This is a genomic window from Pseudonocardia sp. ICBG162, from assembly GCF_020496225.1.
GTDB lineage: Bacteria > Actinomycetota > Actinomycetes > Mycobacteriales > Pseudonocardiaceae > Pseudonocardia > Pseudonocardia alni.
In genome coordinates this window covers 2,173,900-2,272,500 of sequence record NZ_JAHLJD010000013.1, presented here as the reverse complement: position 1 = coordinate 2,272,500, position 98,601 = coordinate 2,173,900, and the positions used below count along the sequence as shown (strand labels likewise).

General features: G+C 74.6%; 82 protein-coding genes and 2 rRNA genes (2 of these 84 cut by a window edge). 55 read left to right on the top strand and 29 right to left on the bottom strand.

Annotation, left to right across the window (positions count from 1 at the left end):
• From KPL60_RS13670 to KPL60_RS13630, 8 genes are all read left to right on the top strand, one after another.
• Positions 1–2,739, top strand: a 23S ribosomal RNA gene (locus KPL60_RS13670); it begins 361 nt to the left of the window's first position.
• A 141-nt stretch (positions 2,740–2,880) separates the two neighbouring features.
• Positions 2,881–2,997 (top strand): 5S ribosomal RNA (rrf, locus tag KPL60_RS13665).
• Between the two features lie 1,023 nt (positions 2,998–4,020).
• Positions 4,021–4,563 (top strand): single-stranded DNA-binding protein, encoded by a 543-nt coding sequence (locus tag KPL60_RS13660; RefSeq protein WP_226355680.1) that lies wholly within the window; start codon positions 4,021–4,023, stop codon positions 4,561–4,563.
• A 24-nt stretch (positions 4,564–4,587) separates the two neighbouring features.
• Positions 4,588–6,264, top strand: a complete 1,677-nt coding sequence (gene ettA / locus KPL60_RS13655; RefSeq protein ID WP_226355681.1) for an energy-dependent translational throttle protein EttA — start codon at positions 4,588–4,590, stop codon at positions 6,262–6,264.
• A 104-nt stretch (positions 6,265–6,368) separates the two neighbouring features.
• On the top strand, positions 6,369–10,562 hold the full coding sequence (locus KPL60_RS34270) for a hypothetical protein (RefSeq protein ID WP_305080665.1): 4,194 nt from the start codon (positions 6,369–6,371) through the stop codon (positions 10,560–10,562).
• A gap of 57 nt (positions 10,563–10,619) precedes the next feature.
• Positions 10,620–15,521, top strand: a complete 4,902-nt coding sequence (locus KPL60_RS13640; protein ID WP_255655387.1) for an NAD-glutamate dehydrogenase — start codon at positions 10,620–10,622, stop codon at positions 15,519–15,521.
• A gap of 9 nt (positions 15,522–15,530) precedes the next feature.
• Positions 15,531–15,956, top strand: a complete 426-nt coding sequence (locus KPL60_RS13635; RefSeq protein ID WP_226366018.1) for a thioesterase family protein — start codon at positions 15,531–15,533, stop codon at positions 15,954–15,956.
• On the top strand, positions 15,953–16,597 hold the full coding sequence (locus KPL60_RS13630; RefSeq protein WP_226366017.1) for a hypothetical protein: 645 nt from the start codon (positions 15,953–15,955) through the stop codon (positions 16,595–16,597). The genes KPL60_RS13635 and KPL60_RS13630 overlap by 4 nt, the downstream gene beginning before the upstream one ends.
• A 27-nt stretch (positions 16,598–16,624) precedes the next feature.
• Here the strand turns inward: KPL60_RS13630 and KPL60_RS13625 are convergent, their stop codons facing one another.
• From KPL60_RS13625 to KPL60_RS13605, 5 genes are all read right to left on the bottom strand, one after another.
• The gene (locus KPL60_RS13625) at positions 16,625–20,500 is read right to left on the bottom strand and encodes a hypothetical protein (protein ID WP_226366016.1); all 3,876 of its coding nucleotides are present in this window, start codon (positions 20,498–20,500) and stop codon (positions 16,625–16,627) included.
• A gap of 36 nt (positions 20,501–20,536) precedes the next feature.
• Complete coding sequence (locus KPL60_RS13620) at positions 20,537–21,907, bottom strand: hypothetical protein (protein WP_226366015.1); 1,371 nt, start codon at positions 21,905–21,907, stop codon at positions 20,537–20,539.
• Positions 21,908–22,093: 186 nt separating this feature from the next.
• On the bottom strand, positions 22,094–22,477 hold the full coding sequence (locus tag KPL60_RS13615; protein ID WP_062400907.1) for a globin: 384 nt from the start codon (positions 22,475–22,477) through the stop codon (positions 22,094–22,096).
• A 23-nt stretch (positions 22,478–22,500) separates the two neighbouring features.
• Entirely contained in the window at positions 22,501–23,532 is a 1,032-nt protein-coding gene (locus KPL60_RS13610) for a mechanosensitive ion channel family protein (RefSeq protein ID WP_226355688.1), read from the bottom strand.
• A gap of 50 nt (positions 23,533–23,582) precedes the next feature.
• Positions 23,583–24,236, bottom strand: coding sequence for a pyridoxamine 5'-phosphate oxidase family protein (locus KPL60_RS13605; protein WP_226355689.1), 654 nt, complete (start codon positions 24,234–24,236; stop codon positions 23,583–23,585).
• A 68-nt stretch (positions 24,237–24,304) separates the two neighbouring features.
• Between KPL60_RS13605 and KPL60_RS13600 the strand changes: the two genes are divergently transcribed.
• Positions 24,305–25,642: a PLP-dependent aminotransferase family protein gene (locus KPL60_RS13600; protein WP_226366014.1), complete on the top strand. Its 1,338-nt coding sequence runs from the start codon at positions 24,305–24,307 to the stop codon at positions 25,640–25,642.
• Positions 25,643–25,706: 64 nt separating this feature from the next.
• A complete protein-coding gene (locus KPL60_RS13595; RefSeq protein WP_062400911.1) occupies positions 25,707–26,777 on the top strand; it encodes a D-alanine--D-alanine ligase family protein in 1,071 nt (356 codons plus the stop codon).
• Here the strand turns inward: KPL60_RS13595 and KPL60_RS13590 are convergent, their stop codons facing one another.
• Together KPL60_RS13590 and KPL60_RS13585 are read right to left on the bottom strand one after the other, a co-directional pair.
• Complete coding sequence (locus tag KPL60_RS13590; RefSeq protein ID WP_226366013.1) at positions 26,778–27,299, bottom strand: DUF3515 domain-containing protein; 522 nt, start codon at positions 27,297–27,299, stop codon at positions 26,778–26,780.
• A 28-nt stretch (positions 27,300–27,327) separates the two neighbouring features.
• Positions 27,328–27,564, bottom strand: coding sequence for an Lrp/AsnC family transcriptional regulator (locus KPL60_RS13585; protein WP_020627802.1), 237 nt, complete (start codon positions 27,562–27,564; stop codon positions 27,328–27,330).
• A gap of 100 nt (positions 27,565–27,664) precedes the next feature.
• Between KPL60_RS13585 and KPL60_RS13580 the strand changes: the two genes are divergently transcribed.
• Entirely contained in the window at positions 27,665–28,651 is a 987-nt protein-coding gene (locus KPL60_RS13580) for a thiamine-phosphate kinase (protein ID WP_226356673.1), read from the top strand.
• 65 nt (positions 28,652–28,716) lie between these two features.
• On the opposite strand, the gene KPL60_RS13575 is transcribed toward KPL60_RS13580, so the two are convergent.
• The 4 genes from KPL60_RS13575 to KPL60_RS13560 all read right to left on the bottom strand — a co-directional run bounded on the left by KPL60_RS13575 (position 28,717) and on the right by KPL60_RS13560 (position 33,641).
• Positions 28,717–28,992, bottom strand: a complete 276-nt coding sequence (locus KPL60_RS13575; protein WP_226355692.1) for a hypothetical protein — start codon at positions 28,990–28,992, stop codon at positions 28,717–28,719.
• Positions 28,993–29,588: 596 nt separating this feature from the next.
• Positions 29,589–30,977 carry a (Fe-S)-binding protein gene (locus KPL60_RS13570; protein ID WP_226366012.1) on the bottom strand — a complete coding sequence of 463 codons (1,389 nt, stop codon included), beginning with the start codon at positions 30,975–30,977 and terminating at the stop codon, positions 29,589–29,591.
• Positions 30,978–30,984: 7 nt separating this feature from the next.
• Complete coding sequence (locus KPL60_RS13565) at positions 30,985–32,130, bottom strand: FAD-binding oxidoreductase (RefSeq protein WP_226366011.1); 1,146 nt, start codon at positions 32,128–32,130, stop codon at positions 30,985–30,987.
• 56 nt (positions 32,131–32,186) lie between these two features.
• Positions 32,187–33,641 carry an FAD-binding oxidoreductase gene (locus tag KPL60_RS13560; RefSeq protein WP_226366010.1) on the bottom strand — a complete coding sequence of 485 codons (1,455 nt, stop codon included), beginning with the start codon at positions 33,639–33,641 and terminating at the stop codon, positions 32,187–32,189.
• 173 nt (positions 33,642–33,814) lie between these two features.
• Here KPL60_RS13560 and KPL60_RS13555 point away from each other — a divergent pair, with 173 nt between their 5' ends.
• From KPL60_RS13555 to mnhG (KPL60_RS13505), 11 genes are all read left to right on the top strand, one after another.
• The gene (locus tag KPL60_RS13555) at positions 33,815–35,965 is read left to right on the top strand and encodes a malate synthase G (protein ID WP_226366009.1); all 2,151 of its coding nucleotides are present in this window, start codon (positions 33,815–33,817) and stop codon (positions 35,963–35,965) included.
• 80 nt (positions 35,966–36,045) lie between these two features.
• The gene (locus tag KPL60_RS13550) at positions 36,046–37,227 is read left to right on the top strand and encodes an MFS transporter (protein WP_226366008.1); all 1,182 of its coding nucleotides are present in this window, start codon (positions 36,046–36,048) and stop codon (positions 37,225–37,227) included.
• Positions 37,228–37,452: 225 nt separating this feature from the next.
• Positions 37,453–38,673, top strand: a complete 1,221-nt coding sequence (locus KPL60_RS13545; protein ID WP_226355699.1) for a cytochrome P450 — start codon at positions 37,453–37,455, stop codon at positions 38,671–38,673.
• 52 nt (positions 38,674–38,725) lie between these two features.
• Positions 38,726–39,169 carry a GNAT family N-acetyltransferase gene (locus tag KPL60_RS13540; protein ID WP_226356674.1) on the top strand — a complete coding sequence of 148 codons (444 nt, stop codon included), beginning with the start codon at positions 38,726–38,728 and terminating at the stop codon, positions 39,167–39,169.
• A 173-nt stretch (positions 39,170–39,342) separates the two neighbouring features.
• Entirely contained in the window at positions 39,343–41,715 is a 2,373-nt protein-coding gene (mbhE, locus tag KPL60_RS13535; protein ID WP_226355700.1) for a hydrogen gas-evolving membrane-bound hydrogenase subunit E, read from the top strand.
• The gene (locus KPL60_RS13530; protein WP_226355701.1) at positions 41,712–42,296 is read left to right on the top strand and encodes an MnhB domain-containing protein; all 585 of its coding nucleotides are present in this window, start codon (positions 41,712–41,714) and stop codon (positions 42,294–42,296) included. Before mbhE (KPL60_RS13535) ends, KPL60_RS13530 begins: the two co-directional genes overlap by 4 nt.
• Positions 42,293–42,751 (top strand): Na(+)/H(+) antiporter subunit C, encoded by a 459-nt coding sequence (locus tag KPL60_RS13525; protein ID WP_020622059.1) that lies wholly within the window; start codon positions 42,293–42,295, stop codon positions 42,749–42,751. Before KPL60_RS13530 ends, KPL60_RS13525 begins: the two co-directional genes overlap by 4 nt.
• Before the next feature lie 5 nt (positions 42,752–42,756).
• The gene (locus KPL60_RS13520) at positions 42,757–44,388 is read left to right on the top strand and encodes a Na+/H+ antiporter subunit D (RefSeq protein WP_226366081.1); all 1,632 of its coding nucleotides are present in this window, start codon (positions 42,757–42,759) and stop codon (positions 44,386–44,388) included.
• Complete coding sequence (locus KPL60_RS13515) at positions 44,385–45,167, top strand: Na+/H+ antiporter subunit E (RefSeq protein WP_226355702.1); 783 nt, start codon at positions 44,385–44,387, stop codon at positions 45,165–45,167. Before KPL60_RS13520 ends, KPL60_RS13515 begins: the two co-directional genes overlap by 4 nt.
• Complete coding sequence (locus KPL60_RS13510; RefSeq protein WP_062400930.1) at positions 45,164–45,430, top strand: monovalent cation/H+ antiporter complex subunit F; 267 nt, start codon at positions 45,164–45,166, stop codon at positions 45,428–45,430. Before KPL60_RS13515 ends, KPL60_RS13510 begins: the two co-directional genes overlap by 4 nt.
• Positions 45,412–45,882, top strand: a complete 471-nt coding sequence (gene mnhG, locus KPL60_RS13505) for a monovalent cation/H(+) antiporter subunit G (protein ID WP_308016740.1) — start codon at positions 45,412–45,414, stop codon at positions 45,880–45,882. The genes KPL60_RS13510 and mnhG (KPL60_RS13505) overlap by 19 nt, the downstream gene beginning before the upstream one ends.
• Here mnhG (KPL60_RS13505) and mnhG (KPL60_RS13500) read toward each other — a convergent pair.
• The 6 genes from mnhG (KPL60_RS13500) to mbhE (KPL60_RS13475) are packed head-to-tail and all read right to left on the bottom strand — an operon-like array spanning position 45,798 to position 51,405.
• The gene (mnhG, locus tag KPL60_RS13500; RefSeq protein ID WP_226355703.1) at positions 45,798–46,166 is read right to left on the bottom strand and encodes a monovalent cation/H(+) antiporter subunit G; all 369 of its coding nucleotides are present in this window, start codon (positions 46,164–46,166) and stop codon (positions 45,798–45,800) included. The two genes, mnhG (KPL60_RS13505) and mnhG (KPL60_RS13500), sit on opposite strands and share 85 nt — an antisense overlap.
• A complete protein-coding gene (locus KPL60_RS13495; RefSeq protein WP_226355704.1) occupies positions 46,163–46,435 on the bottom strand; it encodes a monovalent cation/H+ antiporter complex subunit F in 273 nt (90 codons plus the stop codon). The genes mnhG (KPL60_RS13500) and KPL60_RS13495 overlap by 4 nt, the downstream gene beginning before the upstream one ends.
• Complete coding sequence (locus tag KPL60_RS13490; RefSeq protein ID WP_226366007.1) at positions 46,432–46,923, bottom strand: Na+/H+ antiporter subunit E; 492 nt, start codon at positions 46,921–46,923, stop codon at positions 46,432–46,434. Before KPL60_RS13490 ends, KPL60_RS13495 begins: the two co-directional genes overlap by 4 nt.
• Complete coding sequence (locus tag KPL60_RS13485) at positions 46,833–48,365, bottom strand: monovalent cation/H+ antiporter subunit D family protein (protein WP_226366006.1); 1,533 nt, start codon at positions 48,363–48,365, stop codon at positions 46,833–46,835. The genes KPL60_RS13490 and KPL60_RS13485 overlap by 91 nt, the downstream gene beginning before the upstream one ends.
• On the bottom strand, positions 48,362–48,670 hold the full coding sequence (locus tag KPL60_RS13480; RefSeq protein ID WP_062400935.1) for a sodium:proton antiporter: 309 nt from the start codon (positions 48,668–48,670) through the stop codon (positions 48,362–48,364). Before KPL60_RS13480 ends, KPL60_RS13485 begins: the two co-directional genes overlap by 4 nt.
• The gene (mbhE, locus tag KPL60_RS13475; protein ID WP_226366005.1) at positions 48,667–51,405 is read right to left on the bottom strand and encodes a hydrogen gas-evolving membrane-bound hydrogenase subunit E; all 2,739 of its coding nucleotides are present in this window, start codon (positions 51,403–51,405) and stop codon (positions 48,667–48,669) included. The genes KPL60_RS13480 and mbhE (KPL60_RS13475) overlap by 4 nt, the downstream gene beginning before the upstream one ends.
• A 188-nt stretch (positions 51,406–51,593) precedes the next feature.
• On the opposite strand from mbhE (KPL60_RS13475), the gene KPL60_RS13470 reads away from it, so the two are divergent.
• From KPL60_RS13470 to KPL60_RS13460, 3 genes are read left to right on the top strand one after another with little or no spacing between them, the layout of a single operon-like run.
• Complete coding sequence (locus KPL60_RS13470) at positions 51,594–52,118, top strand: gamma carbonic anhydrase family protein (protein ID WP_226355708.1); 525 nt, start codon at positions 51,594–51,596, stop codon at positions 52,116–52,118.
• On the top strand, positions 52,115–52,795 hold the full coding sequence (locus KPL60_RS13465) for a uracil-DNA glycosylase (RefSeq protein WP_062400939.1): 681 nt from the start codon (positions 52,115–52,117) through the stop codon (positions 52,793–52,795). The genes KPL60_RS13470 and KPL60_RS13465 overlap by 4 nt, the downstream gene beginning before the upstream one ends.
• Positions 52,796–52,823: 28 nt before the next feature.
• The gene (locus KPL60_RS13460; RefSeq protein WP_226366004.1) at positions 52,824–53,411 is read left to right on the top strand and encodes a DUF1707 domain-containing protein; all 588 of its coding nucleotides are present in this window, start codon (positions 52,824–52,826) and stop codon (positions 53,409–53,411) included.
• Positions 53,412–53,483: 72 nt separating this feature from the next.
• Here the strand turns inward: KPL60_RS13460 and rpmB are convergent, their stop codons facing one another.
• Positions 53,484–53,675, bottom strand: a complete 192-nt coding sequence (rpmB, locus tag KPL60_RS13455) for a 50S ribosomal protein L28 (protein ID WP_020627372.1) — start codon at positions 53,673–53,675, stop codon at positions 53,484–53,486.
• Between the two features lie 157 nt (positions 53,676–53,832).
• Here rpmB and KPL60_RS13450 point away from each other — a divergent pair, with 157 nt between their 5' ends.
• Positions 53,833–55,578 (top strand): DAK2 domain-containing protein, encoded by a 1,746-nt coding sequence (locus KPL60_RS13450; protein WP_226355710.1) that lies wholly within the window; start codon positions 53,833–53,835, stop codon positions 55,576–55,578.
• Positions 55,579–57,759 carry an ATP-dependent DNA helicase RecG gene (gene recG, locus KPL60_RS13445; protein ID WP_226355711.1) on the top strand — a complete coding sequence of 727 codons (2,181 nt, stop codon included), beginning with the start codon at positions 55,579–55,581 and terminating at the stop codon, positions 57,757–57,759. It abuts the gene before it with no gap.
• A 4-nt stretch (positions 57,760–57,763) separates the two neighbouring features.
• On the opposite strand, the gene KPL60_RS13440 is transcribed toward recG, so the two are convergent.
• Positions 57,764–58,417 carry a hypothetical protein gene (locus tag KPL60_RS13440; RefSeq protein ID WP_226366003.1) on the bottom strand — a complete coding sequence of 218 codons (654 nt, stop codon included), beginning with the start codon at positions 58,415–58,417 and terminating at the stop codon, positions 57,764–57,766.
• Positions 58,418–58,686: 269 nt separating this feature from the next.
• Here KPL60_RS13440 and KPL60_RS13435 point away from each other — a divergent pair, with 269 nt between their 5' ends.
• The gene (locus KPL60_RS13435; protein WP_226366002.1) at positions 58,687–62,067 is read left to right on the top strand and encodes a pyruvate carboxylase; all 3,381 of its coding nucleotides are present in this window, start codon (positions 58,687–58,689) and stop codon (positions 62,065–62,067) included.
• 21 nt (positions 62,068–62,088) lie between these two features.
• On the top strand, positions 62,089–62,643 hold the full coding sequence (gene rsmD / locus KPL60_RS13430; protein ID WP_226355714.1) for a 16S rRNA (guanine(966)-N(2))-methyltransferase RsmD: 555 nt from the start codon (positions 62,089–62,091) through the stop codon (positions 62,641–62,643).
• 7 nt (positions 62,644–62,650) lie between these two features.
• On the opposite strand, the gene KPL60_RS13425 is transcribed toward rsmD, so the two are convergent.
• From KPL60_RS13425 to KPL60_RS13415, 3 genes are read right to left on the bottom strand one after another with little or no spacing between them, the layout of a single operon-like run.
• On the bottom strand, positions 62,651–63,319 hold the full coding sequence (locus tag KPL60_RS13425) for an HAD family phosphatase (protein ID WP_226366001.1): 669 nt from the start codon (positions 63,317–63,319) through the stop codon (positions 62,651–62,653).
• Positions 63,316–63,765, bottom strand: a complete 450-nt coding sequence (locus KPL60_RS13420; RefSeq protein WP_073578206.1) for a PTS glucose transporter subunit IIA — start codon at positions 63,763–63,765, stop codon at positions 63,316–63,318. The genes KPL60_RS13425 and KPL60_RS13420 overlap by 4 nt, the downstream gene beginning before the upstream one ends.
• On the bottom strand, positions 63,762–63,992 hold the full coding sequence (locus tag KPL60_RS13415; RefSeq protein WP_020626212.1) for a glucose PTS transporter subunit EIIB: 231 nt from the start codon (positions 63,990–63,992) through the stop codon (positions 63,762–63,764). The genes KPL60_RS13420 and KPL60_RS13415 overlap by 4 nt, the downstream gene beginning before the upstream one ends.
• Positions 63,993–64,160: 168 nt before the next feature.
• Between KPL60_RS13415 and KPL60_RS13410 the strand changes: the two genes are divergently transcribed.
• The 7 genes from KPL60_RS13410 to KPL60_RS13380 are packed head-to-tail and all read left to right on the top strand — an operon-like array spanning position 64,161 to position 69,792.
• Positions 64,161–65,480, top strand: coding sequence for a PTS transporter subunit EIIC (locus KPL60_RS13410; RefSeq protein WP_226355716.1), 1,320 nt, complete (start codon positions 64,161–64,163; stop codon positions 65,478–65,480).
• Positions 65,481–65,506: 26 nt separating this feature from the next.
• Positions 65,507–65,773 (top strand): HPr family phosphocarrier protein, encoded by a 267-nt coding sequence (locus tag KPL60_RS13405; protein ID WP_062404348.1) that lies wholly within the window; start codon positions 65,507–65,509, stop codon positions 65,771–65,773.
• Complete coding sequence (locus tag KPL60_RS13400) at positions 65,773–66,933, top strand: N-acetylglucosamine-6-phosphate deacetylase (protein WP_226356677.1); 1,161 nt, start codon at positions 65,773–65,775, stop codon at positions 66,931–66,933. The genes KPL60_RS13405 and KPL60_RS13400 overlap by 1 nt, the downstream gene beginning before the upstream one ends.
• Positions 66,933–67,712 carry a glucosamine-6-phosphate deaminase gene (locus tag KPL60_RS13395; protein ID WP_226356678.1) on the top strand — a complete coding sequence of 260 codons (780 nt, stop codon included), beginning with the start codon at positions 66,933–66,935 and terminating at the stop codon, positions 67,710–67,712. Before KPL60_RS13400 ends, KPL60_RS13395 begins: the two co-directional genes overlap by 1 nt.
• A gap of 8 nt (positions 67,713–67,720) precedes the next feature.
• On the top strand, positions 67,721–68,467 hold the full coding sequence (locus KPL60_RS13390; RefSeq protein WP_226355718.1) for a GntR family transcriptional regulator: 747 nt from the start codon (positions 67,721–67,723) through the stop codon (positions 68,465–68,467).
• Between the two features lie 30 nt (positions 68,468–68,497).
• Entirely contained in the window at positions 68,498–68,980 is a 483-nt protein-coding gene (gene coaD / locus KPL60_RS13385; RefSeq protein WP_226355719.1) for a pantetheine-phosphate adenylyltransferase, read from the top strand.
• 59 nt (positions 68,981–69,039) lie between these two features.
• On the top strand, positions 69,040–69,792 hold the full coding sequence (locus KPL60_RS13380) for a DivIVA domain-containing protein (RefSeq protein WP_226355720.1): 753 nt from the start codon (positions 69,040–69,042) through the stop codon (positions 69,790–69,792).
• Between the two features lie 46 nt (positions 69,793–69,838).
• Here KPL60_RS13380 and KPL60_RS13375 read toward each other — a convergent pair whose 3' ends face one another.
• From KPL60_RS13375 to KPL60_RS13365, 3 genes are all read right to left on the bottom strand, one after another.
• Positions 69,839–71,038, bottom strand: a complete 1,200-nt coding sequence (locus tag KPL60_RS13375; RefSeq protein ID WP_226366000.1) for an MFS transporter — start codon at positions 71,036–71,038, stop codon at positions 69,839–69,841.
• Between the two features lie 118 nt (positions 71,039–71,156).
• Complete coding sequence (locus KPL60_RS13370; RefSeq protein ID WP_226365999.1) at positions 71,157–72,425, bottom strand: HNH endonuclease signature motif containing protein; 1,269 nt, start codon at positions 72,423–72,425, stop codon at positions 71,157–71,159.
• 553 nt (positions 72,426–72,978) lie between these two features.
• A complete protein-coding gene (locus tag KPL60_RS13365; RefSeq protein WP_226365998.1) occupies positions 72,979–73,476 on the bottom strand; it encodes a glyoxalase/bleomycin resistance/extradiol dioxygenase family protein in 498 nt (165 codons plus the stop codon).
• A gap of 61 nt (positions 73,477–73,537) precedes the next feature.
• On the opposite strand from KPL60_RS13365, the gene KPL60_RS13360 reads away from it, so the two are divergent.
• From KPL60_RS13360 to mutM, 6 genes are all read left to right on the top strand, one after another.
• The gene (locus tag KPL60_RS13360; RefSeq protein ID WP_226365997.1) at positions 73,538–74,305 is read left to right on the top strand and encodes a helix-turn-helix domain-containing protein; all 768 of its coding nucleotides are present in this window, start codon (positions 73,538–73,540) and stop codon (positions 74,303–74,305) included.
• A 176-nt stretch (positions 74,306–74,481) separates the two neighbouring features.
• Positions 74,482–75,510, top strand: coding sequence for a MinD/ParA family protein (locus KPL60_RS13355; RefSeq protein ID WP_073578198.1), 1,029 nt, complete (start codon positions 74,482–74,484; stop codon positions 75,508–75,510).
• A 26-nt stretch (positions 75,511–75,536) separates the two neighbouring features.
• The gene (locus tag KPL60_RS13350) at positions 75,537–76,112 is read left to right on the top strand and encodes a DUF177 domain-containing protein (RefSeq protein WP_062400972.1); all 576 of its coding nucleotides are present in this window, start codon (positions 75,537–75,539) and stop codon (positions 76,110–76,112) included.
• 70 nt (positions 76,113–76,182) lie between these two features.
• Entirely contained in the window at positions 76,183–76,365 is a 183-nt protein-coding gene (rpmF, locus tag KPL60_RS13345; RefSeq protein ID WP_020626225.1) for a 50S ribosomal protein L32, read from the top strand.
• Between the two features lie 8 nt (positions 76,366–76,373).
• Positions 76,374–77,123, top strand: a complete 750-nt coding sequence (gene rnc / locus KPL60_RS13340; RefSeq protein WP_226355725.1) for a ribonuclease III — start codon at positions 76,374–76,376, stop codon at positions 77,121–77,123.
• 6 nt (positions 77,124–77,129) lie between these two features.
• Positions 77,130–78,008: a bifunctional DNA-formamidopyrimidine glycosylase/DNA-(apurinic or apyrimidinic site) lyase gene (mutM, locus tag KPL60_RS13335; RefSeq protein WP_226355726.1), complete on the top strand. Its 879-nt coding sequence runs from the start codon at positions 77,130–77,132 to the stop codon at positions 78,006–78,008.
• Between the two features lie 13 nt (positions 78,009–78,021).
• Here mutM and lysA read toward each other — a convergent pair whose 3' ends face one another.
• The gene (gene lysA, locus KPL60_RS13330; protein WP_226365996.1) at positions 78,022–79,356 is read right to left on the bottom strand and encodes a diaminopimelate decarboxylase; all 1,335 of its coding nucleotides are present in this window, start codon (positions 79,354–79,356) and stop codon (positions 78,022–78,024) included.
• A gap of 203 nt (positions 79,357–79,559) precedes the next feature.
• Here lysA and KPL60_RS13325 point away from each other — a divergent pair, with 203 nt between their 5' ends.
• Both KPL60_RS13325 and KPL60_RS13320 read left to right on the top strand, forming a co-directional pair.
• Positions 79,560–79,877, top strand: a complete 318-nt coding sequence (locus KPL60_RS13325; RefSeq protein WP_226355728.1) for a PadR family transcriptional regulator — start codon at positions 79,560–79,562, stop codon at positions 79,875–79,877.
• Positions 79,874–81,061: a hypothetical protein gene (locus tag KPL60_RS13320; RefSeq protein ID WP_226365995.1), complete on the top strand. Its 1,188-nt coding sequence runs from the start codon at positions 79,874–79,876 to the stop codon at positions 81,059–81,061. The genes KPL60_RS13325 and KPL60_RS13320 overlap by 4 nt, the downstream gene beginning before the upstream one ends.
• A 40-nt stretch (positions 81,062–81,101) precedes the next feature.
• Here the strand turns inward: KPL60_RS13320 and KPL60_RS13315 are convergent, their stop codons facing one another.
• Both KPL60_RS13315 and KPL60_RS13310 read right to left on the bottom strand, forming a co-directional pair.
• Positions 81,102–82,148 (bottom strand): magnesium and cobalt transport protein CorA, encoded by a 1,047-nt coding sequence (locus tag KPL60_RS13315; RefSeq protein ID WP_226365994.1) that lies wholly within the window; start codon positions 82,146–82,148, stop codon positions 81,102–81,104.
• 44 nt (positions 82,149–82,192) lie between these two features.
• Positions 82,193–82,585, bottom strand: a complete 393-nt coding sequence (locus tag KPL60_RS13310) for a hypothetical protein (RefSeq protein WP_226365993.1) — start codon at positions 82,583–82,585, stop codon at positions 82,193–82,195.
• A gap of 346 nt (positions 82,586–82,931) precedes the next feature.
• Between KPL60_RS13310 and kdpF the strand changes: the two genes are divergently transcribed.
• The 6 genes from kdpF to KPL60_RS13280 are packed head-to-tail and all read left to right on the top strand — an operon-like array spanning position 82,932 to position 90,672.
• Positions 82,932–83,018 carry a K(+)-transporting ATPase subunit F gene (kdpF, locus tag KPL60_RS13305; protein ID WP_062400985.1) on the top strand — a complete coding sequence of 29 codons (87 nt, stop codon included), beginning with the start codon at positions 82,932–82,934 and terminating at the stop codon, positions 83,016–83,018.
• On the top strand, positions 83,018–84,700 hold the full coding sequence (kdpA, locus tag KPL60_RS13300; RefSeq protein ID WP_226365992.1) for a potassium-transporting ATPase subunit KdpA: 1,683 nt from the start codon (positions 83,018–83,020) through the stop codon (positions 84,698–84,700). The genes kdpF and kdpA overlap by 1 nt, the downstream gene beginning before the upstream one ends.
• A gap of 38 nt (positions 84,701–84,738) precedes the next feature.
• Positions 84,739–86,829, top strand: coding sequence for a potassium-transporting ATPase subunit KdpB (gene kdpB / locus KPL60_RS13295; protein ID WP_374228669.1), 2,091 nt, complete (start codon positions 84,739–84,741; stop codon positions 86,827–86,829).
• Entirely contained in the window at positions 86,829–87,437 is a 609-nt protein-coding gene (locus KPL60_RS13290; RefSeq protein ID WP_226365991.1) for a potassium-transporting ATPase subunit C, read from the top strand. The genes kdpB and KPL60_RS13290 overlap by 1 nt, the downstream gene beginning before the upstream one ends.
• 23 nt (positions 87,438–87,460) lie before the next feature.
• Positions 87,461–89,974 (top strand): DUF4118 domain-containing protein, encoded by a 2,514-nt coding sequence (locus KPL60_RS13285; protein ID WP_308016739.1) that lies wholly within the window; start codon positions 87,461–87,463, stop codon positions 89,972–89,974.
• Positions 89,971–90,672, top strand: a complete 702-nt coding sequence (locus tag KPL60_RS13280) for a response regulator (RefSeq protein ID WP_308016737.1) — start codon at positions 89,971–89,973, stop codon at positions 90,670–90,672. Before KPL60_RS13285 ends, KPL60_RS13280 begins: the two co-directional genes overlap by 4 nt.
• Before the next feature lie 7 nt (positions 90,673–90,679).
• Here KPL60_RS13280 and KPL60_RS13275 read toward each other — a convergent pair whose 3' ends face one another.
• Positions 90,680–91,480: a CAP domain-containing protein gene (locus KPL60_RS13275; RefSeq protein ID WP_226365989.1), complete on the bottom strand. Its 801-nt coding sequence runs from the start codon at positions 91,478–91,480 to the stop codon at positions 90,680–90,682.
• Positions 91,481–91,502: 22 nt separating this feature from the next.
• On the opposite strand from KPL60_RS13275, the gene KPL60_RS13270 reads away from it, so the two are divergent.
• The 5 genes from KPL60_RS13270 to KPL60_RS13250 all read left to right on the top strand — a co-directional run.
• On the top strand, positions 91,503–91,793 hold the full coding sequence (locus KPL60_RS13270) for an acylphosphatase (protein WP_226355736.1): 291 nt from the start codon (positions 91,503–91,505) through the stop codon (positions 91,791–91,793).
• Between the two features lie 61 nt (positions 91,794–91,854).
• On the top strand, positions 91,855–92,271 hold the full coding sequence (locus tag KPL60_RS13265; RefSeq protein ID WP_226355737.1) for a VOC family protein: 417 nt from the start codon (positions 91,855–91,857) through the stop codon (positions 92,269–92,271).
• Between the two features lie 52 nt (positions 92,272–92,323).
• Positions 92,324–95,920: a chromosome segregation protein SMC gene (smc, locus tag KPL60_RS13260; RefSeq protein ID WP_226365988.1), complete on the top strand. Its 3,597-nt coding sequence runs from the start codon at positions 92,324–92,326 to the stop codon at positions 95,918–95,920.
• Positions 95,921–95,976: 56 nt separating this feature from the next.
• The gene (gene ftsY, locus KPL60_RS13255) at positions 95,977–97,680 is read left to right on the top strand and encodes a signal recognition particle-docking protein FtsY (protein WP_226365987.1); all 1,704 of its coding nucleotides are present in this window, start codon (positions 95,977–95,979) and stop codon (positions 97,678–97,680) included.
• Between the two features lie 219 nt (positions 97,681–97,899).
• On the top strand, positions 97,900–98,601 hold the 5' portion of the coding sequence (locus tag KPL60_RS13250) for an ammonium transporter (RefSeq protein WP_226365986.1). Its footprint extends 627 nt past the window's final position; the window shows 702 of its 1,329 coding nt (coding positions 1–702); its start codon is at positions 97,900–97,902; its stop codon lies off the right edge, out of view.

The window sequence follows — 98,601 nt, the reverse complement described above, 5'->3', positions numbered from 1 at the left end:
ATCTGTGTTAGCGGAACGACTCTGGGATGGTCGGCCGTAGTGGGTGATAGCCCCGTACGCGAAAACACTGGGTTCTGTTGTGGGCGTGTTCTCGAGTAGCAGCGAGCCCGTGAAATTCGCTGTGAATCTGGCGGGACCACCCGTCAAGCCTAAATACTACCTGATGACCGATAGCGGACAAGTACCGTGAGGGAAAGGTGAAAAGTACCCCGGGAGGGGAGTGAAATAGTACCTGAAACCGTGTGCTTACAAGCCGTCAGAGCCTGCAGTGCTTTCGTGGTACAGGGTGATGGCGTGCCTTTTGAAGAATGAGCCTGCGAGTTATGCTTCGTGGCGAGGTTAACCTGTGTGGGGTAGCCGTAGCGAAAGCGAGTCCGAATAGGGCGCTGTAGTCGCGGGGTGTAGACCCGAAGCGGAGTGATCTACCCATGGCCAGGGTGAAGCGTCGGTAAGACGTCGTGGAGGCCCGAACCCACCAGGGTTGAAAACCTGGGGATGAGCTGTGGGTAGGGGTGAAAGGCCAATCAAACTTCGTGATAGCTGGTTCTCCCCGAAATGCATTTAGGTGCAGCGTCGTGTGTTTCTCACCGGAGGTAGAGCACTGGATGGCCTAGGGGGCCGACAAGCTTACCGAAGTCAGCCAAACTCCGAATGCCGGTGAGTGAGAGCGCGGCAGTGAGACTGCGGGGGATAAGCTTCGTGGTCGAGAGGGAAACAGCCCAGATCACCGGCTAAGGCCCCTAAGCGTGCGCTAAGTGGGAAAGGATGTGGGATCGCCCGGACAACCAGGAGGTTGGCTTAGAAGCAGCCACCCTTGAAAGAGTGCGTAATAGCTCACTGGTCAAGTGGTCCTGCGCCGACAATGTAGCGGGGCTCAAGCGCACCGCCGAAGCCGTGGCAATGACATCTTTAGGTGTTGTTGGGTAGGGGAGCGTCCTGCATCTGGTGAAGCCCGGGAGTGATTTACGGGTGGAGGGTGTGGGAGTGAGAATGCAGGCATGAGTAGCGAATGCAGAGTGAGAATCTCTGCCGCCGGATGACCAAGGGTTCCTGGGCCAGGTTGTTCCGCCCAGGGTGAGCCGGGACCTAAGGCGAGGCCGTCAGGCGTAGTCGATGGACAACGGGTTGATATTCCCGTGCTCGTGATAGTGCGTCCATGCTGAATCTGGTGATGCTAACCATCCGAACCCACCTCGGCTCCTTCGGGAGTTGTGTTTGTGGGGGAGCGTGGGATCCGATCTGGTAGTAGGCAAGTGATGGGGTGACGCAGGAGGGTAGCTCCGCCACGCGGTGGTTGTCGTGGTGTAAGCCTGTAGCCCGAGTCCTAGGTAAATCCGGGGCTCATATAAGGGTGAGAGGTGATGCGTAGCCGATTGAGGCGAAGAGGGTGATCCCATGCTGTCGAGAAAAGCCTCTAGCGAGTGCTGTTGCGGCCCGTACCCCAAACCGACACAGGTGGTCAGGTAGAGAATACCGAGGCGATCGAGCGAACTGTGGTTAAGGAATTCGGCAAAATACCTCCGTAACTTCGGGAGAAGGAGGGCCGGTTGTCTTGAGGCTCCTTGCGGGCTAGGGACGGCCGGTCGCAGAGACCAGGCCCAAGCGACTGTTTACTAAAAACACAGGTCCGTGCGAAGTCGCAAGACGATGTATACGGACTGACGCCTGCCCGGTGCTGGAACGTTAAGAGGACCTGTTAGCTCCTTCGGGGCGAAGCGGAGAACTTAAGCGCCAGTAAACGGCGGTGGTAACTATAACCATCCTAAGGTAGCGAAATTCCTTGTCGGGTAAGTTCCGACCTGCACGAATGGCGTAACGACTTGGGCGCTGTCTCGACCACAGACTCGGCGAAATTGCACTACGAGTAAAGATGCTCGTTACGCGCGGCAGGACGGAAAGACCCCGGGACCTTTACTATAGCTTGGTATTGGTGCTCGGTTCGGCTTGTGTAGGATAGGTGGGAGACTGTGAAATCGCCACGCCAGTGGTGGTGGAGTCGTTGTTGAAATACCACTCTGGTCGAATTGGGTGTCTCAACCTCGGGCCATGATCTGGTTCAGGGACAGTGCCTGGTGGGTAGTTTAACTGGGGCGGTTGCCTCCCAAAGAGTAACGGAGGCGCCCAAAGGTTCCCTCAGCCTGGTTGGCAATCAGGTGTTGAGTGTAAGTGCACAAGGGAGCTTGACTGTGAGACTGACGGGTCGAGCAGGGACGAAAGTCGGGACTAGTGATCCGGCACCACCTTGTGGAAGGGGTGTCGCTCAACGGATAAAAGGTACCCCGGGGATAACAGGCTGATCTTGCCCAAGAGTCCATATCGACGGCATGGTTTGGCACCTCGATGTCGGCTCGTCGCATCCTGGGGCTGGAGTAGGTCCCAAGGGTTGGGCTGTTCGCCCATTAAAGCGGTACGCGAGCTGGGTTTAGAACGTCGTGAGACAGTTCGGTCCCTATCCGCCGCGCGCGTTGGAGACTTGAGGAAGGCTGTCCCTAGTACGAGAGGACCGGGACGGACGAACCTCTGGTGTGCCAGTTGTCCCGCCAGGGGCACGGCTGGTTGGCTATGTTCGGGAGGGATAACCGCTGAAGGCATCTAAGCGGGAAGCCTGTTCCAAGATGAGGTCTCCCACCACCTTCGAGTGGGTAAGGCTCCCAGTAGATGACTGGGTTGATAGGCCGGAGATGGAAGCCCTGTGAGGGGTGGAGTTGACCGGTACTAATAGGCCGAGGGCTTGCCACAACGAGTTGTTCGCATCCACTGTGTGACCCTGAGTCCACAACCATCCACGTTTCCCCGGTGATCCGGGGGAGTGTGGGGTGGTGTGTGTGCTCGACCCCTGCCCCTAGGTTTTTGGGGGTGGGGTGATAGTTGGATAGTGCTGTCGGTGGTCATTGCGGTAGGGAAACGCCCGGTCCCATTCCGAACCCGGTAGCTAAGCCTTCCAGCGCCGATGGTACTGCACTCGCCAGGGTGTGGGAGAGTAGGTCGTCGCCGACATTCAACTTTGATGGGATGTGCCCCGGACTTTCGAGTCCGGGGCATTTCTCATTTCCGGACCCTTTTTCGCTCCGATGCGTTATGCCGGTCCGGGGCGGGATCGGTGCATCCGTTCCCGGCCCTGGCACGGGGTCCTCCGGGGCCGGGGGTCGAGGCGCGTGCTCCCTCGTGGAGTCGCACCCGGTCCCGCACCACCGGTGGGCCGGCGCACCTCGCACGCTTTCCTGCGACCTCGCACCCTCTGCAGGGGCTGCGAGGTCGCAGGAACGTGTGCGACGTGCGGTGCCCGGTGCGGCGTGCGCGAAGGCTCCGTTGTAGGAGCGCGGTATCGGTGACTCGTTCCGCCGAGGGAGCTCCTCCGCCGGCGAGAGCGGACACGGTGGCGACGAGCGGGGTCGTGCCGTCTGCTCTCAGTCGCAGAGCGTGCGAGGTCGACGAAGGCTGTGCGAGGCGGCACAGGGTGGCCCGGAGAGCGCTGTGTGCGCCGCGGGGCCCGTCGGCCGATGCCGGGCACGTCCGTCGGGTGCGGTGCGCGGCTCGTGGCGGCCACACGGCTCCGCCACCGGGGCGGCCGCCGCCCGCGTCCGTGACGTCCACGGTCGGCGGCCTGCGACGAATCGTGTCGGGGCACGCCGCTGAGCGTCGGAGGCTCGATGCTGTGCGATCGAGAGCCCGCGTCCGGTGCGAGAGGGAGCAGGAGGCGTCGGGCGGGCGATGGTGTCCGCTCCGATCAGGCGGCGGGGTCCCCAGGGCCCGTGTCTCCGGTCGGCAGGGGATAGATGACGTGACGGCGGGATCCGTGCGGCCGCGGTGTCACCGCCCCGGGATGCCGGCTACGGGGATGGACATGTCCGGGTGGGGGGAAGCACACCGGACCGACAGTCGTCGTGGCCGAAGCGGGTCGGGACGGCCGGTCATCCCCAACGGGCACGGTTGTCCACAGGCTCTGACGTGACCCCGTCGACGGGGCGTGGGCGGGTGAAGCTCATGGGGACAACGCACCCCAGAGCCTCGGAGGATCCGATGAGCGACAACACCGCCACCATCGTCGGCAACCTGACCCGCACCCCCGTCCTGCGCTACACCGCGAACAGCATCCCGGTCACGGACCTGACGGTCGCGGTCAACCACCGTCGCAAGGACCCGATGACCGAGCAGTGGCACGACGTCGCGTGCACCTACTACACGGTGACGTGCTGGCGGACCCTGGCCGAGCACGCGGTGCGGACGTTCGAGAAGGGGCACCGCGTCATCGTCATCGGCCGGATGTACGTCGAGGAGTGGACGGGCCGGGAGGGCGACGTGCGGCAGAGCATCCGGATCGAGCCGTCCAGCGTCGGGCTCGACATCCGCTTCTCCCCGGCGGCCGTCGCGCCCCGGCCGTCGGTGTCACAGGGGCCGTCGGTGCCGCAGGCCCGGGGCACCGACGACGCCGCCATGCGATGGGGCACCCCGCCCACCGAAGAGCCGGACCACGACGGGTACGACGACGCCCCGGACGAGGTCGAGAGTGCGGAGCTCGACGAGCTCGCGAGGCTGGCGACCGCACCGGCCTCGAGCGGCTGAGCGGGCCCGATCTACCATCGCATCGTGGCGGATCTGATTTACACGATGCGGAACGTGCGTAAGGCGCACGGCGACAAGGTCATCCTGGAGAACGCGTCGATCAGCTTCCTGCCGGGGGCGAAGATCGGCGTCGTGGGCCCCAACGGCGCCGGGAAGTCGACCGTCCTCAAGATCATGGCAGGGCTGGAGAACGCGAACAACGGCGACGCCTTCCTCAAGCCCGGGGCGACGGTCGGTATCCTCCAGCAGGAGCCCCCGCTCAACGAGGAGAAGACCGTCCTCGGGAACGTCGAGGAGGGCCTCGGCGACGTGAAGGTCAAGCTCGACCGGTACAACGCGATCGCCGAGGAGATGGCGACCAACTACACCGACGAGCTGATGGAGGAGATGGGCCAGCTCCAGGAGGAGCTCGACCACGCCGACGCGTGGGAGATCGACTCCCAGCTCGAGCAGGCGATGGACGCACTGCGTTGCCCGCCCGGGGACGCCGAGGTCACCCACCTCTCCGGTGGTGAGCGCCGGCGCGTCGCGCTGTGCAAGCTTCTGCTGTCCCAGCCCGATCTGCTCCTGCTCGACGAGCCCACCAACCACCTCGACGCCGAGAGCGTCCTGTGGCTCGAGCAGTTCCTCGCGAGCTACCCGGGCGCCGTCCTCGCGGTCACCCACGACCGGTACTTCCTGGACAACGTCGCAGGCTGGATCCTCGAGCTCGACCGCGGACGCACCTTCCCCTACGAGGGCAACTACTCCACCTACCTGGAGAAGAAGGGCGAGCGCCTCGCCGTCCAGGGCAAGAAGGACCAGAAGCTCCAGAAGCGCCTGAAGGAGGAGCTGGCCTGGGTCCGCTCCAACCCGAAGGCCCGCCAGGCGAAGAGCCGCTCGCGGCTCGACCGCTACGAGGAGATGGCGACCGAGGCCGAGCGGCACAAGAAGCTCGACTTCGAGGAGATCCAGATTCCGCCGGGCCCGCGCCTGGGCAGCCAGGTCGTCGAGGTCTCCCACCTCGACAAGGGCTTCGACGGCCGCCAGCTGATCAAGGACCTCTCCTTCACGCTGCCGCGCAACGGCATCGTCGGCGTGATCGGTCCGAACGGTGTCGGTAAGACGACGCTGTTCAAGACGATCGTCGGTCTGGAGCACCCGGACTCCGGCGAGGTCAAGATCGGCGACACGGTCAAGCTGTCGTACGTCGACCAGAACCGCGGCGGGATCGACCCGAAGAAGACCGTCTTCGAGGTGGTCTCCGACGGGCTCGACTACATCCAGGTCGGCAACACCGAGATGCCGTCGCGCGCCTACGTCGCGGCGTTCGGCTTCAAGGGCCCGGACCAGCAGAAGCCGGCCGGGGTCCTGTCCGGTGGTGAGCGCAACCGCCTCAACCTGGCGCTGACGCTCAAGCAGGGCGGCAACCTGATCCTGCTCGACGAGCCGACGAACGACCTGGACGTCGAGACCCTCGGTTCGCTGGAGAACGCGCTCGAGCAGTTCCCCGGCTGCGCCGTGGTCATCTCCCACGACCGCTGGTTCCTCGACCGGACCTGCACGCACATCCTGGCGTGGGAGGGCACGGACGAGAACCCGGCCGAGTGGTTCTGGTTCGAGGGCAACTTCGAGGCCTACGAGAAGAACAAGGTGGAGCGCCTCGGCGCGGAGGCGGCGCGACCGCACCGGGTCACCCACCGTAAGCTCACCCGCGACTGATCACCGCCCGGTCCGGACCTCCCCATCCGGTCGGGCCGGCCCCGGCGACGGGTGACCGGCTCCCTCGGGAGGTCCGGACGGTGGTGTCACTCAGGGGAGGCGATGTGACGTTCGACCTGGGAGGTCGGGCCGCCGGCGCGACGACGGCCGAACTGCGCACGGCGGCGGCCCTGCGCTGGCAGCGGCCCCTGCTCACCGCGGAACTGGCGGAGCAGGCGTGCGCGCGAGCCGTCGCAGACGGTGACGATCTGCGCTGGCTGCAGGCCGCGGGCTGGCTGCTCGACGGCCACGCCGCGGGTGGGGACGCCCGCGACGTCGCCACCGCCGTCGTCGCCGGGGTGACCGGTCATGTCAACCCGGGTGACAGCACGGTCCCCGTGCCCCTCCGCGCGCCCGGCACCGAGGTCCTCACCCGTCCCGAGGGCGCCCGTCTGCGGGTGGAGCTGGCCGGGGTCGCCCAGGCCGACGGGGAGCTCGAGGCGGCTCGGGCACTCGTCGTCGGACTGCCGGACGACGCCCCGGGGGAGGACCAGGGGCTGCTGCGCCTCGACCGGCTCGCGGTCGAGGTGCGCTGCGCACTCGCCGGCGCCTCCGCCGCCGAGCTCGAACGGCTGCGCAGCGACGTCGACGCCTGCGGGTCCGGCTTCGGTGGCGAACCCGCGGCGTACGCGGACCTCGTCGTCGGGTCGGTGCACCGGGCCCGGCGCGAACACGACGCCGCCGTGGACCGCGCGCTGCGCGGCCTGGCCCAGCTCGGATGGACACCGGAACGGCCCGGGTCCCGCCCGCTGTCGACCCACCTCGCCGCGGCACTGCTCAGCCAGTGGATCACTGCGCTGCTCGACTCCGGGCACGTCCCGCCCGACGCGGTCGCCGCGGCCGCCGTGCAGCGCGACGCCGGGGACGCCGGTCGTCAGGGCGTGCTGCTGCGGCTCACGCTCGCCCGGGTGCAGGCGGGGCGCGCGGACCACGCAGCCCGCGCCCTGGTCGAGGCCGCCGACGGCGCCGAACAGGCGGGCGTCCCCGCGCTGGTTGCAGCCTGCCGAACCGCCCAGTCCGAGCTGCACGAGGGCTCGGGCAGGTACCGCGAGGCCCTCGAGACGATGCGGGCCGCGATGGAGGCCGACCAGGTCGATCGCGACCGCGGGACGCGCTTCCGCGCCGCGGTGGCGGCGTTACTGCCGCTCGCCGCCGTCCGCACCAGCACCGCCGAGCGACCCACCCCGTTCCCGCGCACGGGCGGAGCGCCGGCCGTACCCGCCGAGCGTCCGGCTGCGACCGGAGGCGCCGTCGCCGGTGCTCCGACGGGCGGGCCCGGTGTCGGTACCCGGGACAGCGTCGGTCGCGGTACGCCGGAACCGGGGTTCGCCGCGTCCCGCTCCGGCGGTGCGGAGTCGTCCTCCGGCGGGGACCAGCGAGGCGGAGACGACCCTCCCGCCCGGACGCCCGTCGAGGAACGCACGGTCGGTGCCGGGACCGACCGCCCCGCCGGAACCGGCCACACCGAGCCCGAGCACGATCGCCCGACCGACGATCGGCCCCGGGCCGACCGGTCCTCCGCCACGGTGAGCAGGGACGGTCGCGGAGCCGGAGCCGGAGCCGGGGACGACGGCGCCACGGGAGCCGGGGCCACGAACGGCCGTCCGGCGAACGACCTCCCCGCGGCCGGACGCTTCCCGGTGCGCTGGGCGCCGTCGGAGAGCCTGCTCTTGGGCCCCGGCACGACGAACGGTGCCGCAACCGCCGACCCGTCGCCCGCCGACCGCACCGTGGAGCGGTCCACCGGCGCGAACCGGAACGGTCACCGTCCCGGCGAGGCCGGCCTCACGACGGATGCGTCGTCGGCGACCGGTACGCCGGGCACGACCCACACCACAGGGACCACCGGTACGCCGGACACGACGGGCGCCGCAGGATCGTTTGACCGGGCGTCGGACGACACGACGGACACCGGAGGTCGACGACCCGCGGGCATCGACCCCGCCGACCCGCTGGGCGTCTCCGGGCTCCTCGCGGACGGGCCGGCACCAATGGCACCCCGGGACCCGTCGTGGACCGGGCCGTCGTGGACCCCCGACGCGGCAGGCGGTTCGCCGCTCGCCGACGCCCTCCTGGCCGAGTGGCGCGCCCCCGAGCCGCCTGCGGCCACGCACCGCAACGGGTCCCACGGCCCGGCTGACGTCGTTCCGCGGAACGGAGCACGGCACGACGGGGCCCACCGGTCCGGCGACGGCGACGGGGCCGACCCGGCAGCCGGGCCAGGCCCCGTCGACGGTCACCGGAACGGGGCTCCCGCTCCGGAGCCGGCCGTCGTCGCCGAGCGGGCTGCGGGCGAGTCGACCCTCGCCGAGGCCGACCCGAGGTCCGGTCGGGCGAGCGCGCGCGCCGCGGCCCGTGTCCCGGACAGCGGCCCGGCAGCGGCACCGACCGCCCCCGCGGCCCCGACGGGTCCACCCGGTCCGGCGGAGCGGTCGATCGTCCTCGACCTCGTCGACGGCGACCTCGAGACCGTCACCGGTACGGCGGCGGTGGGGGCCCTGCACGACGTGGTCACCCGGGCCCGCCGGTTGGTTCCGCCATCCGGGACCACACGTCGCGACGACGACACGGTGCGGGTCACCCTGCCCGACGTCGACCACGTCACCGTCCTGCTCTGGGCACGGTCGCTCGCGACGCACCTCGGCGGTCGCGTGCGCCGGGGCGGGCTGCCGGCGGGGACGTCCCTGCGGATGCAGGCCGTCGGACCGCACGGTGTCGAGGGCGACGAGATCGTCACCGAGCTGACCGGGCCGGACACGCCGGCGCCCCTCCCTGAGGCGCCCTCGGCCCGGGTCGGTGGGCACTCCGGCGCCGCGCAGACCGGGGACGCGGGGTCGGGTGCCGGTGAGCCGTCGGCCGCCTCGGAGCCGGTCGCGGGGCCGGCGCTGGCGACGCCGCTGGACCTGTCCGGCGAGCGCGCGGCCCGGGGCGGGCGGCGACGGGCCGCCGGCGACGGGACGGCGTCGTTGAGCGCCGTCGGTCTCACCGTGCGGCCCGGGAGCGGCGGGCGGCGGCGCTCCGACGGAGCCGTCCGGGACCCGGCGGCCCGCGACCGGACCGTCCGGAGCCCGGCCGCCCGCGACTCCGGTGCCCGGGATCGTGGCCCCGGACACCTCGCCGAGCCGCACCCCTCCGCCCGCGACGAGGCCCGAGACGGGGCCCGCGGCGCTGCGGGCGGCGACCCCACCGGACCGGCGAGCGATGAGCGGGCGCAGGTGTGGGGCGGTTCCGCCCCGGCGGACCCCATGTCGGTGCCGGACCCGTTGGACACCCGGTTCGCGCTGCCCCCGGAGCCGGATCGGCGCCTCGCCGAGGCGGTCCGGGCCCACCTCGACCTCCCCGGGCCGGACGGCGCCGCCTCCCGCTACGACGGCCCGGCCCGTGAACGTTCCGGGCTGCCGGTGCGGTGGTCCGGGGTCGACGACGGAGCGGGGGAGTCCGCGCTGCCGCGTCGTCGTGGGCGGGACACCACCCCACCGGCCGATGACGGACACGGCGGGACCGCCGGTCTGTTCGACGGGGGCGGGACCACGTCCGCCCGGGTCGCCGGCCACCGTGCGTCCGGCGAGCCCGACGGCAGTGGCGTGGGCGCGGGGACCTGGACGTTGCGTACCGCGACCGGACCGACCGTGGTGCGGGGCGCAGCGGCCGTCTTCGCCCCGACGCCCGGCGATGCTGCCGCGACCGGCGATGCTGCCGCGACTGGCGATGCTGCCGCGACTGGCGATGCTGCCGCGACCGGCGACGCTGCCGCGCGCGGTGACGCTTTCGCGCGCGGTGACGCTGCCGCGAGCGGCGACGACGAACCGGCGACCGGCGCCGTCCACACTCCGACGACGGACGTACGACCCGGCGGGAACCGACCCGGCGGGAACCGACCGGACGCAGGCGGACGCCGGACGCCGGGCGCCGGTCCCGCGACCCGACGGGCCCGCTCCCGCCGAGCGGTCCCCGCGGACGGATCGGTGCCGTCGGACGCCGCGGACCGGGAGGACGGCCCGGCCACGAGGGACGAGCCGCCGACGGGGCCCTCGCGCGACGACGCATCTACCCCGGCCGGGACGCGGGACGGCGCGTCACCCGTGACGCCCGGACGGCAGGACAGCGCTGCCGGCGCCCCGGCGACGACGTCGGCACCGGCCGACGGCACACCGGGCGCCCCGGCCACGCCGGCCCCGTCCGACCCCGCCGGCATCCCCGAGGACATGGGCCTCGCCGATCTCCTCGCCGGGGCCCTCGCGGCCTACCGCGAGATCTGACCGGCCGCCGGGAACCGCTCGCCCGGTCGTCGTGGACGCGGCCGTCCCGGTCCGCCGATGGTGTCGGTACCTCGGGATAGGGTGACGGCCGTCAGCACACGCACGGGGCCGGAGTGGATCGTGAGCAGCGGGACGACGGGGCAGACCGGGAACACCACGAGCACCGACGGGCCGGGCGGTGATCCCCGCCCCGGGAGCGGTGCCGCCGCGGACCTCGTCCGTCTCTACGCCCGGCACACCCCCGAGACCGACGCGACCGGCGGCGCGGAGCTGCCCGGGCCGGCGACCGTCGTCGACACCCATCTCGCGCTCGGTGCGCACCGCGAACCCGGCCGGGCCGCCGTCCGGGTGACCGCCGCCGGGGGAGACGCGGTGACGGTCGACATCGTCACCGACGACATGCCCTACATCGTCGAGTCGGCGCTCGCCGGGATCGGCCGGGCCGGCGGCACCGCGCGGCGCGTCGTGCACCCGATCCTGGTCGTGCACCGCGCCGCCGACGGCACGCTGACCGGCGTCGACACCGCCGCCGACCCGACCGACCCCACCGAGGGGGCCTCGGTCGAGTCGTGGATGCACGTCGACGTCGTGTCCTCCGGGGATCTCGACCCCGACGCGCTGCACGCCGAGCTGGAGCACACGCTCGCCGCGGTCCGGCAGGTCGTCGACGACACCGCCGCGATGACCCTGCGCGCCCGCGCCCTCGCCGACGACCTCTCCGGCACCGGTGCCGCCACGGCCGCCGACGCCGACGAGGGGGACGTGCACCCGGCCGAGGTCGCGGACCTGCTGCGCTGGCTGGTCGACGACCACTTCTTCTTCGTCGGCTACCGCCACTACTCCCGGCGCACCGACAGCGGGGGCGACCCGGACGGGCGGCTGCGGCCCGACACCGACACCGGTCTCGGCGTGCTGCGCCCCGGCGACGCCGGCGCGAACGTCTTCCTCCCCGAGGAGACCGGCGCCGCCGACCCCGCCGGCCTGCTCCTGTTCACCCGCGCCAGCGAGCGCAGCCGGGTGCTGCGCGCGGTGCACCCGTACTACGTGGGTGTCCGCACCCGCGACGCCGACGGGACCGTCACCGGCGAGCACCGCTTCCTCGGGATGCTGACCGTCCCGGCCCGGCACGAGTCGGTCCTGGACATCCCGGTCGTCGCCCGCCGCATCCGTGGCGCCATCCGGCGCGCGGGCTTCCCGGCCGACTCCTACTCCGGGCAGCAGATGCTCGAGGTGTTCTCCCAGCTGCCGCGCGCGGAGCTGTTCACCTCGTCGCAGGAGCGGCTGCACGACACCGCCGTCGGCGTACTGGAGGCGGGCGCCCGCCGCGCGGTGCGGCTGTTCGTGCACCCCGACCCCTACCGCCGCTTCCTGTCCTGCCTGGTCTACCTGCCGCGTGACCGCTACACGACCGCGACCCGGCTGCGGATCACCGACATCCTGCGCACCCGGCTCGGCGGCACCGACGTCAGCTACACCGCCCAGGTCGGCGACGTCGAGCTGGCGCTGCTGCACCTGACGATCACCACCGACCCCGGCGCCGAGCCGGCCACGGTGGACCTGGCCGAGCTGCAGGACCACGTCGCCGAGGCGACCCGGACCTGGGACGACCTGCTCGTCGCCGCGCTCGGCGACGCCGGGCCCGCCGCCCGGCCGATGCTGGCCGGAGTCCCCGAGTCCTACAAGGCGACGGTGACCCCGCTGCGCGCCGTCGAGGACCTGCGGCGGCTGATGACGCTGGGGGAGAAGGGCGAGGACGCGTTCGACCTGCGGCTGTACCGCAGCATCGAGGGCGACATCCGGTTCGCGCTCTACGTCGGCGACGACCCGGTCACCCTCACCGGTGTGCTGCCGCTGCTGCAGCAGCTCGACGTCGAGGTCGTCGACGAGCGGCCCTACGAGTTCTGCCGCCCCGACGGCCGTCGCTGCTGGCTCTACGACTTCGGGCTCCGGCCCCCGCAGCCCGCCGGTGCCCCCGCGGTCCCCACTGTCACCGTCGAGGACGCCGGTCGTCGCTTCGAGGAGGCGTTCGCCGCGGCCTGGCGGGGCGACGCCGAGTCCGACCGGTTCTCCGCGCTCGTCCTGCGGGCCGGTCTGCACTGGCGCGAGGCCGCCGTCCTGCGGGCCTACAGCCGCTACACCCGCCAGCTCGGCGGGCTGTTCACCCTGCAGTACACGGCCGGCGTCCTGGTCGCGCACCCGCAGGTCGCGCAGGGTCTGATCACCCTGTTCCGGGCCCGGTTCGACCCGGCCACCACCGACGCCGACGAGCGCGAGGCCGCCCACCAGCGGGCCCTGGAGAACGTCACCACCCTGATCGACCAGGTCTCCGGTCTCGACGCCGACCGCATCCTGCGGGGCCTGCTCGCCGTCATCGAGGCGACGCTGCGGACCAACTGGTTCCGGGGCCGCCCGTTCTTCTCCTTCAAGCTGGACCCGGCCGCCGTGCCGGACATGCCGCTGCCCCGCCCGCGGTTCGAGATCTTCGTGTACTCGCCCGCGGTGGAGGGCGTGCACCTGCGGTTCGGCCCGGTCGCCCGCGGCGGTCTGCGCTTCTCCGACCGCCAGCAGGACTACCGCACCGAGGTGCTCGGCCTGGTGAAGGCCCAGGCGGTGAAGAACGCCGTCATCGTCCCGGTCGGGGCGAAGGGCGGGTTCGTCGTGCGCAGGCCCGGACCGGCGCCCGAGCACGTCCGCGACTGCTACCGGACCTTCATCTCCGGGCTGCTCGACATCACCGACAACCTGCTGACCCACGCCGACGGCGCCACCGAGACGCTGCCGCCCACCGACGTGGTGCGTCACGACGGCGACGACTCCTACCTCGTCGTCGCCGCGGACAAGGGCACCGCCACGTTCTCCGACCTGGCCAACTCCGTCGCCGAGTCCTACGGCTTCTGGCTGGGCGACGCGTTCGCCTCCGGCGGCTCGGTCGGCTACGACCACAAGGCCATGGGCATCACCGCCCGCGGCGCGTGGGAGTCGGTCAAGCGGCACTTCCGCGAGCTGGGCGTCGACACCCAGCGCGAGGAGTTCACCGTCGTCGGCGTCGGCGACATGTCCGGCGACGTGTTCGGCAACGGGATGCTGCTGTCGGAGCACATCCGGCTCGTCGCCGCGTTCGACCACCGGCACGTGTTCGTCGACCCGGCCCCGGACGCCGCGACCTCCTACGCCGAGCGGCGCAGGCTCTTCGAGCTGCCCCGCAGCTCGTGGGCCGACTACGACACCTCCCTGATCAGCGCCGGTGGCGGGGTGTGGCCGCGGACGGCGAAGAAGGTGCCGGTCGGGCCGGAGATCCGGGCCGCGCTCGGGCTGGCCGACACGGTCACCGCGATGTCCCCGCCCGAGCTGATCCACGCGATCCTGCTCGCCCCCGCCGACCTGCTGTGGAACGGCGGCATCGGCACCTACGTCAAGGCGTCCGGCGAGACCGACGGCGAGGTGGGGGACAAGGCCAACGACGCCATCCGGGTCGACGGCCGCGCACTGCGGGTGCGCGTCGTCGGCGAGGGCGGCAACCTCGGGCTCACCCAGCGCGGGCGGATCGAGTTCGCCCGCCACGGCGGCCCGGACGGCGCCGGCGGCCGGGTCAACACCGACGCCATCGACAACTCCGCGGGCGTCGACTGCTCCGACCACGAGGTCAACATCAAGATCCTGCTGGACCGCCCGGTCGCGGACGGCTCCCTGGACCGCGACGCCCGCAACGAGCTGCTCGCGTCGATGACCGACGAGGTGTCCGCCCTCGTGCTCGCCGACAACGTCGCGCAGAACGAGGTGCTCGGCGTCGCGCGCGCCCACGCCCCGGGCATGGTCGGCGTGCACGCCCGGATGGTCACCGACCTCGCCGGGCGCACCGGGCTCGACCGCACGCTGGAGGTCCTGCCCGACGAGGCGGGGTTCGCCCGCCTGGCCGCCGACGGTCTCGGCCTCACCGGCCCCGAGCTGGCGACGCTGCTCGCCCACACCAAGCTCGACCTGACCCACCGGCTGCTGCAGACCGACCTGCCCGACCTGCCGGCGTTCGCGCCGACGCTGCCCGGCTACTTCCCGCACCCGCTGCGGGAGCGCTTCGACTACGCCGTGCGCAACCACCCGCTGCGTCGCGAGATCATCGGGACGTCGCTGGTCAACGACATGGTCGACGGCGCCGGGATCAGCTACGCGTTCCGGCTGGGCGAGGAGATCTCCGCGGGCCCCGACGACGTGCTGCGCGCCTACACCGTCACCACCCGCGTGTTCGGGCTTCCCGCGCTCTGGGAGGCCGTCCGCCGGGCCGAGGTCCCCGTCCCGATCGCCGACGCGGTGGTGCTGGAGTCGCGGCGGCTGCTCGACCGGGTGTCGCGCTGGTTCCTGACCAACCGGCCGCAGCCGCTCGCCGTCGGCGCGGAGGTCAACCGGTTCGCCGGCCCCATCGCGGAGCTGCGGGCCCGGCTGCCCGAGCTGCTGCAGGGCCGCGAGCTCGACGCGGTGCAGGAACGTGCCGCGGAGCTGCGCGCCTGCGGGGTGCCCGAGGAGATGGTGGAGTCGGCCGCGCTGTCGCTCTACGCCTACGGGCTGCTCGACGTCGTCGAGCTGGTGGAGCTGTCCGACCGCGAGGCCGAGCCGCGGCCCGGCGCCGAGGTGGCCCGCCTGTACTACGCGCTGTCCGAGCACCTCGGCGTCGACCAGGCGCTGACCGCGGTGTCCCGGCTCGACCGCGGGGACCGCTGGCACGCGCTGGCGCGGCTCGCACTGCGTGACGACCTCTACGGGTCGCTGCGCTCGATCACCCTCGACGCGCTGCGCGAGACCCCGCCCGGCACGGGTGTCGACGACGCGATCGCCGCCTGGGAGCAGGCGAACTCCTCGAAGCTCGCGCGCGCCCGCAGTGCGCTGGAGGAGATCGGGGCGTCGGCGTCGCTGGACCTCGCGACCCTGTCGGTGATCTCGCGTCAGCTGCGCGGACTGGCCCGGTAGGAGCTCCCCGTGACCGCCTTCGTCGCCGAGGTCCCGCTGCGCTGGACCGACCAGGACGCCTACCGGCACGTCAACCACGCCCGGATAGTCACGCTCATCGAGGAGGCCCGCGTCGCGCTGGCCTTCACCGCCGCCGGGCGGGAGGGGCTCGCCGGGTTCTCCTCCGGGCTGCTCGTCGCCGGGCTGCACGTGGAGTACAAGCGGCAGCTGCCGTGGCGGCCCGAGCCGCTGCGGTGTGCGATCACCGTGCGGGAGCTGCGGGCCGCGTCGTTCGTCCTCGACTACGCCCTGCACGACGGGCCCGGCGCGGACGACCCGGTCGCGGTCACCGCCTGGACCCGGATGGCCCTCTACGACCTCGAGGCGGACCGGGTCCGCCGGCTCACCGCCGACGAGCGGGACTTCCTCAAGCGCCACCTGGGAGACGTGTCGTGACCCTGCGACTGGCGGACGCGACCGAGCGCGACGACCTCGGCGCGTTCACCGCGCGCGTCGCCCGGCTCGACCAGACCGCCGCGATCCGGCTCACCGCCGGTGCCGGCCGGGTCACCGCGTGGGCCCGCACCCCGTTCGACGTGCTCGTGACCCGGTCGGTGGCCGGGGAGCTCGACCCGGCACTGCCGGTCACCGCGCAGGCGTCGACGCTGCTCACGGCGCTGGCCGTCGACCGCTCCGCCGCGGTCGACCCCGGCCCGCCCGCGCCGTGGCTCGACGAGCTCCCGCCCGACGACGGCTGGTCCCGGGTCGACGACGTCCCCGCCGCGGAGCTCGACGAGCTCGCCGACCGGGGGCTGGCACTGGCCCGGGAGCACGCGGGCCCGATGGGACCGCCGGCGTCGCTGCTGGACCAGACGGTGCTGACGGTGTCCCCGCCGGACGCGGGCCGCCCGGTGACCGTGCCGATGCGGGTGCTGTTCGCGATGTCCGGGATGGGGTTCCTCGGCTCGGCGCCGCAGGAGACCGACGGGCCGCGGGTACGGGTGTCCGCGTCGGGGTCGTGGATGAGGCTCGACGCCCGGTACGGGGCGGTGGTGAAGCGGCGCGTGGTGTCGCTGCCGCTGTCGGTCGCGCGCTGACGGACCGGGCCCGCAGCCGGGGACGGCTCAGCTCAGGTTCAGCACGCTGACCGCGCCGTCGCCGGTGACCCAGCCGGTGCGGCCGTCGGGGGCGACCGCGACGGCGGTCGGGTTCGGGGCGACGTCGGTGGTGCCGGTGACCTGCCAGGTCCCGGTGTCGACGGTGACGAGACCCTGCCGGGTCGCGACGTAGAGGTGGCGGCCGTCGGGGGCGAAGGCCATGCCGGTGGCGCCGCCGTCGACCTGCACGGTCGCGATCTCGCGGCCGTCGGCGGGGTCCACGACGGTCACGGTGCCGGACTCCGGACCGCCGACCGCGACCACGGTCCGCGGGACCGACGCGGGGCTGACGGCCAGGGACTCCGCGCCGCCGCGCACCGGGAAGCTGCCGAGCACGGTGAGGCTGTCCGGGTCGAGGACGGTGAGCTGGTCGGCGCCGCGGGTGGCGAGGTAGACGCGGTCGCCCGCGTCGTTCGTGGCGCTCGCGTAGGGGTCGCGGGACACCGGCACGGTCCGGGTGACGGTGCCCGCGTTCGGGTCGAGCTCCTGCACGGTGGCGTCCGCGCGGGACGGCACGTAGAGGAACCGGCCGTCGGGGGACACCGCGGCCGCGGCCGGGTCCCCGCCGACGGCGGCGGTCGAGACGACGCTCCGCCCCGGCACGTCGACGACGGCGATCTGCCCGCCGCCCTGACCGGCGGTGCTGACGTAGGCGCGGGTGCCGTCCGGGGAGGTCACCACGCCCTGCGGGGCGGCCGGGAGCTCGATCTCCCCGGTGACCGCGTCGGTCGCGGTGTCGACGACCGCGAGCCGGTTCGCGTCGCGGACCGCGACGAGGGCCGTCGCGCCGTCCGGGGCGGCCGCGACGGCGACCGGGGCGCCGCCGACGGGCACGGTCGCCCGCACCGTCGGCTGCGCCAGGCTCGCCCCGGCGGCGACCGCGTCCGGACGCGGCCCCGTGCCCGGACCGGCCGAGACGGCGGGCCGGGTCGCGTTCGCGCCCGGGTCGGACTGGCTGGGCGACAGCATCGCCCACAGCGTCAGCGCACCGAGCAGCACGATCGCCAGCGCGATCGCGAGCCCGGCCGCGGACGGGCTGCGACGCCCGTTGCGCGGCTTCGCCGACATGATCGCCTCGCGGCGCGGGGTGACCGGCGGCTTCTCACCGGTCACCGCGGCGTGGGCGGCGGCCTCCGCGGCCGCGGGCTGGACCGCGGTGCCCGGACCGGTGTCGCTGACCGTGCCGTCCCGGCCGGACGCGGCACGGGCGGCGGCCACCGAGACGGCCCCGATCGAGGCCGCGGCGGCGGCGTTGCGGCTGGTCGTCGAGGCGTCCGGCCGGTCCGGGTCCGACGGGCCGGCCGTGTCGTCCGTCGCCGGGGCGTCCGGGTGTCCGGTGACCGGGGTGAGGCCCTGCAGCGTGGGCGGCTCGCCGTCGGTGCCGACGGGCCGCAGGACCACGGTGGTCTCGTTCTCGGACGGGGCGTCCGGTCGCGGTGCGTGCCGTCCGTCCGGTCCTCCGGGCCCCGGGCGGTCCGGGGCGGGGGCCCAGGAACGGGCGCCGGGGGCGCCGTTCGACGGGTGGGCGCCGGGCCGGTCGGTCGGAGACGGACCGGAGCCCTGCCCGCCGGGGCGGTCGACGGGGTACGCCCCCGTGCCCGGACCACCGGAGCGGTCGGTCGGGAACGCGCCGGTGCCCTGCCCCGCGGGCCGGTCGGTGGGGAACGCGCCGGTGCCCTGCCCCGCGGGCCGGTCGGTGGGGAACGCGCCGGTGCCCTGCCCCGCGGGCCGGTCGGTGGGGAACGCGCCGGTGCCCTGCCCCGCGGGCCGGTCGGTGGGGAACGCGCCGGTGCCCTGCCCCGCGGGCCGGTCGGTGGGGAACGCGCCGGTGCCCTGCCCCGCGGGCCGGTCGGTGGGGAACGCGCCGGTGCCCTGCCCCGCGGGCCGGTCGGTGGGGAACGCGCCGGTGCCCTGCCCCGCGGGCCGGTCGGTGGGGAACGCGCCGGTGCCCTGCCCCGCGGGCCGGTCGGTGGGGAACGCGCCGGTGCTCTGGCCGCCGGGGCGGTCGGTGGGGAACGCCCCCGTGCCCTGGCCGCCGGGGCGGTCGGTCGGGCCCGCGCCGGGGGCGGGGAACGCCCCGGTCCGCGCCGGTCCGGAGAACGCAGCGGCTGCGCGGCCCGGGGCCGCGGCCGACCCGGAGCGCGACGGCGTGTCGCCGTACGCCCCCGGCGTCGGGAACGCGCCGTTGCGGGACGGTGCGGCGTCCCCTGTGGGCGGGCGGCCGGCGTCCCATGCCGGTGCGTCCCGGTCCCACGCGGACGGCCCGCCGACGGAGGAACCCGGACCGCCGTCCGGGCCCGGGTCGGTGCCCCGGGGAGCGTCGCCGTCCCGGAAGGAGTCGTCCCGGGCGGAACCCTCACGGGCGGAACCCTCACGGGCGGGACCCTCACCGGCGGTGTCGTCACGAGGGGTGTCGTCACGGTCGACGTCGTCGGGGGTGGACCCGTCGGTGTCGGGTGCGGAGGCCGCGGTGTCGGCACGGCCCGGGAGCCGGCCGAAGCCGCTGCCCGAGTCACCGCCGGCGGTGGCGAACAGGTCGTTGCCCGACAGCCCGGCCATCGCCGGACCGGACGGGGCCCCACCCATCGCCGGACGACGCACCGGACGCTGCTCCGGGCCCGCGGGTGCGGGAGGCCTGCGACCGGGCATCGTCGGACGGTTCCCGGACGGCGGGGTCGAGGGCCGCGCGGGCGGCTGCTCGGTCCGGTCGTCGGAGGGGTCCGCGCTCGGGTAGTGCCCGATCAGCGCGCCGGGCGGCAGGATGTCGGTCTCCGGGCCGTCGGCGCCGTTGCGCGCCGGGCGCGGCGGCCACCGCTTGGCGGTGTGCTGTCCCGCGGTGTCCCGGTCCGCGTCGCCGGAGCCGGTGCCGCCGGACTCCGTGGCGTCCCCGGCCGAGGGCGACGGAGTGGCGTCCTGGTCCGGGGTGGAGCCGGTGGTGGAGCGGGTGCCGTCGCCGAGCGGGCGCGGGGTGGGCGCGATCGGCGGGACGACGGTCGGTGCGGGTGCGGTCACGGGGACACCGTCCGGCCCGGGACCGGCATCAGTGCGACGACCGCCCTCCGCCGGTGTGGCGGCGGGGTCGGGCCGGCTCGCGCCGGCGCCGGGGCCGGGACGCCCCGTCGGCGCGGAGTCCGGCCGGGGCACCGACGGGACGGCGCCCGCTGCGCCGGGCACGGGAGCCGACGGGGAGACGTCCGACGAGCCGGACCGGGGAGCCGCCGGAATGGCGTCCGCCGGGCCGGGCCGGGGTGACGCCGGGCCGCCGTCCGCCGAGTCCGGCCGCGACGACGCCGGAGTGGCGTCGGCCGGGCCGGGGCGGGGCGCGGTCGGGGCGCCGCCGGTCGCGGGCGGTGTCGTCCCGCCCGGTGTGCCCGGCGCGAACGACGGCGGCGGCGCGAAGCGGTCCGCCGGGGTGTGCAGGGGGTCGAGACCGTCGTCGCCGGGCTCGTCGGGCAGCGGCCCGACGCCCAGCGGGTCGTCGCCGAGGTCACCGAGATCGGCGTAGTCACCCGCATTCGACGACGGTTCGGGGGCGGCGGGCCGCGGACCCGGGGTGGGACGTGGGGCGGGCGCGGGACCCCGTTCGCGGGACACCAGTTCGGTGAACCCGGTCGGGGTCGGCTCGCGCCGGGCGCCGTCGTCCTCGGACGTGGCCTCCGGCTCCGGTTCCTCGCCCGAGCCGGACCGCATGACCAGGTCGACCAGGGAGCCGGGGACCACCGGCACGCGGCCGGTCCGGATCGCCTCGCCGAGCCCGTCGGGGTTCGGTTCGGGGTCCGGCGGGCCGTCGGCACGCCGGGGGGAGCGGTCGTCGGGGCCCGGGTGACCGGGCGCCGACGTCATGCGTTCTGCGGCGGTCGGGTGCACATAACGATTCGATTATCGCGAGCGTCGCCCCGGGCCCGGACCCCGGGTGGCCCCCCGGCCCGTCCTGGTCGTCCCACCTGCGACGTCCGTCCTGGTCCGGGGCTGGTCACGCCCCGTTCCGAGGTCACCGAACGGGAGGACCCCGATCGAGGTGAGCGAGATCGGCGGGATGCGGCCGACGGTGGTGCTGTCGGGGTCCTCCTCGGCCGGGCGGTGCCCGGGACCGAGGAGCAGGGAACCGGTGGCGGGCGCGTCCGCGTCCTCGTCCTCGGCGGGACCGCCGGCCTCGGAGCGGGAGCCGGCGGCGTCGGCCGACGGCCTGCTGCCGAGCTCCGACACCGAGGCGATCGAACCCTCGTCCGACGCCGGCGCCGAGGACGACGAGGAGAGGCTCGAGGACGTCGAGGTCGAGGGCGGCCGGGAGACGGGCGGCAGGGAGACGGGCGGCAGGGAGATGGGCGACGGGGAGACCGGCGGCAGGGAGACGGGCGCGGGGCCGAACAGGGCGTCGTCGAGGGCGGCGGAGACCGGCTCACGGTCCAGCTCCTCGGCGAGGGTGCGCTGCACCCGGGTCAGCTCGTCCCGGACGTCGTCGCGCAGCGCGGCCAGCCGCTCGACGTCGCGCACGGCCGCCGACCGTCGCTCCCCGGCGCCCTGCTCGGCGTCGCGCAGCAGTGCGGCGGCCTCGGCGCGGGCGGTGGACAGCGTCTGCTCGGCGTCGGAGCGGGCGTCGGCGAGGATGCGCTCGGCCTCGGTGTGGACACCGGACAGCCGGTCGGACACGGTGCGCTCCCGCTCGGCGAGGTCGCGCTCGCGGCGGTCGGCGTCGTGCTCGCGGTCGTCGAGGGTGCTGCTGCGGGAGGTGAACTCGCGGTCCAGGGTGGCGGCGCGGCCGAGCAGCGCCTCCTCGGTGCGGGAACGACGGTCCTCGGCCTCGCGGCGGGCGCGCTCCACGATCTCCGCGGCCTCGTCGGCCGCACGCTCGCGCAGCTCGGCCGCCTCCTGCTCGGCGGCCTGCAGGACGCGCTCGACGCGGCGGCCGAAGCCGGCCTCCTCGGCGCGGCGCTCCTCACCGGCCCGGGCGGCGGAGTCGTTCTCCAGCTGCTCCTGCAGCCGCCGGACCTGCGCGCGGGCCGCGGACAGCGACTGCTCGGCGGCGTCCGCGCGGCGGATCTCGTCGTGGATGCGGTGGTCGAGCTCGGCCAGCCGGGTGTCGACCTCGCCGCGGTCGTAGCCGCGCAGCACGACGGTGAACCAGGAGCCGTCCTCGCCCTCGTGGCGGTCGGGGTGGGCCCCGGAGTCGCCGCTGCGGTGCGCGTGCCGCGACGACCCGTTGACCGGCTCGTGCCGATGCGGACCGGACAGCGAGGGAGAGACGCTCACGATGAACCCCCAAGACGGGTGACTACGAGCCGCCCGACGTGCCGGGGCGGCGTCCCGTCCAACGAGACCGGACGCGTTCGGTCACGTTCAGCGCTGGATCAACCCGTGGAGCGCCCGAATGCCACTCGAATGGCCGCCGGACGGACGGGCTAACGATCACACTGTGTGGTAATGCCCCTACTCGGGTCAGAACTCGGAGTTCTGCATGCTCACCGCGGCGTACTGCAGGTAGTTCCACAGCTGCTCGCGGTGCTCCGGGGAGAGGTTCTCCTCGTCGACGGCGATCCGCATGCAGCGCAGCCAGGCGTCGCGCTCGATCGGGCCGATCTTGAACGGCACGTGCCGCATCCGGAGCCGGGGGTGGCCGCGCTGGTCGGAGTAGGTCCGCGGGCCGCCCCAGTACTGCTCCAGGAACAGCCGCAGGCGGTCCTCGGCCGGGCCGAGGTCCTCCTCCGGGTACAGCGGCCGCAACACCTCGTCCCGGGCGACCTCCTCGTAGAACCGGTGGACGATCCGGTGGAAGACCGGGGCGCCACCCACCTCGGCGTAGAAGTTCTGCGGTGCACTCACGCCGACCAGTCTCCCAGGAGTCGTCAGTTCTGCTTCTGCGCCTGGCCGTCGAAGGCCGCGCCGGGGAAGACCATCGGCCGCGGGATGCCGTGGTCGTCGAAGGCGTCGGTGATCGCGCCGTTGAGCGCGCGCTGCACCGCCCACTGCCGGCCGGGGCTGACCCGTACGGTGATCCGCAGCGTGACGCCCTCCGGGCCGATCTTGTCGACGCCGAGCACCTCGGGGGCCTCCAGCACGTCACCGGCGATGTCGTCCTGGGAGGCGCGCTCGGTGGCGGTGCTCCCGGCCAGCTCGGTGGCCTCCTCGACGTCGGCGTGGTGCGCGATCGGCAGGTCGACCACCGCGACCGCGTAGCCCTGGCTCATGTTGCCCACGCGCAGGATCTCGCCGTTGCGGACGTACCAGACGGTGCCCTTGATGTCGCGGATCGTGGTGATCCGCAGGCCGACCGCCTCGACGGTGCCGACGGCCTCCCCGACGTCGACGACGTCGCCGACGCCGTACTGGTCCTCCAGCAGCATGAACATGCCGGACAGGAAGTCGCGCACCAGGTTCTGCGCACCGAAACCGATGGCGAGCCCGATCACCCCGGCACCGGCCAGCAGCGGGCCCAGCGGGTAGCCGAGCTCGTTCATCACCATCATCACCGCGACGAGCAGCACGACCGCCGAGACGATCGAGCGCAGCACCGAGCCGATCGTGCGTGCCCGCTGCGCCCGTCGCTGGGTGCCCGGGTCCGCCGCCGGCGCGACGGCGGCGCCGCCACCCGGACGCAGCCGGCGGGCCCGGCCCACCAGCGCGGTGAACCGGCCGTTGGTGGCGCCGTCGACCATCCGCGCGATCGCCCGGTGCGCCAGCCACCGGAACAGCACCGCGACCACGACGATCACGGTGATCGCCACGGTCCTGCTGACCAGGGTGTCCGCGTGCTGGGCCAGGAAGTCGTTGCTGGTCCAGCGGTAGAGCGTGGCGCACCACGAACCGGCGTCCTGCACGCAGTCCGGTATCAGGGTCACGTTCTGCAGGGGTACGTCGGGCAGCACGACGGGGGTCACGAGTCCTCCTCGGGGGCGGTGAGGGCTGCGTCGGAACCCCCGAGGCTACGTCACCCTCCGGTGTGACGACGGTCGCGCACGTGGTCCGGAACCGACTGGTGTCCGTGCAGGTCAGGGGCGGTTTCCGGAGGCCCGGCGACGGTCCGCAGCGGCACCACGCCGGCCCAGGCGAGACCGGCCGCGACGTCGGCCTCGTCGTCGGACGGCGGCCCGGAGCGGCTCTTCACGCTGGCCTCGGTCAGATCGAGCGCGAACACCGCGGTGGCGGCCAGCTCCCGGCGGTCCGGGCGGCGGGCGTGGTCCCACGCGCCCGGGGTGAGGTGCTCGACGATCACCCGCAGCGCGTGCAGACGTTCGTCGTCCCCGGTGACGCGGCGGGCGTCGCCGTGGACGACCGCGCTGCGGTAGTTCATCGAGAAGTGCATCAGTGCGCGGGCGTGCACGATGCCGTCGAGGTGGGTCACGGTCACGCAGCACGGCAGCGTGTCCCCGGCCAGGTAGCGGGCCCCGGACGAGCCGTGCAGGTAGAGCGTGTCGCCGTCGCGGCCGTAGGCGGTCGGGAGGACGACGGGCGCGCCGTCGCGGACGAAGCCCAGGTGGGCGACGAGGCCGTCGTCGAGGACCGCGTGCAGGTCGGAGCGGTCGACGGCGGCCCGGTCGCGCATGCGGCCCAGGGTGCTGCGGGTGGTGGGGGAGAGCGTCACCCCCCGAGGATGGCCGTCGGCAGTGGCATCCTGGAACGGCCACTTCCGCTCGTGAACGAAAGGCCACTGTGCAGGATCTCCCGATCGTCCTCGACCGCTCCGGGGCGACGCCGCTGGCGGTCCAGCTCGCCGACGGCCTGCGCGCCGCGGCCGCCGGCGGGGCACTACGGCCCGGCGACCGGCTGCCGTCGACCCGCGGGCTCGCGACGACGCTGCGGGTGAGCCGGACGGTCACCGCCGCGGCCTACGACCAGCTGCTCGCCGAGGGCTGGGTCACCGGCCGGGTCGGAGCGGGGACGTTCGTGACCGCGGTCCCCGGGCCCGCCCCCACGGGCCCGGCCGCGCCCGCCGGGCCCCCGCCGCAGGCCGAGCCGTCGGTGCTGGACCCGGGGCGGCCGTGCGTCGCGGCGCTGGACCCCGCGATGTGGCGCCGCGCCTGGCGGGCCGCCGCCGATCCGCCCCCGGACGACCGGCCCCGCGCCGACGGGCTGCCCGCGTTCCACGACGCCGTCACCGGCCACCTGCTGCGCCACCGCGGCCTCACCCCGCCCGCGGACACCGTGCTGACCACCGCCGGGACCTCCGCCGCCGTCGCCGAGCTGGCCCGGCTGCTGCCGGCAGGCGCGACCGTCGCCGTCGAGGAGCCGGGCTACCCGCGCGCGGTCACCGCGCTGCTGGCGGCCGGGCTGCGGGTCGTCGGCGTACCCGTGGACGACGACGGCCTGGTCGTCGACGCCGTCCCGGCCGGCTGCGCGGCGGTCTACACCACGCCCGCGCACCAGTTCCCGACCGCGGTGCGCCTGTCCGCCGCCCGCCGGGTCGCCCTGGTCGGGCGCGCCCGCGCCGAGGACTTCCTGGTCATCGAGGACGACTACGACGGCGAGCTCCGCTACGACGTCGCCCCGCTGCCCCTGCTCGCCGCCCTCGCACCCGGCCACGTCGTGCACCTGGGCACCGCGAGCAAGATCCTCAGCCCGACGCTCGGGGTCGGCTGGGCGGTCGCGCCGCCCGCCGTCGTCGACGCGTGGCGGGACCTGCGCGCCCGGACCGGCACCCGGCCGTCGCCCGCGGGGCAGCTGGTCCTCACCGCGCTCGCCGCACACGGCGACCTGTCCCGGCACCTGCGACGGCTGCGCCGCGAGCTCCGAGAGCGGCGGGCCCTGGTCCTGGACGCCGCCCGCACGGCGGGCTGGGCCGCGCAGGGGGACCCGGCCGGGGCACACCTCGTGCTCCGCCCGCCCGAGGGGGAGCGGGCCGCGATCGCCGCGGCCGCCCGGCGGGGCGTCGCCGTGCGCGGGCTGGCCGACTACCACCGGGACGGACCCGGCACGTCCGGCCTGGTCGTCGGGTACGCCGCCGGGACCCGGGCCGAGCTGACCGCCGCACTGGCGGCGCTGGTGGGGTGAGCGGCCCCCCGGGCCGACGCCCGGCTGCGCGCCCCCGCGGAGCCGCCGCCTACCCTCGGGCCCCATGAGTGCCGACCGGGTGAAGGTCGCCGTCGTCTTCGGCGGCCGCAGTTCCGAGCACGCGATCTCGTGCGTGTCCGCGGGCAGCGTGCTGACCCACCTCGACCCGGAGCGGTTCGAGGCGGTCCCGGTCGGGATCACCCCGGACGGCGCGTGGGTGGTCGGCCCGTCCGACCCCGCCCGGCTGGCGATCTCCGGTCGCGAGCTGCCCGAGGTCGACGGGACCGCCGAGGCCCTGGTGCTGCCCGGCGAGCCGGGCCGCGGCCTGGTCCGCCTCGACGCGCGCGAGGCGCTGACCTCGGTCGACGTCGTCTTCCCGATCCTGCACGGGGCCTTCGGCGAGGACGGCACCATCCAGGGTCTGCTGGAGATGGCCGGGCTGCCCTACGTCGGCGCCGGCGTGCTGGCCTCCGCGGTCGGCATGGACAAGGAGTTCGCGAAGAAGCTGCTGCGCGCCGAGGGACTGAACGTCGCCGACGGCGTCGTGCTCCGCCCCGGCACCGACATCGGGTTCGCCGACCGCGACCGGCTCGGGCTGCCGCTGTTCGTGAAGCCGGCCCGCGCCGGGTCCTCGATGGGCGTCACCCGGGTCACCGACCCGGCCGCGCTCGACGCCGCCGTCGCCGAGGCCCGCCGGCACGACCCGAAGGTGCTCGTCGAGGCCGCCGTGCCCGGCCGCGAGATCGAGTGTGCGGTGCTGGAGTTCCCCGACGGCAGCGTCCGCGCCAGCCTGCCCGCCGAGCTGCGCTACAACGGCGAGTTCTACGACTTCGAGTCCAAGTACCTCGACACCTCCGAGCTGCAGATCCCCGCCAAGCTCGACGACGAGATCACCGAGTCGCTGCGCTGGAAGGCGATCACCGCGTTCCGCGCGCTCGACGTGCAGGGCCTGGCCCGGGTCGACTTCTTCGTCACCGACGACGGCGACATCACCGTCAACGAGGTCAACACCATGCCCGGGTTCACCCCGAGCTCGGCGTTCCCGAAGATGTGGGCGGTCACCGGGCTCGACTACTCCGAGCTGCTCAGCACGATGGTCGACACCGCGCTGGCCCGCGGGACCGGGCTGCGGTAGCTACCGGACCCGCACCGGCTGCGGCGGGAGGGTGTCGACGACCGCGTCGGACACCGCCTGCAGCGGCCCCGGACCGGTCTCCGCGGGCGCGGACAGCTCCAGGTACACCCCGCGGTCGACGACGGCGTAGGTCGTCGCGAGCGCGCCCTGCGGGGTCGCCAGCGGCAGCCAGCTCACCCCGTTGACCACGATCAGCGGCGAGGTCGGCCCCAGCTCGGCCGGCCGTTCGGTGCCGCAGCGCAGCACCACCGGCTCCGGCTCGGCGACCCACGCCCGCGCGCCGGGGACCGGCGGGTCGATCTCGCGCGGCGCGAGGTCCCCGGTGTCGCCGGGGATGCCCGCCCCCAGCGCGCGCAGCACCGCGTCGCACGACGTCGACGACGCCTGCGGTGCGGCCTGCGCGGGCAGCTCCAGGGGGCCGGTGTCCGGCCCCGTCGTCAGGCGGGCCCAGACCGCGAGCCCCGCCACGACGAGGGCGAGCAGCAGGGGCAGCGCGATCGCCACCACGACCGGTGGTGACACGCGTGCCCCTGCCACGTCTCCGCCCGTCTCAGCTGAGCTTGACCACGGGGCAGGTGAGCGTCCGGGTGATCCCGTTGACGTTCTGCACCCGGGCCACGACCAGCCGGCCGAGCTCGTCGACGTCGTCCGCCTCGGCACGCACGATCACGTCGTACGGGCCGGTGACGTCCTCGGCCGAGACGACGCCCGGCAGACCCCCGATCTCGGAGGCGACGGAGGCGGCCTTGCCGACCTCGGTCTGGACGAGGATGTATGCCTGCACCACGGCGTGCCCCTTTCCGGTAACTGCCGACCTGCCGGATGGTTGGCGGCAGGAATGTCGGACGCAGAACCTACCGGAGGCCGCCCCCGTGTCCCCATCCGCGATCACGCCCGAGGGCGGTTCCGAGACCGGTGTCTCACTCCGGGAGGTCGGTGAGTTCGCACTGATCGACCGGGTCACCACGGACCGTGTCCAACCGGCTACGACGGAGCTCGGGCCCGGGGACGACTCGGCCGTCGTCACCGCCGCTGACGGGCGGGTCGTCGCCTGCACCGACGTGCTCGTCGAGGGCGTGCACTTCCGGCTCGACTGGTCGAGCCCCGAGCAGGTCGGGCGCAAGGCCGCCGCCGCGAACCTGGCCGACATCGCCGCGATGGGGGCGGTGCCGACGTCGCTGCTGGTGGGGCTGGCCTGCCCCTCGTCGACGCCCGCGGCCCAGCTGGAGCAGCTGGCCGACGGGCTGTGGGCCGAGGCCCGCTCGACCGGTGCCGGGCTCGTCGGGGGCGACCTGACCTCGGCGCCGGTGATCGTCGTCTCGGTGACGGCGCTGGGGGACCTGCAGGGCCGGGCCCCGGTGCTGCGCTCCGGTGCGCGGGCGGGAGACCGGGTCGCGGTCTGCGGGCGGCTGGGCTGGTCCGCGGCCGGGCTGGCGGTGCTCGGGCGCGGGTTCCGCTCCCCGGCGGCCCTGGTCGACGCGCACCGGGTCCCGGAACCGCCCTACTCCGCCGGTCCGCAGGCCGCCGACGCCGGCGCCACGTCCATGATCGACGTCTCGGACGGCCTGCTGGCCGACCTGGCACACGTCGCGCGAGCCTCGGGGGTGGCGCTGCGGCTGCGGTCGCGGGCGTTCACGGTGGCCCCGCGGATGGCGGAGATCGCGTCCGCGCTGGGCCTGGACCCGCTGCGCTGGGTCCTGACCGGCGGTGAGGACCACGCGCTGGCGGCGACCTTCCCCGGGGACGCGCCGCTGCCCGAGGGGTGGACCGAGGTCGGGGCCGTCGAGGCGCCCGACGCCGACGGGCCGGGCGTCACGGTCGACGGCCGTCCCTACGACGGCGCCGCCGGTTGGGTCCATTTCTCCCGCTACTGAGACACCCGACATACGGCGACGGCCCGGTCCCCGGAGGGGGACCGGGCCGTCGGCCGGGATCGGGGTCAGGCGCCGCGCCGCCAGAACAGCAGGACCCGGCGCAGCCGGCTGCGCAGGGTCGGGTGACCGGGCACGGACCGCTGCGGGGCCGGGAACTGCCGGAACTCCGCGGGCGGCGGGGTCAGGTGGGCCGCCGGGAGGGTGGGCGGGTCCATCGCGACCAGGGTCTGCGGGAAGTGGCGCGCATCGGGCGACGGGGTCTTCTCGGGGTGCACGGTCGTCTCCTCCACGGCCGGTCCATCGCTCGCGGTGGTCGGATCGTTACCGACGGCCTGCTGCATCTCCGGCCTCCTCACGGTCTCGGGCGGGGCGCACCGCCGGGACCCGTACCCGCCGGGGCCGGGGTCCACCCGCGCGGGCCGCATCCGGTGCGGGCCACCAGCCGGGCCCGGGAGGGGAGCGCGGGGCGGCGGTGCCTGCACACCCAGGGTACCGACGTGACGTGCGCCGGAGACGTGTGCGGTGGCTCACCCGGCACGCCGTCGGACACCCGGGTGCTCGCTACGGTGAGTGCCGAGCAGGTGGGACGAGTGGACGGAGCGGGCGTGTCGGGGCTGGTGGCGGTGGTGGCGTGGGCCGCCCTGGCGGGGTGGATCGCCGCCGGTGTGCTGCTCGTGCTGGCCCACCGGCGGCTGGAGCAGCTCGAGCGGGAGCACACCGCCCGCAAGTGGGACATCGTCGCGCTGCGTGCGGAGCTGCGGGCGCTGCACCGGCGGCCGGACGAGCCGTCCGACCCCGCCGTGTCCGACCCCGGGGTCCCGGTCCCGGCCGGCGGGACGCCCGGACGTACCCGGACGGCCGGCGCCACGGCATGGCGCCGGTCGCACCGGCGCCCGGTGGGCCGTACCCGGCGGCGCCCCCTCCTGAACGGGGCGGGTCAGCGCTGCGGCACCGCCGCCCCGCGGATGCTCGCGTCCAGCAGCTGCACCGGGTGCAGCAGCGGCACGTCGGCGAAGTCCTCGTTCGGCAGGTACTTGCCGATCTGCAGCAGGCAGCCCGGGTTCGCGGTGACCACGACGTCCGGCTTCGCGTCGCGGATCTTCTCCGCCTTCCGCACGCCCAGGTCGGCGGCCGCGTCCGGCTTCACCATGTTGTAGATGCCGGCCGAGCCGCAGCACAGCGACGCCTCGGCGATGTCGACGAGCTCCAGCTCGGGGATCGTCCGGAGCACCTCGCGGGGCTGGGTGCGGACGCCCTGGGCGTGCCCGAGGTGACAGGCGTCGTGGTAGGCGACGCGGCCGGTGACCGGGGTGCGCGGGGCGCGGGGGCCGCCGTCGTCCTCCCGGGAGTACAGCTCGGCCAGGACCTCGTGGACGTCGCGGCAGCGGGCGGAGAAGCGCGCCGCGCGGTCGGCCCAGGCGGGGTCGTCGGCGAGCAGGTGGCCGTAGTCCTTCATCGACGAGCCGCAGCCCGCGACGTTGGTGACCACCGCGTCGACGTCGAGGGTCTCGAAGCGGGCGATGGTGCGCCGGGCCCGGTCCAGCGCGGACTCCTCGCGCCCGGCGTGCACCTCGAGCGCGCCGCAGCACTGCTGGTCGCGGGGGACGAGCACGTCGCAGCCCTCGGCGGCGAGCACCCGCACGGTGGCCTCGTTGACCCGGTGGAAGAACACGTCCTGCACGCAGCCGGTGAGCAGCGCGACCCGGGCCCGGCGGGTGCCGACCGCGGGGGTGTGCACCGGGAGCGTCGCGAACGCCTCGCGCACCGAGACCGGCGGCAGCAGCGACTCCATCGCCGCGAGCTGACCGGGCAGCTTCTCGGCGAGCCTCCGGATCGCGGGGACCTTCCGCAGCTGCTGGTACAGCGCGCCGGGCAGGGCGGCCGCCCGCAGCCGTCGCTTGTAGGGGAACAGCGCGAAGATCGCGTCGCGGAACAGCTTGTCCGACGCGGTGCGGGGCACGTTGCGCTCGATCTGTGGGCGCACCGACTCCAGCAGCTTGTCGTACTGCACCCCGGACGGGCAGGCGGTCACGCACGCCATGCAGCCCAGGCAGTTGTCCATGTGCTCGGTGAACGGACCGTCGAGGCCGATGTCGCCCTTCTCGGCCAGGTCCATCAGCAGGATCCGGCCGCGCGGGGAGTCCATCTCCTCGCCCCACAGCACGTAGGTGGGGCAGGTCGGCAGGCAGAAGCCGCAGTGGACGCAGTCGTCGAGCAGCTCGCGCTGCGGCGGGTGGACGTCGTCGAACGCGCTCGGGCCCTGCTGGGGGATCTTGGTCTCGGCCGCCCCGGTCGGGGTGCCTGCGGGCTCGTGGGTGCTCGTCATGCGTGCCTCACATCCAGGGGGCGAAGCGACCGGCGGCGAACCGGGCCTCGGGGTCGAGCTGCGTCTTGACGGCCCTGAGCAGGGCGAGTGCGGACGGTGCGGGGCCCCACGCGGGGGCGTCGAGGGCCTCGGGCCGGTCACGCAGCACGCTGGTGCCACCGACCGCGGCGACGGCGTCGTGCACCTCCGCGACGGCGGCCCCCGGCACGGTGACGGTCGCGACGCCGGTCGCGAGGCCGGCCGTGACGGCGGTGGCGGGCAGCTGCTCCACCAGCGGCGCCAGCCGGGTCGGGGCGCACCCGATCCGGACGACGGCGCCGTCGAGGGCGGGCCCGTCGCCGTCACCGCCGGCGTGCGGACCGTCGGTCAGCGACGTGTGGACGTCCCACGCGTCCGCGCCCGCCTCCCGGGCGTCGGCGCCGAGCAGCTCGCGCAGCCGCGCGACCCGCGCGGGCAGGGTCTCCGCGCCGCCCTCCAACCGGACCAGCAGGCGTGCCGGGTCACCGGAGACCCACTCGACGGCGATCGGCTCCAGCGGGCTGGCCATCAGCTCCAGCACCCGCGACGCGGCCTCGGCCACCGGGCCGTCGACGCTCACGCAGGCGACGGCCTTCGGGACCGGGTGCAGCCGCAGGACGACCTCGACCAGCGGGCCGAAGGTGCCGTAGGAGCCGTGCATCAGCTTGGCCATGTCGTAGCCGGCGACGTTCTTGATGACGTGCCCGCCGGAGCGGACCATCGTGCCGTCGGCGAGTACCGAGGTGGTGCCGATGACCAGGTCCCGCAGACCGCCCCAGACCAGGGCGGACGGGCCGGCGTCGGCGGTGGCGAGCAGCCCGCCGACCGTGGCGCCGCGGTCGACCCGGGCGGCGTCGAACGCGAGGCGCTGACCGTGCTCGGCCAGCTGCTCCTGCAGCGCGCGGACCGGGGTCCCGGCGTGCACCGAGACGGTCATGTCACCCGGGTTGTGGTGGATCACCCCGGACAGCGCGGAGAAGTCGAGCGTCGCGGCGACGTCGTCGGCGGGTCGTCCGGCCCAGCCGGTGGCGGTGCCGGCGCCGGTGATCGCGAGGCGGCCGGGGGTGTCCAGGACGGCGTCCCGGACCTCCTTCGCCGAGGTGGGGCGCAGCGTGGTGGGAGCAGCGCGTGTCATGTCGTCGGGCCCTTCCGGGTCTCGTACGGGTCGGTCGGACAGGTCGGCCGGACGGGTCACAGCCGTTCGATCAGGCCCGCCTCCTCCAGCGGGTGCGGCCGGTAGAGCCCCGGCTTCTCGCCGCACAGCCGCGGGCTGGGCAGGAGCTTGCCGGGGTTGCAGATGTGGTCGGGGTCGAAGCCGTCGCGGATGCGGCGCATGACGGCCAGGTCGTCCTCCCCGAACATCCGCGGCATCGAGCAGGCCTTGTCGGTGCCGATGCCGTGCTCGCCCGACAGCGAGCCGCCCATCTCGACGCACAGCTCCGCGATCTGCGCCGACAGGTGCTCGGCCTGCTCGGTCTGGCCCTCGGCGGCGGAGAACAGGACCAGCGGGTGCAGGTTGCCGTCGCCGGCGTGGAAGACGTTCGCGACGCGCAGCCCGGCCTCGGAGCCCATCTCGTCGATCCGCTCGAGGATCTCGGCGAGCCGGGTCCGGGGGACCACGCCGTCCTGGACGATGTAGTCCGGCGAGATCCGGCCGACCGCGGCGAACGCGGCCTTGCGGCCCCGCCAGATGTTCGCGCGCTCCTCGGGGGAGCCCGCGATGTGCAGCCGGGTGCAGCCGTGCCGGTCGCAGATCTCCTTGACCAGCGCGAACTGCTCCTCGCACTCCTCGACGGTCCCGTCCAGCTCGACGACGAGCGCGGCCGGGGTGTCGAGGGAGTAGCCGGCGCCGGTGGCGCCCTCGGCGGCCTCGATGGCCAGCGCGTCCATCATCTCGACCGCGGCGGGCACGATCCCGGCCGCGACGATGTCGGAGACGACCCGGCCGCCCGCCGACACCGACGGGAAGTCCGCCAGCAGCGTCCGCATGACCTCGGGGGTGCGCAGCAGCCGGACGGTGACCTTCGTGACGATGCCGAGCGTGCCCTCGGAGCCGAGGAACACCCCGCGCAGGTCGGGCCCGGACTGCTCCATCGTGTCCGAGCCGAGGGTGACCACCTCGCCGTCGGGGAGCACGACCTCCATCGACAGCACGTGGTTGGTGGTGAAGCCGTACTTGAGGCAGTGCGCGCCGCCGGAGTTCTCCGCGACGTTGCCGCCGATCGTGCACACCTGCTGGCTCGACGGGTCCGGGGCGTAGTAGAGCCCGTACGGCGACGCGGCCGCGGTGATCTCCAGGTTCGTGACGCCCGGCTCCAGCACCGCGCGCCGGTTCTCCGGGTCGACCTCGAGCACCCGGTTGAGCCGGTTCAGCCCGATGACGACGCCCTCGGCCACCGGCAGCGCGCCGCCGGACAGGCCGGTCCCGGCGCCGCGGGCGACGAACGGGATCCGGTGCCGGGCGCAGATCCGCACGCAGCCGGCGACGTCGTCGGCGGTGCGGGGCAGCAGGACCAGCTCGGGGACGACCCGGCTGCCGGTCAGGCCGTCGCACTCGTAGGTGCGGGTACGGACCGGGTCGTCGAGCACGTCCGCCGCGCCCAGGAGGGCGACGAACTCGTCGTGGATGGAGCGGGCCAGAGGCATCGCTGCACTCCCTTGCTGCGCGTGGCGGGGCTCACGGGAGGGTACGTCGACCCCGTGACGGTCCGCGCTCTGCGAACGGAGGGGGACCGCCACCACTTCCGTGATGCGGAAAAGATAATCCACTGGTAGAAATACGACCAGTCCCGTCATCCACGCAGAGAGGGTGGTCACAGATGGCCGACACCGCCGGCCTGCAGGTCGAGGAGCACCTGAAGTCCTTCGTCGAGGGCGAGCTCCTGTCCGACGTCGACCTCACGGCGGACGACTTCTGGGCGACCCTCACCAGGCTCCAGGAGCGCTTCGCCCCGAGGATCGCCGACGCACTGGCCCGTCGCGACGAGATCCAGTCGCGCATCGACGAGTGGCACCGCGAGCACGGGGTCGGGTCGGTCGAGGAGTACGAGAAGTTCCTCACCGACCTCGGCTACCTGCTCCCCGAGCAGTCGCCGACCATCGGCGTGGACCGGGTCGACCCGGAGATCGCCGAGGTCCCCGGCCCGCAGCTGGTCGTGCCCTCCACCGTCCCGCGCTACGCGCTCAACGCCGCCAACGCCCGCTGGGGCTCGCTGTTCGACGCCTTCTACGGCACCGACGCGCTCCCGCAGGACGGCGAGCTCGCGAAGGGCTACGACGAGCGCCGCGGCGCGCAGGTGATCACCGCCGCCGACGAGCTGCTCGACGAGCTGTTCCCGCTCGCGAAGGGCAGCCACGCCGACGCCACCGCCTACCGGGCCTCGACCGACGGGCTCGTCGTCGACACCACCTCGAACGGCACGGTCGGGCTCGCCGACACCGCGCAGTTCGCCGGGTTCCGCCCGGTCGACGGCGACGGCCGCGGCGCGGTCCTGCTGACCCGTAACGGGCTGCACCTGGAGATCACGATCGACCCGACCACCCAGGTCGGCACCCAGCACCATGCCGACGTCGCCGACGTCGTGCTCGAGTCCGCGGTCACCACGATCGTCGACCTCGAGGACTCCGTCGCGACCGTGGACGGCGAGGACAAGGCGCTGGCCTACCGCACCTGGCTCGGGCTGCTGCGCGGCGACCTGACCGCCGAGTTCCGCAAGGGCGGGAAGACCGTCACCCGCCGGGTCAACCCGGACCGCGAGTACACCGCGCCCGACGGCTCCGACCTCACCCTGCCCGGGCGCTCGCTGATGCTGGTCCGCAACTGCGGCCACCACATGACGACCAACGCGGTGCGCACCGCCGACGGCACCGAGGTCGCCGAGGGCGTGCTCGACGCGCTCGTCTCGGCCGTCGCCGGGCTCTACGACCTGCAGGGGAAGGGCCCGCACACCAACTCCCGCGCGGGCAGCGTCTACATCGTCAAGCCCAAGCAGCACGGGCCCGAGGAGGTCGCGCTCACCGTCGAGCTGTTCGGCGCCGTCGAGGAGGCCCTCGGGCTGCAGGCGAACACCCTCAAGATCGGCATCATGGACGAGGAGAAGCGGACCACGGTCAACCTCTCCGCCTGCATCGCCGAGGCCGCGAACCGGGTCATCTTCGTCAACACCGGCTTCCTCGACCGGACCGGCGACGAGATCCACACCTGCTTCACCGCGGGCCCGGTCCTGCGCAAGGGCGACATGAAGACGACGACGTGGCTCACGACCTACGAGGACCGCAACGTCGACGTCGCGCTCGCCGCCGGGTTCGCGCACTCCGCGCAGGTCGGCAAGGGCATGTGGGCCAAGCCCGCCGCGATGGCCGAGATGATCGAGCAGAAGATCGGCCACCCGAAGGCCGGCGCGAACTGCGCCTGGGTGCCGTCGCCGACCGCCGCGACCCTGCACGCGCTGCACTACCTGCGCGTCGACGTGCACGGGGTGCAGGACGAGATCGCCTCCCGCACCACCGCCGACCGTCGCAAGCTGCTCGAGGTCCCGGTGACCGACGCGTCGTCGCTGTCGGCGCAGGACGTGACCCACGAGCTGGAGACCAACGCCCAGTCGATCCTCGGCTACGTGGTGCGCTGGGTCGGCATGGGCATCGGCTGCTCCACCGTGCCGGACCTGGAGGGCGTCGGGCTGATGGAGGACCGCGCCACCCTGCGGATCTCCGCGCAGCTGGTCGCGAACTGGCTCCAGCACGGCGTCGTCGACGAGGGGACGGTGCGCGACACCTTCGCCCGGATGGCCGCCGTGGTCGACGAGCAGAACGCCGGTGAGGACGGCTACCCCGCGATGGCGAAGGATCTGGAGTCCAGCGAGTCGTTCCAGGCCGCGCTGGAGCTGGTGTTCAGCGGGGCGACCGAGCCCAACGGCTACACCGAGCGGACGCTCACCCGCTGGCGTCAGCGGGCCAAGGCCGCGGCCTAGGCCGCACCACCACCGTCGACGACGACGCCCCCGGGACCGGTTCCCGGGGGCGTCGTCGCGTTCCGAGGAGGAGACCGATCGTGAAGCCGTGGATGCGGCCGGCCGCCGTGCTGTTCGGCGTCGGCTACGGCGCCAACCAGTTCAGCCCGCTGATGGTCATGTACCGCGAGCAGGGGCACTACTCGGCGACCGTGGTCGCCGCGTTCTTCGGCGTCTACGTGCTCGGTCTCGCCCCGGGCCTGCTCGTCGGCGGGCCCGCGTCGGACCGCTGGGGCCGCCGCCGGGTGCTGCTGCCCGCGACGGCCGCGTCGATCCCGGCCAGCGCCGTCCTCGCCCTCGGTGCGTTCTCCGAGGTACTGCTCTTCGCCGGACGGCTGCTGTTCGGCGTGTGCGTCGGCGTCGCGATGGCGGTGGCGACGACGTGGGTCAAGGAGCTGTCCGGGCCCGGACAGGGCGCCCGGCGCGCCGCGCTCGCGCTCACCGCCGGGTTCGGGCTCGGCCCGCTCGTCGCCGGGCTGCTCGCGCAGTTCGCGCCGCTGCCGATGGAGCTGCCCTACCTGGTGCACATCGTCCTGACGGTGCCGGTCACCTGGTGGCTGCTCGCCGCGCCGGAGACGGTCGAGCCGGGCCGTTCCCGGTCCTGGCTGAAGGATCTGCGCGTCCCCGCCGTCGCGCACCCGCGGTTCGTGTGGCTGGTGCTGCCCGCCGCGCCGTGGGTGTTCGGGGCGGCCGCGCTCGCCTACGCCGTGCTGCCGACCACGCTCGACGGGATCACCGAGGGGTGGGGGCTGCTCGTCGCGACACTGCTGACCGCCGTCGCGCTCGGCTGCGGGGTCCTGGCCCAGTCCGCCGCGCGTCTCGTGGACGCCCGCTCGCCGCTGGCCGCGACCCGGGTCGGGCTCGCACTCGTCGTCGCGGGGACGCTCGTCGCCGCCCTCGCGGCGGGCCTGCCCAGCGTCCCGGCCGCCGTCGTCGCGGCCGCGCTGCTCGGCGCCGGCTACGGGTTCGTGTTGCTGTCCGGGCTGCAGGAGGTCCAGCGGATCGCCGCGCCGGAGCACCTGGCCGGGCTGACCGCGGTGTTCTACTCGCTGACCTACGTCGGGTTCCTGCTGCCGATGCTGCTCTCGGCCCTGACGGGGGTCACGGGGTACCCGGTGCTGCTGCTCGTCGTCGCCGCGGTGCAGGCGGTGTGCCTGGGCCTGGTGTGGGTGGGGGCGCGCCGGGTGGCGCCGGTCGCGGCGGAGCAGCCGGCGGTGGCCTGACCCGCGGTCACACTCCGGTGCGTCGCCGCATCGGCCACCCGTCTCACGTGCGCCGACGATCGGTTGATCGCTGTTCGCGCGCTGATCCGCTCCGCGCGCACGTCCGGGCACGCTCGGACGGCGGATCACCGCGCGCGGTGCGGATCACGCCACCGGCCGAGGATCGACCCGATGTCCACCCCGGGACGGAGGCGGCCACCGGCCGTCGCTCGTACCGTCGGACGGGTGACCACCACCACCGGTCCCGACGCCACGGACCTGCCGCGCCTCCCGTTCCCGCGCCACGACGTCCTCGAGCTCCCGCCGCTGTTCGCCCGGCTGCGGGAGCGGTCCCCGATCACCCCGGTCCGGACCCCGGCCGGCGACGTCGCGTGGCTGGTCACCGGCTACGACGAGGCCCGCGCCCTGTTCGCCGACGACCGGCTCGGCCGCAGCCACCCCGAGCCGGAGCGGGCCGCGCGCATCTCCGACTCGATGATCTTCGGCGGGCCGAGCGGCGACTCACCGGAGACCGAGCGCGCGAACCACACCCTCATGCGCAAGCTGCTCGCGCCCGCGTTCTCCGCGCGCCGGATGCGCAGGCTCTCCGGGCACGTCGCGGAGCTGGTGGCCCGGCAGCTCGACGTCGTCGAGGCCGCCGGTCCCGGCGCCGACCTGCACGAGCTGTTCTCCTTCCCGCTGCCGGTGCTGGTCATCTGCGAGCTGCTCGGCGTCCCCTACGACGACCGCGAGGAGTTCCGGCGCTGGTCCGGTGAACTCGGGCTGCTCCACGACCGGCCCCGTGCCGAGGCCGCCGCGCAGGCGCTGTTCGCCTACGTCCGCGGCCTGATCGACCGCAAGGACGACGAGCCGGGGGAGGACGTCCTGTCCGACTTCGCCGCGCTCGGCTCGGAGCCCGCACAGCGCGACGGCCTCGCCCGTCTCGGTGCCGGGCTGCTGTTCGCCGGGCACGAGACCACGGTCGGGCGGATCGACACCGGCACCGTCCTGCTGCTGGACCGCCCGGGGGAGTGGGCGGCGCTCGCCGCGGACCCGGAGCGCGCCGCGGGGGCGGTCGAGGAGGTCCTGCGGCTGGCCGTGCCCAGCGGGGGCAACGGCGGCATCCCGCGCTACGCCCACGCCGACGTCGACATCGCAGGGGTGCACATCCCGGCGGGCGACGCGATCCTGCTCGCCCCGGGCGCGGCGAACCGGGACCCGCGCCACTTCGACGGGGCCGCGGAGTTCGACGCCGACCGCAAGCCGACGCACCTCGCGTTCGGGCACGGGCCGTACTTCTGCGTGGGCGCGAGCCTGGCCCGGGTCGAGCTGACCGAGGTGTTCCGCGCGCTGCCCGCCCGGTTCCCGTCGCTGCGCCTGGCGGTGCCGCGCACCGAGCTGGAGCTGCGCTCGGACGTGCTCACCGGAGGGCTGCGCGCGCTGCCGGTCACCTGGGACCGATCATGAGGACGTGGGGGAACTCGAACTGCGGGTGGCGGGGCTCGACCATCCGGACGTGATGCCGCTGATGCGGCGGCTGCAGGCGTTCTACGGCGAGGTCTACGGCGACGGCGACGCCACCCCCGTCGACCCGGCCGACTTCCGGACCCCGTCCGGGTTGTTCCTGGTCGGCTACGACGACGGCGTCCCCGTCGCGACCGGGGCGTGGCGCGCCGTCGACGCCGACCCGGCCGACCCGGCGCGCCGCGACGGCGACGCCGAGCTGAAGCGGATGTACGTCGAGCCCGCCGCCCGCGGGCGGGGACACGCCCGGGCGGTGCTCGTCGCGCTGGAGCGTGCGGCGGCCGCCGCCGGGCGTCGTCGCATGATCCTCGAGACGGGTGACGGCCAGCCCGCTGCGATCGCGCTGTACGAGACCAGCGGATACCGTCGGACCAGCAACTTCGGTGCGTACCGGAACGACCCCCGCTCCCGGTGCTTCGCCAAACCGCTCCCGGCGTGAGCCTCGGTACGGTCACGGGCGAAACGTCCGGTTGCGCCGATAGGATGACCCCGGCGTCGTCGCCGCGTCCCTTCCGGTGATCGTGCGGCGGCCTCTTCCGGCGCTCCCCGGGTCCGGCCGTGACGTGAGCGGAACCGCTGGTCCGAACGACCCCGTGACTCCAGGAGGTGTCGGTGCTCGCCGTCGTGGCCGCCCATCTCGTCCTGGCGCTGTGCCTGCCCGCGCTCGCCCGGTACCACCGGCGGCTGGCGTTCGGCGCCGGCGCCGCCCTGCTCGCCGCCACGCTCGTGTGGGCGATGACGCAGGCCTCGACCGCGCTCTCCGGCGGGGTGACCGACCGCATCGAGTGGGCGCCCGAGCTGGGGCTGACGCTGAGCCTGCGGATGGACGCGCTCGCGATCGCGATGATCGTGCTCGTCTCCGGCGTCGGAGCGCTGATCATGATCTACGCGGCCTGGTACTTCGGGCCGCGCTCCACCGACGCGGCCCGCTCCGCGGCGCTGCTGGTCGCCTTCGCCGGGATGATGCTCGGCCTGGTCCTGGCCGACGACCTGCTGACCCTCTACGTGTTCTGGGAGCTGACGTCGCTGACGTCGTTCCTGCTCGTCGGGCAGGGCGGCCAGTACCGGGAGAACCGCCGCGCCGCGGTCCAGGCGCTCGTCGTGACCGTGTTCGGCGGGCTGGCGATGCTGCTGGGGATCGTGCTGCTGGGCCAGCTGGCCGGCACGTACTCGATCCCGGAGATCACCGCGGCCGCGACCTCCGGCACGCTCGCCCCCGACAGCCCGGTCGCGCTGTCGGTGTCGCTCGTGCTGATCCTGCTGGGCGCGCTGACCAAGTCCGCGCAGCTGCCGTTCCACCCCTGGCTGCCCTACGCGATGGCCGCCCCGACGCCGATCTCGGCGTACCTGCACGCGGCCTCGATGGTGAAGGCCGGGGTCGTGCTCGTCGCGCGGCTCGGGCCCGCGTTCTCGGTGCACCCCGTGTGGTGGGCGCCGGTCATGGTGCTCGGCCTCGCGACGATGGTGCTGGGCGGCTGGCGCGCGATGCGCCAGACCGACCTCAAGCGGCTGCTGGCCTTCGGCACCGTCTCCCAGCTCGGGTTCCTCATGGTGCTGTTCGGGTCCGGCTCGCGGGTGGCCGGGCTCGCCGGCATCGCGATGCTGCTGGCGCACGGCCTGTTCAAGGCGCCCCTGTTCATGGTGGTCGGGGCGATCGACAAGGCCTGCGGCACCCGTGACCTGCGGGAGCTGTGCGGGCTCGGGCGCCGCCGGCGCGGGCTGGCCGTCGTCGCCACGCTCGCCGGGCTGTCGATGGCGGGGCTCCCGCCGATGCTCGGCTTCGTCGGCAAGGAGGCCGCTTTCGAGGCGTTCGTGCTCGAGGGCGGCGTCCGCGGCTGGATCGCGGCGATCGGCCTGGTCGCGGGCTCGCTGCTGACCGTCGCCTACACCGCACGGTTCCTGTGGGGCGCGTTCTCCACCAAGGGGCTGCACCCCACCGGCGGCGACCCGGTCCCGCTCGGTCTGTCCGGCCCGGCGTGGCTGTGCGCGCTGACCGGGATCGCGGCCGGGTTCGCCGCGCCGCTGGTCCAGCAGCTCGCCGCCTCCTACGCCGCGTCGCTGCCTCCGCTCGGCGACGCCTACGCCGCCCGCTACGAGCTGGCCCTGTGGCACACCCCGGGGCTGCCGCTGCTGTTCACCGGCGTCGCGCTGGCTGGCGGGCTCCTCCTGCACCGCTACGGGCAGACCCTGACCGGGCACCTCTCGGTGCCGCACGTGTCCGCCCAGCGGGGGTACGAGGCCGTCGTGACCGGGCTGGAGCGCTCGGCGATCACGGTCACCGGCCGGCTGCAGATCGGCTCGCTGCCGGTCTACCTCGGCTGCATCCTCGCGACGCTGATCGCGCTGCCCGGCCCGGTCCTCGCCGTGACCGGCACGTTCCCGACCGACCAGGCGCCCTACCACTCGATCATGCAGGTCCCGGTCGGGCTGATGGTGATCGTCGCGGCGATCGCGCTGTGCCTGGCGCACCGCCGGTTCACCGCGGTGCTGCTGGTCGGCGCCGTCGGCTACGGCATCGGCGGCCTGTTCGTCATCGACGGTGCCCCCGACCTGGCGCTCGCCCAGTTCCTGGTCGAGACGCTCACCCTGGTGGCGTTCGTCTTCGTGCTGCGACGCCTGCCCGCCCACTTCGACGAGCCGGACAGCGAGCGCCGCGTCCGCGCCCCCAAGGCCGCGGTCGCCGCGGTCGGCGGCCTGCTCGTCGCGGGGATGGCCGTGGTGCTCTCCGGGGCCCGCACGCTGCCGCCGGCGACCACCGGGCCGTTCATCGCCGGCGCGCCGGAGGCCGGCGCGACCAACCTGATCAGCGCGATCCTGGTGGACTTCCGCGCGCTCGACACGGTCGGTGAGATCACCGTGCTGCTGATCTGTGCGTCCGGCACCGCGAGCCTGGTGCTCGCGACCCGTTACGACAAGAGGAAGGGCGGCAAGGTCGTGCGCAGCGGCTCGGGATCGCCGAAGCACGAGAAGGAGGTGCTCGGATGACGGCCTCGCAGGAGAAGCCCGCACCCCCGCCGGGGGACGCCGAGAGCTGGGCCCGGATGGACCAGCCCAGCGGGCGGTGGATGCTCCCCGGCACCTGCCCGGACGTCCGCGAGCGGACCCTCGTGCTGGAGGCCGCGGCCCGGCTGCTGTTCCCCGTGGTGCTGGTGTTCTCGGTGTTCCTGCTGCTGGAGGGCCACTACGGCCCCGGCGGCGGGTTCTCCGGCGGCCTGGTCGCCGGGCTCGCGTTCGTGCTGCGCCACATCGCGGGCGGCGACGACAACCTGGGCTCCCGGTTCCGGATCCGCCCGCCCGTGCTCGTCGGCACCGGGCTGATCGTCGCGGTGCTCACCGCACTGGCCCCGGTGGCCTGGGGCGACCCCGTGCTCGCCTCGGTCAAGTGGACGATCACCTTCGGCCCGTTCGGCTACCTCGACATCGTGAGCAGCCTGCTGCTCGACGTCGGCGTCTACCTGCTGATCATCGGCGTGGTGCTCGACCTGCTGCGCTCGCTCGGCTCCGGCATCGCTCGCGACGCCCGCGAGGCCGGCGAGGACGTCCCGGGCGGAGGTGGCCGCGGATGAACACCACGATCAACCTGAGCATGGCGATCGTGCTCGCGGTGCTGTACTCGGTCGGGTTCTACCTGCTGATGCAGCGGTCGCTGATGCGCATCCTGATCGGCATCGTGGTGCTCGGGCACGGCGCGAACCTGCTGCTGCAGGTCTCCGGCGGCCCGCCCGGCCGCGCCCCGATCCTCGACGCGGTGCTGCCCGAGCAGATCGCCGACCCGCTCCCGCAGGCGCTGGCGCTGACCGCCATCGTCATCACCTTCGCCCTGACCACGCTGCTGCTGGCGCTGGGCTACCGCTCCTGGGTGCTCGTCGGGCACGACGAGGTGCAGGACGACGTGGAGGACCGCCGCATCGCCGACCGGCAGAAGCCCAAGGGCGCGATGGAGGAGGGCACCGCGGACGAGACCGACGCCGAGCCCGAGGACACCGCCGACTCCCACGAGCTCGAGGAGGGCCGCAAGTGACCCCGCTGCAGGCCCTGGTCACGCTGCCGGTGCTGCTGCCCATGCTGGGCGCCGCGACCAGCGTCGTCGTCAGCCGCCGCGCCTCGGCCCAGCGGGTCATCGGCGTGGTGACCCTGGCGCTGGTGTGCGTCGTCGGCGCGGTGCTGCTGGTGGCCGCGGACACCTACGGGCCGGTCGTCGCCGAGCTCGGCGGCTGGCCCGCCCCGATGGGCATCGTGCTCGTCGCCGACCGGATGTCGGCGCTGCTGCTGCTCATCTCGTCGGTGGTGACGCTGGCGGTGCTGGTCTACGCGATCGACCAGCGGATCTCCGACTACGGCCGGGAGACCGCCAGCACCACTTTCCACCCGATCTTCCTGCTGCTGTCGACGGGTGTGTCGCTGGCCTACCTGACCGGCGACCTGTTCACCCTGTTCGTCGCGTTCGAGATCATGCTGGCGTCGAGCTACGTGCTCATCACCCGGCGGACGTCGGCGTCGCGGATCCGGTCCGGCATGACCTACGTGATCGTGTCGCTGACCTCGTCGCTGCTGTTCCTCACCGCGGTCGGGCTCGTCTACGCCGCCACCGGCACGGTCAACCTGGCCGACCTCGCCGGGCGGATGGGCGCGCTGCCGGAGGGCCTGCGCGCGGTGCTCGCCCTGGTGCTCATCGTGGTGTTCGGCATCAAGGCGGCGATCGTGCCGCTGCACTTCTGGCTGCCCGACAGCTACCCGAACGCCCCCGCCCCGGTCACCGCGCTGTTCGCGGGCCTGCTCACCAAGGTCGGCATCTACGCGCTGCTGCGCACCCAGACGCTGGTGTTCCCGCAGGACAGCCCGTCGACGCTGCTGCTGGTGATCGCCGCGGTGACGATGGTGGTGGGCGCGCTGGGCGCCGTCGCGCAGGACGACCTCAACCGGTTGCTGTCGTTCCTGCTGGTCAGCCACATCGGGTTCATGGTGTTCGGGCTCGCCCTGCACACCCCCGACGGCATCGCCGGGACCGGGCTCTACGTCGTCCACCACATCACGGTGCAGGCGACGCTGTTCCTGGTCAGCGGGCTCATCACCCGCCGGACCGGGACGGTGTCGATCTCCCAGATGGGTGGGCTGGCCCAGCAGGCGCCCCACCTGGCCGTGCTGTTCGCGATCCCCGCGATCACCCTGGCCGGGCTGCCCCCGACCTCGGGGTTCGTCGCGAAGCTCGCGCTGCTGCAGGCCGGTGCGGGCGCGGGCCTCGCCGGGGAGCTGGTCGCCGCCGTCGTCGTGCTGGCGAGCCTGCTGACCCTCTACGCCGTGGCCCGGGTCTGGGTGCGGGTGTTCTGGGGCGCCCCCAAGGAGCCCCTCGCTGACGACGACCCGAACGACGAGCTCGTCGTCGGGACCGCACGCAGCGCCCGCGGCATGTACGTCGGCGCGTCCGCGCTGGTCGTGGTCAGCGTCGCGATCGCGCTGTTCGCCGGCCCGCTGTCCGGGGTGACCGCCCGGGCCGGGGTGGACCTGCACGACCGGACCGGCTACACCGACGCCGTCCTCGGGCCGGGCGCCGACCCCGGCAGCGATGGGACCATCAGCGCCAGCGGACGGTCCGGCGGCGTCGACGGGAACGCGACCGTGCGGACCGCGGCCGGCGAGACCCCGGAGGTGACCCCGTGAGCGAGCAGACCCCGAGCCGCGGTGGCGCGGGCACGGCCGACGGACCGGACCCGCGCGAACTCGACGACGCCGAGACCTCCCCGGAGGCCGTCCGCGACCGCGAGATGGGCGCGGCCGAGGCGGGCGAGACACCCGAGACCGACCGCACCCCCGCCCGGGTGCCCCCGCCGGTCCCCGACACCGTCGCCGAGCCGATGGGCGGCTCCGCCCGCGGCGGGAGCGTGCGCCGGCGGATCCCGCAGGTGCTCGCGCTGGCGCTGGTCTGGGTGCTGCTGTGGGGGAGCGTGTCCCCGGCCGCGGTCGTCGGCGGGCTGCTCGTCGGCGCCGCGGTGACGGCGATCTTCCCGCTGCCGCTGCTGCCCGAGCGGCTCCCGTTCCGCCCGTGGAAGCTGCTGCGGCTGCTGGCGTTCCTGGCCTCGGACCTGGTCGTCTCCGGGATCCGGGTCAGCATGGTGACGCTGCGGCACGGGCCGCGCGCCCGGTCCGGGATCGTCGGGCTGCCGCTGTGCACCGGCTCGGACCGCACCGCGACGACGATCGTCGCGGCCTGCGCGCTGTCCCCGGGCAGCTTCACGCTGCAGATCGACCGGGCCCGGCACCGCTGGTACGTCTACGCACTCGGCCTGCACCGGCCCGGCGCCGTCGAACGGCTCCGCCGGGACATGATGCGGCTGCAGATGCGGGTGATCGACGCCGTCGGCAGCCAGGAGGACCGGGACCGGTGCGCCGCCGCCGTCGCCGCGGTCACCGCCGAGGACGCGGGGAGGAACGACCGGTGACCGTCGTCCACACGCTGGTACTGATCATGTTGACCGCCGCGGCGGCGCTGACGATGTGGCGGCTGCTGAAGGGCCCCACCACGCTGGACCGCATCGCGGCCCTGGACGTGTTCGTCGTGCTGATCGTGGCCGCGGCCGCGGTGTACGCGGCGATCTACTCCGACGGGTCGAACATCCCGCTGCTGGCCGCGGTCGCGCTGATCGCGCTGGTCGGCTCGGCGACGGCGGCCCGTCTGGTCGAACGATGGGAGCGGCACCGCTGATGGGCGTGCACGACGTGCTCGACGTGGTCTCCGCCGCGCTGATGCTCGCCGGCGGGCTGTCCTGCCTGCTCGGCGCGCTCGGGCTGGTCCGGCTGCCGGACCTGCCCGCCCGGCTGCAGGCCACCACCAAGCCGCAGACCCTGGGGCTGCTGCTGATCCTGCTGGGCGTCGCGGTGAACCTGGAGTTCGAGAACTCCTCGACGCTGATCCTGGTCGTGCTGTTCCAGGTGCTGACGGCGCCGGTCATCTCGCAGGTGGTCGGGCGCTCGGCCTACCGCAGCGGCGCGATCGACCGGGACGCGCTCGTCGTCGACGACCTGGGGGAGGACATCGACGCCGACGCGCGCGCCCGGGAGGTGCGGACGGTTCAGCCCCCGTCGCCCCGGGAGTCCGCGGAGCCGGGGTCGTCCTCGCGCAGCGTCGACGAGGTCGAGGGGGCACCGGAGCGGTAGGCGGCGTGCCCGATCGCGAAGCTGGCGATCGGGATCGTGAACAGCTGCAGCGCCACGGCGACGCCGAGGGTCAGCAGCACCCCGGGCTCGGGCACCAGGATCGCGACCCCGACGAGGATCGCGACGATCCCGAGCCCGGCGGCCTTGGTGACGGCGTTCGTGCGGTTGTAGACGTCGGGCAGGCGCACCATGCCGACCGCGCCCGCGGCGACCAGGAGCACCCCGGCGCCGAGCACGATCCCGCCGATCGCGTTCTGCACCGGTCCGCCGACGAGCACGCTCACCGCTTCGCCCCCTTCTCCGCCCAGATCAGCCGGGCCACGGCGACCGTGGTCAGGAACCCGACCAGCGTCGCGACGACGACGAGGTCCAGCATCGCGGTGGACCCCAGCCGCAGCGCCAGCAACGCGATCAGCCCGACGACGACCACGAAGCCGTAGTCGACGGCCAGCCCGCGGTCGGCGTCGGTGGGCCCGGCCAGGACCCGCCCGACCGCGACGAGCAGGCCGAGCGCCAGCACGACGATCCCGGCGTCCAGCAACAGGGTGCTCACGGGGTCTCCTCCGGATCGCGGTCGACCGCGCCCGGGGCGGGGCGGCGCAGGAACGCCAGCAACCGGTCCTCCATCTCGTGCACGCTCGCCCGCAGCTGCTCCGGGTCCGAGGCGTGCATGCCGTGCACGAGCAGCTCCGGGCTGCGCGAGCCGGTGGTCAGGTTCAGGGCGAGGGTGCCGGGGGTGAGGCTGAGCAGGCTCATGATCGACGCGATCTCGACCATGCTCCGCGACCGCAGCCGGACCCGGACCACCGCCGGGTCGATGCCGTGCCCGGGGGTGAGGACCTCGCGGAGCACGACGGCGTTGGCGCGGAAGAACTCGCCGGTGAACCACAGCAGGAACCCCACCGCGGCGCGCGGGCGGCCACCGCGGCCGGGTGCGCGTCGGCGGGTCGTCACGGCGCCCCCACCGCCCCGACGTAGGCGGCGGTGTCGGCGAGACCCTGCCCGGCGACCGACGAGAGCGCCAGCAGCGGCTCCGCCCACAGCCCGAGCAGCAGCGACAGCGCCCCCAGCGCCAGCGCCGGGACCACCGCGCGGACCGGGACCCGCAGTGCGACCACGGTGCCCGCACCGCCACCGGGGTCCGGCTCGGGGGCGTCGCCGCCCCAGAACGCGCCGTTCCAGATCTTGAGCATCGACAGCAGGGTGAACACGCTGACCCCGACCGCGACGAGCGCGGCGGTGACCATGCCCGCGTCGACCGCGCCGAGCACCAGGGCGAGCTTCGCGACGAACCCGGACAGCGGCGGGATCCCGGCCAGGCTCAGCGCCGACACCGCGAACGCGACCGCGGTCGCCGGGTTGCGGGCGGCGAGCCCGCCGAGCCGGGACAGCGTGTCGGTGCCGACGTACTGCTCGACGGCACCGGCGACCATCAGCAGCGCCGCCTTGACCAGCACGTACTGCACCAGGAAGTAGATCGCCGCGGCCAGCCCGGCCGGGGTGGAGATCGCCAGGCCGAGCACGATGTAGCCGATCTGGCTGACCATGTGGAAGGTCAGGATCTGGCGCATCCCGCCGGCGCCGACCGCGCCGAGCACCCCGACGACCATCGTCAGCAGCGCCGCCACCAGCACGATCGGCAGGAAGCGCGGGTCGCCGTCGTAGATCACGGCGTAGATGCGGAACAGCGCGTACACGCCGACCTTGGTCAGCAGCCCGGAGAACAGCACGGTGACCGCGGCCGGTGCGGCGGTGTAGGCCCGCGGCAGCCAGTTGTGCAGCGGCACCAGCGCGGCCTTCACCGACAGCGCCAGCAGGATCACCGCGGTCGTCGCGGCCAGCGCCGGGTCGGTCACGGCGCGCCCGGCGAGGTCGCCGAGCTGCACGGTCCCGGCGACGCCGTAGACCAGGCCGAGCCCGGCGAGGAACACCGTCGAGGCCAGCAGGTTCACCGTCAGGTACAGCCGCGACGCCGCGATCCGCTCCGGGCCCCGGCCGGTCGCGATGAGCACGTAGCTGGGGACGAGCATGACCTCGACGAACACGAACAGGCTGAACAGGTCCGCGGTGAGGTAGGCGCCGTGCACCCCGGCGAGCAGCAGCAGCAGCGACTGCGGCAGGAACGCCCGGTCGGTGTCGGAGCCGGTGACCGCGGCGAAGGCCAGGCAGGCGATCCCCAGCACCCCGGTGACGGTCAGCATGATCGTGCCGAACGCGTCGGCGGCCAGCGGGATCGCGATGCCGGCCGGCCAGTTCCCGAGCCGCTGCACGATCACCGCGCCGTCCGCGGTGGCGGCCAGCAGGACCGCGGACACCGCCGTCGACGCGGCGAGCGCGGTGAACGCGACGCCCCGCCGCGCCGTCATCGGCAGCAGGAACGGCCCGCCCCCGCCCGGTGGGCGCGCGGTGAGCAGGACCAGCAGGCCCGCCGCGGCGAGCGGGACCAGGATCGGCGCGACGACGAGCGCCTCGAGGCCGGTCACCGGGGGTCCCCGCCCTCGTCCTCGTCGCCGGCCTTGAGCAGGGCCAGCAGGTACACCGTGATCGCGAAGGCGATCACGATCGCGGTCAGCACGAACGCCTGCGGCAGCGGGTCGGCCATCTGCGCCCGGTCCTGCTGCCCCAGCAGCGCGGGCTCACGGGTCGCCATCCCGCCCGCGGAGATGATCAGGACGTTCACGCCGTGCCCGAGCAGCACGAACCCGAGCACCGTGCGCAGCAGCTCGCGCTGCAGGACCAGGTACACCCCGCCCGCGACGAGCACGGCGACGACGACCGCGGCCGTCACTCGGAGCTCCCCAGCAGGGAGCCGGTGCGGGCGCGCCCGCCGATCCGGTCGGTCGCGGCCACGATCAGCCCCACCACCATCAGGTAGATCCCCAGGTCGAACACGAACGACGACAACAGCACCCCGCCCGGCAGGTACACCGGGGTCAGGAACGGCAGTCCCAGCGGGTACACCGCGATCCCGGTGAGCAGGCTCAGCAGGAGCCCGGACCCGACCAGCGGCTCGGGCCGCAGGCGCAGCGCCCACGCGTCGCCGCGGTGGGCGAGGCGCAGGAACACGACCGCGACGCCCCCGACCAGCGAGGAGATGAACCCGCCGCCGGGCTCGTCGTGGCCGCGCCAGAGCAGGAACAGCGACATCACGAGCATCAGCGGGGCCAGCACGCGGCTGGCGACCCGCATGACGATCGTGTCGGCCGGGCCGTCGGTGGCCACCCGCTGCCGCGTGCTGCCCTCCGCACCGGCCTCACCGCGCCGGATCAGCACCAGCAGCCCCAGCGCCGCCGCCCCGACGACGACGGCCTCACCGAAGGTGTCCATGCCGCGGAAGTCGACGAGGATCGTGTTGACCACGTTCGTCCCGCCGGTGGCGGCCTCCGCGGTGTCCAGCAGGTACCCGCCGACCGGCGACGGCTCGCGGCGCCCGGTCAGCACGTAGGTGGCCGCCCCCAGCGACAGGCCCGCGGCCAGCGCGGCCACCGCGGCCGGGGCGCGCCGCCACCGCGCCGGGCGGTGCAGCCGGACCCCGCGCCCGCGCAGCACCAGCACCGCGACGACGGTGGTCAGCACCTCGACCAGCAGCAGCGTCATCGCGACGTCCGGGGCGCCGGCGAGCAGCAGCCACAGCGCCGTCGCCAGCCCGCCGAAGCCGGTCAGCGCCAGCGCCGCGGTGACCGAGCGGGTCGTCACGGCCCCGGCGACGGTGGCCAGCACGAGCACGACGACCACCCAGTCCAGCGGCCGGGTGACCGGCCCGGGGAACGGCGGCAGCGCGGGCAGGGCCACCCCGGCGGCGACGGCGAGCACCGGCAGCGCCAGCACCGGGCGGGCCAGGACGGCGGCGGGGGAGGGGTCGGTGTCGGGGCGCCCCACCCGGGCGCCGAGGGCGAGCACCCCGGCCCGGATCTGGTCGAAGACCGCGGCGCCGTCGGGGACCGGGAGCCGCTCCAGCGCCCGGTCGACCCGGTCGCGCCAGTGGAACAGCGCGTAGCCGCCGGCGATGGTGAGCACCGACAGCACCAGCGCGGTGCCGAAGCCGGGCCAAAGAACGAACGTCACCGGCTCCGAACCCGGGTCCAGGTCGCGGGCGGCCCGGTCGGTCAGCGGGTTGAGCACCCGCACGGCGGGCCCGAGGACCAGCCCGAGCAGCGCAGCGACGGCGGCCGGGGCCAGGAACGCCCACGACGGCTCGTACAGGCCGGGCTGGCTGAGCCTGCCGCCGAACGCGCCGTGCACGATCCGGGCGGAGTAGGCGAAGGTCAGCGCCGACGCCACGACCGCGACCGCGGCGGCCACCGGCCCGGCGCCGGGCGCGAAGTCGGCCTCCAGGAAGCCCTCGTAGAGGTTCTCCTTGGACACGAACCCGAGCAGCGGCGGCACCCCCGCCATCGACAGCGCGGCGACCCCGGTCAGCACCGCGGTGACCGGCATGACCTTCCGCAGGCCGCCGAGCTCGCGCACGTCGCGGCTGCCCGCCTCCTTGTCGATGATCCCGACCAGCATGAACAGCGTCGCCTTGAACAGGGCGTGGGCGAAGGTGTGCAGCACCGCCGCGGACAGCGCGTAGGACGTGCCGACGCCGATCGCGGCGGTGAGCAGGCCCAGCTGACTCACCGTGGAGTGGGCGAGCACCGCCTTCAGATCGTGTTCGCGCAGCGCCAGCACCGCGCCGACGACGGCCGTCGCCAGCCCGAGCGGGACGAGCACCGCCGACCAGGCCACCGACGGCACGTAGACCGGGGTGAAGCGCATCAGCAGGTAGATGCCGGCCTTCACCATCGTCGCGGCGTGCAGGTAGGCGCTGATCGGGGTCATCGCGACCATCGCCCCGGGCAGCCAGAACGTGAACGGCAGCTGCGCGGACTTCGTCGCCGCGGCCAGGATCAGCAGCGCCCCCGCGGGCAGGGCCAGGGGGCTTCGCAGCACCGCGCCCGGGTCGGCGAGGACCACGTCGAGGCTGGTGCTCCCGGCCGCGACGCCGATCATCACCACCGCGCCGAGCAGCGCGAACCCGCCCATCGCCGTCACGACGAGCGCGCGGCCCGCGGGCAGCGCCGCCGCCGGCCCGGCCGTGTTGACCAGCAGGAACGACAGGACGGTGGTGAGCTCCCAGAAGACGTAGAGCAGCACCAGGTCGTTCGCGGTGACCAGGCCGATCATCGCGGCGGCGAACCCGGCGAGCAGGCCGTAGACCGTGCCGATCGGGTAGTACGCCTCCAGGTAGCGCGGGCAGTAGGCCATCACCAGCGCGCCCACGCCCAGCACGATCGTCACGAACAGCAGCGACAGGCCGTCCATCCGCAGGCCGAAGGAGATGCCCAGCGACGGCATCCAGGACACGCCCGCGGTGAGGACCTCCCCGCGGACGACGTCGCCGGCGGCGGTGTTCGCGTACACGGCCAGTGCGGCGAGACCCGCGGCCAGCGGGTAGCCCGCGTTGCGGCCGAGCAGCCGGGCGAGCACCGGGGCGAGCAGCGCCAGCGCGACCGCCCCGCCCAGGGTGACCAGGGGGATCACCGGGCAGCGCCTCCGTCCAGGGGGCCGGGGGTGCCGCGCACCCTGATCATGACTCGGGAGCTTCTACCCGTTCGACGGGGTTTCCACACCGAGCTTTCCGGTCACCCCGATCGGTTGCGCCGCGCACGTCTCCGCGGGTGGGTGGGCCCCCGGCGTGGCGGCCCGCGGGCGCTTCGTACCCTCGCGGTGTGCCTCTGTACGCGCTCGGTGACGCCGAACCGGACATCCACCCGACCGCCTACGTCCATCCGGACGCCGTCGTGATCGGCAACGTGACGCTGGGCCCGGAGTCCACGGTCTGGCCCACCGCGGTGCTGCGCGGCGACGACGGCCGGATCGAGGTCGGTGCCCGCAGCAGCATCCAGGACGGGTCGATCATCCACACCACCCTGGAGCAGCCGACGATCATCGGGGACGAGGTGACCGTCGGGCACAACGTGCACATCGAGGCCGCCACCATCGGCAACCGGGCGCTCATCTCGTCGGGCTCGGTGGTGCTGAACGGCTCGACGATCGGCGAGGGCGCGATCGTCGCCGCCGGCGCGGTCGTCTCCCCGAAGGCCGACGTGCCCGCCTACCGGATGGCGCTGGGCGTGCCCGCCCGTGTCCGCGACGGCTACGAGGTGCCCGCCGACCGCTGGCGGCACGCCGTGGAGTCCTACGTCGACCGGGGCCGCCGCTTCGCGTCGCAGCTGCGCCGGCTGGAGGGCTGATGGCCAAGCCGCTGAACGAGGTCGTCGAGGCCGGGTGGGCCCAGGCCCTGGAGCCGGTCGCCGAGACGATCACCGCGATGGGCGAGTTCCTGCGCGCCGAGATCGCCGCGGGCCGTCGTTACCTGCCCGCCGGGGCGAACGTGCTGCGCGCGTTCCAGCAGCCCTTCGACGAGGTCCGGGTGCTGCTCGTCGGGCAGGACCCGTACCCGACCCCGGGGCACGCGGTCGGGCTGTCGTTCTCCGTCGCCCCCGAGACCCGCCCGCTCCCGCGCTCGCTGCAGAACATCTTCCGCGAGTACGCCGAGGACCTCGGGCACCCGGCGCCCACCTCGGGTGACCTGACCCCGTGGACCGAGCAGGGCGTGCTGCTGCTCAACCGGTGCCTGACCGTCGCCCCCGGGGAGCCGGCCTCGCACCGCAACAAGGGCTGGGAGGAGGTCACCGAGCAGGCGATCCGCGCCCTGGTGGCCCGCGACGCCGAGCCGATGGTCGCGATCCTCTGGGGCCGCGACGCCCGCAACCTCGCTCCGCTGCTGGAGGACGTGCCGACGATCGAGTCGGCCCACCCGTCGCCGATGTCGGCCGACCGCGGCTTCTTCGGGTCGCGGCCCTTCAGCCGGGCCAACGACCTGCTGGAGGAGATCGGCGGGGAACCCGTCGACTGGAAGCTGCCCTAGGCTGGACCGGGTGGACGACCCGGGGGACATGCGCATATCGGACGCCGACCGCGAGGCGGCGGCCCGCCGGCTGCACGACGCGGTCGGCGAGGGCCGCATCACGTTGAGCGAGCTGGAGGAACGGCTCGACGCGGTCTACGCCGCGCGCGTCGCCCGGGACCTGCAGCCGCCGCTGGCGGACCTGCCGGGCGGGCTGCCGCCGTCGGTCACCGCGCTGGCGCCCGTCCCGGCGCGTCCGCCCGCGCCGTCGGAGCGGGTGCGGCTGACGACCGCGGCGGGGACGATCAAGCGCACCGGGGACTGGCAGGTGCCCGCGGCGCTGCACCTGTCGTCGTCGATGGGGACCATCCACCTCGACCTGTCCGAGGTGCGGTCGCTGCCGCCGCGGATCGACGTCGAGGTCGCACTCGGGATGGGCGAGGTCGTGCTGGTCCTGCCCGAGGGCGGCACCGCCGACGTCGACGGCACGAAGGCGTCCTGGGGCGAGGTGAAGACCCGGGTGCCCTCGACGCCCGGGGCGGCCGGGCCGCACCTCGTGGTGCACGGCAAGGTCGGCATGGGGTCGGTCACCGTGCGCGGGGCACGCCGCAGCTGGTGGCGGTCCGTGGTCGGCTGAACCGGCCCCGGCAACGACGAAGGCCCGGTCCCCAGGGGACCGGGCCTCGATCGTGGTTCGGGTCTCGCGCACTCAGACGCGGGTCACCTTGCCCGCCTTCAGGCAGGAGGTGCAGGCGTTGATCCGACGGCGGTTGCCGCCGTTGATCGCGGCGCGCACCGTCTGGATGTTGGGGTTCCAGCGGCGGTGGGTGCGGCGGTGCGAGTGCGAGACGGACATGCCGAAGCCCGGACCCTTGCCACAGACGTCGCAGACGGCAGCCACGTCGGACACTCCTCGGGTTGACGAACAGATTCACGAACAGATTCTCGGCACGGACGTGCCGAGGCTCGGCCTTCAATTCTAGCCACGCCCGTGTGGTGACCGGCGCGCGGGGCCGTCCCGCGGCACCGGGGGCCTCCGCGCACCTAGTGTGGGGCCCGTGGCCTCGCCGTTCGACCCCGCGCTGCTGCGCCGCTGGATCGACGCCGCCGCCGAGCGGCTCACCGCCGGGCGGGCCGAGATCGACCGCATCAACGTCTTCCCGGTCGCCGACCACGACACCGGGTCGAACCTGCTGCTGACCGCCCGTGCGGCGGCCTCGGCCCCGCTGGACGGGGACGCCCCGGCCGCCGACGCCCCCGCCGCGGACCCCGCCGCCGAGGATGTCCGGCCGGTGCGCGCCGCGGCGGCCCTGGCCGCGGCCGCGGTGCGCGGGGCCCGCGGGAACTCCGGCCTGATCCTGTCCCAGCTGTTCCGGGGCCTGGCCGAGGAGCTGGAGGCCGCGGCCGCACGACGGCCGAACACCCCGGCCGGTGAGCTGCTCGCCGGGGCGCTGCGGCGGGCAGCGGCGCTGGCGGCCGTCGCGGTGTCCGCGCCGCGCCCGGGGACCGCGCTCACCGTGCTCGACGCCGCCGCCGCGGCCGTGGCGGCGCGGGTGGCGGCCGGGGCGGCCACCGGGCCGTCCGCCGCCGGTGCGGAGCTCACCCGGGTCGCCGACCCCTCCCACCGCGCCGACCCCGACGGCGGGGGCCTCGACACGACCGGTGCGCTCGCCGAGGCCGCCCGGGTGGCCGCGGACGCGGCGCGGGCCGCGCTGGCCCGGGCCACCGGGCGCCCGCCGGAGCTGGTGCGGGCCGGGGTCGTCGACGCGGGCGGGCTGGGCCTGGTCGTCGTGCTGGACGCGCTGGTCGCCGCGGCGGGCGGTGATCCGGGACCGCCGCCGTCGTCGCAGGTGGGGACGCCCGGTCCGGCCTCGGCGGTCACCGCCGACGGCGAGCTCGTGCCGTGGGTGCCCCAGCCGGTCTACGAGGTCACCTACTGGCTGCCCGGGCCCGACCCGGCCGCGCTGGAGACGCTGCGTGCCCGGCTCGCCGGGCTCGGGGACTCGGTCGGTCTCGCCGGCGACGGCGGTGGCGGGGTGATGGTGCACGTGCACACCACCGAGGCCGGGCCGGCGGTCGAGGCGGGGCTGGCGGTGGGGCGCCCGTCGGGGATCCGGATCGAGGCGCTGCCGCCGGCGCCGCCGACCCGGGACCGCGCCGTCCTGCTGATGATCGAGAGCAGCGGGGCCGGTGCGCTGGCCCGGGCCGCGGGCGGGAACGTGCTGGTCGCCGACCCGGACCCGACCGTCGACGAGGTCCTGGCCGCGATCCGCGCGACCGGCGCCGAGCACGTCGTGGTGCTGCCGTGCGCCACGCACCGGCGCACGGTCACCGAGACCGCGGCCGAGCGGGTGCGGTTCGAGGGCATCGACGTCGTGGTGATCCCGGCCAGCTCGGTGCTGCAGGGCCTGGCCGCGCTCGCGGTGCACGACCCCGCCCGTCGCGCCCCGGACGACGTCGTCGCGATGGCCGAGGCCGCGGCCGCCACCCGGACCGGTGGGCTGGCCGTCGCCGAGGCCGAGGCGCTCACCTGGGCCGGTCCCTGCCGCCCGGGGGAGATCCTCGGGATCTCCGACGGCGAGGTCGTGCTGATCGCCCCGGATCTCGCTGTCGGTGCCCTGTGGTTGGCTCACCGCATGCTCACTCCGGGTGGGGAGCTGGTGACCGTGCTGCTCGGCTCGGCCGCCCCCGACGAGCTCGGCGAGCGGTTCGCCGAGGACCTGCGCCGCACCCACCCGGAGGTCGACGTCGTGGTGCACCGGGGGGAGCAGGGCGACTACCCGCTGGTGCTGGGAGTGGAGTAGATGGACGACGGGTTCGACCTCGACAGCCGGCTCGACGGGCCGCTCGGGCGCAAGGCCGCCGACGCGCTGGCCCCGCTCGGGCTGGAGACCGTCGGGGACCTGCTGCGGCACTACCCGCGGCGCTACGTCGACCGCGGCCGGCTCACCGAGATCGCCGGGCTGGTCGCGGGCGAGCACGTCACCGTCGTCGCGGCGGTGGCGCGCGCCGAGCTGCGGGAGATGCGCAACCGGCGCGGGAAGATGCTCAAGGCCGTCATCCGGGACGAGAAGGGCGGCGAGCTCGACGCCACCTTCTTCAACGGCTGGAAGCTGCAGGGCTTCATCAAGCAGGGCGTCGTCGGCGTGTTCTCCGGAAAGGTCGGGGTGTTCAACAACCGGCTGCAGCTGACCCACCCGCAGTTCGAGGAGATCGAGGAGAGCGACTCGCTGCGCCCGTTCCTGTCGGTCTACCCGGCGAACGCGAAGGTGACCTCGCAGGCCATCGCGCGCTCGGTGCGCCAGGTCCTGGAGCAGATCGACGACCCGACCGACCCGCTGCCCGAGTCGCTGCGCGAGCGGGAGAAGCTGCCCGAACTGGGGCGGGCGCTGCGGCGCATCCACGTGCCGGAGACCGAGGCCGACCTGTTCGCCGCCCGGCACCGCCTGGTGTGGGACGAGGCGCTCGGTGTGCAGCTGGCGCTCGCGCTCCGGCGGGAGGCCGCCGTCGCGCGGCCGGCCCCGGTGTGCCCGCGCCGCGACGACGGCCTGCTCGCCGCGTTCGACGCGGACCTGCCGTTCCCGCTGACCGAGGGACAGCAGGAGGTCGGCGAGCAGGTCGCCGCGGACCTCGCCCGCGAGTACCCGATGAACCGCCTCGTGCAGGGCGACGTCGGCGCGGGCAAGACGATCGTCGCGCTGCGGGCGATGCTGCAGGCCGTCGACGCGGGCACCCAGGCCGCGATGCTGGCCCCCACCGAGGTCCTCGCCGCCCAGCACGCCCGCTCGCTGCGCGCGATGCTCGGCGCGCTCGGCCGCGGCGGCGAGCTCGGCGCGGGCGAGGACGCGACCGCGGTGACGCTGCTGACCGGGTCGATGGGTGCGAAGGCCAAGCGGCAGGCACTGCTCGACGCGCAGTCCGGGGCGGCGGGGATCGTCGTCGGGACCCACGCGCTGATCCAGGACACCGTCGGGTTCGCCGAGCTGGGGCTGGTCGTGGTCGACGAGCAGCACCGGTTCGGGGTGGAGCAGCGCGACGCGCTGCGCGCCCGCGGCGAGAAGGCCCCGCACATGCTGGTCATGACGGCGACGCCGATCCCGCGCACCGTGGCCATGACCGTCTACGGCGACCTGGCCGTGTCCGAGCTGAAGGGGCTGCCGAAGGGCCGCTCCCCGGTCGCGACGACGGTCGTGCCGCTGGCGGAGCACCCGTCGTGGATCGAGCGGGTGTGGCAGCGGATCCGCGAGGAGGTCGAGGCGGGCCACCAGTGCTACGTCGTGTGCCCCCGGGTCGGTGGTGCCGAGAAGGAGGGTGCCGAGAAGGAGGACGCCGAGGAGCCCCCGCCGGACGACGACGGCGGCGAGGAGCGGCGCGCCCCGCTCGCGGTGCTCGACATCGCCCCGCTGATCGAGGAGAAGCTGGCCGGGCTGCGGGTCGGGATCCTGCACGGCAAGCTCCCGCCGGAGGAGAAGGACACCGTGATGCGGGCCTTCGAACGCGCCGAGCTCGACGTGCTCGTCGCGACCACGGTGATCGAGGTCGGCGTCGACGTGCCGAACGCGACCGGGATCGTGCTGCTCGACGCGGACCGCTTCGGCCTGTCCCAGCTGCACCAGCTGCGCGGGCGGGTCGGCCGGGGCAGCGCACCCGGCCTGTGCCTGCTGGTCACCGACATGCCCGCGGCGACCGCCGCCCGCGAACGGCTCGACGCGATCGCCGGGACCACCGACGGCTTCGAGCTGGCCCGCCTCGACCTGGAGCTGCGCCGCGAGGGCGACGTGCTCGGGTCGAGCCAGTCCGGCTCCCGCTCGGGGCTCAAGCTGCTGTCGCTGCTGCGCCACGGCGAGGTCATCGAGAAGGCCCAGGTGTACGCCCGGCACCTGGTCGCCGAGGACCCGGGCCTGGCCGGCCACCCGCGGCTGCGGGACCTGGTGGGGGAGACCCTCGGCGACGAGGAGCGGGCCGCCTACCTGGACAAGTCCTGACCGGTCACGGCCCGGGGAGCTCGCCGCGGGCCGCGGCGTCCAGCCGGGCGCGGGCCGGGCGGGGCAGGTGCACCCGCCCGGACCGTTCCAGCCGGTCCAGCTCGACGCGGACGCGGCCGTAGGCGGCGAGCCGTTCGGGTTCGGAGTCGGAGTCCCGCGCGGTGGTCAGCAGCTTCACCACGCGCTCGACGGTGCGCCGCTCCTCGGGGTCCAGCCCGGCGAGCCGGATCCGGTCGGCGGCGTCCACCGCGGCGGTCCAGGCGCGGCGGGCGGCGTCGACGGCGCGCACGTGGGTCCCGGCGTGCGGCTCGCCCGGGTAGCCGTCGGTGTCCAGTGCCTGGGCCTCGGCGAACGCGTCGACGAACCGTGCGGTGGCCGCCACCGTGGTGTCGGACAGCGCGGGGCGGCGCAGCACGGCCAGCGGGTCGGCCTCGTGCGCGGCGAACTCCGCGCGCAGCCGCTGGAACTCCGCCCGCGCGCGTCGCCACGCCTGCTCGGCGGCGACGGCCTCGGACGACAGCACGGGACGCGCGGCCGGTTCCGGGGCGGGGCCGGGACCGGGACCACGGTCGGCGCGCAGCCGCCGGTAGGCGCCGACCACGGCCATCACGAGCAGCGCGAACGACAGCAGCTGGAACACCACGGCCACCACCGTCACCACCGCCCTCCGCGCCGGCCGAGGGGCCGGTCCCGCTCCCCACGGTGCCCCAGCCGTCCGGATCGCGCCATGCGCCCGGATGCCGTCCCGGCACGTCGTGCCACGTCGCGGGCCCCCGTCGGCACTCCCGCGCACGACGGTGTCCCGCTCCGTGGGCACCGCGTCCCGAACGGTGGTCCCGATCGCGCGATCCGTGTCAGGATCACGCGTCCGTCGCGCGGGAACCCCCGTCGCGGCGGGCGTCGTCGCCGATCGTGATGAGGAGAACGATGTTCCGCAAGGTGCTGGTGGCCAACCGGGGCGAGATCGCCATCCGGGCATTCCGGGCCGCGTTCGAGCTGGGTGTCTCGACGGTGGCGGTGTTCCCGTACGAGGACCGCAACTCGCTGCACCGCGCGAAGGCCGACGAGTCCTACCAGATCGGCGAGCCGGGCCACCCGGTCCGCGCCTACCTGTCGGTGGAGGAGGTCATCCGCGCCGCGAAGAAGGCCGGCGCGGACGCCGTCTACCCCGGCTACGGCTTCATGTCGGAGAACCCCGACCTGGCCCGTGCCTGCGCCGACGAGGGCATCACCTTCGTCGGGCCGCCCACCGAGGTCCTGCACCTGACGGGCAACAAGTTCCGCGCCGTCGCCGCCGCCCGGGAGGCGGGCGTGCCGGTGCTGGAGTCCTCCGAGCCGTCGTCGGACGTCGAGGAGCTGCTCGCGGCGGCCGAGAACATCGACTTCCCGATCTTCGTCAAGGCCGTCGCCGGGGGTGGCGGACGCGGGATGCGCCGGGTCACCGAGCCCGGCGACCTGCGCGACGCGATCGAGGCCGCGAGCCGGGAGGCGGAGTCCGCGTTCGGCGACGGCACCGTCTTCCTGGAGCAGGCCGTCGTCAACCCGCGGCACATCGAGGTCCAGATCCTGGCCGACGCCGACGGCAACGTCGTGCACCTCTACGAGCGCGACTGCTCGGTGCAGCGCCGCCACCAGAAGGTCGTCGAGATCGCCCCGGCCCCGAACCTGGACCCGGAGCTGCGGGACCGGATCTGCGCCGACGCGGTGAACTTCGCGAGGAAGATCGGCTACGTCAACGCGGGCACCGTCGAGTTCCTGCTCGACGAGCGCGGCAAGCACCACTTCATCGAGATGAACCCGCGCATCCAGGTCGAGCACACCGTCACCGAGCAGGTTACCGACCGCGACCTCGTCATCGCCCAGCTGCGGATCGCCTCGGGCATGACGCTGCCGGAGCTGCGGCTGACCCAGGACGACATCACCCTCACCGGTGTGGCGATGCAGACCCGCATCACCACCGAGGACCCGGCCAACGAGTTCCGGCCCGACGTCGGCACGCTGTCGGTCTACCGCTCCCCGGGCGGCCCGGGCGTGCGCCTGGACGGCGGCACCGTGCACGTCGGCGCCGAGGTCTCCGCGCACTTCGACTCGATGCTGGTCAAGCTGACCTGCCACGGCCACGACTTCGCCAACGCCGCCCGGCGCGCCCGGCGCGCGCTGGCCGAGTTCCGGATCCGCGGCGTGGCGACGAACCTGCCGTTCCTCGCCGCCGTGCTGGAGGACGAGGACTTCAAGCAGGGCCGGGTCACCACCAGCTTCATCGAGGAGCGCCCGCACCTGCTCAAGGCCCGCCCGTCGGCCGACCGCGGCTCGCGCATCCTGCAGTACCTGGGCGAGGTCACGGTCAACAAGCCGAACGGCGACCGGCCGCTGGTCGTGGAGCCGGTCGACAAGCTGCCCGCCGGCGTCGACCTGGAGACGCCCGCGCCGGACGGCTCCGCGCAGCTGCTGCGCGAGCTCGGGCCCGAGGGCTTCGCGCGGCGGCTGCGCGAGCAGACCGCCGTCGCCGTCACCGACACGACGTTCCGCGACGCCCACCAGTCGCTGCTGGCGACCCGGATCCGGACCCGGGACCTGCTCGCGGTCGCGCCCTACGTCGCGCGGACCATGCCCGAGCTGCTGTCACTGGAGTGCTGGGGCGGCGCGACCTACGACGTCGCGCTGCGCTTCCTCGCCGAGGACCCGTGGGACCGGCTCGCCGCGCTCAAGGCCGCGGCGCCCAACATCTGCACCCAGATGCTGCTGCGGGGGCGCAACACCGTCGGCTACACGCCGTACCCGACGGAGGTGACCGACGCCTTCGTGCAGGAGGCGGCGGACACCGGCATGGACATCTTCCGGATCTTCGACGCCCTCAACGACGTCTCCCAGATGCGCCCGGCCATCGACGCCGTCCGCGGCACCGGCACGGCGCTGGCCGAGGTCGCGCTCTGCTACACCGCGGACCTGTCGGACCCGGGGGAGAAGCTCTACACCCTCGACTACTACCTCCGCCTGGCCGAGGAGATCGTCGACGCGGGCGCGCACGTCCTGGCGATCAAGGACATGGCCGGCCTGCTACGCCCGCCCGCGGCGAAGAAGCTGGTCACGGCGCTGCGGGAGCGGTTCGACCTCCCGGTGCACCTGCACACCCACGACACCGCGGGCGGCCAGCTCGCGACGCTGGTCGCGGCGATCGACGCCGGGGTCGACGCCGTCGACGGCGCGGTCGCCTCGATGGCCGGCACCACCAGCCAGCCGTCGCTGTCGGCGCTGGTCGCGGCCACCGACCACACCGACCGCGCGACCGGGCTGAGCCTGACCGCGGTCGGGGACATGGAGCCGTACTGGGAGGCGGTGCGGAAGGTCTACGCGCCGTTCGAGTCCGGCCTCGCCAGCCCCACCGGGCGGGTCTACCACCACGAGATCCCCGGCGGTCAGCTGTCGAACCTGCGCCAGCAGGCGATCGCGCTCGGCCTGGGCGACCGCTTCGAGCTGATCGAGGACTGCTACGCCGCCGCGGACCGGATGCTGGGCAGGCTGGTGAAGGTGACGCCGTCGTCGAAGGTCGTCGGGGACCTGGCCCTGCACCTGGTCGGGGCCGGGGTGGACGCCGCCGACTTCGAGAAGGACCCGGCGTCGTTCGACATCCCGGACTCGGTGATCGGGTTCCTGCGCGGGGAGCTGGGCTCGCCGCCCGCGGGCTGGCCGGAGCCGTTCCGGACCCGCGCGCTGGAGGGCCGCAGCCCGGAGGCGGAGAAGGCGGAGCTGTCCATCGAGGACCGCCGCGGGCTGCGCGACGAGCGTCGCCGCACGCTGAACAGGCTGCTGTTCCCCGGCCCGACGAAGGACTTCGACAGCCACCGCGAGCAGTACGGCAACACCGCGGTGCTGTCGTCGAAGGACTTCTTCTACGGGCTGGAGGAGGACCTCGAGCACACCGTCGACCTGGAGCCCGGTGTCACGCTGATCATCGAGCTGGAGGCCGTCTCCGAGCCCGACGAGCGCGGCTACCGCACCCTGCTGACCACGCTCAACGGGCAGCTGCGCCCGGTGGCGGTGCGCGACGAGTCGGTCGCCACCGAGGTGAAGGCCGCGGAGAAGGCCGACAAGGGGAACGACGCGCACGTCGCCGCCCCGTTCGCCGGGGTCGTGACGCTGCAGGTCGGCGAGGGCGACACCGTCGACGACGGCCAGACCGTCGCCACCATCGAGGCCATGAAGATGGAGGCTTCGATCACCGCGCACCGGGCCGGCACCGTCAAGCGGCTGGCGATCGGCCAGGTCACCCAGGTCGAGGGCGGGGACCTGCTGGTCGAGCTGGACTGAGCCGCACGGCACGATGGAGCGATGACCAGGCTGATCGCGGGCACGGCGGGCGGACGACGGCTCGCCGTGCCGCCGTCGGGGACCCGGCCGACCTCCGACCGGGTCCGTGAGGCGCTGTTCTCCGCACTCGACCACGACCCGGGCCTCGGCGGTGCCGCCGTGCTGGACGTGTGCGCCGGGTCCGGCGCGCTCGGGCTGGAGGCGCTGTCGCGGGGTGCGGCCGACGCGGTGTTCGTCGAGTCGGACAAGCGGGCCGCGGGGGTGCTGCGGCGCAACCTGGCCGCGGTCGGGCTCGGCGGGTCGGTCGTCACCGGGCGGGCCGGGACGGTGCTGGCCGGGCCCGCGCCGCGGGCGTTCGACGTCGTGCTCGTCGACCCGCCCTACGCGGTGCCCGACGACGAGGTCGCGGGCTGGCTGACCGCCGCCGCCACCCACGGCTGGCTCGCGCCCGGGGCGGCGGTCGTCGTCGAGCGGGCGAAGTCGTCGGGTGGGTTCGGCTGGCCCGCCGGGTTCACCGCGGGCCGGTCCCGCCGCTACGGCGACACCGCCCTGCACCACGGCTCGCTCGCGGGCTGAGCCCGGCTCAGGCCGCCGGGCCCAGCAGCCGGCCGGGCGTCAGGTCGGGCACCGTGCGGTGCGCCCCGGCGGCGGTCAGCTCCGCGTCCCCGGCCGTCGTCAGGACTCCGACGATGGTGCCCATCCCGGCCGCGACCAGCGAGGACACCCCGGCGACGGAGTCCTCGAACGCGACGCAGCCGGCCGGGTCGGCGTCGAGGCGGCGGCACGCGGTGAGGTAGCCCTCCGGGTCCGGCTTGCCGCGCACGACGTCCTCGGCGGTGACGACGAGCTCGACCAGCGGTGCCGTACCGAGCACGTCGCCCAGCACCCGGTCGGCCCAGCCGCGGCGGGCGCTCGTCACCACCGCGAGCCGGTGCCCGCGCCCGGCCAGCGACCGGAGCAGCGCGGGAGCGCCGGGGACGACGTCGACGTCGTCGGCGAGGGCGGTGCCGTGCCCGGCCAGCCGCGCGGCGAGCTCGTCGGGATCGGTGTCGCGCCACGGCCCGTCGACCTCGCGCAGCGCGTCGGCCGCGCGGCGGCCCATGAACCGGTGCCGGTAGGTCTCGTCGTCGACCTCGGCGCCCCACTCGGCGAAGAACCGGGCCCAGGTCCGGCGGTGCACGTGCTCGCTGCGCACGAGGGTGCCGTCGAGGTCGAACACGACCGGGGCGCCGTCGGGAACGGTGCCCGTCACAGGCGGAACAGCTCGTCGCCGGCGCGGACCGTGTGCCCGGTGGGGGCGCTCACCGAGCCGGCGGGGGAGTCCAGCACGACGACCGGGCAGGTCGGCGCGAGGCCGGCCGCCCGCACGGCGGCGAGGTCGACGGTCAGCACCGGCGCGCCCCGCTCGACCGCGTCGCCCTTCGCGACGTGCGTGGTGAACCCGGCCCCGCCGAGCGAGACCGTGTCGATGCCGACGTGGACCAGGATCCCGGGGCCGCCGTCGGCGGTGATCACGAAGGCGTGCGGGTGCAGCGCCGCGACGGTGCCGGCGACCGGGGCCAGCACGACCGCCTCGGTGGCGTCCGCGGGCGGCTCGACGGCCGTCCCGCCGCCGAGCAGCTCGTCGCGGAAGACCGGGTCGGGCACCCCCGCGGGGCCGACCACCGCGCCGTCGACGGGTGCGACGACGGACGTCACAGCAGGTCCCGGACGTCGTCGCAGAGGTTCTCCGCCTCCGGCCCGATCACGACCTGCACGACGGTCCCGGACCGGACCACACCGTGCGCCCCGGCGGCCTTCAGAGCCGCGTCGTCGACCAGGCCGGGGTCGCCGACCTCGGTCCGGAGCCGGGTGATGCACGCCTCGATGTCGGTGATGTTCCCGGGCCCGCCCAGCCCCGCCACGATGTCGTCGGCCCTGCTCATGGGGTTCCTCCACCTCCGGTACCTACTGGTTATGACCAGTGTCTTGACAGTGCCGCGTTCCGCCCGCACCCTCACTGGTTATAACCAGACCGTACCGGTTGTCGAGGCGGCTCCACAACGCCCGCCGAGCCCGTCCGGTCGCCGATACTCGACGAGGAGTGCGAGTCCATGAGCACTGACACCTCCACGGCGGAGCCGGTACGACGACGGCCGGGACTGGCCGGGCTGCAGCGGCTCGGCCGGAGCCTGATGCTCCCGATCGCCGTCCTGCCCGCGGCCGGCCTGCTGCTGCGCCTCGGGCAGGACGACCTGCTCGGCGGCGTCGAGGCGCTGAAGCAGCCCGCGGCCGTGCTCGCCGCGGCCGGCGGCGCGCTGTTCGACCACCTCCCGATGATCTTCGCGCTCGGCATCGCGATCGGCTGGGCACGCCGCTCCGACGGGTCCACCGCGCTGGCCGCCCTCGTCGGCTACCTCGTCATGGACGGCGTGTTCACCGCGCTGTCCCCGGTGCTGCTGCCCGGGGTGCTCGACTCCAAGGGCGAGCAGGCCACGATCGACTTCGGGGTGCTGGGCGGCATCGTCGCGGGCCTGGTCGCGGCGGTGCTGTGGCAGCGCTTCCACCGCACGACGCTGCCGACCTTCCTCGGCTTCTTCAACGGCCGCCGGCTGGTCCCGATCCTCACCGCCGTGTCGATGATGGTGATCGCGTCGGTGCTGAGCCTGGTCTACCCGGTGTTCAACGCCGGGCTGACCGGGCTGGGCAACGCGGTCGGGGAGAACGCCGTCGTCGGCGGCGGGGTCTTCGGCCTGGTCAACCGGCTGCTGCTGCCGGTCGGGCTGCACCACATCATCAACTCGGTCGTCTGGTTCCTGGTCGGCGACTTCAACGGCGTGCACGGCGACCTGTCCCGGTTCTTCGCGGGCGACCCGACCGCGGGCACCTTCATGACGGGCTTCTTCCCGATCATGATGTTCGCGCTGCCCGCCGCGGCGATGGCGATCTGGCACGAGGCCCGTCCGGAGCGGCGCAAGGTCGTCGGCGGGATCATGGTCTCGGTCGCGCTGACCTCGTTCGTCACCGGCATCACCGAGCCGCTGGAGTACGCCTTCGTCTACGTGGCGTGGCCGCTGTACCTGATCCACGCGGTGCTCACCGGCACCTCGCTGGCACTGGTGAACGCGCTCGACATCCACAGCGGGTTCAGCTTCTCCGCAGGCGCCATCGACTACGTCCTCAACTTCGGCCAGTCCACCCGGCCGCTGTGGCTGATCCCGATCGGGCTCGCCTACGCCGTCGTCTACTACGTGCTGTTCCGCTTCGTGATCCGTCGCTGGAACCTGCGCACCCCCGGCCGGGAGGACGACGAGACCACCGGCACCGAGACCGCACCGGCCACCGTCACCACCGCGACCACCGAGCGCGCCGGGACCACCGACACCGCCGGCGCCACCGGAAGCACCGACACCGCAGGGCGGACCGACCGGTGACCGCCGCCGAGGAGCAGGAGAGCACCGTGCACACCCGCACCGCCGTCGTCGCGTCCCGGGTGGGGCTGCACGCCCGCCCGGCCGCGCTGTTCGCCCGCGCCGCCGCCGCCACCGGGCTGCCCGTCACCGTCGCGACCGACGGGAAGGACCCGGTCGACGCGCGCAGCGTCCTCGGGCTCATGACCCTCGGCGTCGTCTTCGGCGACGAGGTCGTGCTCCGGGCCGACGGCGACGGCGCCCCGGCTGCGCTGGACGGCCTCGTGACGCTGCTCGAGACGGACCACGACGCGTGATGCGTGACCGCGTGCTGCGTGGCACCGTCGTCACCGACGGCCGGCTGCTCCCGGACTCGGTCGTCGCGGTCGCGGGGGACCGGATCGTCGCGGTCCTCCCGGCCGCGGCGTACGACGGTCCGCTCCCGCCCGCGTCGTCGTCGCTGCTGCTGCCCGGGCTGGTCGACGTGCACGACCACGGCGGCGCCGGGCACGGCTTCCCGGACGCGACGGCGGCGGGGGCGGCCGCCGCCGTCGCCCACCACCGCGCCCACGGCACGACGACGACGGTCGCCTCGCTGGTCTCCGCCCCGCCGACCGTGCTGGCGGAGCGGATCGCGACGCTGCGCCCGCTCGTCGTCGCCGGGGACCTGGCCGGGATCCACCTGGAGGGCCCGTTCCTGGCGGCCGCGCGGTGCGGTGCGCACGACCCGCGCGCGCTCCTCCCGGGCGACCCCGCGCTGCTCGACGAGCTGCTGACCAAGGCCGACGGCGCCGTCGCGTCGGTGACCTACGCGCCGGAGACCGCGCACGCGGCGGACCTGCTCGCGGTGCTCGCCACGCACGGGGTGCTGCCGAGCATCGGCCACACCGACGCCGACGCCCGCACCACCGCGACCGGGATCGCACGGGCGGGCGGCGCGCCGATGAGCGCCACCCACCTGTTCAACGCGATGCCCCCGATGCACCACCGGGCGCCCGGACCGGTCGCGGCGTGCCTGGCCGCGGCCGCCCGGGGCGAGCTCGTCGTGGAGCTCGTCGCGGACGGGGTGCACCTGTCGCCCGACACCGTCGCCGCGGTGTTCGACCTGGTCGGGCCGGACCGGGTCGCGCTGGTCACCGACGCGATGGCCGCGGCCGGGATGCCCGACGGCCGCTACCACCTGGGCACGATGCAGGTCCGGGTCGACGACGGCGTCGCCCGGATCCCGGACGGGCCCATCGCGGGCGGCACCGCGTGCCTGGTCGACGTCGTCCGCGCCACGGTGCGCGACGCGGGGGTCCGCCTGCAGGACGCGGTGCTCGCGGCGACCCGCACCCCGGCCCGGCTCCTCGGGCTCGACGGCGAGGTCGGGTCGCTGGCCCCGGGCCACCGCGCCGACGTGCTCGTGACCGACGCCGACCTGCGGCCGCAGCAGGTGCTGCGCGCCGGCCTGCCCGTCACCGGTGGGGGTGCGTGATGGAGATCGTGGTCCTCGACGACCCGCGGGCCTGCGGGCGGGCGGTCGCCGACGCCGTCGCCGACGTCCTGGCCCGCGACACCGGCCGGCCGGCGACCCTCGGGCTCGCCACCGGCAGCTCCCCGCTGCCCGCCTACGCCGAGCTGGTCCGCCGTCACCGCGACGAGGGGCTGTCCTTCGCCGGGGCCCGCGCCTTCCTGCTCGACGAGTACCTGGGCCTGCCCGCGGGGCACCCGCAGTCCTACCGCGAGGTCATCCGCCGCGAGCTCACCGACCACCTCGACATCGACCCGGCCGCGGTGCACGCCCCGGACGGCACCCGCGCGGACCCGGCCGAGGCCGCGGCGGACTACGAACGGCTGCTCGCCGCGTCCGGCCCGGTGGACCTGCAGATCCTCGGCATCGGCGGCAACGGGCACATCGGGTTCAACGAGCCCGGCTCGGCGTTCGGCTCGCGCACCCGGGTCGCGACGCTGACCGAGCGGACCCGCGCCGACAACGCCCGCTTCTTCGACCGTCCCGCGGACGTGCCGCACCGGGTGCTCACCCAGGGGCCGGCCACGATCATGGAGGCCCGGCGGATCGTGCTCGTCGCGACCGGGGAGGGCAAGCGCGCGGCCGTGGCGGCGACGGTGTCCGGACCGGTCACGACCGACGTGCCCGCGACCGTGCTGCGCGGCCACCCGCACTGCACGCTCGTGCTCGACCGGGCGGCCGCCGGGGAGCGGGCCGGGCCCGTCGCGGCCGGGCAGGTCGGCGCACCGGGACGGGGGCGGTAGTGGCTACGGTGGACAGCACCATGAACGGCGAGGTCCGGATCGGCGACGGGGTCGTCCCCAAGCACGAGCAGCTCCGCACCCTGCTCGCGGAGACGATCGCGCGGGACTTCGCGCCGGGCGACGCCTTCCCCAGCGAGCGCAGGCTGTGCCTGGACCACGGCGTGAGCCGGGTGACGGTGCGCGCCGCCGTCGGCGAGCTGGAGCGCGACGGGCTGCTGACCCGGGTCCGCGGCAAGGGCACCTACGTCGCCGCCCGCACCGCGCGCTCCCGGCTGCACCTCGCGTCCTTCCACGACGACATGCGCCGGCTCGGGCTGACCCCGACCACGGTCGTCCTCGAGGTCGCGCTCACCACCGGACCGCCGGAGGCCGTCCGCGCGCTCGGCCAGGGGCCCGACGGCCGGTGCTGGCACCTGCGGCGGCTGCGCGTCGCCGACGGGGTGCCGATGTCGATCGACGACGCCTGGTACGACGCCGAACAGGTCCCCGACCTCGACGTCCACGACCTCAGCGGCTCGGTCTACGGGATCCTGCAGGAGCACTACCGGCTCCCCATCGACCGCGCCGAGCAGACCGTCGCCGCCCAGCAGGCCGACGAGGCCTCGGCGGTCCTGCTCGGGATCCCCGCCGGGCACCCGATCCTGGTGTTCGACCGGACCTCCAGCTCCGGCGACCGACCGGTCGAGTACACCGTGTCGCGCTACCGCGGTGACCGCTACGAGCTGCACATGTCGCTGGACCGCAGCTGGGCCTGACCGGTGATCACCGGCTGATAGGTTCCGGCCATGCCCGAGGTCCGTCGCGCCGTCTGCCCCGGTTCCTACGACCCGCCGACGGTCGGTCACCTCGACGTCATCGCCCGCACCGCGGCGCTGTTCGACGAGGTGTTCGTCGCGATCCTGGTGAACCCCCGTAAGGAGGGGCTGTTCTCCGTCGACGAGCGCGTCGCGATGCTCACCGAGATCACCGCGGACCTGCCGGGCGTGCGGGTCGAGTCGTTCCAGGGTCTCGTCGTCGACTACTGCCGCGAGCGCGGCGCCCGGGCGATGGTCAAGGGCCTGCGCGGGGCGACGGACTACGACTACGAGCTCCCGATGGCGCACATGAACCGGCACCTGACCGGGGTCGAGACGCTGTTCCTGCCCGGTGCGCCCGGCCAGGTCTACGTGTCGAGCTCGCTGGTCAAGGAGGTCGCCCGCGGCGGCGGCGACGTCACCGCGTTCCTCCCGCCGAGCGTGCACACCCGGCTGCTGGACCGGCTCGCCTGACACGCGGGAGCGGCGCCCAATAACGGGTCCGCGCCCGTGACGGTGAGAGGATCCGTCGCGTGTACCGGGTCTTCGAGTCGCTGGACGCGCTGGTGACGATCGTCGAGGAGGCGCGCAGCGTCCCGATGACGTCGAACTGCGTGGTCCCGCGCGGCGACGTGCTGGAGCTCCTCGACGACGTCCGCGAGGCGATCCCGGGCGAGATGGACGACGCCCAGGACGTGCTCGACCGGCGCGACGACGTCGTGTCCGAGGCCGAGCGCGAGGCGGAGGAGACCCGGACCGCGGCGAACTCCGAGGCCGAGGAGACGCTGCAGAACGCGCGCACCGAGGCCGAGCGGCTCGTCGCCGAGGCCCAGGAGGAGGCCGGGCGCACCCTGGCCGAGGCCCGCCACGAGGCGGAGCGCGCGGTCGCCGAGGGCCGCCGCCAGTACGCCGAGGTCACCGACCGGGCCCGGGACGAGGCCGAGCGGATGAGCCACGCCGGCCGGGCCGCGCACGACCGGCTCATCGCCGACGGGCAGAACGAGCAGACCCGGCTGGTGTCCCAGACCGAGGTCGTCCGCTCCGCACACGCCGAGGCCGGCCGGATCGTCGACGGCGCGCACGCCGAGGCCGACCGGCTGCGCCGGGAGTGCGACGACTACGTCGACACCACCCTGGGCGAGCTGGAGACCACCCTGAACAACGCGCTCGGCGTCGTCGGGCGCGGGCGCAGCCAGATCTGGCGCGGCCAGTACGGCCCGAACTACGGCGGCGGACGGCCGCCGGAGCAGGGCCGCACCGGCACCGGGATGGACCTGATCGACTGACGGCCGCGGCGGCCCGGGGAGTCCCGGCGGCGCGCCGGCGCGGCGCTCACCCGGGGTCCACCGTGCCGCGGAGCCGGAGCGCGGCCCCGGCGGCGCCCACGACCGACATCACCACGACCACACCGCACAGGACCGACGCCACCGGCGCCAGGCCCCACACGTCGACCGCGGCCCCCGCCAGCAGGCTCGCCACGGCGGCCGCGAGGTAGCAGTACAGGTAGACCGCGGCGAGGGTGCCGGCGCGCGTGCCCTCCGGGCTCCGGTCGAGCAGGACCCGGATCGCGCCGGCGAACGCGACACCGAACCCGGCCCCGGCCACGACCGCGGCGGCGAGGTAGGCGGCGAAGCTGCCGAGGGCGATCGCGCCGACGAACCCGGCGGTGCCGGCCGCCAGCACGACGGCCCCGCCGGTCAGCGCGCGGGCAGCGGGCAGCCGGGCGGCCGCGAGCCCCGCCGCCGGTCCCGCGAGGTGGTAGACCGCGACGGCCAGGGCGCCGCTGAACAGGTCGTCGCGGCTCAGCACGGAGGTCGCGAGCGACGGGGCCAGCGCCTGGGTGAACCCGCCGAGGACGTAGGTCGCCGCGACGACGACACACACCATCGGGAACACCCGGCGCGCGGCGCGGGGCACCCGGACCTCCGGCCGCAGCGACCGCAGCGCCCCGGGCCGCCGGGCCGTGGTCTCCGGCAGCAGGGCGAGCGCCACGGCGGCCACGACGAGCAGACCCGCTGCGACGACGAAAGACCAGACGGGAGCGCCGCCCGGCACGAGCTGCACCGCGGCTCCGGAGGCGAGCGCGCCGATCGCGATGCCGCCCGGCGGCGCGCCGCTCGTGATCGCCCCGGCCAGCCCGGGACGCGTCGGGGGCGCCAGGTCGACGACGTAGCCGCCGAGCGCGGCCAGCGCGAGCCCCACCGACACCCCCTGGACCGCCCGCCCGATGATCAACGGCACGGACGAGTCGACGGTCGCGAGGACCAGGCACGCCACCGCGCCGACGATCAACGCGGGCACCGCCACCCGGCGCCGGCCCACGTGGTCGGACAGGCTGCCGCAGCACAGCAGGGCGACCAGCAGCGGCACGACGTAGACGGCGAACGCCCCCGTGAGCGCGACCGTCGAGATGCCGTAGGACCGCTGGTAGACGACGTAGAGCGGGGCCGGCACCCCGGCCGCGGCGCAGACCACCACGAAGGACACCGACGCCGTCCCGAAGGCCAGTGGGAGCGATCGGGGCCGGAACACCGGTCTCAGGTCGCCGGGACGACGGACGGCGGAGCAGCGCAGATCACCGTCCGAGACTAGGCGCTCCGGAACGGCGTCCAGGAGCGGAGGGCCCGCGGCACACCGTCCGACGACCGGGTCAGTCCGGTCCGCGGTAGGTGTGCCCGGTCGGGGTCCTGGTGACCACCGTCCCGTCCGGGGCCCGGGCGATGTGCCAGCCGGGTTGTTCGCGGACGTGGTTGTGGAACTCGCACACCCCACGCCCGTTCTCCAGCTCCGTGCGCCCACCGTCGGCATCCCGCTGGATGTGGTCGACGTGGCGGACGGGTGCGTCGCAATAGGGCTCGGTGCACCGGTTCTGCGCCCGGGCTTTCACGAGTGTGGCGAGCAGTCCGGTGAAGGTGCGCTGTCGGGAGTCCCCGCCGATCACGATGCCCTGGTCGGTGAGCAGCCGGCGCAGGGACTTCGTCCCCTCGCTGGTGGCGAGCAGGTCTACCGGAACGGGACCGAAGCCGGGGATCTCCGCGGGGAGCGGGGACTGCGAGTCGAGCAGGGCCTGGACCGGGACGGTGACCTGTACGTCCAGGTTCACCGCCGTCGCGGTGGCCTGACCGGTGACCCGCTCCACCAGGGTATCGGCCAGGACCTGCCCACGGGTGCGGGTCAGCGGTTCGGGGTCGACCTGAACCTCGACGAACGCCTTCTGCAGCGCGGCCAGACAGGCGGCGCCCTGCTCGACCGGCACGTAGGCGGTCAGGTAGCTCATCGCATCCGGCGCGGGTCGCAGGGTGACCCGGCGCTCGGCCTTGGCCGCGTGGACCCGGGCGCGGAACCGGTCGGGGGCGATCTCGGCGACCAGACGCCGGGTCATCGCCCGCAGCCGCCCGATCCCGTACCGGGTCAGGTCACGCACGGCGGCGAGCCGGGCATCGACCCGCGCCCGCTGAGCTGTGTTGAGGTCGCGGCACTCGACGGCGATCGCGGTGACCTTGGCGGCGCTGGGCTGCCCGGCCTCATGGAGGCGTCGGATGTCGTCGAGCCCGGCGTGCAGGTCGCGGGCGTCGGCGACGCGGGTGCGGGCCTCGGCGGTGGAGATCCGGCAGGCGAGCTGGATCTGGGCGACGACGCTGCGGTGGAGCTTGTCGTAGTCGCTCCGGTCGTCGACGCGCCGGTTCTCGACGTGGGCCTGGGCGAAGGCACGGATCCGGCTCGCCTGGAGGGCGGCGAGGGAGGCCTGGAGGGTCTCGATCTCCTGGATCTGGTCGACCAGCTCGGCCTCGGACAGCCCTTCGGTGTCAGCGGCGAGTGCCTGTTCGACATGGAACCGGAGCAGGGTGAGGTCACCGCACGGGAACCCACCTACGTGCACGCCGGTGGCGTGGGCGGGTGGTTCCTGGGTGGCGGTCACACCATCGAGGATACTCGAACGTGTGTTCGATCGCTAGTTTCCGTTCGCTATTGCGAATTCATGAGCTGCGGGAACGTCGGTGTCGTCGTCGTCCGGGAGGTGCTGATCGTCGGTGCGGGGGAGGGGGCCGCGCCCGTGCCGCGCGAACGGGACCACGAGCGCGGTGCACTGCATCCCGAGCCCCGAGCCCCGAGCCCCGAGCCCCGAGCCCCGAGCCTTGAGCAGGGGCTCGAGGGCGCGTTCAAGGCCGGGTAGGTGCGTCTGGTTGCGGGAGAACTTCCCGAGGTGCTCCCGCGCCCTCCGGATCCGCTGTCCGACCAGGACCGCGATACGAGCCCCGGTCGGACCGAGTCCATCGCCGTCCATCGCCGGATCGAGGCCCGAGCCCGAGAGTGCGCCCGCCGCCCCACCCTGCGGCCGCGCGCCCCGGGCCGCGCGCCTGGCGCCCCGCGACCCGGCGAGTGCCCGCGCCGACGCCCGCGCGACCGGACCCCGAAGCCTCGATCGCGACCGAGCCCCCCACAAACGCGATGCCGACCGGGCCGCCGCGGCCTCAGCCCTGCTGCGCCGCCCACTCCTCGACCCGGCGCCCGCTCTCCTCCGGCGACAGGTCCTCCACCCGGGTCATCACCGCCCACCGCACCCCGTACGGGTCGACGACCGAGCCGAACCGGTCCCCGGACACGAACGTCGAGACCGGCTCGCGCACCGTCGACCCGGCCTCGGCCAGCGTCGCGACGGCCGCGTCGACGTCGGGCACGTACACCGCGAGCGACAGCGACACCGGGTGGTCGCCCGCCGGGGCGGCGACGAGGCCGTAGTCGGGCATCGCGTCGGAGACGGTGAACCGGCCGGCCGCCAGCTCCAGCTCGGCGTGCCCGACCATCCCGCCCATCTCGGTGACCGAGAGCACCCGGGCCCCGAAGGCGGCGCAGTAGAGTTCGATCGCCGTGCGGGCGGGCGATGCCACCAGGTGCGGGGTGAGTGAGGTGACCCCGTGCGGACGGCCGTCGGTGGTGTGGGCGCCGGTGACGCTGCTCGTGAGCTCCATACGACGAGCCTCCCCGCCCCGCGACGGCGCGGATTGAACATTGCCGACAGGGGGGTGGCCGATGACCGTCGAGTCGCACGGACACCTGAACCCGGGTGCCCCCGAGGTCACGCTCGACCGGGCGCCCATCGGGCTCGACGACCTCGTCCGGTGGGTGTGGACCGCCCGCTGGGACGTCCCGCCGGGGCGCACGGTGCGCCAGCGGGTGCTGCAGTATCCGGCGTTCAACCTCGTCACCGACCCGGTCACCGCGACGCTGCACGGGCCGCGCACCGGCGTCGACGTCCGGGAGCTGGCCGGGCGGTCCTGGGTCGTCGGCGTCCTGCTGCGGCCCGGCGCGACCCCGCTGTTCACGGCCACCGCACCCGCGGCGCTGCGCGGGACCGCCGAGGAGATCCGCGGCGCGCCGGTGGCGGAGCTCACCGCGGCCGTGGCGGGCGGCGACCCGGCCGCGACGGTGCGGGACTGGCTCGCCCCGCTGGCCGACCGGGTCACCGACTCCGGACGCCTGGTCAACCGGGCCTGCGCGCTGGCCGAGTCCCGCGCCGACGTCCTGCGCGCCGACCAGCTCGCCGAGCTCGTCGGTGTCGCGCCGCGGACCCTGGAACGCCTGGTCCGCGGCCACATCGGACTGACCCCGCTGTGGCTGATCGAGTGCCGTCGCCTGCAGCACGCCGCCGCGGTGCTCCGGACCGACCCGGACACCGCGCTGGCCGGGCTGGCCGCTGATCTCGGCTACGCCGACCAGGCCCACTTCACCCGTCGCTACCGGGCGGTGCTCGGCGAGACGCCCGGCGCGACCCGGCAGGCGGCCCGCGCGGCCGGGTGATCACGGGTACTGCTGCGACACAGGTGCTTCACCACGCGCAGTTGCTGTGGTCGGATACGCCGGACGCAGGAATCCAGGTCACCCGCCGTACTACTCTCCCGCGCATGGCACGCCGGCCCGAACCCGACCCGACGACCTGGTGGGCACGCTACGGGCACCGGCTGGAAGGACCCCCTGTGACGAACCCGGCGCAGCCCCCGGCCGAGGCCGCGGCCCCTGCGGTCCCCGAGGCCCCGCGTCCCGAGCTCCCCCGCTCCGAGGCCCCGCGCGGGAACCCCGGGGCGGCCGCGGCGGACCTGCGTGAGGACGCCATGCTGCGCGCGCGGCCCGACCGGCCGCGCACCGGCTGGCGGCGCGCCCTCTACGACGTCACCGGCGGCCGTGTGAACCCGGGCCCTAGCGACGCCGAGGAGCTCCGCTCCGGGCTGCTGACCCGGGTCCGCGCGCCGCTGGCCGGGGCGCACCGGGTGGCGGTCATGTCGGTGAAGGGCGGCGTCGGCAAGACCACGGTCGCGGCCTGCCTCGGACAGGCGCTGGCCGAGCACCGCGGGGACCGGGCCGTCGTCCTCGACGCCAACCCCGACGCCGGCACGCTCGCCGACCGCCTCACCGGCGACTCCCGGATCACCGTCCGCGAGCTGCTGAACGACCTGGACTCGGTCGGCACCTGGACCGACGTGTCCCGCTACACGAGCCTCGCCGGGCGCCTGCAGGTCCTGGCCTCGGAGCAGGACCCCGCCTCGGGAGAGGCGTTCTCCCGCGACGAGTACGAGCGTGTCGTCGACCTCCTGGGCCGCTTCTTCAACATCATCATCACCGACTCCGGCACCGGGATGGTGCACTCCACGATGCAGGGCACCCTCGCGCGCGCCGACTCGGTGGTCGTCGTCGGGGCCCCGACCGTCGACGGTGCGGGCCGGGCCAGCAAGACGCTGGACTGGCTGGTCGCGCACGGCCACGGCGACCTCGTCCGCGACGCGGTGGTCGTGCTGTCCTGCGACCGGCGCAGCGCCGAGGTCGACGCCGCCCGGATCCGCGAGCACTTCGCCCAGCGGGTGCGCGGCGTCGTCGAGGTCCCGCACGACCCGCACCTGGCCACCGGCGGCCGGGTCGACCCGGCCCGGCTCCGCCCGGCGACCGCGGACGCGTTCCTGGAGCTGGGCGCCCTGGTCGCCGACGCGTTCGACGTGCGACGACGCGACTGAACGGGCCGCGTACGCTGGTCCGCGAGATGAACACCGCGCGCAGCCAGAACCGTCCCGACGACAACCCCTGGGTCCTCTCCACCCGTGAGCTGGCCCGCCGCCCCGGCAACCAGCGCACCGTGGCCCGTACGGTCCCCGCGCCGTCGGGCGACGCCGAGATCGGCCTGACCGGGGTGATCACCGTCCCCGGCGGGTCCGACGTCGAGCTCGACGTGTCCCTGGAGTCGGTGACCGAGGGCGTCTACGTCTCCGGCACGGCCGACGCCCGGCTGGCGGGGGAGTGCTCGCGTTGCCTGGAGCCGATCGGTGAGGACGTGCAGGTCCGGATCGGCGAGCTGTTCGCCTACCCGGACTCGGTCACCGAGGAGACCACCGACGCCGACGAGATCCCGCGCCTGGTCGACGAGCGCATCGACCTCACCCAGACCGTGCGCGACGCGATCGTCACCGAGCTCCCGATGGCGCCGCTGTGCCGCGAGGACTGCCCCGGTCTGTGCGTCGAGTGCGGCGAGAGGTGGGCCGATCTCCCGTCGGATCACGGGCATGAGACACTGGATCCTCGTTGGGCGGCGCTCCGTGAGCGCCTGCCCTCCACCGACTGAGCGGCGGCTCCTCGTGAGCCCGCTCCCCGGTGGGCAGACCTGATCGTTCGAAGTACCGAGGAGTGTCATCATGGCCGTTCCCAAGCGCCGGATGTCGCGGTCGAACACGCGTGCGCGCCGGTCGCAGTGGAAGGCCACTGCGCCGACCCTGGTCGCCTGCTCGAACCGCGCCTGCCGTGAGCCGAAGCTGCAGCACATCGCCTGCCCGACCTGTGGGCAGTACGACGGCCGTCAGGTCACCAGCCCGGCCTGATCGCAGCAGTGGGCGACAAGAGCGTGACCGGTCCGGTGACGGACCGGTCACCTCTGCTGTCCGCACTCGGTGTGGACCTGGACGAGGCGCTGCTCACGCTGGCGCTGACCCACCGGTCCTACGCCTACGAGCACGGCGGACTGCCGACCAACGAGCGCCTGGAGTTCCTGGGCGACTCGGTGCTGTCGATCGTGATCACCGAGCGGCTCTACCGGGATCACCCGGACCTGCCCGAGGGGCAGCTGGCGAAGCTGCGCGCGAGCGTGGTCAACATGCACGCGCTCGCCACCGTCGCGGTGGCGCTGCCGACGCCGGACGACGGGCCGCACGGCCTCGGCGCGTACCTGTACCTGGGGCGCGGTGAAGAGCTGACCGGTGGCCGGTCGAAGGCCAGCATCCTGGCCGACGCCACCGAGGCGCTGCTCGGCGCGGTGTACCTCGCGCACGGCCTCGAGCCGTCCCGCGAGTTGATCCACCGGCTGTTCGCGGACCTGCTGCACAGTGCCCCGCTGCTCGGCGCGGGCCTGGACTGGAAGACCAGCCTGCAGGAGCTCACCGCCGCCGGCGGGCACGGCGTGCCCGAGTACCGGATCGACGAGGAGGGCCCGGACCACCTGAAGGTGTTCACCGCGACCGCCGTCGTCGGGGGTCGTGACCTCGGCAGCGGCGAGGGGCGCACCAAGAAGGAGGCCGAGCAGAAGGCGGCAGAGATCGCCTGGCACGCGCTGTCCGACGAGAGCGCCGGCTCCTCCCGGTAGCCGTCGATGCCGGAACTGCCCGAGGTTGAGGTCGTCCGCCGCGGCCTCGCCGACCACGTGCTGGACCGGCGGATCGCCCGCGTCGAGGTGCTGCACCCGCGCGCGGTACGCCGGCACCCGACCGGCGCGGACGACTTCACCGGCCGGCTGACCGGGCGCACGCTGTCCGCGGCCGCGCGGCGCGGCAAGTACCTGTGGCTGGAGCTGGACACCGCAGGCCCCGGCGACGACGCGCTGCTCGCGCACCTGGGCATGTCCGGGCAGATGCTCGTCGAGCCCCCGGACGCGCCCGACGAGAAGCACCTGCGGGTCCGCGTCCGCTTCGACGACGACGGCCCCGAGCTCCGCTTCGTCGACCAGCGCACCTTCGGCGGCCTGTCGGTGCACCCGCTCGCCGCGGCCGCGGGTGGCGGCCTGGTGCCCGAGCCGGTCGCGCACATCGCGCGCGACCCGATGGACCCGGCGTTCTCGGCCGACGACGCCGTCGCGGCGCTGCGTCGCCGTCGCACCGAGGTCAAGCGGGCGCTGCTCGACCAGACCGTCGTCTCCGGGATCGGCAACATCTACGCCGACGAGGCGCTCTGGCGGGCCCGGCTGCACGGCACCCGGCCCACCGAGAAGCTCACCCGGGCCCAGGGCCACGCCGTCCTCGACGCCGCGACGACCGTCATGCACGAGGCGCTCGCCCAGGGCGGGACCTCCTTCGACGCGTTGTACGTCAACGTCAACGGCGCCTCGGGCTACTTCGACCGCTCCCTGAACGTCTACGGCCAGGCGGACCGGGCGTGCCGTCGCTGCGGCACCCCGATCCGCCGGGACGCGTTCATGAACCGCTCGTCGTTCACCTGCCCGCGGTGCCAGCCGGCGCCGCGGCCCCGTCGCTGACCGGCGCCCGAGGTCAGGAGCAGTCGCGGCGCAGCAGGTCCTCCGGGGTGTCGCGGCGCAGCAGCGGCAGCGACGCCCCCGCGGCGACGGCGACCACCGGCGGTCGCGGGACCTGGTTGTAGGTCGAGGCCATCGACGCGTGGTACGCGCCGGACACCGGCACCGCCAGCAGGTCCCCGGGCGCGACGTCGGCGGGCAGCCGGACGCCGTCGGCGATCACGTCGGAGGACTCGCAGTGCCGCCCCGCCACGCGGACCGTCTCCAGCGGCGCCCGGGTGGCGCGCCCGACGAGCCGGACCGGGTAGCGGGCGCCGTAGAGGGCGGGGCGCGGGTCGTCGCTCATGCCGCCGTCGACCAGCACGGTGGTGCGGCCGTCGCCGCAGCGCTGCACGGCGCCGACCCGGTACAGCGTCACCCCGGCCCGGGCGACGACCGCGCGCCCCGGCTCGACCAGCAGCCGCGGCTCGTCGATCCCGTGCGCCGCGCAGGCCCGGGCCAGGGTGCCCCGCACGGCCCGGCCGAAGGTCGCCGGGTCCAGGCAGGGCTCGCCCTCGGCGTAGCCGACCGCGTGGCCGCCGCCCAGGTCCAGCTCGGCGACGGTGATCCCGTACCGCGCGCGCAGCGCCGCGAGCACGCCCACCATCCGGACCGCGGCGCGCTCGTAGCGCGACACCGACGGCACCTGCGAGCCGAGGTGGCAGTGCAGCCCGGCCAGCTCCAGCTCCGGGCGGGCCAGCACCCGTCCGGCGACCTCGCACGCCTCGGCGGGCGGCATCCCGAACCACGACGACGCGGTGCCGGTCGTGAGCCCCGGGTGGGTGCCGGCGTCGACGTCCGGGCTGATCCGCAGCAGCACCTTCTGCCGGTGCGGCGCGAGCGCGGCGATCCGGTCGACCTCCGCCGCCGAGTCCAGCACGATCCGCCCGACGCCCGCGGCGAACGCCGCCTTGAGGTCCTCGTCGGTCTTGACGGTGCCGTGCAGCACGATCCGGTCGCCGGGCAGCCCCGCGGCCGCGGCCACCGCGACCTCGCCGCCGGAGCAGGCGTCGACCGAGCAGCCCTCGTCGGCGACCAGGCGGGCCATCCCGCGGCAGAGGAACGCCTTGCCGGCGTAGACGATCTCGGCGTCGGGCAGCGCGGCCCGGTAGGCGCGGCAGCGGGCGCGGACGTCGGCGGTGTCGAGCACCTGCACCGGGGTGCCGAAGCGGGCGGCGAGCTCGGCGAGGTCGACCCCGCCGATCTGCAGGGCGCCGTCGGAGGTCGCGCGGGTCGTGACCGGCCACAGGCCCGGCTCGAGGCGGGCGGCCAGCGTCGGGCGGAGGGAGGGGAGCAGGTCGGCGAGGGTCACCGGGATGACTCCTTGGTGGCGGGCGCCCGGTGCGGGCGCCGTGCCCCTCCGTTGTCACCCCGCGGGCGCCTCCGTGCCCGCTCCCGCTACGCCGCCCTGACGCGGCCGGTGCCACCGCTGGCGGCACCTTGACACGCACAGGGTGCAGTGGTGCGCGCACTACTGCGCACTGCGTAGTACTCTTCGGTGCGCAAGGAGGTGCGATGGACACCAGTCAGCTGCTCAAGGGAGTGCTCGATCTCGCGGTGCTCGCCGTGCTCGACCGCGAGGACGGGTACGGCTACGAGGTCGTCCGCGCGCTGCGCGCGGCCGGGCTCAGTGAGGTGGGGGACGCGTCGGTCTACGGCACGCTGCGCCGGCTCTACGGTGCGGGTCTGCTGACCTCCTACGTCGTCCCCAGCGAGGAGGGGCCGCACCGCAAGTACTACGCGATCAACGAGCCGGGCCGGACCCGGCTGCAGGAGACGACCGACCGGTGGCGCGCGTTCGCCACCACGATGGAAGGCCTGGTGGGCACGTGAGCACCGACGGCACCGGCGGCCCCGACGGCGCCGCCACGACCCGGATCGGCGACCCGGTCGGCACCGAGTACCTGCTCGGGCTGCGGGAGGCGCTGTCCGACCTGCCCCCGGCGGAGGTCGAGGAGATCGTCGAGGACGCGCGGGGCCACCTCGCCGACCTCTCCGACGAGCTGGGCCCCGGCTTCGACCGGGCCGCGGTCCGCGAGCGCCTCGGCACGCCGGAGGCCTACGCGGCGGAGCTGCGCGCCGCGGCGGGCTATCCGGCCCCGCAGGCGCCCGCCGAACGACCCCGCACGGGCGGGGCGTGGTTCGCGGTGATCGCGCTCCTCGGCGCCACCGGCCTGATGGTCCTCGCGGGCCTCGCCGTGTGGCAGGTCGGGCCCTCGGCGGCGCTCCCGATGTTCCTCGCGGCACTGGCCGCCGGGGCCGGGGCGCTCGCCGTGTGGTCCGACGGGCCGGGGCAGCCGTCGGTCGCGGCGCTGCCGTCGGTGGTGGCGCTGCGGGAGCGGATCGCCCGGACCCGCGACGACGGCGGGGTCGGCGCGTTCGTCCTGACCCTCCAGCCCGGCTGGTGGGTGCTGCGCGGGCTGGTCGCGGCCGGCTTCGTCGGATGGGTGTTCGGCGGGGGCGGGTCCGCCGGGTTGCTGATCACCGTCGTCCTCGCCGTCGCCGCGGTTCCGCTGTCGGTGCTGCTCGGCCGCCGCAGCGCGGCCGACCGCCGGCTGCTGTGGGCCGTGGTGCCGCTGAACGCACTGGCCGCGGGCCTGCTGGTGGCCGGGGTGCTGGCCCAGGGGCAGGACCGCAACACCGACGTCTCGTCGTACACGCCGCCGCCGGGGCTGACCCTCGACGGGAACACGGTGTCCGACGTGCGGCCCTTCGACGCGAAGGGCAGGCCGCTGACCGGGGTCTACCTGTTCGACGAGAACGGCCGCCCGCTCGCCGTCGACGACGGGTACTGCCCCACCGACGGCTCCGCGGCCACCTCGACCGCCCCGGCACCCGGGCCGTACCCGCAGGGTGTGCGCACGACCGACCCGTCGTCGGGGGAGTGCGTGACCGTGCCCCCGCCGCCGCTGGTCGTGACGATCCCGCAGATCACGGCGGCCCGTCCGAGCACGCAGGCGCCCACCACCGCGCCGCAGGCGACCCCGGCACCGGCCACACCCGGAGCCGGCGGCTGAGCCGGGGGCCGGGCGTCCACGGGGGGTGGACGCCCGGCCCTCAGAGCCAGTCGTTGTGCTTGAACGCCAGGTACAGCCCCAGCCCGAGCAGCAGCATCAGCCCGATGGCCATCGGGTAGCCCAGCGCCCAGTGCAGCTCCGGCATCTCGTCGAAGTTCATGCCGTAGATGCCGGCGATCAGGGTCGGCGCGAACAGGATCGCCGCCCACGACGACACCCGCTTCATCTGCTCGTTCTGCGCGAAGCCCGCCTCGGTGAGCCGGGTCATCTCCTCGTTCTGCCGTTGCGCGACCAGGGTGGAGTTGACCGTCAGGATGTTGCCGAGCAGGTCGCGGAACCCCTCGACGCGCTCCCGCACCCGGGTGGCGTGGTCGATCACGTCGCGCATGGCCCGGCGCAGCTCCAGGTCCGGGGCGTCGCCGGACTTGGCGAACCGGGCCCGCAGCTCGACGAAGATCTCCTGCAGCGGCTCGACGGCCCGCTGGAACGCGATGACCTGCCGGGTCAGCTGGTAGATGCGCCGCGACACGTTCGGGTCGCCGCGGAAGACCTGCACCTCGATCTCGTCGATGTCGTCCTGCAGGCCGTCGAGGACGGGGAAGTAGTCGTCGACGACCCGGTCCAGCACCGCGTAGAGCACCGCCATCGGGCCGTGCGAGAGCAGGTCCGGGTCGCCCTCCAGCCGGTCGCGGACCTCGCCGAGCTGCGGCTCGGCGGCGTGCCGGACGGTGATGACGAAGTCCGGGCCGAGGAACAGGTGCACCTCGCCGATCTCGACGACCTCGTCGGAGTCGACGTAGCGGGCCGGGCGCAGCACCACGAACTCGGTGCTGCCGTAGCGCTCCGGCTTGGGCCGCTGGTGGGCGTTGACGGTGTCCTCGATCGCCAGCGCGTGCAGCCCGAACTCCGCCGCGACCTGGTGGATCTCGTCGACGCCCGGCCGCAGCATGCCGATCCAGCAGAACGCGGGTGCGTCGCCGCCGTGGTCGGCACGGCAGCCCTGCAGCGCCTCGACCGCGCTGTCGACGGAGTCGGGCGCCGCCGCCCGCTTGCCGTCGACGTAGACCGCGTTGTCGATCACCGACATGCACAGACCTCCCCGCCGGGCCGGCCGGGCGGGTGCCCGGGCCGTCACCGAGCAGGGTAACCAGCGCTGTGCCGCGCAACCGCCGGGACGAGGTGGGCGACCAGCGCGGTCGCCAGCAGCCCGGCCAGGAGCTCCAGGTCCCGCGCGCCGGTGTGCAGCTCGGCGAGGCGGTGCAGCCCGAAGCCGTCCGCGAACCCCCAGCAGACCGCCGCGGCGGCCAGCGCACCGGCCGCCGTCGTCGCGACGGCGAGGGCCGCCGTCCCCACCACCGCGACGGCGACCGCGACCGCGGCGACGAGGCCGGGCCCGGCACCGGCGGCCCCCGCGGTACCGGCGGCGAGCCCCGCGGCGACGCCGGTGGCGATCGCGGCGACGAAACCGGCGCCCCCGGGCAGGGGCGGCGGCGGGACCGGACGGGCGGGGCGGCGCTGCAGCATGCGCGGGAGCGTGCGCCCCCGGCGGCGGACCGGCCGGGCTCCTGACGCGGTGTTGGCGTCGTCACGCGCGTGTGTTGACGGGTTCCTGAGACCGACCGCCCGTCCGGGGGACGTGATGGCCACCACCGGGCGTCAAGAACGCGTCAACGCGCGACCCGGTGGGCGTCAATCCGCCGTCATCGCCGCGGGCGCGACCCCCGGTGCGGCGCACGATCCCCGCAGCCCGCCGGACATGCCGGCGGGTGGGCACGACCGAGGAGAGTCCCGTGGCCGACCTGGCCTACATCGCGTTGCTGGTGGCGTCCTTCGCCGTCCTCGCGCTCACCCTGCGCGGGATGGAGAAGCTGTGATCGCGAACATCGCCGGGGGTGTGCTCGCCCTGGCCCTGCTGGTCTACCTGGTGATCGCGCTGCTCCGCCCGGAGCGGTTCTGATGGCGGGGCTCGCGCAGGCGGCGGCGCTGGTGGCGCTGCTCGCCGTGACCTGGAAGCCGCTGGGCGACTGGATGGCGCGGGTCTACACCGACACCCGGCACTGGCGGGTCGAGCGGCTCGTCTACCGGGTCTGCCGGATCGACGCCGCGTCCCCGCAGCGCTGGACGACCTACGCCGCGGGCGTGCTGGGCTTCTCGTTCGTCTCGATCGCGCTGCTCTACCTGATGCAGCGGCTGCAGGCCTTCCTCCCGCTCGGGTTCGGCCGCGGCACCGACGGCGCCACCTCGGTGTCGCCCGCGATGGCGTTCAACACCGCGGTGTCGTTCGTGACCAACACGAACTGGCAGTCCTACGTGCCCGAGCAGGTCCTCGGCCACACCGTGCAGATGGCCGGGCTGACCGTGCAGAACATCGTGTCCGCCGCCGTCGGCATGGCGGTCGCGGTCGCACTCGTCCGCGGCTTCGTCTCCCACGGCGCGGCCGGCGACGACGAGGGGGGCCGGATCGGGAACTTCTGGGTCGACCTGACCCGCGGCGTCGTCCGGATCCTGCTGCCGATCGCCGCCGTCGCCGCGGTCGTGCTCGTCGCCACCGGCGTGGTGCAGTCGCTCCGGTCCGGTGTCGACGTGACCACCGTCGACGGCAGCGTCCACACCCTGGCCCTCGCCCCGGCCGCCTCGCAGGAGGCGGTCAAGGAGCTCGGCACCAACGGCGGCGGCATCCTCAACGCCAACTCCGCACACCCGTTCGAGAACCCGAACCCGCTGTCGAACCTGCTCGAGATCTTCCTGATGCTCGTCGTCCCGGTCGCGCTGACCCGCACGTTCGGCGTGCTGGTCGGGCGGGTCCGCCAGGGCGTCGTGCTGCTGTCGGTCATGGGCGGGCTGTGGGCGCTGTTCCTCGCCGCGACCTGGCTCGCCGAGCTGCACCCCAACGGCCCGGCCGCGCTCGCCGCGGGCGGGGCGATGGAGGGCAAGGAGGTGCGCTTCGGCATCCCCGGCTCCGCCCTGTTCGTCGTGTCCACCACGGGCACGTCCACCGGGGCGGTCAACGCCACCCACGACAGCCTCACCGGGGCGGGCGGCGGCGTCGCGCTGCTGAACATGCTGCTCGGCGAGGTCGCCCCCGGCGGCGTCGGCTCCGGGCTCTACGGCCTGCTGGTGCTCGCGGTCATCGCGGTGTTCCTTGCCGGGCTGATGGTCGGGCGCACCCCGGAGTACCTGGGCAAGAAGCTCGGCCGGCGCGAGATCACCTACGCCGCCGTGTCGATCCTGGTCATGCCCGCGTTCGTCCTGATCGGCGCGGGCCTGGCCATCGCACTGCCCGGCACCGCGGGAGCACTGGGCAACACCGGTGCGCACGGCTTCTCCGAGGTCCTCTACGCCTGGGCCTCGGCGGCCAACAACAACGGCTCCGCGTTCGGCGGGCTCACCGCGACCAGCGACTTCTTCCAGGCCGGGCTGGGGCTGGCCATGCTGTTCGGCCGGTTCGTGCCGATGCTGGCGGTGCTGGCGCTCGCCGGCTCGCTGGCCCGCCAGCGCCGCGTCCCGGCCGGTGCCGGGACGCTCCCGACCGACGGCCCGCTGTTCGCCGGCCTGGTCGGCGGCACCGTGCTGCTCGTGTCCGCGCTGACCTTCTTCCCGGCGCTCGCGCTCGGCCCGATCGCCGAGGCCCTCTCGTGACCGCCACCCACCACCACCGCGCCGAGTCGGAGGAACCCGTGTCCGTGACGACCGAGCCGCAGACGGCACCGCCGAGCGCGACGCCGGTCGCCGCCGGGGCGTTCGCCCCCCGCCAGCTGCTGGCGGCCCTGCCCGAGGCCCTGCGCAAGCTCGACCCGCGGGTGCAGGCCCGCAACCCGGTCATGTTCGTCGTCTGGGTCGGGTCCGTGCTGGTCACGGTGCTCGCCGTCGCCGACCCGAGCGTCTTCGCGGTGCTCGTCGCGGTGTGGCTGTGGTTCACCGTGCTGTTCGCCAACCTCGCCGAGGCCGTCGCGGAGGGGCGGGGCAAGGCCCAGGCCGCCTCGCTGCGCGCCACCCAGCGCGACACCGTCGCCCGCAGGCTGGTCACCGACTCGCCCGCCGACCGCGACGCCGCCGAGGAGCAGGTCCCCGGCGCGCAGCTGCGCCTCGGTGACCTCGTCGTCGTCGAGGCGGGGGAGACGATCCCCGGCGACGGCGACGTCGTGCACGGCATCGCCTCGGTCGACGAGTCCGCCATCACCGGCGAGTCCGCGCCGGTCATCCGGGAGGCGGGCGGCGACCGCTGCGCGGTCACCGGCGGCACCACCGTGCTCTCGGACCGGATCGTCGTGCGGATCACGACGAAGCCGGGGGAGTCCTTCGTCGACCGGATGATCGCGCTCGTCGAGGGCGCCGCCCGGCAGAAGACGCCGAACGAGATCGCCCTGACCATCCTGCTGTCGGCGCTGACGATCATCTTCCTGCTCGCGGTGGCTGCGATCGCGCCGATGAGCGCCTACGCCGGGACCCAGGTACCGCTGCTGGTGCTCACCGCGCTGCTGGTCTGCCTGATCCCGACGACCATCGGGGCGCTGCTGTCGGCGATCGGCATCGCCGGGATGGACCGGCTCGTGCAGCGCAACGTGCTCGCCACCTCCGGACGCGCGGTCGAGGCCGCGGGCGACGTCGACACCCTGCTGCTCGACAAGACCGGCACCATCACCTTCGGCAACCGGCGCGCCACCGCGCTGCACCCGGTCGGCGGCACCGGCGTCGAGGAGCTGGCCCGCGCCGCGCGGCTGTCCAGCCTCGCCGACCAGACCCCCGAGGGCCGCAGCATCGTCGAGCTCTGCGCGGCCGAGCACGGCCTCCCGCCGGAGGCCGACGCGACCGAGGCCGTCGCCGAGTTCGTGCCGTTCACCGCGCAGACCCGGATGTCGGGCATCGACCTGCCGGGCGGTGTCGTCCGCAAGGGCGCCGCGGCCGCGGTCCTGGACTGGGCGCGGGTCACCGACCGCGCCGAGGCGGACCGTCTGGTCGAGTCCATCTCCGACGGCGGCGGGACCCCGCTGGTCGTCGCCCGGGCCTCCGGCCCCGGCGGTGACGGTGCGGCCGTGCTCGGCGTGATCGAGCTGTCCGACGTCGTCAAGCCCGGCATGGCGGAGCGCTTCGCCGAGCTGCGGGCCATGGGCATCCGCACGGTGATGGTCACCGGCGACAACCCGCGCACCGCGGCCGCGATCGCCGCGCAGGCCGGCGTCGACGACCACATCGCCGAGGCCACCCCGGAGGACAAGCTCGCCTACATCCGCCGTGAGCAGGAGGGCGGGCGGCTCGTCGCGATGACCGGCGACGGCACCAACGACGCGCCCGCGCTCGCCCAGGCCGACGTCGGCGTCGCCATGAACACCGGCACCTCCGCCGCCAAGGAGGCCGGGAACATGGTGGACCTGGACTCCGACCCGACCAAGCTCATCGAGATCGTCGAGATCGGCAAGCAGCTGCTGATCACCCGCGGCGCGCTCACGACGTTCTCCGTCGCCAACGACCTCGCGAAGTACTTCGCGATCCTGCCCGCGATGTTCGTGACGCTGTACCCGTCGCTGGGGCTGCTCAACGTCATGGGCCTGGCGACGCCGGAGTCCGCGATCCTCTCCGCGGTCATCTTCAACGCGCTCGTGATCGTCGCGCTGATCCCGCTCGCCCTGCGCGGGGTCCGGTACCGGCCGTCGTCGGCGGCGTCGCTGCTGCGGCGCAACCTGCTGATCTACGGCCTCGGCGGGGTCGTCACCCCGTTCGTCGGGATCTTCCTCATCGACCTGCTCGTCCGCTTCGTCCCGGGGATCTGATGCTCACCACCCTGCGCCGCCAGACCGCGACCGGCCTGCGCCTGCTCCTCGTCATGACCGTCCTGTGCGGCATCGTCTACCCGCTCGCGATCTGGGGCGTCTCCCGCCTCCCCGGGCTCTCCACGCAGGCCGAGGGCTCGGTGCTCCCCGGCGGCACCGGTTCGTCGCTGATCGGGATCGACCCGGTCGCCGCCGACCCGGCGGCCGACCCCTACTTCCACACCCGCCCGTCGTCGACGTCGACGGCCGAGGCCGGGCTCGGCCCGGCCGACACGACGACCTCCGGCGGCTCCAACAAGGGCGGCTTCGACACCGGCCTGCTGGAGTCGGTGGAGCAGCGCCGGGCGGTGATCGCCGCCCGGGAGGGCGTCGACCCCGCCGCCGTCCCCACCGACGCCGTCACCGCGTCCGGCTCCGGGCTCGACCCCGACATCAGCCCGGCCTATGCCGCACTCCAGGCGCCGCGCGTCGCCCGCGTCACCGGGCTCCCCCTGTCGCGGGTCCAGGAGCTCGTCGCCGACGCCACCAGCGGGCGCACCCTGGGCTTCCTCGGGGAGCCGCGGGTGGACGTCACCGAACTCAACCTGTCCGTGCGGGACGCGCGGTAGTGGGACGGGACCACAATGGCCGGGTGAGGGGAGAACTGCGCATCCATCTCGGTGCCGCGCCCGGGGTCGGGAAGACCTTCGCCATGCTCGGCGAGGCCCACCGCAGGCTCGGGCGCGGCGCCGACGTGGTCGTCGGGGTCGTCGAGACCCACGGGCGGGAGCGCACCGCGGGGCTGCTCGTCGGCCTCGAGACGGTCCCGCGGCGCACCGTGCTCCACGGCGGCACCGAGCTGCACGAGATGGACGTCGACGCCGTCCTGGCCCGGCGCCCCCAGGTCGTGCTGGTCGACGAGCTCGCCCACACCAACGCGCCCGGCTCGCGCCACGCCAAGCGCTGGCAGGACGTGGAGGAGCTGCTCGACGCCGGCATCGACGTCATCTCCACGGTCAACGTGCAGCACCTGGAGTCCCTCGGCGACGTCGTCGAGACCATTACCGGGGCCCGCCAGCAGGAGACCGTGCCCGACGACGTGGTCCGCCGCGCCGAGCAGATCGAGATCGTCGACATCACCCCGGAGGCGCTGCGCCGCAGGCTCGCGCACGGCAACGTCTACCCGCCCGAACGCGTCGACGCCGCGCTGGCGCACTACTTCCGGGTGCCCAACCTCGTCGCCCTGCGGGAGCTCGCGCTGCTGTGGATCGCCGACGAGGTGGACGTGGTGCTGCGCCGCTACCGCACCGAGCAGCAGGTGTCCGACGTGTGGGAGACCCGCGAGCGGGTGGTCGTCGCGCTGACCGGTGGCCGGGAGTCCGAGACGGTGCTGCGCCGTGCCGCGCGGATCGCGAAACGCTCCGGCGGCGCCGACCTGATGGCGGTGCACGTGCTGCGCGGGGACGGCCTGGTCCCCGGCCGCGCCGGGGCGCCGGTGGTCGCCGCGGACCGGGTGCGGCGGATGGCCGAGGGGGTCGGGGCGAGCTTCCACACGGTCGTCGGGGAGTCCGTCGACGAGGCCCTGCTCGACTTCGCCCGCGGGGCCAACGCCACGCAGCTGGTGCTGGGCACCTCCCGGCGCTCCCGGCTGGCCCGGGTGTTCGACCCCGGCATCGGGGCGCGGGTGGTGCAGGAGTCCGGCCCGATCGACGTGCACATGGTCACCCACTCCGCCGCCGGGCGGGCCCTGCGGCTGCCGAGGCTGCGCAGCGGGCTGCCCGCGGGCCGGCAGGCCGTCGGCTGGGCGACCGCCGTGCTCGCCCCGGCGGCGGCGACCCTGCTCGGCATCGCGCTGACCGACTGGGTGGACCTGTCCACCGACGTCGTCCTCTACTTCCTCGCGACCGTGCTCGCCGCGCTGGCGGGCGGGCTCGGTCCGGCGCTGCTCGCGGCGCTGCTCGGCGGGCTGCTGCTGAACTTCTTCCTGTCCCCGCCGCTGTACTCCCTCGCGATCGCCAACCCCGGCAACGTCATCACCGTGGCGACGATGCTGCTGGTGGGGGTGCTGGTGGCGCTCGTCGTCGACCGGGCGGCCCGGCGGGCGGAGCAGGCGGCGCGGGCCCGGGCGGAGGCCGCGCTGCTGGCGTCGTTCGCGCGGACCGTCCTGACCCGGTCCGACCCGCTGCCGCGGCTGCTGGACCGGGTCCGCGAGACCTGGGCGCTGCAGTCGGTGGCACTGCTCGAACAGGGCGAGGACCGGGTGTGGCGCCGGGTCGCCTGCACCGGCGACGCCGGGGCGTGCGACCGGCCGGAGAAGGCCGACGTGGACGTCGTCGTCGACGAGGGGCTGCACCTGGTCGGGACCGGCCGGGCCCTGCCCGCGGCCGACCGCAGGCTGCTGGAGGTCGTCGGCGGGCAGGCGTTGCTGGCGCTGCGCGGGCAGCGCGCCGAGGCCGGGGCCGCCGACGCCGAGCGTCGCGCGGCCGCCAACGAGACCCGCGGCGCGCTGCTCTCGGCCGTCGGGCACGACCTGCGCAGCCCGCTGACCTCGATCAAGGCCGCCGCGAGCAGCCTGCGCGACGAGCACCTCCCGCTCGGACCGGAGGACCGCGCCGAGCTGCTGGCGACCGTCGAGGAGTCCGCGGACCGGCTCACCGGCCTGGTCGACAACCTGCTCGACTCCTCCCGGCTCGCCGCGGGCGCGGTGACCCCGCTGCTGGCCCCGGTCGGCTACGACGAGGTCGCCGCCACCGCGCTGCTCGGCCTGGAGGGCGCCGACCGGGTCCGGGTCGAGATCGACGAGGACCTGCCCGACGTGCTCGCCGACGCGGGCCTGCTCGACCGGGTGCTCGCCAACGTCGTGGACAACGCGCTGCGGCACGGCGGGACCGAGGTGTTCCTGCGCGCCAGCGCCTACTCCGACCGGGTCGAGCTGCGCGTCGTCGACCGGGGGCGCGGTGTCGCACCGCGCGAGCGCGACGCGTTGTTCGCCGCGTTCCAGCGCCTCGGCGACCGCGACGCGACGTCCGGGCTCGGCCTGGGGCTGTCGGTGGCGCAGGGGCTGACCGTGGTGATGGGCGGCGAGCTGACCGCGGAGGACACCCCGGGCGGCGGTCTCACCGTCGTCGTCTCGCTGCCCGCCGCGCCGGTGGGGGTGGCCCGGTGAGCGGGGGCGGCAACGGCGTGCGGGTGCTGGTCGTCGACGACGACCCGCAGATCCTGCGGGCCCTGCGGATCAACCTCACCGCGCACGGCTACACGGTGCTCGTCGCCGCCGACGGCTCCGCCGCGCTCCGGGCGGCCGCGGACGGGCACCCGGACGTCGTCGTGCTCGACCTGGGGCTGCCCGACCTCGACGGCACCGAGGTCGTCGAGGGGCTGCGCGGCTGGAGCACGGTGCCGGTGATCGTGCTGTCCGCGCGCACCGACTCCACCGACAAGGTCCGGGCGCTCGACGCCGGCGCCGACGACTACGTGACCAAGCCGTTCGGGATGTCCGAGCTGCTGGCCCGGCTGCGGGCCGCGGTGCGCCGCGCCGCCGTGTCGACCGTCGACGGCGAGGCCGTCGTGACCACCGCGGACTTCACCGTCGACCTGGCCGCCAAGACGGTCGCGCGCGCCGACGGCGCCGAGGTGCACCTGACCCCGACCGAGTGGGGGATCCTGGAGCTGCTGGTGCGCCACCGCGGCAGGCTCGTCGAGCAGAAGCGGCTGCTGCGCGAGGTCTGGGGCCCGCAGTACGGCACCGAGACCCACTACCTGCGGGTCTACCTCGCCCAGCTGCGGCGCAAGTTGGAGCCGGTGCCGTCGCGGCCGAAGTACCTGATCACCGAGGCGGGGATGGGGTACCGGTTCGACGGCTGAGCCGGCCTCAGCGGCCGAAGTCCTGGGTCCAGTACCCGTCGGCCAGCCCGACGCCGATCGTGGTCAGCGAGCAGTTCAGGATGTTCTTCCGGTGCCCGGGGGACTCCATCCAGTCCTGCACGACGGTCGCCGCGTCCGGCTGGCCCATCGCGATGTTCTCCGCGCCGGGGGAGGCGTAGCCCGCCGCGGTGATGCGGTCGGCGAAGTCCCGGCCGTCGCGGCTGTCGTGGGCGAAGTAGCCCTGGGCGGCCATGTCCTCGCTGTGGCCCTGGGCGGCCGCGCTGATCCGCGGGTCGGCCCGCAGCGCACCGCAGCCCGCGGCGGCCCGCTCGGCGTTGGTCAGCTCCACGACGCGGGCGAGCTCGCCGGAGAGCCCCGCGACCGCGCCGCCGGCGGGTGACGCCGCGGCCCGGGCCGGGGGTGCTGCCTCCGCGGTGGCGGCCGCCGCGGTGGTCGCGGCAGCCGCGGAGGGGGCGGTGGCCGCCTCGTGCGCGGAGAGCGCGTCCAGCGCGGTCCGGGCGGAGGACCCCGGGTCGGCCGGGGCGGCGGCGAGCGCACCGCGGACGAGCGCGGCGCCGTCGACCGGGGCGCCGTCACCGGCCGGGGCCGGGGCCGTCGTCGCGTAGGCGGCGCCGACCGCCCGGAGCGGCTGGGTGTCGGAGACCGGCCCGCCGGGCCGTTCGGCGTCGGGCGAGCCCGCTGCGGTGAGCGCCGGTGCGGCGAGCGGGGCGGCCATGGCCAGCACGGCGCCGGCCCCCACCCCGCCGAGCACGGCGCTCGCGGCGCGCGGTGTGCGTCGTCGGGTCACGGCCGCGTAACGTACCAGCACTGTGAGTGGCAACACGGATTCGACCGTTCGGCTGATCGCATGGGTCCAGGGGGAGGTGCAGGGTGTCGGTTTCCGCTGGTGGACACGGTCGCGAGGGCTCGAGCTCGGCCTCGTCGGCCAGGCCCGCAACCTGTCCGACGGCCGGGTCGCGGTGACCGCGGAGGGTGACCGTGCCTCCTGCGACCGCCTGCTGGAGCTGCTGCGCGGCGGGGACACCCCGGGGCGGGTGACGTCGGTGTCGGAGCAGTGGGCTGAGCCGTCCGGCGCATTTTCCGGGTTCGTCGAGGCCTGACCGCTCAGTTCTGTCGGTGCGGGGGTCTACACCTGTGCCCACACCGACCCCGGAGGTCCCGATGCCCGTCCAGATGACCCCGTACCTGCACTTCGACGACAACGCGCGCGAGGCGATGGAGTTCTACCGCTCCGTGCTGGGCGGCGAGCTGCAGGTCATGACCTTCGGTGACATGGGCGCCGAGGGCCCCGTCCCGCCGCCGGACGGCGTCATGCACGCCTACCTCGGCACCCCCGACGGCTTCGCCCTCATGGCCTCCGACGGCGACCCGCGGCGCCCGACCGGGGCCCCGTCGGGCATCTCGGTCAGCCTCTCCGGCGACGACCCGGAGAAGCTGCGCGGCTTCTTCGCCGGGCTCGCCGAGGGCGGCGTCGTCGACGTCGCGATGGAGAAGCAGATGTGGGGCGACGAGTTCGGCCAGCTCACCGACCGCTTCGGCGTCCGCTGGCTGGTCAACGCCTCCACCCCCACCACCTGAGGGTGCGCCCGGATACCCTGGTCGCCCCCCGCGCACCTGGAGATCCCCGCCCGTGCACCTGAAGACGCTGACGATGAAGGGCTTCAAGTCCTTCGCCTCGGCCACCACGCTGCGCCTGGAGCCGGGGATCACCTGCGTCGTCGGGCCGAACGGCTCGGGCAAGTCCAACGTCGTCGACGCGATCAGCTGGGTGCTCGGTGAGCAGGGCGCCAAGGCGCTGCGCGGCGGCAAGATGGAGGACGTGATCTTCGCCGGCACGTCCGGCCGGGCGGCGCTGGGCCGCGCCGAGGTCACCCTCACCATCGACAACTCCGACGGCGCCCTGCCGATCGACTACTCCGAGGTCTCGGTGACCCGCCGGATGTTCCGCGACGGCGCCGGCGAGTACGAGATCAACGGCTCCCGCGCCCGGCTGCTGGACGTGCAGGAGTTGCTCAGCGACTCCGGCATCGGCCGGGAGATGCACGTCATCGTCGGGCAGGGCCAGCTCGACGGGGTGCTGCAGTCCAAGCCGGAGGACCGCCGCTCCTACATCGAGGAGGCCGCCGGGGTCCTCAAGCACCGCAAGCGCAAGGAGAAGGCGCTCCGCAAGCTCGACGCGATGCAGGCCAACCTCACCCGGCTCACCGACCTCACCGCCGAGCTGCGCCGCCAGCTCAAGCCGCTGGGCCGCCAGGCCGAGATCGCCCGCCGCGCCCAGGCCGTGCAGACCGAGCTGCGCGACGCCCGGCTCCGCCTGGCCGCCGACGACTACGTGACCCTGTCCGAGGAGACCCAGCGCGAGGAGGCGTCCCAGGAGCAGGCCCGGCGCCGCCGCGCCGAGGTCGAGGAGCAGCTCGACGTCGCCCGCGAGCGCCAGGACGAGCTGGAGACCGCGCTCGCCGCGGACGCGCCGCGGCTGCAGATCGCCCAGGACACCTGGTACCAGCTCTCCGCGCTGGCCGAGCGGCTGCGCGGCACCGTGCGCCTCGCCGAGGAACGCGTCCGCCACCTCACCTCCTCGGCCGAGGCGGGGCGCACCCCCGGCCGCGACCCGGACGAGACCGAGGCCGAGGCCGACGCGGTCGCCGAGCAGGAGGACGAGCTGGTCGCCGCCGTCGCCGACGCCCGGCGCCTGCTCGACGAGGCCGTCACCGAGAAGGCCGAGCGCGAGCGGACCCTCGCCGCCGCCGAACGCGAGCACCTGGCCGCCGTGCGCGCCATCGCCGACCGCCGCGCCGGGATCGCCACCCTCGCCGGGAAGGCCGACGCGCTGCGCTCCGGGGTCGCCGCGACCGCGGAGGAGATCGAGCGGCTGTCCGAGGCGCTCGCCGAGGCGGGCGCCCGCACCGCCGAGGCCGAGGCCGAGCTGGAGACCGCGCGGGAGTCCCTCGGCGTGTCCGGGGACGAGGCGGACACCGACGCGCTCGCCGCCCGGGTGGAGCAGGCCGAGGCCGCGCACCGCAGCGCGGCCGAGCGGGTCGCCGAGCTGGTCGCCGCCGAACGCGACGCCGAGCAGCGCCGCGCGCACTGGCGGGCCCGGGTCGACGCCCTGCAGGTCGGCCTGGTCCGCCGCGACGGCACCGGTGCCCTGCTCGACTCCGGCGACGACGGGGTGCTCGGCGCCGTCGCCGAGCTCGTCGAGGTCGAGCCGTCCGGGCGGGCCGCGGTCGCCGCGGCGCTGGGCGAGCTCGCCGAGGGCGTCGCCGTCACCTCCGTGGAGTCCGCGGCCGACGCGCTGCGGTCCCTGCGCCGCGGTGACGCGGGCCGGGCCGCGCTGCTCGTCGGCGCCGGGGCCGACCGCGCCGCCGGGCGGGTGCCGGTCCCGGTCCCCGACGGCGCCCCGCCCGCCGGGCGCTGGGCGGCCGCGCTCGTCACCGCCCCGCCGGCGCTCGCCCCGGCGCTGGGGGAGCTGCTGGCCGGGGTGGTCGTCGTCGACGGCCTGGACGCCGCCGCCACCGCCGTCGGGGCCCGGCCGGGGCTGACCGCGGTCACGACCGAGGGGGACCTGCTCACCGCGCACGCCGCCCGCGGCGGCACCGGCGCCGGGGAGGGCGCGCTGCAGCTGCAGGCCGCCGTCGACGACGCGGTCACCGCCCGCGACGCCGTCGACGCCGAGCTGGAGTCCCTGCGCCCCACCTGCGAGGGCGCCCGCGCCGAGGAGGCCGCCCGCGGGGCCGACCTGACCGCGGCCCGCGCCGCCGTCGCCGACGCCGACCGGCGCCGCTCGGCGGGCGCCGCCCAGCTCGGGCGGCTCGAACAGGTCGTCACCTCCGCCCGCGCCGAGGCCCAGCGGCTGCGCGACCGCCGCGACACCGTCGAACGGCGGCGGTCGGACTCGCTGATCGAGCTGGAGGCCGCCGAGCACCAGCTGTCGCTGGCCTCCGACGCCCCGGTCGACGACGAGCCCGACACCGAGCTGCGCGACGAGGCCGCCGAGCGGGTCGAACAGGTCCGCTCCGAGGAGGTCGAGTGCCGACTCGCGCTGCGCACCGCCGAGGAGCGGGCCCGCGCCATCGCCGGGCGCGCCGAGACCCTGCGCCGCCAGGCGCACGGCGAGCGCCTCGCCCGGTCCCGGGCCGCCGCCGCGGCCGCCGAACGGGAGCGGGCCTCGGAGGTCGCCCGGCTCGTCGTCGACGCCGGGCACGTCGCCGCCGAGCGGATCGAACGCTCCCTGGCCGCCGCGGCCGCGGAGCGCGACGAGATCCAGGCCGCCCGCGCCGAACGCGAGCGCGCCCACACCGAGGCTCGCGACACCACCACGAAGCTCACCGCGCTGCTGGAGAAGCTCACCGACGCCGTCCACCGCGACGAGATGGTGCGCCAGCAGACCCGGATGCGCCTGGAGCAGCTGACCGAGAAGATCCTGGGCGACCACGGCATCGGCGTCGACGACCTCGTCGCCGAGTACGGGCCCGAGGTCCCGGTGCCGCCGTCGGCCGCCGAGACCGCCGAGTACGATGCCGCCCGCGAGCGCGGCGAGCAGGTCTCCGCGCCGCCGCCGGTCCCGTTCGACCGGCCCACCCAGGAACGCCGCCTCAAGCGGGCGGAGAAGGACCTGTCGCTGCTCGGCAAGGTCAACCCGCTCGCGCTGGAGGAGTTCGCGGCGCTGGAGGAGCGCTACAAGTTCCTGTCCACCCAGCTCGAGGACCTCAAGAACACCCGCCGCGACCTGCTCACCGTCGTCCGCGAGGTCGACGACAAGATCCTCGAGGTCTTCACGACCGCGTACCACGACGTCGCCGCCGAGTTCGAGACCGTGTTCGCGACGCTGTTCCCGGGCGGCGACGGCAGGCTCGTGCTCACCGACCCCGACGACATGCTCACCACCGGCATCGAGGTCGAGGCCCGCCCGCCGGGCAAGAAGGTCAAGCGGCTGTCGCTGCTGTCCGGCGGGGAGCGCTCGCTGACCGCGATGGCGCTGCTCGTCGCGATCTTCCGGGCCCGGCCCTCGCCGTTCTACGTGCTCGACGAGATCGAGGCCGCCCTCGACGACGTCAACCTGCGCCGGCTCATCTCGCTGATGGAGGAGCTGCGCACGACCAGCCAGCTCATCGTCATCACCCATCAGAAGCCGACGATGGAGGTCGCCGACGCCCTCTACGGCGTCTCGATGCGCGGCGACGGCATCACCCAGGTCATCTCCCAGCGCCTGCGCCCCGCCTCCTGACCGGCTGACCGGCCCGTCCTGCACGGCGGGCCGGCCGGGCGTGGCAGGGTGGCGTCGTGACCACGCAGACCCTCTGGATCGTCGTCGCGATCGTCGTGGCGGTGTTGCTGATCGCCGTCGTCGCAGGGCTGGTGACCGCCCGCCGACGGCGCATCAGCCTGCGGTCCGACGAGCAGCAGCGCGAGCTCGGGACCGGTACGGACGAGCCACCGCGCACCGGCGGCAGCTACCAGGCCGGGGGCGGGTTCGCGTTCTCCTCCGGGACGGCCACCGCGCCCGAGCGGCCGCGCGCCCCCGGCGACGACGCCCCGACCGCCGCCACACCGACCCCCGCCACCCCGGCCGCGCCGGCGCCGCCCGCCGAGGCCGCCGACGCGCCGACCGCCGACGAGGTCCGGACCCCGCCCGGCGGCACACCCGTCGTCGACGGGGCGACCGAGGCCCGCACCCCGCCCGGGGGTATCCCGGTCAGCACCGCCCCGCCGGTCCCGTCGACCGCGCCGCCCAGCAGCCCGACCGTCCCCACCGAGCAGACCGGGACCGTCACCGGCACCCCGGACGCCCGCGTCATCGACACGGCCGAGGCCAGCAAGGACCCGGCCACCCGCCAGCTCCGCCGCCCCGAGGGCCCCTCCGGGGCCGCCGGGACCGTGGCGACGCCCGACGGCGGCACCACCGAGCGGATCCCGGCCCCACCTGCCGCACCCGCCGCGAGTGCCCCGACCGAGCCGGTCGCCCGCCCGGGGACGGCCCCGAGTGCCCCGACCGAGCCGGTCGCGCGTCCGGAGACGGTGGACCCGCAGGCCCCGGTCGCCCCGGGCGCGCCCACCGAGGAGATCGCCCCGGCCGAGGGCCGGATCGGCCGGCTGCGCGGCAGGCTGTCCCGCTCGCGCTCCGGGCTCGGACAGAGCCTGCTGGGCCTGCTCGGCGCCGGCGACCTCGACGAGGAGTCGTGGGAGGACGTCGAGGCCACCCTGCTGCAGGCCGACCTGGGCCCCGAGACGACCGCCGAGATCGTCGGGAAGCTGCGCGAGCAGATCGCGACCCGCGGCGTCCGCACCGCCGAGGCGGCCCGCGCCGCCCTGCGTGACGTGCTCGTCGAGGCCCTCGGCACCGGCCAGGACCGCTCGGTGCACGCGCTGCCGCACGACGGGCGCCCCGCGGTGCTGCTGGTCGTCGGCGTCAACGGCACCGGCAAGACCACCACCACCGGCAAGCTCGCCCGGGTGCTGGTCGCGGGCGGGCACCGGGTGACCCTCGGCGCGGCCGACACCTTCCGTGCCGCCGCCGCCGAGCAGCTCGTCACCTGGGGCGAGCGCTCCGGCGCCGGTGTCGTCCGCGGGCCCGAGGGCGCCGACCCGGCCTCGGTCGCCTTCGACGCCGTCAAGCGCGGCACCGACGACGGGGTGGACGCCGTCCTGCTCGACACCGCGGGCCGGCTGCACACCAAGACCGGCCTGATGGACGAGCTGGGCAAGGTCAAGCGCGTCGTCGAGAAGCAGGCCCGGGTCGACGAGGTCCTGCTCGTCCTCGACGCCACCACCGGCCAGAACGGGCTGACCCAGGCGCGGGTGTTCGGTGAGGTCGTGGACGTCACCGGGGTGGTGCTCACCAAGCTCGACGGCACCGCCAAGGGCGGCATCGTGTTCCGCGTCCAGCGCGAGCTGGGGGTGCCGGTCAAGCTCGTCGGGCTCGGTGAGGGCCCCGACGACCTGGCCCCGTTCGAGCCCACCGCGTTCGTCGAGGCACTGCTCGACTGAGTCACGGTGCGGGCCGTCCCGGACGGCCCGCACCGTGCGCCACGTCACGAACCGGACCATTCGGATGACCTTCGGTCCTCCGGATCCGGTTGGGTAACCCAACCGTCATCCGGCGCGGCGGCCTGTTAACCGTTACGAAACGGACAGGCGCCGAATGCGAAACACGCGATCACCATTCTTCCTCCCCAGTCAGCCAGATGGACGGACATGGGAGGAACAGTGCCTGCAGAGGCCCTCAACGGCGGCGACACCGCCTGGATCCTGGCGAGCGCCGCGCTCGTACTGCTCATGACACCGGGGGTCGCGCTGTTCTACGGCGGCCAGGCCCGGTCCAAGAGCGTGCTGAACATGATGATGATGTGCTTCAGCTCGCTGGGCCTCGTCGGTGTCCTCTGGATCCTGTTCGGCTACTCGATGACCTTCGGCCCGGACCTCGGCGGCGGCCTGCTGGGCGACCCGTTCGCCTACTTCGGCCTCACCGCGATCCTGGCGAACGACCAGGCCGCCGAGACGCTGCCGCAGCTGGCCTTCGTCAGCTTCCAGGCGATGTTCGCGATCCTGACGGTCGCGCTGATCGCCGGTGCCGCCGCCGACCGCATGAAGTTCGGCGCGTGGATGCTCTTCTCCGGCCTGTGGGCCGTCCTGGTCTACTTCCCGATCGCACACTGGGTCTTCGACCTGGAGCAGGGCTGGATCGCCACCACGCTGGGCGCGCTCGACTTCGCCGGCGGCACCGCCGTCCACATCAACGCCGGTATGGCCGCCCTGGTCCTCTGCATCATCCTGGGCAAGCGCCGCGGCTGGCCGCGTGAGGCGATGCGCCCGCACAACCTGACCATGGTCATGCTCGGTGCCGGTCTGCTCTGGTTCGGCTGGTTCGGCTTCAACGCCGGGTCGTCCGGTGCCGCCGACTGGGCCGCC

What these genes read in the sequence shown, in the direction of transcription:
- kdpA (WP_226365992.1), top strand. Translation starts at nt 83,018, where the DNA reads ATGGCGGGGCTCGCGCAGGCGGCGGCGCTGGTGGCGCTGCTCGCCGTG.
- KPL60_RS13325 (WP_226355728.1), top strand. Translation starts at nt 79,560, where the DNA reads ATGGACACCAGTCAGCTGCTCAAGGGAGTGCTCGATCTCGCGGTGCTC.
- KPL60_RS13290 (WP_226365991.1), top strand. Translation starts at nt 86,829, where the DNA reads ATGCTCACCACCCTGCGCCGCCAGACCGCGACCGGCCTGCGCCTGCTC.
- KPL60_RS13365 (WP_226365998.1), bottom strand. Translation starts at nt 73,476, where the DNA reads ATGGAGCTCACGAGCAGCGTCACCGGCGCCCACACCACCGACGGCCGT.
- KPL60_RS13565 (WP_226366011.1), bottom strand. Translation starts at nt 32,130, where the DNA reads ATGACACGCGCTGCTCCCACCACGCTGCGCCCCACCTCGGCGAAGGAG.
- rsmD (WP_226355714.1), top strand. Translation starts at nt 62,089, where the DNA reads ATGACCAGGCTGATCGCGGGCACGGCGGGCGGACGACGGCTCGCCGTG.
- KPL60_RS13540 (WP_226356674.1), top strand. Translation starts at nt 38,726, where the DNA reads ATGCCGCTGATGCGGCGGCTGCAGGCGTTCTACGGCGAGGTCTACGGC.
- KPL60_RS13595 (WP_062400911.1), top strand. Translation starts at nt 25,707, where the DNA reads ATGAGTGCCGACCGGGTGAAGGTCGCCGTCGTCTTCGGCGGCCGCAGT.
- coaD (WP_226355719.1), top strand. Translation starts at nt 68,498, where the DNA reads ATGCCCGAGGTCCGTCGCGCCGTCTGCCCCGGTTCCTACGACCCGCCG.
- KPL60_RS13265 (WP_226355737.1), top strand. Translation starts at nt 91,855, where the DNA reads ATGCCCGTCCAGATGACCCCGTACCTGCACTTCGACGACAACGCGCGC.
- mutM (WP_226355726.1), top strand. Translation starts at nt 77,130, where the DNA reads ATGCCGGAACTGCCCGAGGTTGAGGTCGTCCGCCGCGGCCTCGCCGAC.
- KPL60_RS13435 (WP_226366002.1), top strand. Translation starts at nt 58,687, where the DNA reads ATGTTCCGCAAGGTGCTGGTGGCCAACCGGGGCGAGATCGCCATCCGG.
- KPL60_RS13410 (WP_226355716.1), top strand. Translation starts at nt 64,161, where the DNA reads ATGAGCACTGACACCTCCACGGCGGAGCCGGTACGACGACGGCCGGGA.
- recG (WP_226355711.1), top strand. Translation starts at nt 55,579, where the DNA reads ATGGACGACGGGTTCGACCTCGACAGCCGGCTCGACGGGCCGCTCGGG.
- KPL60_RS13525 (WP_020622059.1), top strand. Translation starts at nt 42,293, where the DNA reads ATGAACACCACGATCAACCTGAGCATGGCGATCGTGCTCGCGGTGCTG.
- KPL60_RS13400 (WP_226356677.1), top strand. Translation starts at nt 65,773, where the DNA reads ATGCGTGACCGCGTGCTGCGTGGCACCGTCGTCACCGACGGCCGGCTG.
- KPL60_RS13570 (WP_226366012.1), bottom strand. Translation starts at nt 30,977, where the DNA reads ATGACGAGCACCCACGAGCCCGCAGGCACCCCGACCGGGGCGGCCGAG.
- KPL60_RS13350 (WP_062400972.1), top strand. Translation starts at nt 75,537, where the DNA reads ATGAACACCGCGCGCAGCCAGAACCGTCCCGACGACAACCCCTGGGTC.
- rpmF (WP_020626225.1), top strand. Translation starts at nt 76,183, where the DNA reads ATGGCCGTTCCCAAGCGCCGGATGTCGCGGTCGAACACGCGTGCGCGC.
- KPL60_RS13640 (WP_255655387.1), top strand. Translation starts at nt 10,620, where the DNA reads ATGGTGTCGGTACCTCGGGATAGGGTGACGGCCGTCAGCACACGCACG.
- KPL60_RS13310 (WP_226365993.1), bottom strand. Translation starts at nt 82,585, where the DNA reads ATGCTGCAGCGCCGCCCCGCCCGTCCGGTCCCGCCGCCGCCCCTGCCC.
- KPL60_RS13360 (WP_226365997.1), top strand. Translation starts at nt 73,538, where the DNA reads ATGACCGTCGAGTCGCACGGACACCTGAACCCGGGTGCCCCCGAGGTC.
- KPL60_RS13575 (WP_226355692.1), bottom strand. Translation starts at nt 28,992, where the DNA reads ATGCAGCAGGCCGTCGGTAACGATCCGACCACCGCGAGCGATGGACCG.
- KPL60_RS13530 (WP_226355701.1), top strand. Translation starts at nt 41,712, where the DNA reads ATGACGGCCTCGCAGGAGAAGCCCGCACCCCCGCCGGGGGACGCCGAG.
- KPL60_RS13395 (WP_226356678.1), top strand. Translation starts at nt 66,933, where the DNA reads ATGGAGATCGTGGTCCTCGACGACCCGCGGGCCTGCGGGCGGGCGGTC.
- KPL60_RS13660 (WP_226355680.1), top strand. Translation starts at nt 4,021, where the DNA reads ATGAGCGACAACACCGCCACCATCGTCGGCAACCTGACCCGCACCCCC.
- KPL60_RS13625 (WP_226366016.1), bottom strand. Translation starts at nt 20,500, where the DNA reads ATGACGTCGGCGCCCGGTCACCCGGGCCCCGACGACCGCTCCCCCCGG.
- KPL60_RS13460 (WP_226366004.1), top strand. Translation starts at nt 52,824, where the DNA reads ATGCGCATATCGGACGCCGACCGCGAGGCGGCGGCCCGCCGGCTGCAC.
- mnhG (WP_308016740.1), top strand. Translation starts at nt 45,412, where the DNA reads ATGGGAGCGGCACCGCTGATGGGCGTGCACGACGTGCTCGACGTGGTC.
- KPL60_RS13415 (WP_020626212.1), bottom strand. Translation starts at nt 63,992, where the DNA reads ATGAGCAGGGCCGACGACATCGTGGCGGGGCTGGGCGGGCCCGGGAAC.
- KPL60_RS13315 (WP_226365994.1), bottom strand. Translation starts at nt 82,148, where the DNA reads ATGTCGGTGATCGACAACGCGGTCTACGTCGACGGCAAGCGGGCGGCG.
- KPL60_RS13555 (WP_226366009.1), top strand. Translation starts at nt 33,815, where the DNA reads ATGGCCGACACCGCCGGCCTGCAGGTCGAGGAGCACCTGAAGTCCTTC.
- KPL60_RS13560 (WP_226366010.1), bottom strand. Translation starts at nt 33,641, where the DNA reads ATGCCTCTGGCCCGCTCCATCCACGACGAGTTCGTCGCCCTCCTGGGC.